Source organism: candidate division KSB1 bacterium (assembly GCA_016214895.1).
In the GTDB taxonomy this organism is placed as follows: Bacteria; Electryoneota; RPQS01; order RPQS01; family RPQS01; genus JACRMR01.
The window spans coordinates 57,672-173,014 of record JACRMR010000017.1 but is presented as its reverse complement, the minus strand read 5'-3'; the positions used below and the strand labels follow the sequence as shown (position 1 = coordinate 173,014).

102 protein-coding genes (3 of these 102 running past the window's edge) are annotated in these 115,343 nt (G+C 59.6%); 14 read left to right on the top strand and 88 right to left on the bottom strand.

Annotated elements, in window-relative coordinates:
• On the bottom strand, nucleotides 1-3,685 hold the 5' portion of the coding sequence (locus tag HZB60_09815; protein MBI5060059.1) for a hypothetical protein. The gene continues 53 nt to the left of window position 1, outside the view; only the first 3,685 of its 3,738 coding nucleotides appear in the window; its start codon is at nucleotides 3,683-3,685; its stop codon lies beyond the left edge, outside the window.
• 296 nt (nucleotides 3,686-3,981) lie between these two features.
• Entirely contained in the window at nucleotides 3,982-4,839 is an 858-nt protein-coding gene (locus HZB60_09810) for an RNA polymerase sigma factor RpoD/SigA (protein MBI5060058.1), read from the bottom strand.
• A gap of 1,191 nt (nucleotides 4,840-6,030) precedes the next feature.
• Here HZB60_09810 and HZB60_09805 point away from each other — a divergent pair.
• The 3 genes from HZB60_09805 to HZB60_09795 all read left to right on the top strand — a co-directional run bounded on the left by HZB60_09805 (nucleotide 6,031) and on the right by HZB60_09795 (nucleotide 11,877).
• Nucleotides 6,031-7,236: a hypothetical protein gene (locus tag HZB60_09805; protein ID MBI5060057.1), complete on the top strand. Its 1,206-nt coding sequence runs from the start codon at nucleotides 6,031-6,033 to the stop codon at nucleotides 7,234-7,236.
• A 69-nt stretch (nucleotides 7,237-7,305) separates the two neighbouring features.
• On the top strand, nucleotides 7,306-9,603 hold the full coding sequence (locus HZB60_09800; protein MBI5060056.1) for a TonB-dependent receptor: 2,298 nt from the start codon (nucleotides 7,306-7,308) through the stop codon (nucleotides 9,601-9,603).
• A gap of 453 nt (nucleotides 9,604-10,056) precedes the next feature.
• A complete protein-coding gene (locus HZB60_09795; protein ID MBI5060055.1) occupies nucleotides 10,057-11,877 on the top strand; it encodes a hypothetical protein in 1,821 nt (606 codons plus the stop codon).
• Nucleotides 11,878-12,037: 160 nt separating this feature from the next.
• Here HZB60_09795 and HZB60_09790 read toward each other — a convergent pair whose 3' ends face one another.
• A complete protein-coding gene (locus HZB60_09790) occupies nucleotides 12,038-13,639 on the bottom strand; it encodes a M6 family metalloprotease domain-containing protein (protein MBI5060054.1) in 1,602 nt (533 codons plus the stop codon).
• Between the two features lie 339 nt (nucleotides 13,640-13,978).
• Here HZB60_09790 and HZB60_09785 point away from each other — a divergent pair, with 339 nt between their 5' ends.
• On the top strand, nucleotides 13,979-14,410 hold the full coding sequence (locus tag HZB60_09785) for a MarR family transcriptional regulator (GenBank protein ID MBI5060053.1): 432 nt from the start codon (nucleotides 13,979-13,981) through the stop codon (nucleotides 14,408-14,410).
• A 290-nt stretch (nucleotides 14,411-14,700) separates the two neighbouring features.
• A complete protein-coding gene (locus HZB60_09780) occupies nucleotides 14,701-15,384 on the top strand; it encodes an NAD(P)-binding domain-containing protein (protein MBI5060052.1) in 684 nt (227 codons plus the stop codon).
• Nucleotides 15,385-15,492: 108 nt separating this feature from the next.
• Here the strand turns inward: HZB60_09780 and HZB60_09775 are convergent, their stop codons facing one another.
• A complete protein-coding gene (locus tag HZB60_09775; protein ID MBI5060051.1) occupies nucleotides 15,493-16,089 on the bottom strand; it encodes an Hsp20/alpha crystallin family protein in 597 nt (198 codons plus the stop codon).
• Between the two features lie 578 nt (nucleotides 16,090-16,667).
• On the opposite strand from HZB60_09775, the gene HZB60_09770 reads away from it, so the two are divergent.
• Nucleotides 16,668-18,557: a response regulator gene (locus HZB60_09770; GenBank protein MBI5060050.1), complete on the top strand. Its 1,890-nt coding sequence runs from the start codon at nucleotides 16,668-16,670 to the stop codon at nucleotides 18,555-18,557.
• Nucleotides 18,558-18,646: 89 nt separating this feature from the next.
• Here HZB60_09770 and HZB60_09765 read toward each other — a convergent pair whose 3' ends face one another.
• Both HZB60_09765 and HZB60_09760 read right to left on the bottom strand, forming a co-directional pair.
• Nucleotides 18,647-21,271 (bottom strand): hypothetical protein, encoded by a 2,625-nt coding sequence (locus HZB60_09765; protein ID MBI5060049.1) that lies wholly within the window; start codon nucleotides 21,269-21,271, stop codon nucleotides 18,647-18,649.
• Nucleotides 21,272-21,482: 211 nt separating this feature from the next.
• Nucleotides 21,483-23,312, bottom strand: coding sequence for a T9SS type A sorting domain-containing protein (locus HZB60_09760; GenBank protein ID MBI5060048.1), 1,830 nt, complete (start codon nucleotides 23,310-23,312; stop codon nucleotides 21,483-21,485).
• 540 nt (nucleotides 23,313-23,852) lie between these two features.
• On the opposite strand from HZB60_09760, the gene HZB60_09755 reads away from it, so the two are divergent.
• From HZB60_09755 to HZB60_09740, 4 genes are all read left to right on the top strand, one after another.
• Nucleotides 23,853-24,374 carry an SRPBCC domain-containing protein gene (locus HZB60_09755; GenBank protein ID MBI5060047.1) on the top strand — a complete coding sequence of 174 codons (522 nt, stop codon included), beginning with the start codon at nucleotides 23,853-23,855 and terminating at the stop codon, nucleotides 24,372-24,374.
• A gap of 133 nt (nucleotides 24,375-24,507) precedes the next feature.
• Nucleotides 24,508-26,655: a hypothetical protein gene (locus HZB60_09750; protein ID MBI5060046.1), complete on the top strand. Its 2,148-nt coding sequence runs from the start codon at nucleotides 24,508-24,510 to the stop codon at nucleotides 26,653-26,655.
• A gap of 714 nt (nucleotides 26,656-27,369) precedes the next feature.
• Nucleotides 27,370-27,915 (top strand): sigma-70 family RNA polymerase sigma factor, encoded by a 546-nt coding sequence (locus HZB60_09745; GenBank protein ID MBI5060045.1) that lies wholly within the window; start codon nucleotides 27,370-27,372, stop codon nucleotides 27,913-27,915.
• 39 nt (nucleotides 27,916-27,954) lie between these two features.
• Complete coding sequence (locus tag HZB60_09740) at nucleotides 27,955-28,308, top strand: hypothetical protein (protein ID MBI5060044.1); 354 nt, start codon at nucleotides 27,955-27,957, stop codon at nucleotides 28,306-28,308.
• An 81-nt stretch (nucleotides 28,309-28,389) separates the two neighbouring features.
• Here HZB60_09740 and HZB60_09735 read toward each other — a convergent pair whose 3' ends face one another.
• The 11 genes from HZB60_09735 to HZB60_09685 form a co-directional block, all read right to left on the bottom strand.
• Nucleotides 28,390-29,403: a chemotaxis response regulator protein-glutamate methylesterase gene (locus HZB60_09735; protein MBI5060043.1), complete on the bottom strand. Its 1,014-nt coding sequence runs from the start codon at nucleotides 29,401-29,403 to the stop codon at nucleotides 28,390-28,392.
• A complete protein-coding gene (locus HZB60_09730; protein MBI5060042.1) occupies nucleotides 29,400-29,876 on the bottom strand; it encodes a chemotaxis protein CheX in 477 nt (158 codons plus the stop codon). Before HZB60_09730 ends, HZB60_09735 begins: the two co-directional genes overlap by 4 nt.
• Nucleotide 29,877: 1 nt before the next feature.
• Nucleotides 29,878-30,255 carry a response regulator gene (locus HZB60_09725; GenBank protein MBI5060041.1) on the bottom strand — a complete coding sequence of 126 codons (378 nt, stop codon included), beginning with the start codon at nucleotides 30,253-30,255 and terminating at the stop codon, nucleotides 29,878-29,880.
• A 1-nt stretch (nucleotide 30,256) separates the two neighbouring features.
• Nucleotides 30,257-31,108 (bottom strand): HDOD domain-containing protein, encoded by an 852-nt coding sequence (locus HZB60_09720; protein MBI5060040.1) that lies wholly within the window; start codon nucleotides 31,106-31,108, stop codon nucleotides 30,257-30,259.
• Nucleotides 31,105-31,572, bottom strand: coding sequence for a chemotaxis protein CheD (locus HZB60_09715; protein ID MBI5060039.1), 468 nt, complete (start codon nucleotides 31,570-31,572; stop codon nucleotides 31,105-31,107). The genes HZB60_09720 and HZB60_09715 overlap by 4 nt, the downstream gene beginning before the upstream one ends.
• A 29-nt stretch (nucleotides 31,573-31,601) precedes the next feature.
• Nucleotides 31,602-32,471 (bottom strand): protein-glutamate O-methyltransferase, encoded by an 870-nt coding sequence (locus HZB60_09710; protein ID MBI5060038.1) that lies wholly within the window; start codon nucleotides 32,469-32,471, stop codon nucleotides 31,602-31,604.
• A 452-nt stretch (nucleotides 32,472-32,923) separates the two neighbouring features.
• Nucleotides 32,924-34,573: an MCP four helix bundle domain-containing protein gene (locus HZB60_09705; protein MBI5060037.1), complete on the bottom strand. Its 1,650-nt coding sequence runs from the start codon at nucleotides 34,571-34,573 to the stop codon at nucleotides 32,924-32,926.
• Between the two features lie 63 nt (nucleotides 34,574-34,636).
• Nucleotides 34,637-35,134 (bottom strand): purine-binding chemotaxis protein CheW, encoded by a 498-nt coding sequence (locus HZB60_09700; protein MBI5060036.1) that lies wholly within the window; start codon nucleotides 35,132-35,134, stop codon nucleotides 34,637-34,639.
• Between the two features lie 118 nt (nucleotides 35,135-35,252).
• On the bottom strand, nucleotides 35,253-37,739 hold the full coding sequence (locus tag HZB60_09695) for a chemotaxis protein CheA (GenBank protein ID MBI5060035.1): 2,487 nt from the start codon (nucleotides 37,737-37,739) through the stop codon (nucleotides 35,253-35,255).
• 247 nt (nucleotides 37,740-37,986) lie between these two features.
• A complete protein-coding gene (locus tag HZB60_09690) occupies nucleotides 37,987-38,850 on the bottom strand; it encodes a chemotaxis protein CheX (GenBank protein MBI5060034.1) in 864 nt (287 codons plus the stop codon).
• A 21-nt stretch (nucleotides 38,851-38,871) separates the two neighbouring features.
• Complete coding sequence (locus HZB60_09685; GenBank protein ID MBI5060033.1) at nucleotides 38,872-39,252, bottom strand: response regulator; 381 nt, start codon at nucleotides 39,250-39,252, stop codon at nucleotides 38,872-38,874.
• 415 nt (nucleotides 39,253-39,667) lie between these two features.
• Here HZB60_09685 and HZB60_09680 point away from each other — a divergent pair, with 415 nt between their 5' ends.
• A complete protein-coding gene (locus HZB60_09680; GenBank protein ID MBI5060032.1) occupies nucleotides 39,668-41,569 on the top strand; it encodes a methyl-accepting chemotaxis protein in 1,902 nt (633 codons plus the stop codon).
• A gap of 327 nt (nucleotides 41,570-41,896) precedes the next feature.
• Nucleotides 41,897-44,476 carry a hypothetical protein gene (locus HZB60_09675; protein ID MBI5060031.1) on the top strand — a complete coding sequence of 860 codons (2,580 nt, stop codon included), beginning with the start codon at nucleotides 41,897-41,899 and terminating at the stop codon, nucleotides 44,474-44,476.
• A gap of 313 nt (nucleotides 44,477-44,789) precedes the next feature.
• On the opposite strand, the gene HZB60_09670 is transcribed toward HZB60_09675, so the two are convergent.
• The 4 genes from HZB60_09670 to HZB60_09655 form a co-directional block, all read right to left on the bottom strand.
• Nucleotides 44,790-45,404, bottom strand: a complete 615-nt coding sequence (locus HZB60_09670) for a hypothetical protein (GenBank protein MBI5060030.1) — start codon at nucleotides 45,402-45,404, stop codon at nucleotides 44,790-44,792.
• Between the two features lie 68 nt (nucleotides 45,405-45,472).
• On the bottom strand, nucleotides 45,473-46,315 hold the full coding sequence (locus HZB60_09665; protein MBI5060029.1) for a hypothetical protein: 843 nt from the start codon (nucleotides 46,313-46,315) through the stop codon (nucleotides 45,473-45,475).
• 327 nt (nucleotides 46,316-46,642) lie between these two features.
• Nucleotides 46,643-49,708: a T9SS type A sorting domain-containing protein gene (locus HZB60_09660; protein ID MBI5060028.1), complete on the bottom strand. Its 3,066-nt coding sequence runs from the start codon at nucleotides 49,706-49,708 to the stop codon at nucleotides 46,643-46,645.
• A 322-nt stretch (nucleotides 49,709-50,030) separates the two neighbouring features.
• Nucleotides 50,031-50,225 carry a 4Fe-4S binding protein gene (locus HZB60_09655; protein MBI5060027.1) on the bottom strand — a complete coding sequence of 65 codons (195 nt, stop codon included), beginning with the start codon at nucleotides 50,223-50,225 and terminating at the stop codon, nucleotides 50,031-50,033.
• A gap of 190 nt (nucleotides 50,226-50,415) precedes the next feature.
• On the opposite strand from HZB60_09655, the gene HZB60_09650 reads away from it, so the two are divergent.
• Nucleotides 50,416-51,762 carry a T9SS type A sorting domain-containing protein gene (locus HZB60_09650; protein MBI5060026.1) on the top strand — a complete coding sequence of 449 codons (1,347 nt, stop codon included), beginning with the start codon at nucleotides 50,416-50,418 and terminating at the stop codon, nucleotides 51,760-51,762.
• A 244-nt stretch (nucleotides 51,763-52,006) separates the two neighbouring features.
• Here the strand turns inward: HZB60_09650 and HZB60_09645 are convergent, their stop codons facing one another.
• Both HZB60_09645 and HZB60_09640 read right to left on the bottom strand, forming a co-directional pair.
• Nucleotides 52,007-52,576 carry a hypothetical protein gene (locus HZB60_09645; protein MBI5060025.1) on the bottom strand — a complete coding sequence of 190 codons (570 nt, stop codon included), beginning with the start codon at nucleotides 52,574-52,576 and terminating at the stop codon, nucleotides 52,007-52,009.
• Nucleotides 52,577-52,951: 375 nt separating this feature from the next.
• The gene (locus HZB60_09640) at nucleotides 52,952-53,278 is read right to left on the bottom strand and encodes a DMT family protein (protein ID MBI5060024.1); all 327 of its coding nucleotides are present in this window, start codon (nucleotides 53,276-53,278) and stop codon (nucleotides 52,952-52,954) included.
• A gap of 72 nt (nucleotides 53,279-53,350) precedes the next feature.
• Between HZB60_09640 and HZB60_09635 the strand changes: the two genes are divergently transcribed.
• Nucleotides 53,351-55,342 (top strand): chorismate-binding protein, encoded by a 1,992-nt coding sequence (locus tag HZB60_09635; protein ID MBI5060023.1) that lies wholly within the window; start codon nucleotides 53,351-53,353, stop codon nucleotides 55,340-55,342.
• Between the two features lie 136 nt (nucleotides 55,343-55,478).
• Here the strand turns inward: HZB60_09635 and HZB60_09630 are convergent, their stop codons facing one another.
• A complete protein-coding gene (locus tag HZB60_09630; GenBank protein ID MBI5060022.1) occupies nucleotides 55,479-56,987 on the bottom strand; it encodes an SAM-dependent DNA methyltransferase in 1,509 nt (502 codons plus the stop codon).
• A 7-nt stretch (nucleotides 56,988-56,994) separates the two neighbouring features.
• Nucleotides 56,995-57,651 carry a restriction endonuclease gene (locus HZB60_09625; protein MBI5060021.1) on the bottom strand — a complete coding sequence of 219 codons (657 nt, stop codon included), beginning with the start codon at nucleotides 57,649-57,651 and terminating at the stop codon, nucleotides 56,995-56,997.
• Complete coding sequence (locus tag HZB60_09620) at nucleotides 57,648-58,415, bottom strand: redox-sensing transcriptional repressor Rex (protein ID MBI5060020.1); 768 nt, start codon at nucleotides 58,413-58,415, stop codon at nucleotides 57,648-57,650. The genes HZB60_09625 and HZB60_09620 overlap by 4 nt, the downstream gene beginning before the upstream one ends.
• 60 nt (nucleotides 58,416-58,475) lie before the next feature.
• Nucleotides 58,476-58,766 (bottom strand): HRDC domain-containing protein, encoded by a 291-nt coding sequence (locus HZB60_09615; protein MBI5060019.1) that lies wholly within the window; start codon nucleotides 58,764-58,766, stop codon nucleotides 58,476-58,478.
• A gap of 56 nt (nucleotides 58,767-58,822) precedes the next feature.
• On the bottom strand, nucleotides 58,823-60,298 hold the full coding sequence (locus tag HZB60_09610) for a RecQ family ATP-dependent DNA helicase (protein MBI5060018.1): 1,476 nt from the start codon (nucleotides 60,296-60,298) through the stop codon (nucleotides 58,823-58,825).
• A 439-nt stretch (nucleotides 60,299-60,737) separates the two neighbouring features.
• On the bottom strand, nucleotides 60,738-62,186 hold the full coding sequence (locus HZB60_09605) for a sugar transferase (GenBank protein MBI5060017.1): 1,449 nt from the start codon (nucleotides 62,184-62,186) through the stop codon (nucleotides 60,738-60,740).
• Between the two features lie 162 nt (nucleotides 62,187-62,348).
• Nucleotides 62,349-63,062, bottom strand: coding sequence for a tetratricopeptide repeat protein (locus tag HZB60_09600; protein ID MBI5060016.1), 714 nt, complete (start codon nucleotides 63,060-63,062; stop codon nucleotides 62,349-62,351).
• A 185-nt stretch (nucleotides 63,063-63,247) separates the two neighbouring features.
• Complete coding sequence (locus tag HZB60_09595) at nucleotides 63,248-64,660, bottom strand: glutamine synthetase beta-grasp domain-containing protein (protein ID MBI5060015.1); 1,413 nt, start codon at nucleotides 64,658-64,660, stop codon at nucleotides 63,248-63,250.
• A 51-nt stretch (nucleotides 64,661-64,711) separates the two neighbouring features.
• A complete protein-coding gene (locus HZB60_09590) occupies nucleotides 64,712-65,722 on the bottom strand; it encodes an AAA-associated domain-containing protein (protein ID MBI5060014.1) in 1,011 nt (336 codons plus the stop codon).
• Complete coding sequence (locus HZB60_09585) at nucleotides 65,722-66,783, bottom strand: DNA adenine methylase (GenBank protein ID MBI5060013.1); 1,062 nt, start codon at nucleotides 66,781-66,783, stop codon at nucleotides 65,722-65,724. Before HZB60_09585 ends, HZB60_09590 begins: the two co-directional genes overlap by 1 nt.
• Nucleotides 66,780-67,643, bottom strand: coding sequence for a DNA adenine methylase (locus HZB60_09580; GenBank protein MBI5060012.1), 864 nt, complete (start codon nucleotides 67,641-67,643; stop codon nucleotides 66,780-66,782). Before HZB60_09580 ends, HZB60_09585 begins: the two co-directional genes overlap by 4 nt.
• Nucleotides 67,644-67,755: 112 nt before the next feature.
• Nucleotides 67,756-67,938 (bottom strand): hypothetical protein, encoded by a 183-nt coding sequence (locus tag HZB60_09575; protein MBI5060011.1) that lies wholly within the window; start codon nucleotides 67,936-67,938, stop codon nucleotides 67,756-67,758.
• Between the two features lie 59 nt (nucleotides 67,939-67,997).
• Nucleotides 67,998-68,999: a tetratricopeptide repeat protein gene (locus HZB60_09570; GenBank protein MBI5060010.1), complete on the bottom strand. Its 1,002-nt coding sequence runs from the start codon at nucleotides 68,997-68,999 to the stop codon at nucleotides 67,998-68,000.
• A 54-nt stretch (nucleotides 69,000-69,053) separates the two neighbouring features.
• Nucleotides 69,054-71,561, bottom strand: coding sequence for a DNA gyrase subunit A (gene gyrA, locus HZB60_09565; GenBank protein MBI5060009.1), 2,508 nt, complete (start codon nucleotides 71,559-71,561; stop codon nucleotides 69,054-69,056).
• 51 nt (nucleotides 71,562-71,612) lie between these two features.
• Entirely contained in the window at nucleotides 71,613-72,707 is a 1,095-nt protein-coding gene (locus HZB60_09560) for a hypothetical protein (GenBank protein ID MBI5060008.1), read from the bottom strand.
• A 369-nt stretch (nucleotides 72,708-73,076) separates the two neighbouring features.
• Nucleotides 73,077-73,637: a transposase gene (locus HZB60_09555; protein ID MBI5060007.1), complete on the bottom strand. Its 561-nt coding sequence runs from the start codon at nucleotides 73,635-73,637 to the stop codon at nucleotides 73,077-73,079.
• 38 nt (nucleotides 73,638-73,675) lie between these two features.
• Nucleotides 73,676-75,031 (bottom strand): T9SS type A sorting domain-containing protein, encoded by a 1,356-nt coding sequence (locus tag HZB60_09550; GenBank protein MBI5060006.1) that lies wholly within the window; start codon nucleotides 75,029-75,031, stop codon nucleotides 73,676-73,678.
• A gap of 32 nt (nucleotides 75,032-75,063) precedes the next feature.
• On the bottom strand, nucleotides 75,064-75,405 hold the full coding sequence (locus HZB60_09545) for a DUF86 domain-containing protein (protein ID MBI5060005.1): 342 nt from the start codon (nucleotides 75,403-75,405) through the stop codon (nucleotides 75,064-75,066).
• Nucleotides 75,395-75,706 (bottom strand): nucleotidyltransferase domain-containing protein, encoded by a 312-nt coding sequence (locus HZB60_09540; protein MBI5060004.1) that lies wholly within the window; start codon nucleotides 75,704-75,706, stop codon nucleotides 75,395-75,397. The genes HZB60_09545 and HZB60_09540 overlap by 11 nt, the downstream gene beginning before the upstream one ends.
• Nucleotides 75,707-75,711: 5 nt before the next feature.
• The gene (locus tag HZB60_09535) at nucleotides 75,712-76,173 is read right to left on the bottom strand and encodes a hypothetical protein (protein ID MBI5060003.1); all 462 of its coding nucleotides are present in this window, start codon (nucleotides 76,171-76,173) and stop codon (nucleotides 75,712-75,714) included.
• Nucleotides 76,170-76,697, bottom strand: a complete 528-nt coding sequence (locus HZB60_09530) for a DUF1572 family protein (GenBank protein MBI5060002.1) — start codon at nucleotides 76,695-76,697, stop codon at nucleotides 76,170-76,172. Before HZB60_09530 ends, HZB60_09535 begins: the two co-directional genes overlap by 4 nt.
• 88 nt (nucleotides 76,698-76,785) lie before the next feature.
• On the bottom strand, nucleotides 76,786-77,094 hold the full coding sequence (locus HZB60_09525) for a hypothetical protein (protein ID MBI5060001.1): 309 nt from the start codon (nucleotides 77,092-77,094) through the stop codon (nucleotides 76,786-76,788).
• Between the two features lie 295 nt (nucleotides 77,095-77,389).
• The gene (locus HZB60_09520) at nucleotides 77,390-77,704 is read right to left on the bottom strand and encodes a DUF86 domain-containing protein (protein ID MBI5060000.1); all 315 of its coding nucleotides are present in this window, start codon (nucleotides 77,702-77,704) and stop codon (nucleotides 77,390-77,392) included.
• A gap of 7 nt (nucleotides 77,705-77,711) precedes the next feature.
• Complete coding sequence (locus HZB60_09515; protein ID MBI5059999.1) at nucleotides 77,712-78,029, bottom strand: nucleotidyltransferase family protein; 318 nt, start codon at nucleotides 78,027-78,029, stop codon at nucleotides 77,712-77,714.
• Nucleotides 78,030-78,087: 58 nt separating this feature from the next.
• Complete coding sequence (locus HZB60_09510) at nucleotides 78,088-78,711, bottom strand: HNH endonuclease (GenBank protein MBI5059998.1); 624 nt, start codon at nucleotides 78,709-78,711, stop codon at nucleotides 78,088-78,090.
• Nucleotides 78,712-78,840: 129 nt separating this feature from the next.
• Nucleotides 78,841-79,476: an FMN-binding negative transcriptional regulator gene (locus HZB60_09505; GenBank protein MBI5059997.1), complete on the bottom strand. Its 636-nt coding sequence runs from the start codon at nucleotides 79,474-79,476 to the stop codon at nucleotides 78,841-78,843.
• 263 nt (nucleotides 79,477-79,739) lie between these two features.
• The gene (locus HZB60_09500) at nucleotides 79,740-81,254 is read right to left on the bottom strand and encodes a DASS family sodium-coupled anion symporter (protein MBI5059996.1); all 1,515 of its coding nucleotides are present in this window, start codon (nucleotides 81,252-81,254) and stop codon (nucleotides 79,740-79,742) included.
• A 33-nt stretch (nucleotides 81,255-81,287) separates the two neighbouring features.
• Complete coding sequence (locus HZB60_09495) at nucleotides 81,288-81,806, bottom strand: putative metal-dependent hydrolase (GenBank protein MBI5059995.1); 519 nt, start codon at nucleotides 81,804-81,806, stop codon at nucleotides 81,288-81,290.
• 63 nt (nucleotides 81,807-81,869) lie between these two features.
• Nucleotides 81,870-82,388, bottom strand: a complete 519-nt coding sequence (locus HZB60_09490; GenBank protein ID MBI5059994.1) for a putative metal-dependent hydrolase — start codon at nucleotides 82,386-82,388, stop codon at nucleotides 81,870-81,872.
• A gap of 84 nt (nucleotides 82,389-82,472) precedes the next feature.
• Nucleotides 82,473-82,994, bottom strand: a complete 522-nt coding sequence (locus HZB60_09485; GenBank protein ID MBI5059993.1) for a hypothetical protein — start codon at nucleotides 82,992-82,994, stop codon at nucleotides 82,473-82,475.
• A 113-nt stretch (nucleotides 82,995-83,107) separates the two neighbouring features.
• Nucleotides 83,108-83,569: a DUF1905 domain-containing protein gene (locus HZB60_09480; protein MBI5059992.1), complete on the bottom strand. Its 462-nt coding sequence runs from the start codon at nucleotides 83,567-83,569 to the stop codon at nucleotides 83,108-83,110.
• Nucleotides 83,570-83,848: 279 nt separating this feature from the next.
• Entirely contained in the window at nucleotides 83,849-84,847 is a 999-nt protein-coding gene (locus HZB60_09475; GenBank protein ID MBI5059991.1) for an esterase, read from the bottom strand.
• A gap of 98 nt (nucleotides 84,848-84,945) precedes the next feature.
• Nucleotides 84,946-86,790, bottom strand: a complete 1,845-nt coding sequence (locus HZB60_09470) for a T9SS type A sorting domain-containing protein (GenBank protein MBI5059990.1) — start codon at nucleotides 86,788-86,790, stop codon at nucleotides 84,946-84,948.
• Nucleotides 86,791-86,943: 153 nt separating this feature from the next.
• Nucleotides 86,944-87,477 carry a hypothetical protein gene (locus HZB60_09465; GenBank protein ID MBI5059989.1) on the bottom strand — a complete coding sequence of 178 codons (534 nt, stop codon included), beginning with the start codon at nucleotides 87,475-87,477 and terminating at the stop codon, nucleotides 86,944-86,946.
• The gene (locus HZB60_09460; GenBank protein MBI5059988.1) at nucleotides 87,474-88,841 is read right to left on the bottom strand and encodes a DUF3696 domain-containing protein; all 1,368 of its coding nucleotides are present in this window, start codon (nucleotides 88,839-88,841) and stop codon (nucleotides 87,474-87,476) included. Before HZB60_09460 ends, HZB60_09465 begins: the two co-directional genes overlap by 4 nt.
• Complete coding sequence (locus HZB60_09455) at nucleotides 88,838-89,203, bottom strand: nucleotidyltransferase domain-containing protein (GenBank protein ID MBI5059987.1); 366 nt, start codon at nucleotides 89,201-89,203, stop codon at nucleotides 88,838-88,840. The genes HZB60_09460 and HZB60_09455 overlap by 4 nt, the downstream gene beginning before the upstream one ends.
• A 52-nt stretch (nucleotides 89,204-89,255) precedes the next feature.
• On the bottom strand, nucleotides 89,256-89,729 hold the full coding sequence (locus HZB60_09450) for a DoxX family membrane protein (GenBank protein MBI5059986.1): 474 nt from the start codon (nucleotides 89,727-89,729) through the stop codon (nucleotides 89,256-89,258).
• A 245-nt stretch (nucleotides 89,730-89,974) separates the two neighbouring features.
• Nucleotides 89,975-90,565, bottom strand: a complete 591-nt coding sequence (locus HZB60_09445) for a rhodanese-like domain-containing protein (protein ID MBI5059985.1) — start codon at nucleotides 90,563-90,565, stop codon at nucleotides 89,975-89,977.
• 161 nt (nucleotides 90,566-90,726) lie between these two features.
• Nucleotides 90,727-91,467 carry an LOG family protein gene (locus tag HZB60_09440; protein MBI5059984.1) on the bottom strand — a complete coding sequence of 247 codons (741 nt, stop codon included), beginning with the start codon at nucleotides 91,465-91,467 and terminating at the stop codon, nucleotides 90,727-90,729.
• A 125-nt stretch (nucleotides 91,468-91,592) separates the two neighbouring features.
• Nucleotides 91,593-92,993, bottom strand: coding sequence for a T9SS type A sorting domain-containing protein (locus HZB60_09435; GenBank protein ID MBI5059983.1), 1,401 nt, complete (start codon nucleotides 92,991-92,993; stop codon nucleotides 91,593-91,595).
• A gap of 68 nt (nucleotides 92,994-93,061) precedes the next feature.
• Entirely contained in the window at nucleotides 93,062-94,189 is a 1,128-nt protein-coding gene (locus HZB60_09430) for a saccharopine dehydrogenase NADP-binding domain-containing protein (GenBank protein ID MBI5059982.1), read from the bottom strand.
• 84 nt (nucleotides 94,190-94,273) lie between these two features.
• Nucleotides 94,274-94,690, bottom strand: a complete 417-nt coding sequence (locus HZB60_09425) for an SRPBCC domain-containing protein (GenBank protein ID MBI5059981.1) — start codon at nucleotides 94,688-94,690, stop codon at nucleotides 94,274-94,276.
• Nucleotides 94,691-95,503: a VCBS repeat-containing protein gene (locus tag HZB60_09420; protein ID MBI5059980.1), complete on the bottom strand. Its 813-nt coding sequence runs from the start codon at nucleotides 95,501-95,503 to the stop codon at nucleotides 94,691-94,693. It abuts the gene before it with no gap.
• A 28-nt stretch (nucleotides 95,504-95,531) separates the two neighbouring features.
• Nucleotides 95,532-96,245 carry a hypothetical protein gene (locus HZB60_09415; GenBank protein MBI5059979.1) on the bottom strand — a complete coding sequence of 238 codons (714 nt, stop codon included), beginning with the start codon at nucleotides 96,243-96,245 and terminating at the stop codon, nucleotides 95,532-95,534.
• A gap of 67 nt (nucleotides 96,246-96,312) precedes the next feature.
• A complete protein-coding gene (locus HZB60_09410) occupies nucleotides 96,313-96,633 on the bottom strand; it encodes a nucleotidyltransferase domain-containing protein (protein ID MBI5059978.1) in 321 nt (106 codons plus the stop codon).
• A 26-nt stretch (nucleotides 96,634-96,659) separates the two neighbouring features.
• A complete protein-coding gene (locus HZB60_09405) occupies nucleotides 96,660-97,655 on the bottom strand; it encodes a methyltransferase domain-containing protein (GenBank protein MBI5059977.1) in 996 nt (331 codons plus the stop codon).
• A gap of 39 nt (nucleotides 97,656-97,694) precedes the next feature.
• Nucleotides 97,695-99,167 (bottom strand): DNA recombination protein RmuC, encoded by a 1,473-nt coding sequence (rmuC, locus tag HZB60_09400; GenBank protein MBI5059976.1) that lies wholly within the window; start codon nucleotides 99,165-99,167, stop codon nucleotides 97,695-97,697.
• 147 nt (nucleotides 99,168-99,314) lie between these two features.
• Nucleotides 99,315-99,935 carry a hypothetical protein gene (locus tag HZB60_09395; protein MBI5059975.1) on the bottom strand — a complete coding sequence of 207 codons (621 nt, stop codon included), beginning with the start codon at nucleotides 99,933-99,935 and terminating at the stop codon, nucleotides 99,315-99,317.
• Nucleotides 99,936-100,009: 74 nt separating this feature from the next.
• Complete coding sequence (locus HZB60_09390) at nucleotides 100,010-100,399, bottom strand: HEPN domain-containing protein (protein ID MBI5059974.1); 390 nt, start codon at nucleotides 100,397-100,399, stop codon at nucleotides 100,010-100,012.
• Nucleotides 100,396-100,719 carry a nucleotidyltransferase domain-containing protein gene (locus HZB60_09385; GenBank protein MBI5059973.1) on the bottom strand — a complete coding sequence of 108 codons (324 nt, stop codon included), beginning with the start codon at nucleotides 100,717-100,719 and terminating at the stop codon, nucleotides 100,396-100,398. Before HZB60_09385 ends, HZB60_09390 begins: the two co-directional genes overlap by 4 nt.
• 20 nt (nucleotides 100,720-100,739) lie before the next feature.
• Entirely contained in the window at nucleotides 100,740-102,671 is a 1,932-nt protein-coding gene (gyrB, locus tag HZB60_09380; protein MBI5059972.1) for a DNA topoisomerase (ATP-hydrolyzing) subunit B, read from the bottom strand.
• A 12-nt stretch (nucleotides 102,672-102,683) separates the two neighbouring features.
• Nucleotides 102,684-103,073 carry a HEPN domain-containing protein gene (locus HZB60_09375; protein MBI5059971.1) on the bottom strand — a complete coding sequence of 130 codons (390 nt, stop codon included), beginning with the start codon at nucleotides 103,071-103,073 and terminating at the stop codon, nucleotides 102,684-102,686.
• The gene (locus tag HZB60_09370; protein ID MBI5059970.1) at nucleotides 103,070-103,393 is read right to left on the bottom strand and encodes a nucleotidyltransferase domain-containing protein; all 324 of its coding nucleotides are present in this window, start codon (nucleotides 103,391-103,393) and stop codon (nucleotides 103,070-103,072) included. The genes HZB60_09375 and HZB60_09370 overlap by 4 nt, the downstream gene beginning before the upstream one ends.
• On the bottom strand, nucleotides 103,390-104,925 hold the full coding sequence (locus HZB60_09365; protein MBI5059969.1) for a hypothetical protein: 1,536 nt from the start codon (nucleotides 104,923-104,925) through the stop codon (nucleotides 103,390-103,392). Before HZB60_09365 ends, HZB60_09370 begins: the two co-directional genes overlap by 4 nt.
• 47 nt (nucleotides 104,926-104,972) lie before the next feature.
• Nucleotides 104,973-105,527, bottom strand: a complete 555-nt coding sequence (locus tag HZB60_09360; protein ID MBI5059968.1) for a transposase — start codon at nucleotides 105,525-105,527, stop codon at nucleotides 104,973-104,975.
• A 250-nt stretch (nucleotides 105,528-105,777) separates the two neighbouring features.
• Nucleotides 105,778-106,467, bottom strand: coding sequence for a T9SS type A sorting domain-containing protein (locus HZB60_09355; GenBank protein ID MBI5059967.1), 690 nt, complete (start codon nucleotides 106,465-106,467; stop codon nucleotides 105,778-105,780).
• 823 nt (nucleotides 106,468-107,290) lie between these two features.
• On the bottom strand, nucleotides 107,291-108,691 hold the full coding sequence (locus HZB60_09350; protein ID MBI5059966.1) for a hypothetical protein: 1,401 nt from the start codon (nucleotides 108,689-108,691) through the stop codon (nucleotides 107,291-107,293).
• A 179-nt stretch (nucleotides 108,692-108,870) separates the two neighbouring features.
• Nucleotides 108,871-109,086, bottom strand: a complete 216-nt coding sequence (locus tag HZB60_09345; GenBank protein ID MBI5059965.1) for a hypothetical protein — start codon at nucleotides 109,084-109,086, stop codon at nucleotides 108,871-108,873.
• Nucleotides 109,087-109,134: 48 nt separating this feature from the next.
• Nucleotides 109,135-109,596, bottom strand: a complete 462-nt coding sequence (locus tag HZB60_09340) for a hypothetical protein (GenBank protein ID MBI5059964.1) — start codon at nucleotides 109,594-109,596, stop codon at nucleotides 109,135-109,137.
• Nucleotides 109,597-109,718: 122 nt separating this feature from the next.
• The gene (locus HZB60_09335) at nucleotides 109,719-110,096 is read right to left on the bottom strand and encodes a hypothetical protein (GenBank protein ID MBI5059963.1); all 378 of its coding nucleotides are present in this window, start codon (nucleotides 110,094-110,096) and stop codon (nucleotides 109,719-109,721) included.
• A 398-nt stretch (nucleotides 110,097-110,494) separates the two neighbouring features.
• Complete coding sequence (locus tag HZB60_09330) at nucleotides 110,495-111,616, bottom strand: hypothetical protein (protein MBI5059962.1); 1,122 nt, start codon at nucleotides 111,614-111,616, stop codon at nucleotides 110,495-110,497.
• 67 nt (nucleotides 111,617-111,683) lie between these two features.
• Nucleotides 111,684-112,817 (bottom strand): hypothetical protein, encoded by a 1,134-nt coding sequence (locus tag HZB60_09325; GenBank protein ID MBI5059961.1) that lies wholly within the window; start codon nucleotides 112,815-112,817, stop codon nucleotides 111,684-111,686.
• Nucleotides 112,818-113,125: 308 nt separating this feature from the next.
• A complete protein-coding gene (locus tag HZB60_09320) occupies nucleotides 113,126-114,826 on the bottom strand; it encodes a right-handed parallel beta-helix repeat-containing protein (protein ID MBI5059960.1) in 1,701 nt (566 codons plus the stop codon).
• Between the two features lie 94 nt (nucleotides 114,827-114,920).
• A protein-coding gene (locus HZB60_09315; GenBank protein ID MBI5059959.1) for a hypothetical protein crosses the window boundary here: on the bottom strand, nucleotides 114,921-115,343 show its 3' portion. Its footprint extends 12 nt past the window's final position; the window shows 423 of its 435 coding nt (coding positions 13-435); the start codon falls outside the window, past its right edge; it ends in the stop codon at nucleotides 114,921-114,923.
• Nucleotides 115,321-115,343 carry the final stretch of a right-handed parallel beta-helix repeat-containing protein gene (locus HZB60_09310; protein ID MBI5059958.1) on the bottom strand. 1,690 nt of this gene lie beyond the right edge of the window, so the window shows 23 of its 1,713 coding nt (coding positions 1,691-1,713); the start codon falls outside the window, past its right edge; its stop codon occupies nucleotides 115,321-115,323. The genes HZB60_09315 and HZB60_09310 overlap by 35 nt, the downstream gene beginning before the upstream one ends.

The window sequence follows — 115,343 nt, the reverse complement described above, 5'->3', positions numbered from 1 at the left end:
AGTACTGATGCGCGCCGCTGGGCAGCGCCGACGCGCCGATCGTCAGGGGCATTTCGTTGTTCGCCGAGTTCAGCAGGAGCCGCCCCGCCGCCACCACGGTCCCGTTCACGAGCATCATCGACTCGTCGCCGTTGATGATCAGCGTGGCCGTGAACCACTCGTTGAGCATCACCGGCACCACAGAATGCAGTTCGTTCCAGCCGTTCCCGTTCCACGCCAGCGCGGTCAACAGGCCGCTGGGTTCGATTCTCCACGCGAATCCGCCGTTGAGCGGAGCGTAACGCACGTTGCCGAGGATGTACGACGGCGAAGCCGCCGGGAGTTGATCGATCTTCAGGTGCGCGTCGATCTGCAACGGCGCCATGTAGAACATGTTGTCGTTGACCACATCCGCCCACTTGCTATTCGCGAAGCCGAGGCCCCAGCACATCTGGCTGTCCACACCATACTCATACCAGTCAGCGTTGTGCAGCGTCGCGTCGTGACCATGACCGGATTCGTCGGCGCTGGTGTTGCCGGAGCCTTCTTCGAACCTCCAGTAGGCGAGTGCATCGTCCTGCGAAAATACGATGGGCTGGGTGCGGAGGGCCGAGACCTGGTAGAAACCGATCCGTGCGCCCGCCGGTACCATGGCAGCCGTGTCAACCCATGCAGGCTCGAAGGAAATCGAGACCGGCTCCATCGCATCAGGACTCGTGCCGTAGTATATCTGATAGAAATCCACTCCCGGAACCGTCATCCAGTGCAAACTCAGCACCCCGTTCCGGGTGTGAGTCACAATCGTCGGCGGCATGATGGATCTTGCCTGATAGGTCACCAACGGCTCATCGTTACAGAAGTCCAGCGCATCAGGAGTCGCGATCCTTACGGGAACATGCAGTGGCCCCTGGCTGGGATCATTATGCGCAACGGTGATGCTCCCCGTGTAAATGCCGGTCGGCAGTCCGTCTAAGTCAACGTGCAACTGCAGAACCTCGCAATTCCCGCGTTTCAACAGTCCCGCTGTGCCTGGCATGATGGTCAACCACGGCACCGCCGGCGGACTGCTGGGGTTCACCTGTTCGAATGTCGCGTTCCACTCCAGCGGACAGTGTCCCACATTACAGATTTCGATTGGAATATCACGCGACTCTCCTGCATCGACAATCGCGGCGACGGACGAGCGGCTCAGCGAAACGCCCGACACGCCATCGCATACTCGCTGCGTGAGACTGTTCGGGCCGTACTCAATCTCCACGTAGTGGCCGTCGCCGAGCGCGGTGCCGCGGACGTCGGCGAACTCACCGGTCATACCTCCGTAATGCATGCAATCGAACACATCACCGACGACAGGCAGGAATCCGTTCAATCTCGACAGTTCCAGTGTACCACCGAACTGCAGCGCTCCCGTGATGACCAGTAGATCGAATTCGGTTCCTGAATTCGTTTCGGCAAGTTCTATGACAATCGTTCCGTTCGTCGTGAGATCTCCATTGATAACCAGGGTTCCCGGCGACGATCCGGGATTGATGGTTCCGTTGTTGACGAAGACGGCCTCGCTCACATCCAGCACTCCCTGCCCGTGGATGAGTCCCTCGCTGGCGTTTTCGAATTCGCCGAGTATTTTGAGCACGGTCCCGGCATGAATTTCGATGTCGCCGTGATTCTCGCCGCCGCCGAACAGCGTCAGCGTATCTGAGAAGCTGTCCACGAATCCGGCCGCAAGATTAACCAGACGGGGCGTGACCGCGCGATTCGTGAGGTTGCTGAACACACCGCCAAACGAGTTGATCTGTCCGTCGTTCTGCAATGCGCCGCCACCGCCGATTTCCGTATCGCCGGACATGTTCAAGGTCCCGGATGGCGAATTGGACAGGGTTCCGGTGACGGTCAGCTCGCCGCCGGATACCAGATTCACACTGCCGCCGTTGTTCAGCGCGCCCCCGATGATGAGTTCCGCACCGCTTCCGACATTGATAGTTCCACGGCTTTCGACACCACTGCCGAACACCACTCGTCCCGAGAGAACGTCGATGGTGCCCGGCGTCCGGGTGGCGACGGGATCATTGAAGATGAAGATGTCGAACCGACTAGTATCGAGTGGCGAGCTGATCGTCATCTGCCCGTGATTGATCAGACTGTCCGCCGGACTCGTGATCGTGACCGAATCTCCGATCGCGACTAAGCCCTCAGTGGCGACGATGATGTTTGCGCCGTTGGTAGCGGTAAGCTCGCCGGACCCGCTGACATGGGCAGTTCCTTCGATCGTGAGCGTGCTGCCGTCAAGTTGTTTCTGATCAGGACCCGAGATAACCAGCGTGGCGCCCGGCTCAATCGTGACGCTGTCGCCGGTCCCATCGCCCAGACCGCCCGCGGTCCACGTCTGCTCTTCGATCACAATGACATCCGTGTTGATTGTCCCGCCGTTCAGCTCGAAGTCGCGCGTGTAGATGGGCTGATTGGCTTCGCAGACCACCCCGGAGTCTGCGCGCAGAACCTGCAAGGTGTCCAGGGTGTTCGTGGGAAACACTTGTACCAGGCCTGGACCATGGAGCTGCAGGATCCCGGAGAACGTGAAGGTGCAGAACCAGACCTGATGCACGAAAGCGTTACGAAACGTCAACGTCCCGGAATCGGGAACCGTGGACGCCACTTCCGCGGGTGCGCTGAATTCCGCGTTGTTGTCAAAGATGAGCTCCGCCTCCGGACCGATCTCGACGCGATCAAAGAATGAGAAATTATGCGGTCCGCGAAAATGCAGAGTTCCTTCTTCCACGATCACTTGCCCCGGAAAAGTCAGACCATAGACTTCGTGCTCGTGCTCGCAGTCGATGATCCCCGTACCTGGACCCGTGTGGCGAACGACACCATTGTTATGAATGTTGGACAGGACCTGATCGGTGGAGAGAATCTCGGCGGTCCCTTGCAACTCAACCACGACTGAAGAGTCAATCCATAGCACACTGTTGGTATCCTGCACGCTCACGGTATACACGGTTCCCGATTGCAGAAGGAGTTGGCCGCCCGAGAAGAAATAGCACGCCTGCATGGAGCCTTCCGCCAATGTGAACTGCGCGAGCCAGTGATGATGGCACCAGGTCTGAATATCCAGCAAACCCGAACCCGACTTGACGATCACACCGTTGTTGATCAGATCGCTGTTCGTGGCCGGGAATAGCCCGGACTCGACGAGCACGTCGCCGTTGAAGAAGATGGTTCCGTCCGCGGCGTTGTCGAGCGAGCAGAGCGGGCCGAGGTGCAGCGTCGTGGAGGAATCGAACGTGATAACGCCGTGGTTTACGAAGGGTCCGCCTGCGGCTACCACGCGGAACTGGTTTCCTGCAAACACGCGCATTCGGCCATTCGTCCTGATTTCACCGGGGGCATCCACTTCCAGGGTAACCGGCTGTCCAACGCCATCGAACAGTTCGAGCGTCTGCCCGCCGCTGACGGCGCCGAGGATCAACTGTTGGATGGCCGCACTGGAGTCGACTGTCACCGAATAGGTTCCAGCCAATACGATTTCGGCGTCGTCCGTCACGGTCGGCACTCCGGCGGGGGTCCAATTCAGAGCATTGTGCCATGACCCTCCGCTTGGATTGTTCCACGATTTCAGCTCAGCTTGCGCATTCGGCGTCAGCCCGTTCAGCAGGCAAATTGCGGTCGCCAAGACCAATCTGCGGACGTCCATTCGGCTCGGTGTCATCGTCATCTCCCTTCATTTTTCAGCTCCCGGCGCGGGGTACCAGCCTGAGGGGCCAACTCACATTCAGTCTCCGACGGTACCGGAGAACAGAACATATCGATCTGTGTCACGCTCGACAATATAGGACAATTATGGTCAACTTCAAGACTGTTCTGTCTCTTTCTCAAAGAATGTCACGGGTTCAAATGCCAGAGTCACTCGGCGTCCAGAGGGTCAGCAGTGCGGGTCAAGGGAAACGCGGGTAAGAAAAAAGCGCGAGCAATCGCGCTTTTTTCTTGACCCGAATCTCATGGTGTTTAGCCGAGATAGGTGCGCAGGGCTTTGCTGCGCGATGCGTGACGCAGGCGACGCAACGCTTTCTCTTTGATCTGGCGGACGCGTTCGCGAGTGAGTTTGAACAGTTCGCCGATCTCCTCGAGGGTGAGCGGATGTTCGCGGCCCAGACCGAAATACAGCCGCACGACTTCGGCTTCGCGTTCGCTCAGCGTGGAGAGCGCGCGCTCGATCTCCTGCCGCAGTGATTCCTGCATGAGTTTGGAATCCGGCGGCGGCTGATTGTCGTTGTGCACGATGTCCAGCAGGCGGTTGTCTTCGCCCTGGGAGAACGGCGCGTCCATGGACAGATGCCGGCCCGACATGCGCAGCGTATCCGTGACTTCGACGGGCGAAATCTCGAGCTGTTCGGCGATCTCTTCGGGCGTGGGTTCGCGTTCGAATTCCTGTTCGAGCGCGGAGTACATCTTGCCGATCTTGTTGAGCGCGCCGACGCGGTTGAGCGGCAGCCGCACGACGCGTGACTGTTCAGCGAGGGCCTGCAGGATGCTCTGGCGGATCCACCAGACCGCATAGGAAATAAATTTGAAGCCGCGGGCTTCGTCGAAACGTTTCGCGGCTTTGATCAGGCCGAGATTGCCTTCGTTGATCAGGTCGCCGAGCGACAGCCCCTGATTCTGGTATTGCTTGGCGACGCTGACGACGAAGCGCAGATTGGCCTTGGTCAGCTGTTCGAGCGCGAGCTGATCATTGCGGCGGATGCGGCGGGCGAGCTTGATCTCTTCGTCCGGCGTCAGCAGCGGGACTTCGCCGATCTCCTGCAGGTACTTTTCGAGACTCTGGTTGGCCCGGATGTTGGCCTTTTTGGTAATTTTGGTCAAGGGCGGGAATCGTGCGGTAGCGTGGAAGGGACATAATAACCCATTACTCAGTAGTACGCGGCTGTCAATTGGCGGTTCCCGGTCGCCGAAAACCTAAAATTTGAAACTTGAAGCCTGAGCGGGCCAGCTTGGCGGCACTTGTCTTCAAGTGCCCCTTCGGAAAAGAGCCTGTTCGATCACTCAGCTTGGGGCGCAGTAATGGTCTATCCGATGGGGCACATGGAGACATGTGCCACCAAGAAAAGAAGAAGAGCAGGATCAAAAACAATTTTTGACCAAACGAACTCGTGTTATCGCAGTCTGGGCATGGGATTAGGGGCGTATTTGCCCTGTTGTGGGTTGGCAGAAACGGGGGCGGATCGGGTTCTGGTGACGCTGCACGGGCGAGCGCTTTGAAAGCGTGAAGGAAGCGAGGTGTTGTGAGGGGACAGGCTGGTCTGGACACAATATACGAAATACAGATCAAAAAGTCAAGTACAATTTTGATAAATGGCGCATGTGATGAACAATAGGGCAGTTGCAGAACACAGAAGACCCGGACCGGGATGGGCGCGGGTGACGACACAGTGACTCGAAGCAGCCCCCCGAGGGGGCACTTGGAGACAAGTGCCGCCAAGAGGAGAAGAGCGGAAGACGGGCGGCGCAGCCGGCCCTTACCCCGACCCCTCGCGGCGTAGGTGTGGCCGGCTGAACAGTACGGTGACTCGAAGCAGCTCTCCCGAGGGGGCACTTGGAGACAAGTGCCGCCAAGAAGCACCACCCGATGGGGCACTTGAAGACAAGTGCCGCCAAGAAGCACCACCCGATTGGGGCACTTGGAGACAAGTGCCGCCAAGCAGAGAAGAGCGGAAGACGGGCGGCGCAGCCGCCCTTACCCCGACCCCTCGCAGCGTAGGTGTGGCCTGCTGAACAACACGGTGACTCGAAACAGCTCTCCCGAGGGGGCACTTGGAGACAAGTGCCGCCAAGAAGCACCACCCGATGGGGCACTTGAAGACAAGTGCCGCCAAGAGCAAGTGCCCCCCTTACATTTCCGTGACAATCGATTGTGCGGATTTTGTTATATTGGGTGCGATCAATAACGACCCGGCAGAATAGAGACGACGGATTGCGCTCGGCTGTTCCGTCTTAATTAATTATTAATAAAGGTTTTATTCAATTTGTCCGTGAATCAATCAGTGAGGAGTTCACATGCGAAATCTGTTTCGGCTACTACCTGCTCTGCTGCTCGGCCTGCTTGTATTTGCCGGGTGCTCCAGCGACGACGACAATAACAACAACCCCCCGGCGACGGGTACGCTGACCGGCAGCGTCATCTTCCATGGCGAGTGGCCGGATTCGGGAGCGGTCCAGCTTTCGATATTTGACAATTGGAATAACGAAGGAACCAACTGCTACTGGTGCGCGACATCGGCGGGCGGTCCGCCGGACTACAGTACCGATGCCGCGTATTTCCAGGATCCTGATCCGACGAACACCTCCGATGCGGATACGATCGCCTTCAGTCTGACGGGGATTACGTTGGGGACGTATGAGACCGTAGTGACGGGCTGGCGGAGACCCGGGGGCGGCGCGAATGTGGAGTGCGATGAACCGGTCATCGGGATGTACGGCGCGAATCCGGGAAGCAGCGATACGATTCCCGACGCCGTGACGTTCAACACGGATCATCTGACGCACACGATTGAGCTGCACACCTGGTTCAATCTCCGCTTGCCGGTTGCCGGTTGCAGCGATACCGGTCGCGTCGAAGGCACGGTAAATCTTTCGGGCGACTGGCCGGCGCCGGGCGTGGCCATGATCATCACGAGCCAGCCCTACTCCGCGTGGCAACCGGAAGGCATCGCGGGATATCGCGGCCGCTACGCGCTGGAAACCTCTGACGAGACCTTCTTCAGCATTCCGCTGATCTACGGCAGCTATTACATCTCGCTCTGGACCAACGTTCAGCCTCCGAACCACCAATACCTCGGCTGTTACGGAGTGAGCGCGACGGACGCGCATCCTGATCAGGTCGCGTTGTCAGCTTCGGCTCCGGTGGTCAGCATCGGTGAACTCAGCGCGGTAATGCCGCCGCCGCATTGGATCAGCGGGACGATCACGTTCACCGGCGAGCGTCCGGCCGAGGGCATCATGGTCATGCTGAATCCGACCTTTCCCCCGCAGGGTCCGCCGACGAAGGTGTTCCGCATCACGGACGCGAATGAAACTCTGTATGCCATCCCGGACGTCCCGGCGGGCGCTCACTATGTTTCGCTCTGGAAGAATTCTTCGACCGAGTATGTCCTGTACGGCGCGTATTTTGATCCCGACGGCGGCGATCAGGATCCCGATCCGGTGACGATCAGCGATGTCGTGTATGGTTTGAATGGGATTGACATCAGCGGTCAACCGTAAACGATTGCTAACCGGAATGACCAACAAAGGGCGCACTCGTCGTGCGCCCTTATGCGAATGAAAAGTCGGATGAACCCATTCAGCTCGCGGAGGCATGTCTCTCCGCATGCCCCCTATTCGTGCACCGAGCTCACATCGGTGCGGCGCTACGGATTGCTGGTGGTGGTCTTGCTCTGCGCGGTCTGTGGTGCCGTGCCGAGCCGGGTGTTTGCCGCGGAGCATGTTTATGGTCTCGTCACCGACGCGCAAACGCATGACAGGCTGCTGGGAGTAAGCGTGCAGATCAAAGGGTCGCTGCGCGGCGCGGCGACGGATGTGCATGGACGTTTCCACATTCATTTGCCCAGCCCCGGCCGGTGGGTGCTGCGCGCCTCGAGTATTGGTTACAAGCCGCTGGAACGCGAACTCACCGTGGCGAGCGGTGACTCCCTCGAACTGCAGCTGACGCTGGAACCGGATCTGTTGCAGGCGGATGAAGTGCTGGTGACGGCGGAAGCGCGGGAGACGACGGCGCGGCTCTCGACGACGAAAGTCGAAGTGGTCTCGCAGCAGCAGATTACACAGCGCTCGCCGGGTTCGCTGGACAAGGTGCTCGATGCCGTGCCCGGTCTCGAAGTGCATCGCACGGGCGGCGCGGTGGTGTCGAATGTGTCGATTCGCGGCTCGTCGGACATGCTGGGTGGCGGCGTGGGCAATCGCACGCTGCTCTTGGTGGACGGCAAGCCGGCGATCATTTCCGACACGGACGGCGCGAGCTGGTGGCTCTATCCCGAGGAGATTATCGATCGCGTGGAAGTGGTCAAGGGCGCGTACAGTGCGCTCTACGGCTCCAATGCGATGGGCGGTGTGGTGAATCTGATCACGCGCACGCCGGGCTTCCGCGAGTTCACCCGGATTCGCGCGACCAGCGGTTTCTACGAGCGTCCGCCGGCGTGGATGCGGTACACGGACCGCCTGACGAATCTTGGCTCGCTCTCGTTCAGTCACTCGAATACGGTGGGCCGCTTAGGCTATTTCGCGAGCGCGACGCGGCGGAGTTCCGACGGGTACCGTGAAAGTTCCGGCTACGAGAATACCGTGTTGTTCACCAAGCTGAAATATGACTATTCGCCGCAGCGCGGGCTGACGTTTTCATCGCTGTTTCTGGCCGGCGAAAATGAGTATCCGCATCCGTGGGTGACGACGCTGGAGCCGTTGCACGTGCGGGAGATTTACACGAACGATATTCAGCGCAAGCGCACGTTCGCGAATGATCTGGTCTATCGGCGGCTGGAGAATCATCATTCCAGCTATACGCTGCGGCTGTTCTACAATCGCGATCTGACTCGTTCACTGCTGAACCCCACGTCCGATCCGCGCGCGGGCGAAGTGCCGGTAGGATTCGAGACGCGTTCGATCTCGCAGAAATTCGGCGTGTTGGAGCAATCCACGCGCCTCTGGCGCTGGAACAACACGCTGGTGTTTGGATTCGAGACGGTTTGGGATCAGGTGGACGGCCAGCCGTTGGATTACCTGTACGGCTTGCAGCAGGCGTGGTCCGGTGCCGGTTTCTTCCAGAATGAGTGGGCTCCGGGCAAGTGGCGCGCCACGGTGGGTGCGCGCTATGATTATCGCCACGTGGTCGGTCAGCGCACGACGCAGCAAGTGTCGCCGAAGTTCGGCCTCGCCTATGATGTGCGTCAGAACCTGGTGTTGCGCGGCTCGGTGGGACATGCGTTCCGCAATCCATCGATTGCCGAGATGTTCCTGAAGAAGGTCGGCGGTCAGGATTATGAATTCGATCCGAATCCGCAGCTCGACCCGGAGACCGTCGATTTCGGCGAAGTCGGATTCAACCTCAAGCTCGGTGAATATGCGGTGCTGGACGGCGCGGCGTTCTACTATGACTATCGCGACATTATTCGCTGGCAGACGATTGCGGCGGGGCATTACCGCACGCAGAACCTGGCCCGCGCGGTGATTCAGGGCCGCGAGTTGTCGCTGCGCACGGTCTGGCCGGACGGGATCAGGCACACGGCGGCGGTGACCTATCTGGACACCGATATCAACGGCCAGGCTTCGCTGACGTATGTTCCGAAGTTCCGCTGGCACTATGCGGTTGACTATGCCTGGAAGCAGTTGGAGCTGAACGTGACCATGCGCCACGTCACCTCGACGGACACGGTGATCTTTTACCAGAACGATGCACCGTCCCATGTGACCCTGTTGGATGCGCGGCTGGCGTTCCGTTTCCGCCAGAGCACCCGGCTGGGCTTCATCCTCGAAAATGCGACGAACGAATTCTACGAGGAGATGGAGCGCTACCGGATGCCGCCGCGCACGTATCGGATGGAGCTGGTGTATGAATTTGACGTGGCGCGGGAGTAGGAGACGCTCGAAAGTTCCAAATCCCAAACTCTAAATCCGAGCTCAGAGCAGAGCAGCAGGGCGGCGCCATTACCGGTGCCGCTATTTGTTTTTTGGGGGGGACGCCTACTGACTTCCGAATCCGGCGGGGTGCGGGCACCCCGTTCGGCGGGTGCGACGTGCGCCTTGTGAAATATTTAACAAGTGTATAAAATTGAACGAGTTACTGTTGTGGTTCAGAGGGGGGATGCCTCTCGATGAAGTGCCTGACAGTTTTGTCAGCGTGCGATGTAAGCTTAGGAATAACTGTAAACTGGACGAGAGTTATCACATTAGACCGGCCTCGGCTGACGTGCGAAGAATGTCATTTCGTCTGAGCCACAGGATTGACAAACTGGCTTGCCGGGCGATAGATTATGTTATGCGTGATCGTGTGAAAAACAAGGGCTTGAAATTGGGAGGAGCAGACACCAGATGAAGTCATTGAGACTTAACGCGGTTTTCATTTTCTTGTTGCTGTCGGCGGTGGCCCGGAATGGGTCGGCGGCAATTCTATATGTGGACGACTCCGCCGTGGGCGCGGACGACGGTACGAGCTGGACGAATGCCCTCACTGATTTGCGGATCGCCTTGGCCGCAGCGGTGGCGGGAGATGAAGTTCGGGTGGCGCAGGGCAGCTATTTCTCATCTCCCCCGGGCGGGGCGCGGGACTCCACGTTTGCCTTGAAAAACGGCGTCGCGCTGCGCGGAGGTTATCAGGGTACCGGAGTCAATCCCGACGCTCGCGACTGGCAGCTCTATCCGACAGTATTGAGCGGCGACATCAGCCGCGATGACAGCAGCAACTGGTATTACCACAGCGATAACTCCTATCATGTCGTGTCGGCGATCGGCAATGATTCCACCGCGATCCTGGAGGGCTTCGTCGTGCGCGACGGCTATTACGGCGGGAATTTCTGGCAGGGCGTAGGCGGCGGGTTGTTCGTGGACGGCGGGAATCCGACCGTGCAGCGTTGCCGCTTTGAGTACAATCTGAGCGGTTACGGCGGCGGAATGTTCGGCAACAACGCCACACTGCTGCTGGACGAGTGCGAGTTTGTCGGCAACTACGCGTGGAGTTCGGGTCGCGGCGGCGGCTTCGCGGACTACGGGACTTGCGTGGCGCACTTCGAGCGCTGCGAGTTCACGAATAACTGGGCGGAAGGCATGTTTACGGAGGGCGTGGGCGGCGCGATCTACAACGAGATGGACTGTCTGCTTTCGATCAATGACTGTCTGTTTCAGGGCAATCGCGCCACCAACAGTCCGTACAGCAGCGGCATCTATCCCGCGCTGGGCGGCGCGGTCTTCAGCTTTGCGTCGCCGGTCCGCATCACCGATTCGCGCTTTCTCGGGAATCACTCGCACAATGGCGGCGGTGTGTTCAGTTTCGGCCGGCTCGAAGTTTACAATTCCGTATTCAGTGCGAACGGTGTGACCGAATGGGCGCGTCCGGGTTATCCGGGGGCGGGCGGGATGGGCGGCGGCCTGTGCGTCGGCGCGTTCTTCGCGGACACCAGCAAGGTTGTGAACTGTGTGTTTCAGAATAACACCGCACACAATACGGGTGGCGTCTATCTGGGCTACGAGACCTATAACAATCAGTTCGGTCTGATCAGCAATTGTATTCTCTGGGGCAACTCCGACGTGAACGGCGCGTACGGGAAGGCTCAGTACGGCGGTGTCAAGCCGGAGTATAGCTGTGTCCAGAATCTGTTTCTGGCGCCGCCGGACGATGATCCGCCCGCTCCGGAGGATGTGCCCGGCAGCGTGGACACGAATCCGCAGTTCGTCGATGCCAACGGCGCCGACAATGTTTTCGGCACGCCGGATGACGATGTGCATTTGCTGGCGACTTCGCCCTGCATTGACGCGGGCGACAACGGCATCTTGCCGGCCTTCTTGCTGACCGATCCCGACGGTTTCGCGCGCAAGTACGATGATCCGAACACGCCGGACACCGGCGGCGGCACGGCTCCGCTCGTGGACATGGGCGTTTACGAATATCACCTCGCGGCGGCCCCGGGTATGCCGACCGGACTGGTGATCCGGGTGGCGGGCCTTGACGCAGTCTTGCGCTGGACGGCGGCGGCGGGAGCGACGAGCTATCGGGTCTATCGCGATGTCGTGCCGGAAGTGAGTGTGGACCTTGCCCATCAGATTGGAACGAGCCTGACGACGACGTTCACCGACGCCGCGGTCTTCGTGACCGCCGCGGGGCGCCAGTACTATGCGGTGACTGCTTCCGCGCCGTGATTCCAAACTGAGCACAGGTCGTGTCCGCTCCTGCTCTCGCGGCGGCGGGCCTATCCGCGCCACAGCAGGGGCGAAAGCAGGCAAGGATGGCAAATACACAGAAAGGGCGGGTCGCCGATGCGAACCCGCCCTTAATCGATTTCGGCAATCGCGCGATTACTTACGGAGTCACAGCGGTGACGGCATAGAACGCACTGACCGTCGCGCCGAGCGGATCGAGATACTCCGTGGTGGTGGTGGTGGCGATATAGTTCCCCGGCGTGATCGCGACGTCGGGAGTGCTGCTGCGGTACACGCGATATTCCGCCGCGCCAAGCCGCGCGCGCCAGGACAATCGCGTGTTCGCGCCGACGCGGTCCACGACCAGATTCGCGAGCGCACCCGCGCCGCTGACCGAGAGATCGGCATACATGATCGCGCCCGAGGCGGAGATGTTGGTCACCACGACACCGGAGGGTTGTGCGTCATAGCCTCCGCTTTCCGGCAGCGAGGCGTCGCTGAAGTCGCGGTTGTTGGCAGTCCCCGGGTAGGGATCACCTTCGTCGCCGTCGTTGTAGTTGGTTTCCAAGTCCCAGTAGCCGTCGGCCTGCTCAAGGGCGACCCAGTAGTTGCCGGTCGAAGTGTGACCGGGGAACCACTCGTTGTCATTGCTGGTCTGGGCGTCGTCCACGTGATAGATGAGCAGTCCCGTGGCCGTCAGGGATTGATCGTATCCGATCTGCTGCCGGTTCTCAAGCAGGAAGTACTCATCACCGGTTGCGCCGCCGGTCCACAGCCGATACACGGTGGGAGACGATTCAGCGGCCGGGATCGCCGCGCCGATCACAGGCGTCGTGACGTTAGTCGGCGTAACGACGCCGATGTGAATCTTACTCCAGGCGTCAAGATGGGCCGGCGAATCACCGCTGTTGCCGCCCCAGCTTCCCCCCGCCATCAGCGTCCAGAGGCCGAGGCCTTCAGAAGTGTAGTCCGTATCATAGAAGTCCGGCAGGCCGAACACCGCGTGTCCGGCTTCGTGAGCGTAAACTCCGAAGGTCTCGTCCCCGGGAGTTTGCATATACTCGGGTTCGGTGGAAAACTTGTACACCCAAACGCCGTCCACAAGGGGCACGTTTTCGGTGGTCCAGGCGAAGGACCAGATGTCGTCATTGGAGCCGGTCACTTCCGCGCCGGGTCCGGCATGGATGAGGAAAAATCCATCGACGTCCCCGTCGCCGTTCGGGTCGTACACCGAGAAGTCCACGACGGGATCGATGATCGCCACCACGTCTTCGACGAGTCTCTGGACGTTGTGCGGGTACGTTCCTTCGCCCTGTTGCCCGTCCACGTAGTAGGCGTAGGTCTGCGGTGCGCGCACCCAAAGCACCGTACTGGGCGAATCATACGTCATGAGCGTTAGATTGCCGTAGGTGACTTCCTGATAGTAGTCCTGCAGTGAACCTGTCGCGCCGAACAGCAGGTTGTCGAAGAATGATGGCGCGACACTGGCTTCATTATCGCTGAAGTCCACCAACACCGCCAGAATTGGCAGGTTCGTATCGCGCTCAGGACCCATCAGATCGCTGAGCGTTCGCACGCGGTCTGGGTTTTCGATTCCGCGCGCCCGTAGCGCGGCTTCGTTTTGCAGGTAATGCGGCATGGGCTGTTCGCCACTCTGGATTCGCGCGAGCAGGTCGGGGTGCGGCGGCATGGCCGAGAGTGGAATCGAGCAGAGTGGCAGAAGTAATGAGAGTAGGAAAATCGTCCGCAAAGGCGTATTCATTATCGGGGTCCGTAATGGTGAAAATTCTCGGGTCATCTCGCACCGTTTAAGATAACGCAAGTAGATCCAAGAATCAAGCATTTCTATCGTTATCGTGTTAATTGGACTTGGTTTATAATATTTTTGCAACGCCCGGCTATGGTGTCTGCAACTCCAGTGGATTCAGGGCAATCGACCGCAAGTTAGCCTTCACCGCGCTACCCTCCGCTCGCGTTCCGCAGCCCGCATGTCTCTGCGGGAGGGACCACTTCTCTTCTGCATTGCTATTGACCACTCACGTCGAAGCGAGGTGGTGTCCATTAATTTGCATGTACAAACAAATATTTGTATATTGAAGGCATGAACGACAAAGGCGATTCCAAGTACTGTAACTGCCTGTACTACTCGGCCAACGCACTGGCGCGCGTGCTGACCAAGCTCGCCGAAGAAGAATTCGCGCCTACCGGGCTGGCCCCGTCCTACGCGTTCCTGCTGATGACCGTGAACCGCAAGCCGGGCATTCAGCCGATGGAGATCGCGCGGCACATGCAGCTCGCGGCTTCGACGGTAACGCGGCTTGTGGAGCAGATGGAGCATCGCGGCTATCTGCGGCGCGAGCCTGAGGGTCGCGCGACGCGGGTCTATCCGACGGACAGCAGCCTTGCCCTGGACGAGCAGATTCGCTCGTGTTGGCGTGCGCTGTTTGAGCGGTATTCGGCGGTAATCGGCCGGGAAGCGGGACGGGAGTTAACGGCGCAGGTGTATCAAACGGCCAGAAAATTGGATGACTGATCCGTCGTGCCGCGCGGCGTACGCTCGAAAAACTGAGATTCCGGGCATCCGCGGACGGGTCTCAGCGCAGACCCCCCCCCTTCCCCCTCCAAGCGGGTTGGGGGGGGAGAGAAGAACAGTGTAGCGGCGCGCGGCGTGCGCTCGAAGAACTTAGATTCCGGGCATCCGCGGACGGGTCTCAGCGCAGACCCCCCCCCTGCCCCCCCAAGCGAGTTGGGGGGGGAAGAGAAGAACAGTGTAGCGGCGCGCGGGCGTGCGCTCGGAGAATAGAAATCAAGAGAGGAAGCATCATGAAGATCGGAATTTTCGGAACGGGCATGGTGGGGCAGGCGCTGGCGGGCAAGCTCGCGGAGCTGGGGCATGACGTGATCATCGGTACGCGCAATGTGGCGGAGACGCAGGCGAAGAGCGCGCCGGATAGCATGGGCAATCCGCCGTACTCTGCCTGGGCGAAGCAGCACACGACGGTCAAGCTCGCGACGTATGCCGACGCCGCGCAGCACGGCGAGCTCCTCGTCAACGCGACGAGCGGTCAAGGCTCGATTCCCGCGCTCGAGGCCGCGGGCGCCGCGAACATCGCGGGCAAGATTCTGCTTGATCTTGCGAATCCGCTCGACTTCTCGAACGGCATGCCGCCCTCGCTCTTTGTCTGCAACACGGACTCGCTGGGCGAGCAGCTTCAGCGCGCGTTTCCGCGGGTGAAAGTGGTGAAGACGCTGAACACGATGAGCGCCAGCGTGATGGTCAATCCGGCGCTCGTTGCGAACGGCGATCATCATGTCTTCGTGTGCGGCGACGACGCGGAGGCGAAGGTCCTCGTTACCGCGTTTCTGCGCGGTCAGTTCGGTTGGAAAAACATCATCGATCTGGGCGGCATCTCGACGGCGCGCGCGACCGAAATGCTGGTCCCGCTCTGGGTTCAGCTCTTCATGGCCAGGCAGACCCCGCTGTTCACGTTCAAGATCGCGCAGTAGTTTCGCGTCAGGCCTCGAGCAAAGAGACAGGGACAACCGCGCTGGTTGTCCCTGTCTTTTGATATTGGAACGGATCCGGCAGGATTTGCAGACCCTGCTCGGGGGAGCTTAACCGATCTTCACGGTCGTCGGTTTGTGCTGGCTGGACTTGCGGCAGGTGACGGTCAATACGCCATTCTTGCAACTGGCTTTGACCGAACTGGTGTTGATCGCGTTCGGCAGCGTGAAGCAGCGCGCGAAGTTCCCGCTCTGGCACTCGCACGAGTAGCAGTTGCAGTTGGTGGGGCAGGTTGACATGTTGCAACAGCCGCTGATCGTGACGGAGGTCGCGGTGCAGGCGATCTTGCAATCGCTCTTGGTGCAGCCCGGCACACAGCAGCGAATGGTATAGCCGGTCGCGGTTTCCCAGAAATCGCAGCGCGGAGTCCACGGACGGCCGTCAGCATCCCACGAGCGCGTGAGTTCCTCGAACACGCGGTTTACGGAGTCGACGAGGTACGGGTTGCTCATGCTGTTCATCGGCGTCGGATTCATCGTGCCGTTGAACGGCGTTCCGTTGGTCATCGTCCACGGATTGTAGGTCCATGGATTCGGGCTGGACGGGGCGGTATGCCCGTTGGAATAGCTCTTCAAACTCTTGTTCGACATGCTCTTGCTGCTGGAACTCTTCGTTGTTTTCTTGCGCGTGAGGGTGCTTGAGGCCATGGATGGGGTCTCCTTCGAGTGTTTTCGGTCCCGTGGTTCTTTGACGGGGCCTTCGGGGGTTTCACAATTCCGTTGCTGAGCGCCGACCTACGTTTCACGGACGGCCTACATTTCACCTTGGCAGCAGCGCCGCACGTCGGCGGGACGATCTTGCCTGTTGGTGAGCACCCGTTTTGCCGGAGAGACGTTGTCCCACAGACCTATTGGGGGCGTATCGGCCGAAGCAATCAGTCGCGATCAATACGTTTCTGTCACAAGTTGCAATGCATGTGCCATTCAGACCGGAAATCATGTAGAACATCCACGACGGTCATCTGAATCGGGTGCGAGATATGAAAGAGTCGGACAGAGTTGTCGGAACGGCCGAAAGCGACGCGACGCGGCTGCGAATTCGTTTTCGCACGCGTGCGACTTTATTGTCGCACATGGGAATAGCGACGGCGGAGCGATAGCAAACCTCATAGGTATCGGTCTGCATCTTGCTTGAGTAGCAGTCAACCAGAACCTCGGAACGGGAACACTGCTTCGTGTCAGGACGGAAGACACCACTTATTCACCCATCAGGCAGTCGACGCCGTTTGTGGCGGAGCATTCTCGCCTTCACGGCCGGGCCTGCACTGGTCATATTCGCCATGCTCGTGGCCGTCTTTAACGGGGCACATCCCACGATGGTGACCCTGATCGGTGTCGCGGGTCTTCTGATAATCGGGGGCCGGTTGTATTGGGCCGGCTCGCTTCGGCTTCGCGCGGCAGACCTGAATCGTCCGGGTCGCAGCGGCGATCCGGTGGCCACGGCGCTGGAGCACATCGCGGCCACGTTCGCGGACGACCTGAACAACCGGGTTGCTCAGGTCGAGACGTTGAAGTCGTCGGCCGATGCCGCGGCAGCGGCGAACCGGGCGAAGACTGAATTTCTGGCGAATATCAGCCACGAAATTCGTACGCCGATGAACGGCATCATGGGCATGATTTCCCTGCTGATGGACAGTCCGCTGGATCCCGAGCAACGCGAGTGCGCGCGCGTGGTCAAGAGTTCGGCGGAGTCGCTGTTGGTGATCTTGAACGACGTATTGGATATCTCGCGCATCGAATCCGGCAAGCTGGAGTTGCAGCCGGTGTCCTTTGATTTGGTGGAGTTGATTCAGGACGTCGGCGACCTGATGTTTGCGTCGGCCGCGGCCGAGCGGCTGGAAGTCGGAGTCCGCTATGATCCGCGCTGTCCAAGTCAGTTGATCGGCGATCCCGTCCGGGTCCGGCAGATCTTGATGAATCTCGTGAACAACGCGCTCAAGTTCACGGAGCGCGGATCGGTGATGCTGGCGGTTGAGGTCGCCGAACTCACGGCCACGGATGTGGGGCTTGAGTTCTCGGTTCACGACACCGGCATCGGGATCAGCGAGGCGTCGATTCCACAGCTGTTCGCGCGGTTCGTCCAGGCGGATTCCAGCACGACTCGGGAGTATGGCGGAGCCGGACTTGGTTTGGCGATCAGCAAGCAGCTGGTCGAGCTGATGGGTGGAACGATCACGGTACGCAGCACGCTCGGCGGCGGCTCGACGTTTCGCGTGCAATTGCGCTTTCCGCTGGGAGCGCAAGCCGCGGAGCCTGCTCTGCGGGATGATTTGGGCGCGATCCGGGCGATTGTGATTTGCGAGCAGCGAACCCTGGACTTAGCGATCGAGGAAGCGCTGTCGGGGTTGGGGGTGGGCGAGGTGATCACTTGTTCGCCGGCTGAGGCGATCGGCCTCCTGTCCCCTGAGAGCGGCGCGAATCAGAGTGAGCGCGTGGCGCTGATTGACTGCGACGTGCTGGCCGGTCCCGTCGGTCAAATACTGTCACACCGGCTGTCCGCCTACCGCAATGGTCTTGACCTGCGGGTGCTGATTCTCGCTCCCCGCGGCTGGGAGCGACAGCATCCGAGTCTGGCGGCGCTGGCGGAATCGGTGATCCACAAACCGGTGTTGCCGCCGGCGCTGAGCCGAGCACTTCGCGGGATGGTGGCAAACGCCGGGGACTCGGTCGAGTCCGGTCCGCCGCCACGAACTCCCCCGGACCCGGTTTCGGCCACGGATCCCGGTCCGGCCGCTCAACCCGTCGTGCTGGTGGCGGATGATCATCCCGTGAATCTGCTGGTAGCGCGAAAGATGCTGGAGGCGCTGCATTGCTCGGTCACCGTGGTCGTCGATGGTCAGCAGGCTGTGGCGGCCGCACAGGCGCGGCGATATGACCTGATCCTGATGGATTGTTCGATGCCGGTCATGGACGGCTACACGGCCACGCGTACCATCCGGCAATCCGGGCGGCATTCGGATACGCCGATTGTCGCGATGACGGCTCATGTGCTTCCCGGGGAGCGCGAGCGCTGTCTGGACTGTGGGATGAACGACTATCTCAGCAAGCCCTTGCGGCAGCCCGAGCTCAAAAAGGTGTTGGCTCAGTATGCCAGGCCGCGCGCCCAACCCACCTGATGCCCCGCCCGGAGCCGGGCCTTCGGGCAAAAACAAACCGGCCCGCAGGATCACCTGCGGGCCGGTTCTGATTCAGTCCGGGAACCGAATTAGTTCACCGAAACCACCTGATAGAAGTACTTGGTCGATGCGCCAATCGCGCCGGCATCGGTGTATGTGGTGCCGGTGATCGGCAGCGGAGTCAACAGCGTTCCCGACAGATAGTTGTCGGTCGGCAGCAGCATCCGGTACACCTTGTAACCATGCGCATTAGCAGGCGCCAGCCAGTTCAGCACCAGACCTCCACCCGGACCGGACTCGCGGCGCGCGGTGAGGCTGACAACCGGGCTGGCCACACCGGCAATCGCCGGCCGCGTCAGCACGTTGAGCAGCAGACGTCCGCCCGACTGAGTAAGCACCCCGGTCGTCGTATTCAGGAAGTACGTTCGAGCATCGGGAGTAGCGGTGGACGGGCTGATCCCCAGCGGCAGCGGTGCGGGGGTCAACTCGCCGTCGATGATGAAGCTATCAAGCTGCGTAATCGAGAGCCAGAAGTTGCCGCCGGGGCCGACGTAGGTGCTGAAGCCCGGAATGACGGACAGATCGAACTCCCACCACTTGATGAAGCCACCGAGACCGATGGTCTCGAGGGTGTCCACTCGCGTGATGATGCTGTTGATCACCGGACCGGTGTGGAACGAGTCCACGCCTTCGGAGTAGAAATCGATCCGGACGCGACCGCCGGAATCGGCGAGTTCGGCATCATAGCGCCACATCACACGCAGCTGGTAAATGTCCATCGTGTCGGCATCAGCCGCCGGCACGCCGTCACCCACCGGCTGGAAGTGAATGTACCGCGGATTGAGATAGGCGTTACCCACCGCGCGACGACCGTAACCCAGCTCGTACGTGCCCGTCGGGCGAACATAGACGGCCAGCGTTGAGTCGTCGTTCTGCGTCTGATTGATCGGCGTGTAGGTGGTATCGTTGCTGCGATCCAACTCGCCGGTGGCGTTGGCGATCGTACGAATGCGCCACGCGCCCGCCGCATCGGGATTCGCCCAGATGCGCGGCACGGTACGCGTCTCGCCGTAGTTCAACGCACCGGAGCTGACGACCGTTGAGTCACCCGCTGCCGGCCGCGTCGTGCCGTCCGGGGCCGTGTACTGCAACTTGCCGCGAACCGGCGACAGCGAGTTCAGACCTTCGTTCTTGAAATCAAAGGTCCACGCCCGTGCCAGACCCACAGTGATCGGGTACGGTACCACGATGTTCTGCGTCGCGAGGTCCACGGTGGACGCGCGCTGCGCAATGATCTCGACGTCATCGATCCAGAGACCGGTACCGGTACCGCCGTCCTGATTGTTATCGGTCTTGATCTCGAATGCGATGCGAATCGTCGTCGCGGTGGTGCCGGAGTCGGAGACGAGCGAGATTTCGGTTTGCTGCACTCCGCCCGAGGCGAGGCCGCGCGTGCGCTTCACCCAGCCGGTCAGCGAATTGCCGCCGGGGGCCGCTTCGCCGTTGGCGTAGCCGTAGTCATAGGAAACCTGCGTCCACGTCGCGCCATCATCCGTGCTGGAGTAGATCGCGTAGTAGTCTTCCAGCGTGTTTTGGCCGTCGCCGTCCTGGTCAGGCAGGTCGCAATGTACCCAGTAGGTCAGCTTGAGCCGCTGGTAGCCGGCCGGCTTGGTGATCGGATAGGAATACAATCCGCGCTGCAGCATCGTGTCTTCGGCGGCGTGATAGGAATGTGTCGGGGACGAGGCATCCGCCGCCGAGTATTCCCACGTATCGGCGGACTGCGCGCCTACGGCGATTGCGAAGTCATCGACGATGCCATCATTGGAAAGCAGCGTGGTCGCGCCGTCGGTGACACGCACACTGTCCACCAGCAAGCCGAACAGCGAGTCGGCATCGAGCGTGCAGAAGCCGGGGTCGGAGCAGAAGGCGATGCGCAAGAGCACGCTGCTCTGGCCGACATAGGCAGCCAGCGGAACGGTCACGACATCCCACGTATTGTGGTAGCCGCCGTAAGCCGGGATGCCCACACCCATTCCCCACTCATCACCAAAGGCAAACGAGCTGGTGTTGGTGTAGTTGGTGGCGGGGATGGCGGGGCTGGCATCGGGAGCACTGGGTTCCAGCACGGACCACGTAGCACCGTTGTCGCTCGAACCCCACACATTCCAGCCGTCCCACATGTTGTAGCCCGCCGGTTCGCCGCCGGGGGTCTCAACCGCCCACGCGGCCTTGAAGGCGAGCTGCGGCGTGGCGACGGCGGAGAAGTCGAGCGTATCCAGAATCAGGTATTGCAGCCAGTGGTTATTGTAGCCGCCGCGATCGCCCGTCGGGGGGAACGCGCGCGAGCCGCACCACCAATGGGGCAGCCCCGGCTGTCCGGCAAACCCGGTTTCGACGGAATCAATATGCCAGAAGGTGCCGGCCGCCAGATCCTGGCTGGTCCAGGCGGCGTAGGTGCCTTCCATGCTGTCGATGAACAGCATGCTGTCGGTGACGTCGAACGGATTGCGTCCGTTGCGCGTGACCGGCGCCAATTCGGAATTCATGAACTCGACCGGGATGACGATTTCATCCGGGAGTACGGATTGATCGAGCTGCGCGGTTTTGTTCACCGCAGCCGGAGCCAGCGTCGCCTGTTGCACGAAGGGCACGCTCGCAATCGCGGCGATCGCCAGGGCGAGCAGGGTCCAAAACACGACATTTTTTTTCATTTGCATCTCCGCTATTCTTGAGAGAGAATCGGTGGTGAAAGAGAGGGGAAGAGAGCGGGCACGAGCGTTTGACTCGTGCCCGCCATCATTCCAAGAATCTGCCTGCCCCTTGTCAGAGCATCGGTATCAGAGCCGGAACTCGCGGGCTATTTTGACAACAGCCGTTCATCCAAAAAACTCTCGACTCGAATTCCTGCGCGGGGCACTTCATTTACTTCATCAGCACCATTTTGTGGCTGGCGCTGAAGCCGTTGACATCCAGCGTGTACATATAGACGCCGCTGGCCAGGCTGTTGCCGTCGAAGTCCACGGTATAGACGCCGCTCTCCTGCGAGCGGTTCACGAGGGTCGCCACTTCACGACCGTCGATGGCGAAGACCTTCAGCGTCACGAGACCGGTCTCCTTCAAGGAGTAGCTGATCTGGGTGGACGGGTTGAAGGGGTTCGGGAAGTTCTGCGCCAGCGCATACTCGTTGGCGACCAGGCCGGAATGCGGGGTGGCATTCACGACTTCGGTCTGCGTCACAACGGCGCCGTCGAGGTTGTAAGCCTGGAGCTGGTAGTTGTAGGTCCGACCATTCTCAAGGCCGCGATCCACGAACGAGTAGGTGTGGCCGGCGGCATTGTCGCCGAGGCTCTCGACGGAGCCGACGACTTCGCCGTCATTGCGCACGACATCATAGCGATCAATGTGGGTCTCGGAAGCGGTGCTCCAGTTGAGCGTCACTTCGCCGTTGCCGGCGGTGGCGTTAAAGGAGGTGATCTCGACCGGGAGGATCTGATCGCCCGTGACGGTCACGCGAATCGGGCAGCAGCAGTTACGGGTGTCGATGAAGAGCTGGATCGGGCCGTTGGCGGCATCAAACAGGCCAACCTGCGCCGACGAGATCGTAACCGACGCGCCATAGCCGGGGAACCCAAACGGAGCGATACCCGCACTGGCGTACGTGCCATAGACATCCTTCAACCACCACCGGAGACGGAACTGCGTCATGGTCGGCGAGCACATCGGGACGATCGTAATCGTCAGGTTAGCCGGGATCCCCGGAATCGGGTCGATCTGGAGGACAACGTCGCCGCCGGGGCCAGTGAACGAAGCGGCCCAGACGCCGAACAGTTCGTTGTCGAGCGAGAAGTCATAATCGCTGCAGTAGTTGCAGAGATTGATGTCAGCCGTCCACGGCGTGCCGTTCACATGGATCGGGTCATCCGCGGCTTCGCCGACGAGGTTGTTCGGGCAGGGGATGCAGACAGCCGGGGTGCAAGCCGCTTCGGACTCGCCGTTGGCATAGATGCCCCACGGTCCGATGTTGCAACCGGCGCCGCAACCGACGTCAACATTGCCGACAAAGAAACACGGGCCGCGACCGAGGTCCCACTTGGCCCACACACGGCAATACTGGTTCGGGAACAGCGGGTTAACCTGGAACAGGACGCCCGGATAGCTCAGGGCTTCGCCGTCCCACGAGTCGAGCGTCACGCCCACAAAGAAGGCATCGCTCACGCACGCGTCGATCGGCACATTGACGGCAATAATCTGGCTGCCGTTCCAATCGGCGGACGTAATCGTGTACGAACCGACGGCACTGGCCACGGCCGCGCCGGGTCCCTTGCAGGAGCGGGTGACGTTCGGGCTCGGGCCATCAGCCGGGCACTCGACATCGACCGTGAACGTAAACGTCCGGCCGATATTCTGGGTCGAATCCACGCCGTTGATCACGAAGAACACATCTACGGAAGAGATGTGATACGGATAGTACGGCGGCGTACAGACGTTGGTGCCGAGCTGATCCGTGGCGGGATCCAGATAGATCTTGTACACTTCGCCGATGTCGGCGCCAAAGCGGTTGATCTCAAACGTGGGGTCCGGATTGTTCAGGTCCAGCAAGCCCACCGTACAGGAACCGGCGCGGCTGGTCGGGTTCGACAGGCCGGCATGGCTGACCGTTCCGAGCGGCACACGGACCGCCACTTCATCTGCCAGAGCCCAGGACGCACACATCAGGGCCAGCACCGCAAACAAACTAATCGCTTTCTTCATCTCATCTACCTCCGCTGAATTGGTTAGGAATCCAGTTGCGCAAGCTATTCAAAAATCGTTTGAACTTCAACAATCGGGTCCGTTGTCCTCCCCTTTCCGGGGTCGTCGGGCACCAACGGGCGCACGAAACACGGTCGGGGAAATGGGTCTGTTCCCCTTCAATATGGTTGCTATGAAAAGTATATTAGGAATATCGAAAAGGCAATAGCTCGCTATGCATGCACGCAACTTTTCGTGCACGCACAGCATGCAGGTCAGCACTCATTTCCATGACCCTTATTCAAATATAAACATGATTTTAGTTGCGCTCTTGGTTTTGAGCTTATTATGACTCGCCGTTTGCAGGAGGGTCACCACCAGAATGGCCGGAGGCATGCCTCCGTTTTGGCCCGACCTTGACGCAGGCATTTCGGTTTTGTTGCAGCAGTCGTAGAAATTGTCTCTCGCGGCTGGCTCGATGGCCTTCCTCGCGATTGCATCTCATTCGTCATCGATTAGCATGAAAACATGCGATCATTCATACCATGAGGTCCCCCAATTATGTTCTGCCGGGCGCTGCTGGGAATGCTGTGGGCAGCCGGATTCGCCCTTGCCGAGGTGAATCCCTTTGTCTGCAAAGGCTTTACAATCACACAGGAGGTCGAATATTCCACCACTCCGGACACGCTGTTCGACCTGATGACCGGGGAGATCAGCCCGTGGTGGGATCACCATTTCTCCGACCGGCCGGTCCGGTTCTTCATCGAACCCAGGCCGGGCGGTGGGTTCTATGAGGACTTTGACGACAGTGGAAACGGTGTCAAGCATGCGACGGTCATCTCTGCCGAGCGGGGCAAACTGCTGCGCATGGAGGGGCCGCTTGGACTATCGGGCAAGGCGGTGGTCTGTGTCTGGACTTGGGAGTACGAACCGACTCCCCAGGGAACGAAACTGAAATTCACGGGCAACCTCACGGGCCAGATTGAAGAGAACTTCGAGCAGATCATCGCGCAGGTCTGGCATCATTTTCTGGTTGAGCAGTTGCAACCCTACATCGTCGGTGGCACCTGGCGAAAAAAGTAGCGGATTGCCATTTCACGCATTGGCAGCGCTTGCGCACAACGGTTTCGGCCGTTATCTTGTCCCGTGTAGCAAATTGGGATGAGTGGAGGGTCAGAATCGAAACGATGTTGAAACGCGCCGGGGAGACTCACAGATGAATAGAGTGCTGGTATTTGTTCTCTTAGGGATCGGACTCGCGGGCGCGGGCTTCGCCGCGCTCGACACGCGCGCCGACCTCCCGGCCGCCTGGCGTGACGCGCTGACGGCGCGTTATGGCTCGCTGGCGGCCAGTCCGCTTTCGACGGGAGTGTTTTACGATCTGGTGCTGCCGCTCTCCGGGATCGAGCGCTTGCATGGCGCGGCGACCGCTGATGAAGTGGATTTGCCGCGCTTCCGGCAGGTCGCGTTTGAACTCGAGCGCGCGGCACTGGTCGCCTGGCCGCATCCCGGTCAGGCGGAACTGCGCGAACTCGGCCGCCTGGCCGCGCGCGATGAGGTCTATCCGCTGGCGATCATCGATTACCGCGTGAATCGAATTCGCGCGGGCCTCGACAAAGCGCGCGCGCTGACGTTGGATCCGGCGGGCGTCCCGTCGGTCGATCCGGCCGCGGTAATCGAGGCCGCGGTATTTGTTGCCGCCCCGCTGTACGACCGGACCTTTCGCGGTTCGAGCGTTCGATTTCAAGTCGATCTGCGTGCGCTTTACTTCAGCAATCGCGCGCCGCGGCCGGATTTCGCCGATGTCGATCTCGGTGACGGCGCGGGCTGGCAACGCGTGAACGGAGCGCGTGAGCTGGTGGCAAATTACCGCTCAACCGGACCGAAAACGCTTCGCGTGCGGGTGATCGGTGAAGATGGCTCCCCGCGCATCTCGCGGTCGCGGTTTGACGTGCGCACGCTCGACGCTCCGCCGCCGACCGCGACCTGGTCGCTGACCGCGCACGAGGCGTTTAACGGCGAATTCGCGACCGGCGACGCGTATGTCTATCTGGCGGACGGTCATACCGACGTCACGCGTCCGGCGATCGTCACGGACGGTTTCGACATCGACAATACGATGTTCTGGAATGAAATCTACGATTTGCTGAATCAGCAGCAACTCGCGGAGACGATTCACGCGCTGGGCTACGATCTGATCGTGTTGAACTATACCAACGCGCAGACCTATTTGCAGGCCAACGCCTACGTGACCGAAACGCTGCTCGACACGCTGGAGCAGATCATCGCTCCGACGCAGCAATATTGCATCGTCGGTCCGAGCATGGGCGGCTTGACCACGCGCTACGCGCTGGTGCACCGCGAGTTTCTCGGTGATCCGTTTCATGTGCGGACCTGGTTCAGTTTTGATTCGCCGCACACCGGCGCGAACATACCGCTCGGGTTGCAGCACTGGGTGAACTTCTTTGCGGGTCAGTCCGCGGAAGCACAGGCCCTGCTGGACGCGCTCAATTCGCCTTCGGCCGAGCAGATGCTGGTCTTTCATCACGCGGCCACGTCGGGGACAACCCCGGGCGCCAACCCGTTGCACGCCGCGTTTTTGTCGGACATCGCGGCCCTCGGGAACTTTCCGACGCAGCCGCGCATCGTGGCGTTGGCCAACGGCAGCGGCTCGATGATCAGTCAGGGGTTCAATCCCGGCGCGCAAATTGTCCGATACGAGTTTTCCACCTTCCCCTGGAATATTCGCGGCAATGTCTGGGCGCTGAATAATGCCGCGACGCAGCGCGTCTTTCAGGGCGTGATGACGTTCTTCTTCGTGCCGGTGGTTCCGTCGCAGGATGTCAATATTGCCGCGACGTTGCCGTGGGACAATGCGCCCGGCGGCTGGCGCAATACGATGGCCGACATGGATTCTGTCGTCGTGCCGTACGGCGATTTGATCGCGCTCTATCCGCATCACTGTTTCATTCCCACGATCAGCGCGCTGGCGCTCAATACGACCGATCCGTTTTTCGATATCGCCGGCGCGGGGAATCTGTATGCGCTGACGCCGTTTGATTCGCTCTATTTCCCGGCGGTGAACGAAGATCACGTCGAGGTGAACGCGAACAATCTCTATTGGATCATCAACGAGTTAGTGGATTCGCTGCCGCCGCCGGCGGTGACCGCCTTTTCGGCGGGCGCGACGCTCGATCTGCATTGGTCCAAGGTTCCCGCCGCGCGCAGCTATCAGGTGTTCACGACCCTCGATCCGGAAGTCTGGCCGAATGCTCCGGTGACGGTAGCCGACACGCTCTGGAGCGAACCGCTGCCGGTGGACGGCAGGAAGTTTTATCGGGTGGTGGCATCGCTGAATCCATAGCGTCGCATTCACGAGCATCAAAAAGGGCGGCCATCATGGTCGCCTTTTCTGCTCGGCTCTCCCCCCACATCCTGTGGGGGGATCAAAGAGAGAGCGTCTTCGCGGCGGTGGCTGTCTGCAGCCGCCCCGCTCGGCAACTCTCGTTGCGCCTCACGGCGTGTTCTCGGTTCGGCTCTCCCCCCACATCCTGTGGGGGGACCAAGGGGCGGAGCTTTGCCCGCCTCCCCATCCGAACCCGTCAATATCATAAGTTCCTGCCAGCTTTGCACTTCAATTGTTTGGCATGATCAAATTAACACTTGCTTTTTGTCAACATATTTTGTACATTAGGGCATAGCCGAATTTCTTCTTTCCGGCTTGGCGGCACTTGTCTGCAAGTGCCCCATCGGAAGGACTGTAGACTGTCGCCAAACAGCGCAGACCAAGCCCAGATTTCTCCCGAAGGGGCACTTGCAGACAAGTGCCGCCAAGGGCCATGTTCGTGTTCGCGTTTGGCGGCGCATGTCTCCATGTGCCTCATCGGAGAAACCTCCACGCCTTGCTCAAGTTACGATCAAGCCGGGACTCTCCCGAAGGGGCACTTGCAGACAAGTGCCGCCAAGGGCAGAGCGGAGGGGAGTCCGATCAAGTTTCAAGTTTGAAGTTTCAAGTTTTCTGAAGTAATTCCCGCCCCCGCTCGTCTGCGGGTACATGGAGGAGTCACTCGCACTAACGATGCCCGCGGTTCGTGAACAACGCGTGATGCGCACGGTCCAAGCCTATGGCCGCAAGCTGTTTGGGTTCGTGCGGCAGCGTGTGCGCACGGACGAAGACGCCGAGGATATCGTTCAGGAGGTCTGGTATCAGCTCAGCCGCGTGGCCGACCTGACGCAGATCGAACAGGTCGGACAGTGGCTCTACCGCGTGGCGCGGAACAAGATTATCGACAATCGCCGCAAGAAGAAGCCGCTGGCCGCGAGTGATCTGAGTAACGGCGACGACGACGATCCGCTGATGGAATTTCTGTTCGTGGACAGCCGCACCCCGGAAACGGAGTTCGTGCGCGAGCTGTTCTGGGCAGAACTGCTGAAGGGCTTGGACGGCTTGCCGGAGGAGCAGCGCGCGGTGTTTGTGTGGAACGAACTCGACGGCGAGACGCTGCAGGCGATTGCCGACCGCACGGGCGAGAATCTCAAGACGGTGATTTCGCGCAAGCGCTATGCGGTGCGCAAGCTGCGCGGACGGCTGGAACAGTTTCGCGGAGAGCTGTTGTCGCGCTGAGCGACGCGGCGGAACCTACAACGGTTGGAAGGGTCGATCATGTGTAAACCATTTTTCTTCATCCCGCTCATCGTGATCGCGGCGCTGCTGGTGTTCGGCGGGGCGGTCATGCTGTTGTGGAACGCGATTTTGCCGCCGCTGGTGGGGGTCGGCCAGCTCAGCTTCTGGCAGGCGGTGGGCCTGCTGGTGTTGTCGAAACTCCTGTTCGGCGGGACCCACTGGCGGAAGCATCATTGCGGTCCGTCGAGCGGGGACGGTCCGCCCTTCCTGCGCTATAAGTGGAACCGGATGACGGACGAGGAACGCGAACAGTGGAAAGCGAAGTGGCGTTCGCACTGTCACTGGGGCGGTGGCGAACCGAAACCAGGGGACAGGGGCGACGAGCCGCAATAACAGCAACGGACCTCCGGCAATGGAGGTCCGTTCTACGTTCATCAGATTCCGGCCGCCCGGGGCCGGACGGCTCGGCGGGCCTCAGACCATTTTCATGATTTCGGCGGGAATGTCGAGCAGTGTGGCGACCTTTTCGACGGCGCCTTTAACGGCGGCTTCCTTGGGCATGCCATACACGACACAGCTCGCTTCGTCTTGACCGATGGTGCGGGCCCCGGCCTTGCGCATTTCGAGCAGACCGTCGGCGCCGTCGGAACCCATTCCGGTGAGGATGACGCCGATGGCATTGGCTCCGGCAAACCGCGCCACGGAGTTGAAGAGCACATCCACGGCGGGCCGTTGATAATGCACGCGCGGGCCGTCCTTCACGGCCACGGTATAGACCGCGCCGCTGCGTTGGAGCAGCATGTGGTAGTTGCCCGGCGCGATCAGGACCAGTCCGGGCCGCAGCGCGTCGCCGTGTTTGGCTTCGCGGATTTCGACAGCGCAGAGTTGATTGAGTCGCTCGGCAAAGGCGCGCGTGAACTTCTCCGGCATGTGCTGCACGACCACGGTGGGCGGTGCGTTGCGCGGGAAGCGTGTGAGCAACTGAGTCAGGGCCTCGGTCCCGCCGGTGGAGGCGCCGATGGCGAGGACTTTTTGCGTGGTCTTGGTCAGCGCTTCCATGGGCTTGACGGGAGCGGCGGCGGCGCGTACGCCGGTCACGCGGATATGCGCGGCGGCCTTGATTTTTTCGCGCAGTTCATGCGAAATATCGCCGACGGTATAGGCTTCGCCAGGCTTGTTCATGACTTCGACGGCGCCGAGTTCGAGCGCCTGCACGGCCATTTCGCTGCCTTTCTGCGTCAGCGAACTGACCACGATAACGGGCATCGGATGGTACTTCATGAGCTTGCGCAGGAAGGTCAGGCCGTCCATCCGCGGCATCTCGATATCGAGCGTGAGCACATCGGGATTCAGCTCCACGATTTTGTCGCGGGCCACGTACGGGTCTGGTGCAGTGCCGACGACCTGAATGTTGGGATCGCGGCCCAGCTCTTCGGAGAAGACCTTGCGCACCAGCGCGGAATCGTCCACAATCAGCACTTTGGTCATGAGGGGTCTCCGGGATTGGATGCCGCGTGCTCGGTGATCGTGAGTTCGGCCAGTGTCTCTTCAAGATTCAGGAGCACGCGCACGGCCTGAGCATCCGGCTCGCTGGCCGGCGCGTTGGACTCGTCGAGCAGTTCCGGCGGACTCAGATTAAAGACGGCCGCCTCACCGTAGCATACGGTGAGCAGGTTTCCGCAGATCATATTCAGGATTTCCTTGAGCGCGTCACCGCGGCGGGCTTCGGGATCTTCATCATCGGGTTCGCCGAGCATATTGAGGGCGAGCGTATCGAGCATCTGGCGTTCGACGTAGAGCGCGAGCCGTCCGCAGCGCGGACCGCGGAAGGTGATGGTCGCTCCGACGCGATCGACGGGCGCCGGCTCACGGTCTGCCGTGGGATAGGCGGCGAGGAAGGCGGCGGCATCGAAGACGCGCTCGGCGACGGTTTCGAGGTTTTGTCTGAGGTCCGGTTCCACGTTATTCTCCGAGGACTTTGCGCAGCAGTTCGGCCACCTGTTCGGGCGTGAAGGGTTTCCGGATGTATCCGCAAACGCCCAGTTTGTACAATTCGTCGAGGCGGGTGCAACTGCCTTCGGTGGAGACGATGACGACGGGGATTTGGCCGAATTCATCGCTTTGTTTGAGGTTTTCGACGAGTTGCACGCCGTCCATGACGGGCATGTTGATATCGGCGAAGATAATGTCGGTCCAATGAGTCTTCAGCAGCTCGAGCGCGTCTTGTCCGTTGGCGGCTTTGTAGATTTCGCCGAGTTCGACGCCGCTGAGTTTGCAGCTGCGGGCCATAATTTCGCGGGTAACGGCGGAATCGTCAACGATGAGCACATTGTAGGCCACGTCAGACCTCCTCGTAGAGCGAGACAATCGATTCGAGCTGATCGGCGGCGGCGGCGCAGAGCGCTTCGAACTTGACGGGGGTAAGTTTGAGCGCTTCGGCGGAGGCCGCGACGGCTTTCATATTGAGACCTTCACTGCCGAGGCCGACGCCGAGGGTTTTGGCGACGGCGTTTCCGATATGCACGGCATCGAGGGCGACGCTGTGCTCGCGGTCGGCGCGCGGGTCATGATGTCGCTGGATGCATTCGACGAGGATGTCGGGGAAGCCCCAGCGTTTGGCCATCACGCCGCCGATTTGCGCGTGATCGAAGCCGAGGGTTTTGCGTTCGGCCTCGATGTAGGTGAGCTGTTCGGTGTCGGCGACATCGAGGATTTGCGTTTTGATCTCGGTGGTGAGGTAGCGGGAGAGCACGAGTTTGCCGATGTCGTGGAGCAGCGCACCAGTGAAGCTGGCGGGCGGAATCTGGATCGTGGTGAGCCGGGGCAGATAATCGACGGCGGCGGCGGCGGCGACGGAGTGACGCCAGAGTTCGTGTTCGGCGAGATCATATCCGGCGCAGGGCACGTCGAGGCTGCCGTGGGTAAACTGGCCGACGACGAATTGCAGGATTCGTCCTCCGCCGAGCCGCATGACGGCATCCTGCACGGTTTCGATGGGGGCCGGCGGCGCATAGTAGGCGGAATTCGCCAGTTTGAGCACGGCGGTGGTCAGGACGGGATCATACTCGATGGCGCGCACGATTTCGTCGAGACTGCTGCGCGGGTTGACGACGGCTTGGACGAGTTTGTGACCGGCGGCGGGGAACGGCTGAAGCTGATCCAGATCGGCGGCCACGGTGGCGAGAGTGATCATAGTTCGACCTCTTTGCCGCTGGAGGTGAGCCAGATGCGGCCATTGCCGATTTCGAGGTAGAGCGTGCGCGAGATGGTCCCGCCGACGTGCTCGGACTTGACGAGGATTCCCTGTTGCCACATCAGTTTGCGCATGGCGGTATGATTGCGTTGGCCGATGGCGAAGATTCCCTTGGCATCGAGCATTTGGGAGCCGCCGGCGACTTTGACGATGAGGCGGGATTTGCTGGCGCCGCTTTGAAGGAGTTTCTCGAAGAAGAGCGGAATTCCGGTTGACGCGAACATCCAGGGGTTTTTGGTGGCCTTATCCGGACTGACGGCGGCATCGGGCAGCATATAGTGGAGCATGCCGCCGACCTTGGCGACGGGGTCGTGGGCAGCGATGCCGATGCAGGAGCCGAGCGCGTGCGTGACCACGATTTCGCCGGGGACGCGAGCCAGTTTCATGTCCCCGACTCCGACCATGTGCTTGGGAGCGACTGGAGTTATGAGGCTCACGGTTTTTGGTAGATGGTCGGTTCGGCGTAACGGTATTTGTGGTCGATGCCGGTCAGGCTTTCGGAATGTCCGATGAACAGATAGCCGCCGGGCCGCAGCAGGTCGAAGTAGCGGCCGACGAGTTTGGCCTGGGTCGGCTTGTCGAAGTAGATCATGACATTGCGGCAGAGGATCACATCGAACGGTCCGTGCATGGGCCAGTTTTGCATGAGGTTCAGGCGGGCGAACTTGACCCGCGAGCGGACTTCGTCCGTCACCTGATAGATGACGTCGCGGCGATCGCGGGACAGATGAAAGAAGCGGCTGCGCATGGCCGACGGCACGTCTTTGACTCGGGTTTCGGGATAGCCGCCCTGTTTGGCGATGCCGAGGACGCGCGTGGAGAGGTCCGTGGCCAGAATCCCGATGTCGGCGCGCAGGTTCGGCGGCAGCGCATCGAGGATGACCATGGTCAGGCCGTAGGGTTCTTCACCGGTGGAGCAGCCGGCGCTCCAGGCGCGGAGTCGGATATCGGCGCCGGCCTTGATGCGCTCGAAGGCCGGGGGCAAGACATGTTCGCGCAGGTAATCGAAGTGTTGTGACTCGCGCCAGAAGGAAGTCAGGTTGGTGGAGAGCGCATCGAGCATGGAGATCAGCTCGGCGGAGGTCTTGTCCTCGCGGAGCCTGCGGAGGTACTGGTCGAAACTGTCGAGACCGAGTTGGCGGAGTCGTTTACCCAGCCGCGCCTGTACGAGTTCGCGTTTGGCATCCGTGAGGTGGATGCCGGCGGTGTCGTAGGCGAGGCGGCAGATGGCTTTGAAGTCACTGTCGCGCAGCGGCAGGTTGGCGGCGGTGTCGCCGCCGGAAGTTCGACCGAAGAGATGCATAAATCGAAGGCTGCTTCCGGCAGGGTCTGGAGACCCTGCTCGGGGTGACGAAAAATGCTGTCCGATTGCGGGCGGGTTACGCGCCTATCAGATTTCGACGAGTTTGTACTCGCGGTGCGCTAACCCGCTCGGCGGAACTCGGTTGAGTAAGATTCCGGCGGGGTGAGGGCACCCCGCTCGGCGAAAGCCAGCAAGATTCCGGCAGGGAAGGAATCCCTGCTCGGCGGTGACTCTCCGATTCCGGGCATGTGGAGACACATGCCGCGGCGGAGCCAGCAAGATTCCGGCGGGGTGAGAGCACCCTGCGCGGCGGAAGCCAGCAAGATTCCGGCAGGGAAGGAATCCCTGCTCGGCGGTGACTCTCCGATTCCGGGCATGTGGAGACACATGCCTCGGCGGAGCCAGCAAGATTCCGGCGGGGTGAGGGCACCCCGCTCGGCGGAACGTGTTACTCAGAAGCCGTCGATGCTGTCATCGAGGGGGATGACGCTCTCCGGATTCGCGGCGCTGTCAAGGGACGTGGCGGCCGCGGCCGACTTGTGGTATGTGTGTTTTGCGGGTCGCATCGCGGAGCTTGGCATGGTCGTCCGAGTCGTCAGGACAGGACGGCGGAGTGGTTCGGCGGAGTCGTGGCCGTTTTGCCCATTCACCACCACCACGATTTCTTCGAGGGTCGAGCGCAGCTGTTCGGCCTGGCCGGCCGATTCTTCGGACGCGGAGGCCGATTCCTCGGCATCGGCGGCGTTCTTCTGCGTCACGGTATTCATCTGGGTGACGGCCTGATTGATCTGTTCGACGCCGCGGGCCTGTTCTTCGGAGGCGGATGCGACCTCATTGGTCAGATTCGTGACCTTGTCGGCGGCGGCGACGGTTTGATGCAGCGTGGTTTTGAGGTTTTCAATGATTTGCACGCCACCATTGACGCGGGCGACGTTTTCTTCGATCAGCGTGCCGGTATTCTTGGCGGCTTCGGCGGCCCGCATCGCGAGATTTCGCACTTCCTCGGCGACGACGGCAAAGCCTTTGCCGGCCTCGCCGGCGCGGGCGGCCTCGACGGCGGCATTCAAGGCGAGCAGGTTGGTTTGGAAGGCGATTTCGTCGATGGTTTTGACGATCTTGGACGTCTGATCGGATGCGGTCTTGATTTCGCGCATCGCCTGGTCCATCGAACTGGCTTCGTTGGCCGAGCGGCTCATCAAGCTTTTGGTTTCAGAGGCGAGCGCCGACGCCTGTTTGGCGTTGTCGGTGTTCTGCTGGGTCATGGCGGCCATCTCTTCGAGACTGGAACTTGTCTCCTCGATCGCGGCAGCCTGTTCCTGCGACCCCTGGGCCACGCTTTGGGCGGAGGAAGCAACCTGTTGCGCGGCCACGGAGATCTGCGTAGCGCCTTCCTTGGCCGAGACGGCGAGCCGGTTCAGACTGCGGGAGATGCTGATGCTGAGGAACAAGCCGAAGGCGAGCGCGGCGAGCACACCGCCGATGCCGAAGGCAATCATCAGAAACTGCGCGCGCGCGTTATTGTGCTCCAATTCCAAGGTGTTCTCCCGGGCAACTTGCAGATTCAGATCGCGGATCTTGCGGAGCAGTTGATAGGTTTCGACGGCCTTACTCGCCAATTCGCCGGTGACCAGCTCGGCCATTGCGGTGGAGCGTTGACCGAGTTGCTTCTGGTTTTCGTTCTTGAGGGATTGCAGGGCCAGTTGTTCGAACTCCTGGGCGAGCGTCTTCCATTGTTCGTGGAGCACGACGTATTCTTTCCACATCACGGCTTCCTCGGGAGTCTGCGGCAGCGGTTCGTATTCCTGGCGACCCTGGTCGTACTGCGTCCAGGCTTCTTTGAGCAGGGCGGGGTACTGCTGGCGTTTGGCCGGGAGGACGGAGGCGTTGGCGACCATGTTGTTGGTCATGCGGATGCGGTACATGGCGGCTTCCATGTCGGCGAGGCCGTCGATGCTGGGGACGCGCACATTGGCGACGTCATCGATTTGCGTCGTGGAGGCGGTCAGTCCGCGGTAGCCGATGAACGCGATGGCGCAGAGGATGATGGAGACGATGCAGAAGGCGCCGGTGAGCTTGGCTTTCAGCGAGAGATTCGTGAACATAATATAGCTCCTGAACAGATCCCGCGTACGGGTCTTGGTCCGATTGAATTGGTGTGGTTTGCCTCAGGCCAGCGTTCCGGCAAGCAGTTCGGCCTGCTCGGTTTCGGAGAGCACGCGATCGACGTCGAGCAGGATTTTGACGCTGCCTTTGGCCTTCGCCATGCCGAGAATGAAGCGGATCTCGACGGCGGCTCCGACGCCGGGCGCATCCTCGATGTCGGCGGCTCGGATATCGAGGACTTCGGAGACTTTGTCCACGACCACTCCCATCAGTTGTCCCTGCACGGCGACGACGATGATGCAGGTCTCGGGGGTATGGTCGGTGGAATCCATGCCGAACTTCAGGCGCAGATCGACGACGGGGATCACTTTCCCGCGCAGGTTGATGACGCCGACGACATAGGCGGGCATGCTGGGGACGCGGGTAATATCCATCAGGCCGATGATCTCGCGGACTTTCAGGATCTCGAACCCGTACTCTTCGGTCGCGAGTACGAAGGTCAGGTATTTTCCGCCGCGGGCATCGGGGGCGGCGGAGGGGTTGTTCCGATCGTTGCTCATAGGGCATTTGCCTCAGGTTTCCGCCCGGCGGGGCAGGGCGGTTAAACGATTGAATTCACGTGCGGAATCCGGTTCGGCCGGGGCGGGGTCACCGCGCGCGGCGGAGGCGGATTCGGGGTCAGTCCGCGAAGGCGTGGATTAGTCCGTCCACATCGACGATCAGACTGATGCGGCCATCGCCGAGGATGGCTCCGCCGCTGATACAGCGGACGTCCGCGAACAGGTTGCCGAGGCCTTTGACGACGACCTGTTGCTGATCGACGAGTTCATCGACCAGCAGGGCGCAACGCTTGCTTTTGCTTTCAATGACGACCAGAATCCCCTCGCGGAGATCCTGGATGGCGTCAGGAATGTTGAACAGGCGGTGCAAGCGGCAGACGGGCAGCAGGTCGCCGCGCAGGTTGATGAGTTCGGCGCGCCCTTGGACGGTGCTGATATCTTTGGGCTGGGGGCGCAGGGACTCCGTAATGCCGACGGTCGGGATAATGAAGCGCTCACTGCCGGCTCGGACGACCATGCCATCGATGATGGCCAGGGTGAGCGGTAGTCGGATGCGGAAGCGGCAGCCCTGTCCGGGGGTGGAGGCGAGTTCCACGCTGCCGCGGAGGGCTTCGATGTTGGTGCGGACGACATCCATGCCGACGCCGCGCCCGGAGACATCGGAGACCTTTTCGGCGGTGGAGAAGCCGGGCATGAAGATCAGCTTAAGCATCTCGGCCTGGCTGAGCTGCGCGCCGGGTTCGACGAGGCCGAGATCGACGGCCTTTTTGAGAATTTTCTCGGCATTGAGGCCGCGGCCGTCATCGGTGAGGGTAATCACGACGCTGCCGCCTTCGTGGGCGGCGCTCAGAGTGACCCGACCGGCGCGGGTTTTGCCGAGCGCGGGTCGGTCGTCGGGTTTTTCGATGCCGTGATCGACGGCGTTGCGAACCATGTGGACGAGCGGATCGGCGATGGCTTCGACGACATTTCGGTCCAGTTCGGTTTCATCGCCGAAGGTCTCGAACGCGACTTCCTTGTTGGCTTTTCGGGAGACATCGCGGACAAGCCGGGCCATTTTCTGAAACAGCGGTTTGACCGAGACCATGCGCATGGTGAGGGCGAGTTCCTGCAAGCTGCGGGTGATCTTTCCGAGCTGGGAGACATTACGCACGAGTCGTTGATCGGCGGCGTTCTGGGCGAAGACATCCTGATTGACCATGGCCTGGGCAATCACGAGTTCGCCGACCATATTGATGAGATTGTCGAGGCGCGAGGTATTGACTTTGACGCTGCCGTCGGTCTCGGCGCTCTTGGCGGGAGCGGCGGCTTGCGTTCGGAGGGCGATATTGACATCGGCGGGTTTGGCGGCCTGCTGATCGACGAGGATTTCGCCCAACGGGCGGTGGTCGCCGGAGTCCTGTTGTTTGAGGGCGTCAGCGACGGCTTCGGGTGCGACAGCACCTTGCGCCATCATGATCTCTCCGAGTCGCGGTTCGGTTCGCGCGGTCGCGGCGACACGCTCGGGGTTTTCGAGTTTGCGCAGCAGTTCGTGGTAGTTCGGGGGGACGGTAATCGCGCCGTTGGCGAGGGCTTCATGGAGCTGATTGACCAGCGCCTTAAGGGTATCGCAGGCTTCGAAGGCGAGATCGATCAAGCCGCCTTCGAGCACGAGTTGGCCCTTGCGGACGCGGTCGAGATAGGTTTCCGCTTTGTGCGCGAGTTCGGTGACGACGGAGATGCCGATGAAGCTCGACACGCCTTTAATGGTATGAAAGGCGCGGAAGACGGTGTTGACGGCTTCGAGGTTATCGGGGGCGCCTTCGAGGCTCATCAGGGCAACTTCGGCATTTTGGAAATGCTCGACGGACTCGGCGAGGAAGTCGTGGAAGACGTCCATGTCGATTTCGGCGGGCAGGGCATAGGAGTCGGGTGGGGCGACGCTGGCCGTTGCCGGCGGTGGGGTCGGCACGGACGCAACCACCGGGGTCGGGGGCGGCAGCGGGGGTTGTTCGGGTTGCGTGGCGTTCAGGCTCAACAAACCGAGCGGCAGCTCGCATTGCAAGGTCGCGGTCTGCCCGGATTTCTTGGCGGTGAAGTAAGCGGCGAGTTGATCTTTGATTTTGAGCAGCGCGTCGGCGATCAGGCTGGGGGGCAGTCCCTGGGTCTGGGGGATCAGGTCTTCGACCTGATGCATGAGCCGGGAGAGGTCGATGAATCCGAGCAGACCGGCATCGCCCTTCCACGTGTGCAATTGCCGCTTGATGGCGGGCAGCACGTCGCGGTCGCCGTTTTCGAGGGCGAGGCATTTTTCTTCGAAGTCCTGGAGCACCGAGTCCTGGTCATTGAGGAATTCCATGACCAGCGCGTCATCGACGACCTCTTGCGCGGCCGGCGGTGCATTCGATTCGGCGGCGCGCATGGCATCGAGCAAGTCGCCGAGTTTTTTCAGGGAGGCTTCACTTTGATCGGCGGTCCACGCGCTGTCATCGAGCAGGGCTCCGGCCTGCTGGGCCAGTTCGCGCAGGGCGGCGGGCTGGTCCGCGGCGGCGGCGTACCGTTCAATCATCGCCCGCACCTGTTGACAGCCTTCCACACAGCCGCTACTGAGGTTGATCGACTCCATCGCGATTTGATCGATGGAGGGGCGGTCGGGGGCAATCGTCGAAGAATTAGCTTTCTGTTTCATGCGACGGTAAGTTTCGTGACCGAGCACAAGTACCGTTTCGATTCAGGTTGGAATGCAAGCGTCCGCTTCCGGCGGTGTCTGAAGACCTCGCCGCGGCGGGAACTCGGTTGAGCGAGATTCCGGCGGGGGGAGGGCACCCCGCTCGGCGGAGGGGGTCCGGAATCCCCGCTCGGCGGCGTCGCGTTCAGTTGCGGTTGGGTCGGATGCAGACGACGACTTCGAACGGCATGCCGCCGACCATGAAGGCCAGAACAACGATCGGGACGCCGCTACGCGGCTGACCGAGTCGGTGCGGACCGCCGATGACGACGTTGGGAATGTTGAGCTGAAACGCGTGTTCGGTATTCATCAGGTCGGGTTTGGCCGAACCGGCGATAATGTTGATGATCTCGCCCAGGCTGTCGATGATGTCTTCTTCCGTTTCCTGGCCTTCCTGCAGTTCGAGCATGTTGCGGGCGATGGCTTTCGCGAGCTGTTGGGAGCAGGAGACGGCGAGAAAGCCTTCGACTTTGCCGGCGAGGGCCATGATGGCGGAGGCATCACCCTGGGAGCGCGCATCGGCGCGCAATTCCACTTTCGTTTTCGCGCAATCCAGTCCAGCCATTTGTTTCAGGGTTTGGACGGTGGCGGTGACGAAGGGTTTGACATACTGGAACTCACGCATGTCGTCATCGGCCGCGGTTTCGGGCAGGCCGAGGATCGACTTGATCTTGGCGTTCATGAGCTGCGGTTGCAGCGGGGTGACGAGGAATTCGGGGGTGGGCTGGCCGATCAGGACGGTTTCGGCGCTCTTGATTCCGGATTCGGTGGTCACGAGCAGCAGGGGCAGTTCCAGGGCGGCGCGGGCGCTGGCGACGAGGTCGTAACGCGCTTTGACATCGGGTCGATTGGCGGTCCAGAAGAAGAGCGCGAGTTGGCACTTGTCGATGGCTTGTTGCAGATCGTTGGACGTCGCGCTGGCCGTATCGATATCCTGTTCGTTGAGAATACGCGCAGCGATCTGTTCTTGCAGCCGGGGAAAATCAATCAGGGCGATCTTAGGATTCACGAGATAGGCTCCGGTGGTCGTTCAGGCTTTGCTGGCGAGATTCAGGCTTTCCTGAATCTTGAGTTGCAGCAGCTTGGAATCAAACGGCTTGGTGAGATAGTTTTGCGCGCCGTTGCGCAGCGCATCGAGCACGAAGCTTTGATCCGCTTCCGAAGTCAGCATCATGACGACGACGCCGGAGAGTTTGGGATTGCTCTTGATTTGTTTGAGCACCTCCAGCCCGGTCATCCCGGGCATGTTCCAGTCGAGGATCACAACATTGATGAGATGGGCGTTTTCATCCAGGACTTTGAGGGCGGATGGCCCGTCCGCGGCTTCGAGGGAATCAAAGCCCAATTCGACGACGGTTTTTTTGACGATTCGGCGGATGGTCGCCGAGTCATCGACGGAAAGGATTGTCATACAATACTCCTCGACACGTGGTTTGGCCCTCGGCAGAGTGCAAAGGTCGGACCAGCGCGCGGCGGCCATGTAGCGGAGTGGCAACCTCCCGGCAAAAACCGGCGGCGGTTTGTGAAATCGTGCACATAAGGAGCGGTGGCCGGTGGCGGCAATGTCGGGTGCGGAGTGGCGGGAATTCAACCTTTCCGGTGGGACAATTCATCATGGCGGCAGCACCGGATTCCGGACATGCCACGAACACCGTCGCGGTATTATTCTTGCGAGAAACCGGGGAGCGCGATTCCGGTTGTGGAAGCTCAACGCGGATTGGAGCCGCTGCCGGTTGGCCGGAAGCGGAGCGAATTGGAGCGGCGACTTTCCAGAGTGGGAGGGTCCGCAACAGACCATTTTTGCCGTACGTGGCAAAGGAGAACCTATGAAACTCAGACTCAGTCTTACCCAGCGTTTGGTCATCACGATTCTGGTCTTTGGCTTGGTTCCGATCGTCGTGTTGTCAGCGGTCAATCTCTGGACGATTGACCGGTTGAAAGGCCGGGTTGGCGTTCAGTACCAGAATTGGGCCTGTTCGATCGCGGACAAGATCGATCGCAATTTATTTGAGCGCTATGGTGATGTGCAGGCGTTCGGCGTAAACGAGGTGGTGCGCGATCGTTCGTGTTGGTATCGGGGCGGGGCGAAAGCGAATTCGCTGATCGCGGCGATGAACCAATATGTTGCGTTGTACGGGATGTATTACTTAACGATCTTGGTCGATCCGGAGGGTCGCGTGATCGCGGTCAATGATAAGGACGCGGGCGGGAAGCCGATCAACTCCGCGGCGGTATATGATCAGAATTACCGGGAGGCGGCCTGGTTTCGGGCGTGCGCGGCCGGGGAGTTCACGACCAAGATGCCCTTTACGGCCCCGGGCAATGACCTGCTGAGCGGGACGTTTATTGAGGATGTTCACGTGGATGCGGACGTGGTGAGTGCTTACCCCGGAGATGAGGGCTTGGCGCTGGGGTTTTCCGCTCCGGTGTACGACGCGGGCGGCCGGGTGATCGCCTACTGGTCGAATCGGGCGAAGTTTTCGACGGTGGAGCAGATAGTGGCGGATTCGTATGGGGATCTCAAGGCCGCGGGCAATCCATCTACCGAGTTGACGATGCTGGATGGCAGCGGTCGGATCATCGTGGACTACGATCCGCAGTTGCGCAAGTCGGAGGAAGTGGTTCACGACATGTCGGTGCTGTTGAAGTTCAATTTGGCGGAGCAGGGGGTAACGGCGGCTCAAGAGGTGGTGTCGGGCAAGACGGGCTACAATTTTTCGGTGCACGCACGGAAGCAGATCACACAAGTCGCGGGGTTCGCGCACTTGCGCGGGGCGATGGGCTATCCGGGGATGAATTGGTCCGTGCTGGTCCGGGTTCCGGACCAGGAGGCGGTGGGCGCGCTGGTGAACGTGTCGCTGATGTGGATTTGGGCGGGGATCTGCCTGATCGCGATTTTGCTGGGCGGGATCTGGATGGGTCGTCGCACGGCGGGGCCGTTGGCCGTCGCGACGGCGCGTTTGGCCTCCGCGACCGGCGAGGTCACGACGGAAGCGGGGCAAATTGCGCGGAGCAGCCAGACGATCGCGGATGGGGCCAGCGAACAATCGGCGTCGATCGAGGAGACGAGTGCGAGTGTTGAAGAGATGGCGGCGATGACGGAGCAGAATGCGAGCGGCTCGCAGCAGGCGCGTTCGCTGATGGGCGACGCGCAGGCGGCGATCCAGCATGCGAGCGAGAGTGCGGCGGGCATGCAGCAGGCGATGCAGCATATCAAGCAGGCCTCGGATCAGACCTCGAAGATCATCAAGACGATCGACCAGATCGCGTTTCAGACGAACTTGTTGGCGTTGAACGCGGCGGTCGAAGCGGCGCGGGCAGGCGAGGCCGGGAAGGGGTTTGCGGTGGTCGCGGAAGAGGTGCGGAACTTGGCGATTCGCAGCGCGGAAGCAGCCAAAAGCACCAGCAGCCTGATCGAAGGGACGGTGGGTCGCGTGAACGAAGGGGTAACGGTGATGGCGGGCTTGCAGGAATCGCTGGATCAGGTCTCGGGCCAGACGAGTAAGGTCGGCCAGCTCATCCAGGAGATCGCGGGCGCTTCGCAGGAGCAGGCGCAGGGGATCGGTCAGATCACAACCGCGATCAGTCAGATGAGCAAGGTGATTCAGCAGAGCGCGGCCGAGGCCGAAGAGAGCGCATCGATCTCGGAGGAGATGAACGTGCAGGCGCAGACGCTGGGCGAGATCGTTGGCGACTTGTCGGAGGTGGTGAATGGCGTTCGGTCATAGGGGACCGCGGCGGATGGTAGCCATGTTGTGAAGCAGTGGGGGGTGACGGATGGAGAGCGGGACGACCGGAGGGTTGTCCCGCTCTTGTTTGTGGGGAGCTTTGATTCTGGCCATGCGCGGGCGCGCGGCTCGGCGGCGGGAGTGTTGTCGAGGAGGCGATGGAACCGGGGTCAGAGTTGCTGATCATGAGCGAAGATGTGAGAATAGGTGAGTACCTATTGCTTTTGCATAGAGTCGAGCATATATTGATGAATACGGAGGTGCTATGGCAAGCAGAAGACGCTAATAGGCAGTTGCTGATTGCACTTAACAGCGGAGGAACTGGCCATGAACAGGACTGGAATACGATGTTGTTTGGGGCTGACGGTGGTGCTCTGGTTGGCGGTGGGCGGGGTGTTGGCAGACACGGTGACGGGGGAGGGCTGGAACGGGGCGGAGCCGATGATGATGCTCCAGCCGGAGGGTCGGGGCGGCAACGCACTGGACCAGGGCGGCGATCGGTGTACGGATGCGGTGGTGATCACGACGCTTCCGTTTTGCGACAGTGGCACGACGGTGGGGCTGGCGAATGACTATACGCCGCCCTGCGTGACCGCCAGCAATGCCCCGGATGCGGTGTATGTGATGACTCCGCCGGTGAGTACGGTAATCACGGTGTCGTTATGCTTTTCGAGTTACAATACGGCCCTGCACATTTGGCGGGGCTGTCCGACATCCGGCGGGACGCTGGTTTGCTGCAACGATGATTTTTGCGGGCAGCAGAGCTGCTGTCCGGCGCTGAACGTGGAGCAGGGCGTGACCTACTACGTGATCGTGGACGGCGGGGCCGGCGGTGTGACGGCCGGAAACTACCTGATCAATGTAGTCTCGGGGAATAACTGTCCGACGGCGCCGTGCAATCCGCCGCAATGCCCCTATCCCGATGCGGACACGGAGCCGTTGAATAACGTGTGCGGACCGAACGTGCCGCAGCTTTCGTGTCCGGACACGGTTTGCGGCGAGATCAATCCGTCGACGGACGCGGACTGGTACGCGCTCACGCTGACCGGCTCGGGTTGCGTTGAGTTGACCGTGGATGTGTTCGCGACGAGCACGCCGGGCTACTATCCGTTCGGGCTGGGTCTCAATTCGCGGGTGTTCTTGGTGGCCGCGGATTGTGCGACGGTGTTGGCGTTCGACGACGACAGCGGGATCGGGACGGATGCGAAGCTGGATTCGCTCTGTCTGGAGCCGGGCCTGTATTACTTGCGGGTGGATCAGCCGACGCCGAGTGCGCCGGGCGGGCCGTATGTGCTGGCGCTGGCGTGTCGGACGTGTCCGTGTCCGGCCGACAGTTGTCCCTATCCGAATCGTGATTTCGAGCCGAACAACGTGTGTGCGACGGGCAATCCGCAGATTTTCTGCCGCGACACGTTGTGCGGCGACATCGAACAGAATACGTCCGGAGACTATTACCTGTTGCAGGTCCCGACCGGGGGTTGTTCGAACGTAAAACTGGATGTGTTCGGCAACGATACTCCGGGTTGGTGGCCGGCTGGTCAGGGGCTGGATCCTGTGGTCAGGGTCTATGATCTTGGCTGCGCGAACCTGCTGGGCTCCGATGACAATAGCGGTGTGGGAAATGACGCGCATCTGGAACTCTGCCTTCCCGCCGGGCTGTATCATATTCTGGTCAGCAAGCCGACGGCGGCTTCGCCTCCCGGGCCCTACATCCTCGCCACTTACTGCGAGCCGTGCGCATGTCCGCAGGACAGTTGTCCACTGGAATCGCGCGATATCGAGCCGGTAAATAACACGTGCGGCACCTTCGATCCGCTGGTGATCTGCGGGGACTCGCTATGCGGCGAGATTTCCGCGCAGACAGATGTGGATTGGTATCTATTGCAATTGCAGACGGCGCCGTGCGGGCAGGTCTTCATCGACGTCTTTGGCAATGACACTCCGGGGCTGTGGCCGTTCGGGCAGGGTCTGAATCCGCGGGTCTGGTTGTATGCGAATGACTGTGTGACGGTGCTGGGGATGGATGATGACGGCGGGATTGGCTTTGACAGTCGTCTGGTCTCAGCCTGTCTGCCGCCCGGCTTCTACATGATCAAGGTCGAAGGCGCGGGCGCGGCGGCGCCGTCGATCGGACCGTACATTCTGACGGTTCATTGTACGTCGTGTCAGTGTCCGCAGCCGTGCGAGGTGATCTGTTCGCCGCAGTCCATTCCCGAGGGCGAGCCGTGTCCGAATGTCCCGGACTTCTACAACAGTGGTTGCGACGGTCCGGTGCCGGGTGCCACTCCGTTCGGGCCGCTCGCTTGCGGCACGGACGTTTGCGGTTCGGCGTGGGCGGATAGCACGGGCGCGCGCGACCATGACTGGTACATCGTGGAAACGCTCGAGCCGGACACGATGTGGTTCTGTGTGACGGCGGAGTATGCAGTGGAGATTCTGCTGTACGCTCCCGGGCCGGGGGGCTTCCCCTGCCGCGATTTGGACACGTTGGACTGCGACCGGGCATTGGCGTGCAGTACGGCCTGCGTGGGTGCGTGTGTGCCACCGGGTCGTTATTTCGTGCAAGTGCGTCCGGCGGTCGGAGTTGTGACGCCGTGCGCGACCTACTGGTTGCGGGCGCGCTGCACGATTTGTTCGCCGCCGGCATGCGAGCGTCCGGACAGTGTGGTGATTTACTATCCGACGATTGCCAATCCGGATATTCATTTGCACTGGCCGCCCGTGGCCAGCGTAACGGATTACCGGGTTTACCGCGCGACCACACCGGACGTGCCGATCCTACCGACGACCTATCTGGCGACGACGGCGGACACGTTCTATGTTGACTTCGGCGTGACGCCGGGCGTGGAGTGGAAGTACTTCTACGCGATTGTGTCACACTGCAAGATCAGCTGGTGCGGTCCGTAGCGGGATGAGCGTGAGGTAGCAAAGAGCAGCGGGGCGACCAGATGGTCGCCCCGCTTGCGTTGGTTGGAAATGGGTTAACTACAGAGGTGAGAGACGGCCGGGGGGGGCATGTGCCGCGGCTTGTAGGGACTCGCCGATTCCGGCCGCGCGGAGACGCACGGCTCGGCGTGGGCGAAACACGAGAGGCTGTCCGGTTGGTCCGGGCAGCCTCTGGCGATGTACAGAGTCTTTGATTCGCGGATAGCTGGACTACGAATGAGTGCTGATCATCATCCCCAGCGGGTCAGGTGCCGCAGGGAAAACCACCACGCGTTCATCGGGTTTCGTCAAGCGGCCTGGACCACTCGGCTTTTCGCTCCATATAGCCACGAAGCCGGGCTTGTTTGGCATGCAAGACCCCTGATTTCCAGTACAAGAGATAGGCAGCCCCAGCCAACGCGTAAAATCCCCAATTCAGCAGATATCCGCCCGCGCAGGCGACGACGAGGACACAAGCCGCTCCAAGTCGATACCGGGACGCAAGTGATCCGAGCACCTGGATGTCCTGCTCGTTGACGTCATACAGCTTACGAATCTGCGGATGAATCTCCGCTGTATTCCAGATTGTGTTGGGCACCACCACCCCCTGCGTTAGGGAACCAATTGCAGGCGATGAAGCGCTAACATCATGCCTAAGCAGGTTTTGACTCTCCGACATGGAGTCATCCTCTGTCTTAGCCGAGGCATCGAGGGTGTCGTGGAGGTCTATGAGTTCCTGAAAAGCTTGAACGGTCGCCTTGGTCCCCCCGATATTCGACGGTGACAGTTCGAGTCCGATGCCGCCGCCGCGCAGATCAGTCGATCTCTTTCGGGAGAGGAGATCACGGGTTGACTCAGCCTTGGGCCGCGGCGAGTACAGTTCTTCGGTTGTAATGGCAGATGGGTCCATAGTTTTGAACGTACATCAAGGTAAGATTTCTCCGCTCTGGTGCAACACGAGTTATGTCGGATGTTATGTCATTGGAGATATCGTGTTTTCTCGTAAATCTCTGATAATTTGTCTGTTGTGAGTATTCCCAGTTTCGTTACGAGGAGGAATCCGAGGACGGTGGTTGCGATCGCGACAAGGAACGGCAGCACGGCATGGAATTCCGCCGGCGGCAGCAACACGTCGTATGACACGGCCTTGCCTTGACTAAAAAGGTAGACAAATACGCCCGCTGGGACAGCGCTGCAGCCGATCATTACCGCGTTGAGGATCAAGACAAACTGAATGATCAATTTGAGCCACGCCGGGAATTCAGGCACGAGCAATCCGAACTTCACGTGGCAGAGGTTCTTGGCAGCGGGGCCAATGGTAATCCGACTGGGGAGCGTCCAGGCGTCGATGACATGCACCAGTTGCACCACAGCGCCATAGAGTACGATGTAGGCGATACCTAAAGCGAGTACCCACAGGACAGGGAATCCGAGGACATTGAACTCCGTTTCGGCCACAACAATCGATCCGGCCGGTGGCGGACCTCCGAACTCAAGAATTCGCACTCGACGATGCACCAGATCTTCGTAGTTGATACTATCGGCTCTGGAGGCATGACCCGTTTCGATCAGGCTCTCGGTGAACTGGATCTGCTTATCAAGCACCTGTAACGGTCGGATGTAGGCCCCCTCCCAGTAGCCGAGTCCCTGGCCAATTCCGTATGCGGTGAGCACAAGCAGGATCAGCGTGAATCCGGTGAACAGCCGGATGTTGGCCCGCGTGAGACCGAGGAGATATGTCTCAGCTTCGGCGAGTTCCGGAGGCGGAGGGGGCGTTGTTTGGATGGCTGGGATCGAAGCTGGCGGCATATGCTGAGCCAAGTAGAAGTTGCGGATGCAGAATTGCTACGGCATATTAAATCAGAATCTATGAGAAAGTCAATAGGAGTTCACATAATTGAAGTGGTTGCTTCTGGGGTAATGGAAGTTCGTTTGACTGCTTTGCCACCATGGGTGTGACGCATTTGTCGCAATGAGTTCTGGGCAGCAGCGGGGCGACCAGATGGTCGCCCCGCTTGCGTTGGTTGGAAATGGGTTGACTACAGCGGTGAGAGACGGCCGGGGGGGGCATGTGCCGCGGCTTGTAGGGACTCGCCGATTCCGGCCGCGCGGGGACGCACGGCTCGGCGACGCAAGACATTCAATCACTTATTTCAGCAGCAGGAGCTTGCGGACGCTTGTGGAATTCGCAGATTCGAGGCGGGCAAAGTAGAGGCCGGTGGGAAGTTCGGCGGCGTTCCAGACGATCTCGTGAGTTCCGGCAGAGCGTAGGCCGTCGTTCAAGACGGTAACTTCGCGGCCGAGGGTGTTGTAGATGGCCAGCTTGATGTCGGTCGCGGCGGGCAGGTCGAAGCGGATGGTCGTGGTCGGATTGAAGGGATTCGGGTATGCGCTCGTAATCGCGAAATTCCGGGCAATGCTACCGGCGTCGCGGGGTTCCTCGGCGGCCAGGCTGATCTCGCTCAAGACTTGCGTATAGATGTTCTGGAAGATATCGCCGACTGCGCCCGCGCCGCAGCAGCGGCCGGGGTTGGACGAGCGGAGGTCGCGCCAGACGGCGAGCGCGGAGCCCTGGACCCACGGGATCAGGGTGACTTCCTGCTGGTAGGTGGGCAGGTCGCACATGGGTGCACCGGTCTCCGGCCAGGTGAAGCCGTTAATCGAAGCGAACTGGCCGTCAGCGTTCAGGTGCGTGGCGTACAGGTCCCATTCGGGATAGTCGTCGCTGTGGCGGTCATCTTCCCAAGAGACCCAGGCCCCGCCGCTGGAGTCCGTGGTCAGGGCAAAGCCGCGCTGCTCGCCGTCGGTCAGGCAGGGCCGCACGCCACCAGTTGGCCACAGCGACTCACCGTTGGCCGTGAAGCGCGCGACACGGACGGACGCGAACTCACTTTGCTGAAAGTCTTCCCAGCCGAGCAGAAAGCCGCCGGTACCGTCTTGGGCAAGCTGTGGTTCGAGGATTCGAACGTTATCGCCGATCAGCGCACGCGGCGTCTGACCCCACGGCAGGCTGCCATCGGTATGGATCGTCAAGGCACGCAGGGTCCCTGTGGCCAAATCGGGATTCAGCCGGAGGAAACAGAGCACGACGCCGTCACCGAGTTGCAGGAGTCTCGGGGAGTAATCGCGGGCGCCGGCGTAGCCAATTCCCTGGCCGCTCCATGACCAGTTAGCACCCGGCGAACCGTCGCGGGCAACGTGGAAGAGTCGGAGATCGGGATCCTGCCAACTTCCGACCGACGCGACGGCAAAGATGCCGCCCTGACCGTCGGCCACGGCATCACCGAGGGTCATGTCGTAGATCGCCGGCCAATCGAAATCGCGGTAGGGTGTGGGCCAGTCAAAGGCTCCCTCAGCGTTCACGTGCGCGACACGGGTGCGGGTGATGAACGCTTCGTTGTAAGCCGTATAGGCGATGAATACACCCTGCTGGTCGTCCGGCAGGAGCTTCAGTTCACCGATGACACCGCCGGTGGATTCGAGCCGAGCCGGGGTAGCCCAAGGGGTCGTGCCGTCACCGTACAAACGCTGAATATTCAACACATTGTAGGCCCCAGAGCTATCTCCGGCCCAGGCGATGAACGCGCCATCGCTGCCGTCCGCGCAGGCCGCCGGCGGCAGTTGAATTGTGAGTTCACCGTGCGTCACTCGCTGTCCTTGATCGCCGAGCCGGGGACGCCCTCTCCAGTCGAGAATCTGGACATAGACATCGCGATTCAGATGCTCGCGAGTGTCGGTCCAGACATAGAGTGCCTGATCGCCCGCCATCCGCACGAGTTTCGGGTCGTAGGAGTCGTAAGTAATGCCACCCGCCAACAGGTCAGGATCGGCAGCGAACTGGCCCTGATTGTTGAGCCGAGCCACCCACAGGCTTTCGGGACGGGTAACGGAGCGACCGGAGACGATAGTGATCTGCGGTCCGTTGGCACCCGCCGCGAGGTCAACGCGCAGCTCTTTGCTCGTGCGCTCCCAGAGCAGATTGCCGTGGTCTCCCCACAGCAATTGGCCGGTTGCGGAGAGCGCTTGGGTACGGACGCGATAGTGAATATCCTCGCTACGCTCGGCCCAAGCCAGGATCATTGGGCCTGCGGTGGATTGGCGGATCATCACGAAGGGGGAGTTGTTCAGGTTCGCGGGACCGAGGATCACCGGGGCATGGACCACGCCGCCGTCGCGGGTATAGCGACGGACGGTGGCCAGCGAGCTGTTGGCGTCATAATCGAAGCTGGCGGTGGCGACGGCGATATCGCCGCCGGGACTCGTCTCCAGCAACTTGACGACGGCCTGTGTCCGGGCGCCACTTTCCACAGGTAAGCCCTCTGCGGTCCAGCCGGGCAGGGGGGTGCGATCGAGATCGATGAGCATCAGACGCGCGTCGCCGTCGATGTCGGCGGTGCGATCGGTGAAGCCGACGGCCAGGCCGTTTAGAATAGGGGCGATCACCGGCAGGCTGCCATCGGGGAGTGAAAACAGGGCCGGATCTTCGGGCCAGGCGATCGTGCCGTCGGGCAGGATTTTTTGCAGCACGACGTCAGTTTGATCCAGATTCACGGCTGAGATCAGGGCGAATCCTGCACCATTTGTGGCAACCACGGCGCCCGGGATGTTGCTGCCGTAGAGCCGGTCCATGAGCTGAATGCCGTCCGCCGGTCCTCGTACAATGCCATCAGGATCAATCACCTGTGCATAAGCGCCGAGGCGGACGTTGATGCCGGTGGTCTCGCGGTCGTCGGTAAAGACAACGTAGGCGATCCCGTTCTCGTCGAGGGCGAGATCCGGGTCGTACTGGTCTCGCTGGGCGACCACGATCGCCACGCCCTCGGCGGGTGACCATAGCGGCTGACCGCTGCTGTTGTAGCGTTGCGCGTACAAATCCCGATATCGACCGGGCTGATAGTCTTCCCAAACCACCAAGGTGGAGCCGTCGGCGTAGGCGGCGGTAAGGGGAGCGCGCTGTTCGGAGCGATTGGCCGCGACGAGCTGGCCGTCAGTCGCCCAACGGTGCGCGCCGGACCCATCGATCCGTTGGCCCCAGACATCGCGAGTTCCGTCCCGCTGTCCGTGATAATAGAACAGCGTGACATCGTCACCGGATGGCGTCATAGCGCCGTTCCAGCCCAGATGCAGGCCCTGGCGGACGGGTACGCCGTTGGCGCTCCAGTCGAATTGGGCGAGGGCGGAAGTGGCGAAGAAGAGGACGAGCAGGATGCGCATGGGGTGTAGGGGGTGTAGGGGGTGTGGAAATGTCAAGAAGCGAAGCTGCGAAAACCCGATGCTGGCTGCACGGGGAAGTACGGTTCGACGCAGGGAGGCTCTCAGAGCGGGTGGGTTGAAGACAACCCACGCCGCGAGAAGATAGATGTCGATGCGGGCTTGATGCCAAAACCATCGCACGAAGCCACGCGCCGTCGGGGTCTCGCCCATTGAACACTGACTATTGCGTTTGAAGCATCCCGCGAGGCCGCCGTCTCCGATTCCGGCCGGGCGAGGACGCCCGGCTCGGCGAATCTGGTTTGAGCGACACGCCCCCGCGGGGCTACGGAGCGGGCGCAATGCAGCCTTCGACGGGACAGATCTCGACGCAGCGGGGCCGGTCGAAATGGCCTCGGCAGTCGTTGCACACGGCGGGGTCAATGACGAAGATCTCGGGGCCTTCGCTGATCGCCTTGACGGGGCAGACGGGTTCGCAGTGGGCGCAGGCGATGCAGGTGTCGTTGATAGAATGGGTCATATTACAAGATAGTTCCGGAATTTGCGAGACTCAAGGGGGAGTGACGCCGTGGCAGGAAATCTCCATTCAGCAAATCTCGCCCACGGAGCTTGATAATCTGCCGTGCGAGCAGTATCTTACATCTCAAAGTTAATAGGGACAGAATCTTAATGTGCCCTCCTCAGTTCTTTAGGAAGGGAGGATGCCGAAGATGGTGAAAAGTTTGGTCTTGCTACTGATCTCGCTGCTGTCGCTGCTCCCAGTCCGGGCGCGGGCGGAATACGCCCGACTCATTTTCTGGGATTTGAGCGAAGTGTTGCGAACGGAATGCGCCGGACCCGGCGAACCGGCTTTCGGCGAGCCGGTCCCGGACGGAGTCTGGATCGAGATCATCTGGGATTGGAATCACAATGGATTCAGTCTCGACGACATTCAGGTTCCTGAGTGCGACGAGCCGCCGGTAACTCCAGTCCGCTGCGGTAACTTCGCGCGGCTGCCGATGAACGGCGAAGCGGGACTCGGGGCCGGACTATTCTACTCTGAATCCGCATTCATCTGGCAGTTCGGCAGTGGAATGGACCAGTTCTACCTGCAGATCAGTTTGGCGGGCGGCTGGTATCTGGTGTCGGATACGTTTACGCTCGAAGCAGGGGACCAGGTAATGGAGATTTTAGGCTGGGAATGTCAGCCCGCCACGGACCATTGCAATCACATGGGCCTGACGCAGGCGTCGGGTGGAGAGCCTCGTTGCGACGGCGTACACATTGCATGGGGGGCGCTCGATTCGACCCGGGAATGCCAGGGTTATGTGATCTCGCGGGGCGGCACTCCGATTCACGAGCAGACTTGTGACGCACTGCGCGAGTACGATGACCTGGGTGCGGAGCCGGGAGTAATGCAGACCTATGCGGTGCAGGCCCGCGTAGCTTGCGACAGTGGCGGGAGCGGCCTGACAGTACCGGTTTGGGCCTTTGGCGCGGTCTGGACTCCGGCTGTGGCGCGGAGCGTCGTGGCCTCGGAAGACCTGATAGACACTGTCCTGGTGGAGTGGGATGATCCTGGTCCGCTCTCTTCCGACAGCTTTTTCGTGCTACGTAACGGTGCGCGGATTGGTGCGGTGGCTTCCGATCACGCAGCGACACACTACCGATACGCCCACCTACAGGCAACGCCGGCGTTCGCGGAGTTCACGGTGCAGGGATGGTCAACGTTGTGCGGTCCGGGCGAGGTCAGCGCAGGAGATTCCGGGGACATCGGCCTCGATGCCGCGCCTGAAAATGGGCGGGTGTTACCGTTGGAAACGCGGCTGCTGCCGACTTACCCCAATCCCTTTAACGCGACGGTGACGATTCCACTGGCCGTGGCGACAGCAGGAGAGCTGCACGTGTCCGTCATTAACATTCTGGGCCGGGAGGTGGCCAGCTTGTATCACGGCGCACTGGAGCCGGGTCTGCATCGGCTGCGCTGGACACCACACTGCGGGAGTGGAGTCTATTTTGTGTCACTGACGACGACGGAAGGGACGCGGGCGGCGGAGAAGATCCTGTATCTGCGATAGCGGCAAGCCTGACTTTGCTTCGGATTCCGGCCGGGTTGCGAAGAGTTAACCCCGCACGGGAGCGAGTTGTACACATCAAAAGGGCTACTCCCGCAGGAGCAGCCCTTTTTGTTGACGCGAATCCGGCCTTGATACCGTTTCGGTTCGATCGCAACCGTCCCTACGCAGCACCCGGCACTGGATCAGCCGATCGATGGTAGCGGCAGAACCGGCGGGGTCCGGAGACTCCGTCCGGGGTGCGCTGTTAGACCTTGCGAAGATGGGGCTGGATGAGCGAATTCATCTCGAACATGGTGACCTTCGGCTTGCCGAAGACGGCCTTCAGCTTGTCGTCCGCATTGATCTGGCGGCGGTTGGTCGCATCCTGCAGGCCATTTTTCTTGATGTAGTCCCACAGTTTCTTGGTGACTTCGGTGCGCGGGATGGCCTTTTCGCCGACGACGGCGCCGAGGATGGAATCCGGCTGCATCGGGGCCATGAACGCGGCATTGGGCTTACGCTTCACCTTCGGCTTCACGGCCTTTTTTGCGGTGGCTTTCTTGGCGGTGGCCTTCTTCGCCGGGGCGGCCTTCTTCGCGGTGGCTTTCTTGGCGGTGGCCTTCTTCGCGGTAGCCTTCTTCACCGGGGCCTTCTTGGCGGTGGCCTTCTTCACCGGAGCTTTCTTCGCGGTGGCTTTCTTCGCCGGCGCGGCTTTCTTGGCGGTGGCCTTCTTGACCGGCGCGGCTTTTTTGGCGGTGGCCTTCTTGGCCGGGGCCTTCTTCGCGGTGGCTTTCTTGGCGGTCGCCTTCTTTGCGGTAGCTTTTTTCACTGCCATGATGGAATTTCTCCTTGCGGATGGGTAGTAGTGAGACGAGATCATGCTCTGGATAACGGCGGTAATATACTCACAGTGCCCTCTCACTGTCAATAGGCGCCTAAGGAATTTACGTTTCGGTGAGCGGGGAGTTCCCGTGCGCTGGAAATGCGGGTATCGGCATAGCGGAGCACCGTGTTCGCGTCGTGTGGAAAAGTTTCCCAACTCGCTCCGTGGACTCAAGTTGGCTCCGCGGTTTTGACTCCGGGATCACACGCGAATCACGGGTTTGCGCTGTGAAAATACTCGGGGATTGGGCCGCTTTCGCTATGGTGAGCTAAAAAATCGAGAGGCATTCGCGGTGAAATTTCGCGGCTGCCGCTCAGGGAATCCGCGCTAATCGCGGAAGACGAGATACGCGCCGATGGCGATTACGGCGAAGCCCGCGACCGTGGACCACTTCAGCTCCTCCTTCAGGTAGAGCACGGAGAAGCCTGCGAACACGAGCAGGCTAATCACCTCTTGAATAGTCTTGAGCTGGGCGGCGGAGAACTGGCCATAGCCGATGCGGTTGGCGGGAACTTGCAGGCAGTATTCGAAGAAGGCGATGCCCCAACTGATCGGGATCACCGCCCACAGGCTGACGTGTTTGTATTTCAGGTGTCCGTACCAGGCAACGGTCATGAAGACATTAGACAGCGCGAGGAGTAGAATGGCGGTCATCGGGGGTCTGGGTTTGGCGCGACGGGGAATTCGAGCGCGGATTCTCGCTCTAAAAATACGTATCTTATCGACATGACTCAAGAGCAGAGCGCACGGATTCGGGCCTGGGTGGAAATGCCCGCCTCATGGGGCGATCCGCCACGCCGGTTCGTGTTCGGCGAACCACTCGAACGGTGGCAGGCGGACACCTTGGAGCAGGTGCGACCGGCGTTGGATCGCGTGGCGGCGGCGCAGCGGTCTGGCCACTACATAGTTGGGTATGTCAGCTATGAAGCGGGTCCGGCGTTTGATCCTGCGCTACGGACACCGCCACCGGGAGCGTTGCCGTATGCGTGGTTTGCGGCGTTCAATGGGCCAATCGGAACTCCTGCGGCACCAGAGATGGTGCCCCCCAGTAAGGGGCAACTGACCGGGACCGGCCTCGGTCCCGCTCCGTCCGTATCCGGGACACGATTCTCGACCACCGAGAATGACTATCTGCGGAGTGTCGAGCACGCACTGGCGCATATTCGCGCCGGGGATATCTATCAGGTAAACTACACTGTGCGGGCGGAGTTTGACCTCAATGGCGATCCGTTCGCGCTGTTTCTGGACCGGCTGGCCGCGGTGCCGATGCCGCATGCGGCGTATTTGGATGGCGGGGAGTGGGCCATCGTTTCGCTATCGCCGGAGCTGTTCCTGCGGCGACGCGGGCAGATCCTCGAATCGCGCCCGATGAAGGGCACGGCCGCCCGGCGACCGAGCTGGCGAGACGATGAGGCGGCGCGGCGCGGTCTTGCCGCGAGCGATAAAGAGCGCGCGGAGAACACGATGATCGTGGATCTTGTGCGCAATGATTTGGGCCGGGTGTGTCGCGCGGGCAGTGTGCAGGTGCCCGAGTGGTGCGTGGTTAGCCGTTTTCCGACGGTGCACCAGATGACGAGCTTGGTGCGCGGCGAACTCGGCGCCGGCGTCTCGCTTTCCGAGATCTTTGCCGCAGTGTTCCCGCCCGGGTCGGTGACGGGCGCACCAAAGGTGCGGGCCATGGAGATCATCCGTGATCTGGAGCCGGAGCCGCGCGGAGTCTATTGCGGGACGGTAGGGCTGTTCTTTCCGGGCGGGGATTTTGAATTGAATGTGGCGATCAGGACACTGGAAATCCAAAATCCAAAACCCAAAACCCAAAACCCGAGCCGAGTTCCCCCCTCTGTCCCCCCGCTGAAGCGGAGGGGAGCGGAACCGGATTCCGGCTGGGATGCGAAGGCGGGCGACGCAGTCGGTCCCTACAATCTGGCTCGGCGGACGACGCTTGGGTTGGGTTCGGGGATTGTCGCCGACTCCGATCCGGCAGCGGAATGGCAGGAGACGCTGTTGAAGGGCAGATTCCTGAATACCGCTCCCTTCCCGGAGTTCGCGCTGATCGAGACTCTGGCATGGGTGCCCGGCGAGGGATTCCGGAATCTGCATCTGCATTTGCGAAGGCTGAGGCGGTCGGCGGCGTATTTTGGGTGGGAGCTGGACTTGCGGAATGTGATTGTGGAGTTGCGAAGCGTCACCCCCCCCAGCCCCCCCGTAAAGGGAGGGGAGAGCGCAGACACCCCCCTGTTGTCCCCCCTTGGAAGGGGGGACGGGATGCGGGTCAGGGTTGAGCTAACGCCGACTGAGATCAGCGTGCAGACGTCTCCGCTCGAGCCGTGGTCGGCGCAGGAAGTGCGGCTCTTCATCTATGATAGAGAGCCGGTCGATCCGCAAGATGTGTTTCTCTATCATAAGACGACGGAGCGGGGGATCTATGAGCGTGCGCAGGCGGCGGCGCAAGCGGCGGGGGCGGACGAAGCGCTCTTGCTAAACGCAAGCGGCGAAGCAACGGAGGGGACGCGGACGAACCTGTTTGTCAAGCTGGATGGGAAATGGCTGACGCCCGCCTTAGAGTGCGGGCTACTGCCGGGAATCTACCGTGAGCGCTGGGTGGCGGAAGGGCGCGGGCGGGAAGCGATCATCACGGTTTCCGATCTGGACCGAGCGGAGAAGATTATTGTAGCGAACTCGGCGCGGGGCGCGGTGCGGGCGGAAATTCGTAGATAGAAGACTGAGGACTCCCCCCTGTCCCCCCACAGGATATGGGAGAAACAGAAATGGCAACGCCCCTGGCCGGTTGGTCGGGGGCGTTTGCATGCACGGATTTCAAGGGTACAACGAACGTCCGGGCTTGCGAGGTTCGTCAATCCGTCCCAAGATCGAGCTGCCGCTCCGCTCCTGCTCGTTTGGATGCCGGGACGACGAAGAGATCGCCTTTGCCCAGTGTCTTTGCCAGGCGCTCAAGGTCAAGGCTGCGTAGCAGGTCCGCTGTAATCGGTCGCTTGGAATCCCAAAACACCAGGGACTCCAGGAATTCTTGTGCCGGAGTGGAATTCAGCAAGTCATACACCGTCTTTGCGGCAATTTCGGTTTCAAACGGCAGGAAATAACAGGTGTCGTCTAAGATTACCGGTTTGCCGTCAAAGGGCGGAATCAGCTGAAAGAACAGTCGCTTATAGAGGCCGCTAATGGCGACCTTCCATGGTGCATAAGAATACGGTCCAACGCCGTACATGGCAAACGGATGTTGGCTCTTGTACATATTACTGGCTCGACGTTGAATCGCGGCCAGATTGGCCTGCAGGTAGCTCCATGTTAACGGCGAGCCGGTCTCCAATCGCGTCGTGTCATCGCCGGCATGCCTTTGCGTCATTAGTATCCAGCGGCGCCCGATTGCCTGCCTGCCGTTGGCGACATCGGAGCTCTTGAGCAATGGAAACACGTCGGTTGCATCGAGCGGCGCGAGCTCGCCGTTACCGTTCCTGAATAGCTCGCCCTCCCGTTGCAGCTCGAATACCGCGGCGCAGTCATGCTTGACCCCCGAGCGCCATGGGCTGTTTCCATTTCCTGCCAGCGGCCGCCATTTGCGGTAAAGGTCGGCATTGGCGATCACGCGGCCATGATCAAATCCGAATCTGCGGGTCGCGTCCGCGTCCAGGCTTGGGTGGACGGCACAAGTTGCAGAATCCGCACCTTCACCGATAACTACGGCAAGTAGGCAAGCATCCACTGAAGCTGAGAAATTCGCCTGAGCATCGATAAGGTACAAATCAGCGGTCTTGATTCTGAGGCCGCGCTTCCATGCATACGTCATAACCTTTCTGGCAACGGATGTTTTGCACAAGACGGCCAACATTCCTGAGCGTCCGGACATCCATTCAACGGCCTGAATCAACATCCACTCAGAAATGTCGAAATTGCTCTTTCCAGTGAGTGCGTCGATGCCGCGATGCCTGAAGATATTACTCTTCACCGGGAGATTCCGACTCCCGATCGAAGAAAGCTCGGCATTCGTGACCCAGGGTGGGTTGCCAATAACAAGCAGCGGCTCCGGCAGGTTCTGCAACTCGGCTGACCAGTCGTAATCGAAGAAGTTCGCGCAGACGATTTTGGGGATGACCCCGCTGGCCGGGGTGGACATAGCGTGCGTCGCCTGAGCGGCATAGCTCGGATTGACCTCCACCCCGAGGGCATCAGTAAGGGTCGGAATCCGTTCCTTCGCCGCAATCAGAAAATTCCCAATTCCACAAGTGGGTTCCACGACGCTGCGAAAGGCGATTCCGCTTTCCCCGGCAAGTGCACATACTCTCCTCGCCAGATCCATTGGGGTCTGGAAATCGCCGAACTCGATCTTGCCTGCTGCGCTTGCCATTTGGTGCCTATCGTATTCTCGAGATTCCATCAACACTACCTGCCAACTCGATCACACGCTGATATTGAAGTCTCCACTGAAACGCGTTGGAGATGGTCAGGTACCCGAGTTCCGGTCGAACCCGCCCTATTTCGTCGGCCAATGCATTGGCGCCTATCTCGTCCAGCGGCAGGTTTCGCTCCAAGAGAAACGCCGCTATGTCTTCTTTGTTCCCCTCTTCATCCAAGACCCGACGCAGCCCTTTAGTCGTCTGGTGGTCAGCAGTCCTGCTCGCATCTACAAAGACGGCATGCAAGATAGATAGGCGGACGGATCTGGAGTCCTGAATGTCTTTCTTGTCGTAAACAAAGACCAGTAGCGAATAGCCAAGACCGTACACCTTGTCGCGCGCTGACTTGAACGGACACGACGATTGCGGCTGAGCAATGCTCGTGACTTTCAGGTCCACGCCCAGCGACGGGAAATCAATGCCTTCCGCCGAATTCCCTTGTTCAAATTGGAAGGACTTAGATAGGTAATCTCGAAAACCGTGTTCAACATATGTGCCTACCGCTTTTCCATCCGTAGTCCCGAACAGTTCAGGATGTAGCTGTTCAGAGACGATCTTCGTGAATTCGGCGGCGCTCTCGCGCAAGGCTTGGACGGTCAAGTCTGGTTTTGTCACTCTTCGCCGCTCCTTCGCTTTCGTCCGGTTTTGGCGGAGAGGGCGTAGGAGAGGGCTTCGATTTCGATGGCCATGTTCTCGTTGCGGACATGGACGCCTTTGGGGACGTGGATGGTGACGGGGGCGAAATTCAGGAAGCCCCTGACGCCGACTTGGACGAGGCGGTCAACCGCTTTTTGCGCGGCCAGCGCGGGCAGCGCGAGGACGGCGATCTTGATGTTCTCTTTTGCGACCAGCTCGTCGGCCCGGTCCAGATCAAAGACGGGGATGTCGTCGATCTTGGTGCCGCGCTTTTTGGGATCGCTGTCGAAGATGACGCGGAAGACGAAGCCCTGTTCGGCGAACTGCCGGAAGTGGATGAGGGCGGTACCGATGTTGCCGGCGCCGACGAGGCAGATATTCCATTGGCGGTTGAGGCCGAGGATATGGCTGATATTATAGTGGAGATCGTGGACGCTGTAACCGAGGCCGCGCCGACCGAAGGCCCCGAACATGGAGAGGTCCTTGCGGACCTGCGCCGAGGTGACTCCATTGTGGGTCGCGATCTCCTCCGAGGAGATCGTCGGCTTGTCGTGGAGAATGGAATGGTGCAGGGTACGGTAGTACTTGGAGAGCCGTTTGACGGTCGCGTCGGAGATTTTCGGCTCTTGCTGGACATCGCGCCGGCGGGCGGACCTGACGGACCGTGTGGCCTTCGCGGATTTCACGGGCTTGGCACTCCGAGCCGCTTTCGCGGTTTTGGCGATCTTTTTTCTCGGCGACATAGGTTTTTGGGGGGTAAATGTGGGAATAGTATCTATAGTCAGAGAAAACGCGAGCGCTGGTTATCCGCGCTGGCCCAGATGAGCGCGGATCACCTGTACGAGTACCTGGCCGAACTCCTGGATCTTGCGGTCACCGATTCCGGAGACGCGCGCCAGCTCGGTGAGGGATTTGGGGCGCGATCTTGCGAGTTCGCGCAGCGCGGCATCGTGCAAGATGACATAGGCGGGGACATGCCGTTGTTCAGCCAGATCTCGCCGAATCCTGCGCAATTTTTCGAAGAGCGCGCGATCCACTTCGTTCCACAGGGCATCCGTCGCAGCGGCGGGCAAGGCCTTGGGGGCGCTCTGCACGCGTTCGACGATGGTGGGCGCGGCGTCGCCGTTCAGAATCTGGCCGGCGGCCGGGCTTAGCGCACCATTTTAGTCTCCTCGTCTTTGAGGAGATAGCCTTGCTCGAGCAATTGCACAATCCAGTCGCGGACGGCTTCGCGGCGGAATCCGGTGATGGAGCGGAAGTATGTTGACTTGTCAAGACCGGCTTCGGCGATCCACGCGCTTCCGGCGCCGACGACGACTTCCATGGCGCGGCTGAGATAGCAGGGTTCAAGTTCGGCCACGGCGCCGAGCAGCTTGCGGGCGAACTCGCGGCATTCGTGAGGAGTGAACTCGCGTTTGGTTTCAAAGGTTGAGCTGAGGCCGAGGCACGAGTCGCAGGCGGCGCAGTTTTCGGTTTCATAGGGTTGGCCGAAGTAGCGGACGAGTGCGCGGTGGCGGCAGGACGAGGCCTGACAGAATTCGTGGATGTCTTCGAGCTTGCGCTTGGCGATTCGGTAAGCTTCACCGGTCAGGTCACGGAGGAAGTATTTCTGGGTGATGACGTCACTGCCGTTCCAGAGTAGCAGACACTCGGCTTCGAGGCCGTCGCGACCGGCGCGTCCGGATTCCTGTTGATAGTGCTCGATCGTCTTGGGCATGCCGGCGTGGATCACGAACCGGACGTTGGATTTGTCAATTCCCATGCCGAAGGCGACGGTGGAGACCATGAGTTCGACGTCGTCACGGATAAAGGCCTCCTGATTGCGCTTGCGCACCGCATCGGGCAGGCCAGCATGATAGGGCAGGGCGCGGTAGCCGCGTTTGGTGAGTGCGTCGCAGAGGGCTTCGGTATCGGCCCGTTTCAAGCAGTAGATGATGCCGGAATCCGAGCGGTGGCGCTCGATGCAATCGCAGACTTGTTCGAGGAGACTGCTGCGACGGACAATGCGATAGCTCAGATTGGGCCGGTCGAAGGAGCCGATCAGCACGACCGGGTTTTGCAGGCCGAGCTGGCTGATGATATCCTGTTGGACGTGCGGCGTCGCGGTGGCCGTGTAGGCATGTACGGCGGCTTCGGGGAACTGCTGTTTGAGCATGGCCAGTTCGCGATACTCGGGCCGGAAATCGTGTCCCCAACTGCTGATACAGTGGGCTTCATCGACGGCGAAGAAGGCGGGTCCGGCGGCTTTCAGCAGGCGGAGAAAGTCGGGGTTGACCAGCCGTTCGGGCGCGACATAGAGCAGCTTCTGTTTGCGCTCGGCGAGTTGCTGTTCGACCTCGAAGCGCTCGCTCGCGGATTGCGTGCTATTGTAGAAGGCCGCAGGGATGCCGCATTGGGTCAGTGCATCGACCTGATCCTTCATCAGCGCGATGAGGGGCGAGATGACGACGCCGAGCTGATCGCGAACCATGGCCGGGGCCTGATAGCAGATGGACTTTCCGCCGCCGGTAGGCATGACCACCAGCGAGTCATTGCCGAGCAGGACGCTGGACATGGCATCCTTTTGCAGCGGGCGGAAGGAGTCGTAACCCCAGTATTTTTTTAGAACGCTGAGTAAGTCGTGCATAGATTCACGCGCGTCGTAGCGGGGTGGCCGAACTGATTCCGGCAGGGAAGGAATCCCTGCTCGGCGAGGACTCGGGAATCAAGAACCCCCTATGGTCCCCCCTTGGAAGGGGGGACGGGGTGCGGACAAGATGAGGCTTGATTTGAACTCGCTTGGCTGTGCGTGATTCCGGCAGGGAAGGAAACCCTGCTCGGCCGAGAAGGGGAATCAAGAACCCCCCTATGGTCCCCCTTGGAAGGGGGGACGGGGTGCGGACAGGATTGACTGTGGACTCCGAACTCGTGGCTGATCGCAATTCCGGCAGGGAAGGAATCCCTGCTCGACGGAAGTAGGGGAAGGAATCCCGCCGCGGCGTGGGCTGGGACGTGAGGGATGTCGTGCATAAATTCACATGAAAGAATGAAGTTCGCGGCGTCCTCATTATCGTTTCGCCTGCGGCTTACATGGCGCCATCGCCGCGGATAACGGTCAGGATAGTACGGACGAGGATTCTCAGGTCGAGCCAGAGGTTCCAATTTTCGATATAGTAGAGATCGGCTTCGGTGCGGGCTTCGATGGTGGAGTCACTGCCGCGTAAGCCGTTGACCTGCGCCCAGCCGGTGAGTCCGGATTTCACCCGATGGCGATCGAGATATTGCGGAATCCGTTGGGAGAATTGTTCGACAAAGAACGGGCGTTCGGGTCGCGGACCGACGAGCGACATGTGGCCGCGGAAGACGCTCCAGATTTGCGGGAGTTCATCGAGCGACCAGCGGCGCAGGAAGCCGCCGATTCGGGTGTAGCGGGTATCGCCTTTGACGGCCCAGACGGGACCGCTCTTGGCTTCGGAGTCGGTGCGCATGGTGCGGAACTTAATGACGTCGAATTCGCTGCCGTCCATGCCGACGCGTGGCTGCCGATAGAAGATGGGTTTACCGCTGTCGAGATACACGATGGCGGCGATGAGGGCATAGAGCCAGCTAAAGCAGAGGAGGAAGATTGCCGCGAAGCCGAAGTCGGTCGCTCGCTTGACGATATATCGCCAGCCGGACATGGGAATGGTCTTCAACCGCAGAATGGGCCGTCCGCCGACTTCGGTGACCCGGATACGGGAGCGGGTAATCTCGATCGCGGCGGGGCAGTAGAGCAACTCGACGGTGATGCCTTCGGAAGCGCGCAGCACGTCATTCATGGCCTCTTCTTCGCCCGGCGGCGGAGCCATTACGATCAGATCGAGGTCGTGTTCGAAGACGAGGCTTTTGATGGCGGCGACCTCTCCCAGCGAGGGGGCATTGGCGATGGGGGGCTTGCCGATGGCGCCGACGAGTTCGAAGCCCTGCGCGCGGCCATGCTCGAAGTCATGCCAGAGTTTGGCGGCCACGTCACCGCGACCCCAGAGGGCGATTCGCTGCACGCCGATTCCGCGTTTGAACAGCATGGACTGCAATCGCTGGTAGATCGTGCGGGCGATGATCAGCGCGGGCATCATGAGCACGAGTGTCATGAGGAAGACGGCCCGCGAGTAGTCGAACTCGCGATAGAAGAAGATCCCCGCCATCACGACGCCCATACTCAGCAGGGAGCCGCGGATGATGCGCCCGACTTCCTGTTCGAGCGGGACGCGGAGCTTGGATGCGTAGCTACGGTAGGACCAGGAGACGAGGGTATAGATCAGGCCGAGCAGCAGACCGAACAGGGCATAGTTGCGGACTTTGGGCTGCCAGTCCGGCGGCAGCCAGTAATTCAGGTAGGAATAGAAGCGGATATAGTAGGACGTCAGTGCCGCGGCGACGACGGCGAGCATATCGACCAGGCTGGCGAAGGAGGGCAGCCAGAACGTGGTCAGCAATGCGCGTTCGCCCGGGCGGGTGGCGTGACGTTTCGACTTCACTTTGAGATTGCGCGTCATCGTCATGGAATTAGGAACAAGACAAGAGAACGGCGAAACCCGTCAAGCTTCCGGCAGGGTCTGGAGACCCGGCTCGGGGTGCATGCTTCGGACACCAGGGACTCTCGGCAAGGGCAGATTGCGTGGCCCGTTCCGACGGGGTGTGCAACCGCGTTGCGGAGCTTACGAAGCGGGCTGAGAATTGAAGACTTTCTCGAAGAGCTCCTTGCCGAGCTCCGCATCCATGCCTTTGACCAGTTCATACTGGAGCTTGGCTTCGCCGATGCGTCCATCAATGGCGTAAGCGATACAGAGGTTAAACTGCGCGTCGAGGTGTTCCGGGTTCAGGGCGACGCAGTTCTTCAGGGCTTCGATGGCGGGCGCGACATGTCCGAGCATGCCAAACATGATTCCCTGCCAGTAGTGGGCATCGGCGAAGTCGGCGCGGCGGCTGATGGAATCGCTGAAGGCGGTCAGGGCCTCTTCAAAGCGTTCGACTTCCTGCAGGCTGAGGCCGAGAAAGTAACGATGAAACGGGTTGTCGGGATCCCGCTCGATGGCCTTGGTGAAGGCCAGAATTGAGTCGTCGTACTTATGCAGCTTGGCCAGGATAATGCCGTGCTTGGCGTGAGCGTCGGCATGATCCGGGTGATGGTGAAGGTAGTGTTCCCAGGATTTGACGGACTCACGATATTGGCGGTTCATGCCGTAGGCCGAGGCGAGATAGTAGATCCAGGGATACTGCGCGGGTTCCAAGCTCACCGCATGTTCCAGCCGCGCGACGGCCTCGTTGAAGCGTTCGGTCATCAGATAGGCCCGTCCCAGTGCGAACTGCGCGTCGGCATCTTCAGGATTTTGTGCGGCGGCGGCTTCGAGTTCGGCGATCGCGAGGGACATGGAAGAGAAATTGGAAATTGAAAATCGAAAAATGAAGTTCCGATTCCTGAGGAGCCGGGAGGCCCCGCTCGGGGGTGCAGCATCCGACCCCCATCTATCTTCCCCCACTTCGTAGGGGAAGGACCCGATCTCCCCCCACACAGTGGGGGGACCAAGGGGGGTCGGATTCGGCTTTCAGCGTATTTTTAGAGCGTCATGGCGTGTTTGCGGTCGAGCTGGTCGATGGTGTGCTCGATAACGTGCGGGGGAAAGACGCCGTCGGCTTCGAAGACTTCACGGTCGCGTTTGAGGACGGCGGCGACTTCGTGGAAGCCTTTGGGAATGCGCATCACGTTGTCGTTCGCGGAGACATGTTCGGCTTCGGTCGTCGCGAGCAGTTTTCGTGGATCGGGCATGGCGCGCGCGGCGCACATGGTCTGCGCGATCCCCGCGAGCAGGAGTTGCGGATGGGCGGAGCCGTCGGAGAGGCGGAACTCGATGGTTTCGGGCGAGACGAGTCGGCCCTGTTCGTCGGTGGCCACGATGGGCAGTCTCACCAGCGCTTTACGGTTGTAGCGGCCCCAGGTCACGGAACTTGGGGCTTCCTTGGCTTGCGACAGTCGCAGGAACGAGGTGGATTCGCGATTGCCGAAGGCCATCAGCGTACCGCCGTAACGCACGAGTCCGGCGATCAGCCAGGTCGCGGACTCCGGCAGTTTGTTGTTTTCCTGGCCGATTTCGAGATGCTGAGTGTCAACCATCGGCGAGAAATGAAAATGCAAGCCGTTGCCGGGATGTCCCTGCTGCAACACGGGTTCGAGGGAGAGCCGCATGCTCGCGCGATAGGCGAGATTGCGCAGCACCCAATGCGTGAGCGTAACGGCGTAAGCGCTCTGCACGAGCGGCGCGAGTTGCAGCTCGATTTCGTGCTGCTCCCAGATGCGGTCCTCTTTTTCGCCGGTGGGGACATAGCCAACTTCGCTGTGGCCGTACTTGATGGCGACGCCCATTTCTGCGAGCGAGGTCAGCGCATCGCGGCGCAGGCTCTCGCCGAACACGAACGGCGCGGCGGAGTGATAGCCGCGGTCGGCGGCGCCGTAGAAATCTTCTTCGCCGGCTTTTTTGCCGAGGAAATATTCGACTTCGCCCAGTGCAGTCATCTCGACATTGGTGAGCGTCTTCAGCCGCGCGGCGGCTTTGCGCAGAATCGTGTCGGGGGATTCGGGCAGCGGTTTGCCGTCGCGACCATAGTGCGCGCAGAGAACACAGAGTGTGCCTTCGCGGAACGGGTCCATGAACGCGGTCGCGATTTGCGGACGGAGCACGATGTCGGACGCGCCGGGATTGATGCCCATCATGCCGAACAGGGAGGAGCCATCGCAGCGTTCGCCGCCGCTCAGCACATCGCGGAAATGATGCAGATCACGCGGGGCGAAGTCGAGCGTTTTCAGCCAGCCGTCGCCGCCGACGTGCATCAGCGCGACGAGGCGGATGCCGTATTCGCGGGCGAGCGCGACCAGATCATCGGCTTGCCACAGCGCGGCGGGCTTGTTCAGCAGACGTTCGAGCAGCGGCGCGGGCCAGTGCGCGGGTTCGGAGTCGTCGAGGAGGTTTGTCATGTAGTATTGTTGATTCGCTTCGCACGTCCCCCTTGCGAAAAACGGATTGTTTCACAGCAGAAATCCAACCTGTGAACGAATGCTTTGAGGACAGTGAAGTCGGTTATCGCCATCCCAGACAAGAAGAATCCCACGATCTTCGACAACATAGTCTGCCATCCATTGCAGTGGCTCATTGATTTGCTCTTCAAGCACGAGCACGAGCTTAGCACGTGGCGCTCGTTGAAGATAACGATACTCGAATAACTGAGATATACCACGCCGAATTTGAGCATGCATATTACTAACAGTGGATGATTTCATCTCGAAGATGTAATCCTGATTTCCTATACGAGCGGCCATATCTACAAATCGATTGGATCTCGGCATAGCTCCGGACGCTCGGACCTTGGACGCAACCAAATTGGTTAACATCCGATGCCTTGTGTTAGCCCTATCTCGTTTGGCTTCATCAACAAAGTACTCGATAACCCTGTTTGATTTCTCTGTCAATGCGGCCAAGTCCCTATACTCTTGGAGATCGTAGTTGCGCGGCAGAATGGGCTCGCTTACGTCATTATAGCAAATAAGGGTGACATGCTCTGGGAGCTGTCCGAATACAAGATGATTTCCGACAGCACGGAGCATGTCAACCGCTTTCAGCCAGTTTATGACTGTGTTCACTCGTCGGGGCAACATTGATGCACCGGTACTAACTGTGATCTCACGCATAAAATTGGTCAGTTCCATCCGAGTGACATTTTGTTTGGCTTCAAGAAAGGGCAGAACTCGTTGAATCAGTCGAGCTGACAAGATGGCATTCGCTAAGAGGACCTGCCGTTGTTGGTTTGATGCCGCAACATACTGAGCGCCCCTGCGTGTCAGGACCGAATGATTGTCATGATTCTGTATGAAGCCAAGTATTTCCGCTGCGCGGCGATAGTAACGCCCCTGCCTTTCGACCATACCAATTTCCGAGGATAGTTCCTGATACGAATTTCTTCCTGAGTGAACGCCCTCCACAACCCTAAGAACCGAGCTTAGGTTGTCTGCTTGTGGTATGTCTTCAGTTTTGAACTTCATTATTCGGCTACAAAGAGATATTCTCTTGCCTTGTTGTTATTGTCCCCGACCCTGTGCCTGTGGTTTCCATGATAGTATGTAACGTCCTTCTCGTGAACACCTACACTTCCCTTCACTTCTCTCAGCAAGTCGAACATTGTCTTCTTATCGGGGATGCAGTTTGATGAATATGATACGACAAGCGTGGACTTCTTGAAATGGTCAAACAACCGACGAAACGCTGAAGCCGCAGAGCGCCGATCGGAGAATGCTGTTTTGTAGGACGCAAATTTCCTGGTTGTGGTGCTTTGCAGGATATGCAACCCTTCCCAATAGCGACAATATCCTTCGACAAAGTGGTAACGGCGAGTATAGTCGCAATCGGAAAATGGGCTGACATAAGGTGTGTCGATATACACGAGGTCGAATCCTCTCGGATCTAATTCGAATACGTCAGAACAAAGCGCTTTGTTTCTCTGTCCATTAGAGAAGACGGCCAAGTTATAGTCACTTACGGCGGCGAGGAACTGTTCTTTCATGGAGAGTTGAAGGTCACGCCTGCCATCCCAGCCTTTCTTGCCCGTGAACGTAAATATTCCGCGCGGTCTCTTCTTCATGCAAGCGCGACAAGCCGCCGCAAGCGCGATGGAGCGTACCAGTGGTGATCTTGTCAAGCGAATATTTGCATACAAGTTGTCAAGGAACTCGGAGTCTCGTTCATCGAAGTACAGACCAGCAAAATTATCTCTCACAAGTGTACCGGAATGAGGATTAATGGCGAGCAAATGAATCAAATCAATGTCACTAACAAGCGTGCCGCTATTTTGAATTGTAGCTTTAGCCGTGTGGTAAGCAAAATGCAAGAAATCATTTGATGTCACTCGTGCACCCATTGCCTTGAGCATGTATCCAACGCAAGCGGTCCCAGAGAATGCATCAAGCGCGGTTCGAAATTTTAGCTTTTGGACATGACGCTGGATCCACGGAAGGAGTCGCTGCTTGCTTCCCATGTATTTGGTTTCCGGGAATCGAGCGGCAACGCCGCGAACCAAGTCCAATTTCAACGCCTCTTGCGTGATCATACGGTCATGCGACTAATGTCGTAGTTGGCTATCAACAGCTCGCGCACGATTCCCCGCCCACCAACCTTACAATTGATGGCCCGCGGTGCGTACACGGTCACTTGCCAGAACTCTTTGTACAAGTTCGCAATAAATTCAGTATATGAATTGCTAAGCAAGACAAAGCACCCTCGCGCAGTCAGCAACGCCAGCATCTCCGCTAGCCTGATGTGATCCTCGACTCCAAACTGCTCTTTTGTATATCTCTTGAAATCTGCGTACTGACTCACTGGGAGGTATGGAGGATCCAAGTATACAAAATCCCCGCGTTCTGCCGTGTCCAATAGTAGATCGTAGAAATCACCGCACGCAATCGTTGCGCGTTGAAGTGCTCGACTTGCGCGGAGTATCGTGACTTCATCGACAACATTGACAACGCGTGCGCCTCCATAGGGCGTATTGAACTGACCGAATCGGTTTACTCTATACAGTCCATTGAAGCAAGTCTTGTTGAGGTAGATCAGACGTGCTGCTCGACTCAGAGAATCAAGCTCGTTGGGATCCAATTGACGTATCTCGTAGTATTCGACGGAACTAACAGGCACATCTTGAAGAATCTCGATCAATTGCTTAGCCCTTGTCTTGACAACCCTGTAGCAGTTGACAAGCTCAGCATTAGAATCGGCGAGAAGGGCAGCATCGGGTGCCAAATCAAAAAACAGTGCACCGCCCCCGACAAATGGTTCCACATATTTGTTAAATCGCGGCGGAAAGCATTTTCGAAGCGTTGGTAACAGCGCGGACTTGCCACCTGCCCACTTGAGAAAGGGTTTGGTTCTTGGTGACGGCGTAGCAACTGCATCTTCATCATGATGTCCCATTACATGCACGAGTTCGTAGTCCGTTCTCTTCATTCTATAGTCAATTTGTGCGTTGCGCATGAAACATTGCACACTCAAGGGAAACACAATTCCTGCTCGACGAAAAGCGGCGCTACATCCTTCGTCCGACGAACAGCCGGGCGGTGATGGCGACTGTCGCACCGAGGATGATCCAAAGGGTGGAATGCGGCACCTGCGCGAGGACGATCACGAGAAACACGGCGAGGATGGCGAAGACAATCCAGCCGATGGTTTCGAGCTTCCAGACGGGGTTGCTGATGTCGAAGCGTTTCATGAGGGGACTCCAATTCCGTCCGGGCGGGGACGCCCGGCTCGGCGAAGGTGGCAGCGGCACTACTTCACGAGACCGCTGTCGAGCAAAGACTGCGCGGCCTCCATCGCGTAGTCAGGGTCTCGTCGGGTAAGTTCTCGCAGGAGCTCGTCGGATTCCGGCTGGCGACCTTCCTGTCTGTGGAGAATGGCCATGAGGTAGATGGCCTCGGAGTTGGTCGGATTCAGACGGTAAGCCGCGCGGACATGCGCAGTCCAAGTTTGCTCGTCCTCGTTCCGCATCGCAATGCGGGCAAGTCCGAGCTCGGCATCGGCGGGTGCGGCGGTCAGCTTGCGTGCCTGCTCGAATGTAGTTCGCGCGCGGTCAAGATCATTGGCTTCGAGAAATCCGCGTCCGACATTCAGGAACATGTCATAGGAATGCGGGAACTTCCCGAGCAGCTCGTCGAACCTGCGCACGGCCTCATTGGGGTCCGGCGGCAAGGAGCGCAGGTAGGAGAGCGCATACACGAAAGCGGCGCTTTCGTGGTGCGGGCGTCGGCTCAAGATCCGCTCGAAGCAGTGACGGGCGGCTTCCGCGTCGAAGGCCTCGAGTTGCGCGCTCCCGGCCCTCATCTGCAATTCATCGTCGTCGGGCGCGAGATCGGCGGCTTTCTGAAATGCGTCCGCCGCGCTGACGACTTCATCGAGGTCCATTAACACTTCGCCGTAGGCGTACCATGTCTCGACGCGGTCGGGCTGCAATTCCGTGGCGCGGACAAAGGCCTTTTCGGCGCGCTCGAGATCACCAGTCTGATGGCAGGCGATGCCCAACGCGGTCCACGCTCCGAAGTGCTCGGGCTCAATCCTGACGGCTTTCTTCAGCACCTCAACCGTCGCCGCCCAGCGTTCTTGATCGCCATACATCGTGCCCAGCATGTACAGCGGCTCGACGCGGTCCGCGCATAACCGCGCCGCCTCTTGCAGCGCTTTGATCGCCTGCCCGAAGCGCTCGTAATGCAGATGATCACGCGCGCTGGACATCGCCGCTTCGTACTTCGCCTCGCGGGCTTGTTTACTGAGCATGGATCATCGCCTCCTTCCGGGATCTGACGTGAGCGATCATCTCTCATTTCTCATCTATTCGCCGTTGGCTTCGATCAGTTCGCCGGTTTCGTCTTCGTCCTTGACGACTTTGGCAAGGGCGCTGAGTTTGTCTCCGGCGTCCAGTTTGATCAGGCGGACCCCCTGCGTGACGCGGCCCATTTCGCGGATGTCGGCCATACTCTGGCGGATCACGACACCGTTGGTGGTGATGATGATCAGGTCATCGTTTTCGGTGACCTCTTTCATGGCCACGAGCTGTCCGGTTTTGGGCGTGGTCTTGATCGTGAGCACGCCCTGCGCGCCGCGCTTGGTCATGCGGTAATCTTCGCTGGCGACGCGCTTGCCGTAGCCGAGTTCGCTGACGGCGAGAATACTCGCGCCTTCGTGGGCGACGATCATGCCGATGGCGCGCGCCGCGCCCTTCAGCAGCACCCCGCGCACGCCCATGGCATTGCGGCCCATCGGGCGGACATCGGTTTCGGTGAAGCGCACGGCCTTGCCTTCGTTGGTGCCGATGATGACTTCATTCTGACCGTTCGTGATCGCGGCTTCGATGAGTTCGTCACCTTCTTCGATGTTGATCGCAATGATACCGTTGGAGCGCGGGTTGGAGAAATCGGAGAGCGCCGTCTTCTTGACCGTGCCGTTCTTCGTACACATGAGCACATAGCGGTCTTCGGCGAAATCCTTGACGGTGACGAACGCGCGCACGTTCTCCTCGGCGGAACGTTCGATCAGATTCACGAGCGCCTTGCCGCGCGTACCGCGGCCGAGCTGCGGAATCTGATAGACTTTGAGCCAGTAGCAGCGGCCCTTGTCGGTGAAGAACAGGATGTAGTCGTGCGTCGAGGCCACGAACAGATGTTCGATGAAGTCCTCTTCCTTGGTGGTCGCACCCTGCGAGCCGCGGCCACCGCGGCCCTGCTTGCGGAAGCCGGAGACGGGGAAGCGCTTGACGTAGCCGGAGTGGGAGATCGTGACGACCATCTCTTCGGGGGCGATCAAGTCTTCGATGGAAACTTCGGCCGTATCTTCGACGATTTCGGTGCGGCGATTGTCGCCGTACTTGTCGCGGACCTCTTCGAGTTCCTGCCGGATCAGCTTCATCCGCAAGTCCTTGGACTCGACGAGCGCGGTGAGGTGATCAATGCGCGCGCGCAGTTCGCGGATTTCATCGGCGAGCTTTTGCCGTTCAAGTCCGGTCAGGCGCGACAGGCGCATATCGAGAATTGCCTTGGCCTGGCGCTCGGAGAGCTGGAAGGCCGCTTGCAGTTCCGCCGACGCCACCTCGGTGGACGACGCATTGCGGATGATGTGGATGACCTCATCGATATTGTCCAGCGCGATCTGCAGGCCTTCCAGAATGTGCATGCGGTCGCGGGCTTCCTTCAGCTCGAACATTGCGCGGCGCAGCACGACCGAGTGGCGGTGTTCGAGATAGGCATCAATCACCTGCCGCAGATCGAGAACTTTCGGCTGGCCGTGCACGAGCGCGAGCATGATGACGCCGAACGTTTCCTGCATCGGCGTATGTTTGAAGAGCTGCGACAGGACGACATCGGGCATGGCTTCGCGCTTGAGTTCGAGCACGAGCCGCATGCCATCGCGGTCCGATTCGTCGCGGATATCGGCGACGCCTTCGATCTTCTTGTCATTCACCATCGAGACGATGGTTTCGATCAGGCGTGTCTTGTTGACCTGATAGGGGATCTCGGTAATGACGATTTTGGTGCGGCCCGAGGCTTTGGCGGGCTCTTCGACGTTGGCTTTGGCGCGCACGGTGATGCGGCCGCGGCCCGTGGTGTAGGCTTCATAGACGCCGTTCTTGCCGTAGATGATGCCGCCGGTAGGGAAGTCCGGCGCGATCACATGCTGCATCAGCTCCTGTACGTTGATGACCGGGTTCTCGATCATCGCGATACAGGCGTTGACGACTTCGCGCAGGTTGTGTGGCGGAATACGCGTGGCCATGCCGACGGCGATGCCGTCGGAGCCGTTGATCAGCAGGTTCGGCACCTTCGCCGGGAGCACGCTGGGAATCTGCATCGTCTCATCGTAGTTGGGGACGAAGTCGACGGTTTCCTTGTCGATATCGGCGAGCATCTCTTCGGCGAGGCGGGCCATGCGCGCTTCGGTGTACCGCATCGCCGCGGCAGAGTCGCCGTCGATGGAGCCGAAGTTGCCCTGGCCATCGACGAGCGGGTAGCGCAGGGAGAAGTCCTGCTCCATGCGCACGAGCGTGTCATAGATCGCGGCGTCGCCGTGGGGGTGGAACTTACCCATGACGTCGCCGACGATGCGCGCGCATTTTTTGTAGGGCCGTCCGGCGCCGAGGCCGAGCTCCATCATGCCGTAGAGGATGCGGCGGTGGACGGGCTTGAGGCCGTCGCGCACGTCGGGCAGCGCGCGCGAGACGATCACGGACATCGAGTAATTGATATACGACGTCCGCATTTCTTCTTCGATATTCTGTGGCAGCACACGTTCGCTGCCATTGCCATTGCCGAGCGGCAAATGGAGGTCGTCAGTTTTCTTGGGCATTTATCTCAAACTTGATGAATTGTGATCGGTTAACATCCGTGCGCTTCGGAGCTACTGCATCAAACGCTTATATATGACATCACTTCGGAGAAGATCATTGAGTCGGCCCGCGTCTGGTTCGCGTTGAGAAGGACGAACCCTGATCTCAAAATCCGGATTGTGAACATCTTTGGGGTCAAAAAAGACCGGTCCAAGCCCAACAATGCCGCACAACAGTTCAATCGTTGTCTTGTCGGCTGGCGTAGTCGTGTTGGGCAAGACCAAGTAGACCTTATGACTGAACAAAAGATACGAGCACGCCTGGCCAAATGCTGTGATCGGCTCTGATGGATCGAGCTTTATCTCGGCAGACACAAACGCCGCGATCTCTCCCTGCTTATAAATGCCTCGATGATCAACGCGGTACACGCCTATGACGTCAGGTGTTCCCCATTTTCGACCAAGAACATTGCCGCCGAGGGTCTCAGCCCTTGTGCACTCCAACACATCGTTAACGAGCCATTCAGCGAAGGGCTTATAGAAGTCACCCTCCAAAGTCTTAGGACCCTTCGCCGGTGGCGACAGCCGAGCTCCATCAGCAACTGGCGAGTCCTTCAGGGCTGCCAACGACCAGAAACCGTATTCGCCACGAACAATTTGCTTCTTCTGGCCCAAACCGTTAATGGTGCCATTCATGGTGTTCGGGTTCAGCTCCGGATGTCGAAGTCGAAGCGCATGAATAATTTCGGACCGTCTCCTTTGCCCATCTTTGAGCAGATTGAGCACGAGTTTCTCTATAGTCGCCACCTTTCCCGTCTTAGTTGTGGACTTGGTGGCCGGAACTCCGGCCCGCTTCTTCTGGCGATCACCAACCTTGCTTAGCTCCCACCACCCACGCCGAGGTGACTTGATCTGCCGACGTTCCTTGAGCGCGTGAATCTGTCCTGTCAACGTGTTCATGTTTGCGTCGGCAAGCTGTTTCTTCACGGCAGTCGCGATTTGCGCTTTCGAGGCGGGACCGCCCTTTAGGACGCGTAGGACGGCGGCCTCGATGGCTTGGGTCAAATTCCGAGATTGAGACATTTGAATATGTGTGTGACGTTCTTGGTCAGCCGCATCTTGCTTCGTGTCGATGCTGACTGGCAACGAATCCGAGCGCATGTCCATGCGGCGCTACGGTGTGATTGTAGTTGGCCACCGGCATTGATGGCATCCCGCGCGTTACCCGAGCGTATATCCAAGCGGCGCTACGGGAAACGGGATACTTCACGGCGGATCGCGCACGGCTGTGCGGCGCTACGGTTACGGTATGCTTCACGGCAGATCGCGCACGGCTGTGCGGCGCTACGGTTACGGTATGCTTCACGGCGGATCGCGCACGGCTGTGCGGCGCTACGGTTACGGTATGCTTTCCGGCAGATCGCGCACGGCTGTGCGGCGCTACGGTTACGGTATGCTTCACGGCAGATCGCGCACGGCTGTGCGGCGCTACGGTTACGGTATGCTTCACGGCAGATCGCGCACGGCTGTGCGGCGCTACGGGTGGGGGTGCTCGTCGTCAAGCTCCCACTGGAGCGGGTTGTTTGTAATGTACTCTTGCTGGCGCAGCAGATCGGCGCCGTTGCGGATGACATGCTCGTAGAATTTGGGCTGCCAGACCGGTTGTCCCGGTGTGCCGCGCAATTCGTTGATGCGCTTGGTCGTCGCAGCTTTGAATCCCGCGATCATGGAACTAATCGAGCGTTTGGCCCGATCACGAGGCCCACGCGGTAGCGCCGCACAGCCGTGCGCGATCTGCTCGGTGCCGTGCGCGATCTGCTCTGACTCCATCAAAATGACGATCCCGTGAAGATGATTCGGCATAAGACAGAACACATCCAGCATGAGTCCCGGTCTCAACACGGGCGATTTCATCCATTCACGCAAGACGACCAAGCCATATTCACTTGCGATCATCTGCCCGTCCTCGATCCGGCCAAACAACGGCGTGCGGTCGTGTGAAACCACGGTGATGGCGTAGCCGCCTGCCTCGCTGTAGTGCAGATACGGCAAGCGCACCGTACCGTTGTAGCGTTTAGGTTGGCTTGTGTCGTTCATCGGTGTTCCGCGAGCAGATCGCGCACGGCTGTGCGGCGCTACTTCAGCAACAGCAATTTGTGCGTAGTTAGCGACTCGGGCGTTTGCAGCCGCGCGAAGTAGAGGCCGCTGGGGAGGTGCGCGCCGTTGAAGCTGAAGCGGTGCTGGCCGGCGGACAGCGCGCCATCGGCGAGGATGGTGACGAGGCGGCCTTGCACGTCGTAGATCGCCAGCGTTGCGGTCATCTCCATGGGCAGCGTCAGCGTGATCGCGGTCTCCGGGTTAAACGGGTTGGGCGCGATCACGCATTCGGGAATCATAGCGGGCATGGGCCTGGCAATCACGTTGGGAGACGGCGGCTCAAACTGCACGGTACAGGGCGGCGCACAGGTCAGAGCCGATTCGCCGAAGTGGTTGTACGCGCTCACGCAATAGGTGTTGACCACTCCAGGCACGGACTGCCAGTCATAGAAGGGAAACATGGCCGGACTGGGGAAGCTGGCAAAGAACTCCCCGTTGCGGTAGGCGTGATAACCGCTCACATCGTACCCGTCATGAACAAAGCGGATGGCCACCAACACGGTATCGCAATCCACGGTGACGGACGACGGCGACGCGGGCGGCTGGGCTTGCGCGCACGGGATATCGTAGCACTGCCACGCCCCCGGAGTCACGGCCATGGTGCCGCCGCCGTTGCTCGACAAATACGATCCCGCCACCCAGCAGCAGGCGCCGGAGTTGATCAGCAGATAATAGTATCCCGGCGATAGCATGCGGTCCGGCGCGGGTGTCCATTGGCAATTCCACGGCGGCCGTCCCGCGCCCGCGCCGAACTCGAAGCACGCGACTACGGTGTCGGCATCACTGACCTCGTTACTGTCGAGATCATGCCAGAGGCAGATCGGTGTGCCAAGCGGCAGTTGCAGCGGATAGTCGCAGGGGCAGCCGACGCTTTGCATACAGTCGGTGAACCAGGCGGCCATGGTGTTGAACGGCCGCGCGAAACAACGCGCCGGGACACATTCCCAACCGGACAGCTCGATGTGGTTATATCCGTTGGCCAGCGGGAACTCGTCGGAAATCCAGCAGCAGCTATCGGAGCCCGCGACGCGGACGTAGAACATCAGGGGTCCGTCGGGGACCGGCCCGAACGGCAGCCACGCGCAGGAGCAGCCTTCCGCGATGTATTGGCAGTACTCGACGGCGGCATAGGTGTCGTCCAGTGCATCCGGGCCGTTGAGGTTCACATCCTGCATGACGTAGGCCGTCGTATGACCGATCAGCGGTCCTTCGGTTCCGCACGGGCAGTGCAGCGCTTCGTCGATTTCGCAGAGCGAGATATTGATCCACGCATTCGCGGGACGAGAGAACATGGACAAAAGCAGGGCGAGCAAAATTACGATAGCACTTTTCATGACCGGAGCTCCCATCAGCAAACGACCGGTAGTTAGCTCGTCTCGGGCGGCACAAGCGGTTCGAGCAGGCGGATGAGTTCGGGGATGTCAACCTGAATGGTCTCCCACAACAGCGCGTAATTGACCTTTTTGTATTGGTGGGCAATCACGTTGCGGGTGTCAATCATCCAGCGCCAGGGCAACTCAGGGTGAGCCGCGCGAAATTCGGGCGACAGTCCTTTGACAGCGGTTCCCAGAATTTCGAAGGACCGCTCAACGGCCTTCGTTGTCCGAACGTCTTGCACGAATTCCCCATAGCTCATGCCATCGACAAGCTCGAGCAGAATGCGGGCCTCGTTCAGCAGGTCCAGCAGATAGGCCGGATCAGTGAGCATAGTAACGGGCTGCGCCGGCGAGGATGCTGCGGCGGCGGATATAGTTGTCCATACGCTCGACATCGGGGCGCGTCACCAGATCAACGCTGCGACCGAAGGTCCGACGCAGCTCGTCCTCCATCTCGAACCAATGTGACATGCGCCACTTCGCCTCCGGCGCAAACGTGACCATCACGTCCACGTCGCTGTCGGGACGGAAGTCATCGGTGAGGACGGAGCCGAAAAAGGCGAACTCGACGATCTGCCATTTCTGACAGAAGGCGACGATCTGTTCGCGGTTGACGGGGATACGGGGTTCCATGAGCGCTACGGGTGTTTCCGGCAATAGACGATATAATCCGTCGGGATCACTTCGAAGCCGGCGGTGTGCATGAGCATGGCGATCTGGCCGCGATGATGGACGGAGTGCGAGTGCAGCTGGGTCAGGATGTCGATCACGCGGAAGGTGACCGGCTCGCCCTTGGCGGAGGCTACGGTCACGCTCTGCTCTTCGACGAGTTCGGGCAGTTCGCCGATGAACGTCGCCCAGCCGCGAGCGTATTCCTCGTTCAGCCGGCGGCACTCCTCGCCGCTGAACTTGGGCCACCACACGAAATTCGCGCCCTCACCGCCGGTCAGCCGCAGCGTCCAGAACAGGTGCGCGGAGAGCATATGCGGAATCAGTTCGCGCAGCCGCGACGGGAGCTCGGCCCGGCGTTGCATTTCGTCGATCAGTTGCCGGTTCGCCCACTCCTCGTGCGCGAACAATTTGAGTAGATAGTCTTTCACGGGGTTTTCTGCTCCAGCGTCTTGTACCAGTTGAAGCCTTCGTTCCTGAGCGCCTTGACGATGTAGATGATCTGCCCGGTATGATAGGAGAAGTGCTCGGCCACGTGAAAGATGTCATCCATCAGTATGACGTCTTTGCCCTGAATCGTGCGGCGTTCGAGCAGCTTGGCCGGATCACCGTTCATGAGCACCTCATGCGCTTCGTTCACGGTCTGCTCAAGTTTGGCGAGCAGTGCCTCGCCACTTGGTCCGCCGTCCGCGGCGAACTCGGCATCCCGCGCGCGTTCCTGTGTGCCGCCGCCGACTCCGCCGATGATATGCTGCCGGACGTTGCCGTTCAGATGCAGCAGCAGATTGCCGATGCTATTCGAGGCCGATCCGGGTCGTTGCCAGAGTTCAGCGTACGTAAGCCGGTTCACCGCTTCGCGGAGCTTGGGAAAGTTGTAGTCGCGCAGCTGCCAGGCCGAGACGGCAAGGAACTGTCGGGCAGCGGAGTCAGCGGTCGTGTTGGGGGTCCATTTCATGGAAGAGAAAGATGATCGATGATAGATAATAGATGAAGCAGATGAGTACTATCCTTCGACCTCATCTATCATCTATCATGCTTCATCTCTAATAGTTGAACTCGTCTTTGGCTTTGCTGGCGGGGGAGACGAAGCGGAAGTTGGTATAGACTTCTTTGCCGTCCACATCGGCATAGACACCGATCGAGCCCTTGTCGCCGGGATTGGTTTCGAGCAGACGGTTGAACGCAACTTCGGCGGCGCGGATCATATTTGCGTAGCCTTTGGTTTCGATCAGGTTTTGCAGATGCGCGATGATCTGCTGCTTGCTCTTGGCCTTGGCGATGGCGTCGCAGTAGGCATCCCAGTTGACGTCCTGCACGGGCTGCCAACCGGGCTTGATCTTGCTATCTGGCATGGTTCCTCTGTGATTAAGTATGACGTATGAAATATGAACTATGAAGCGGTCGAAGTGGACGGAAAGCCGGTTCGGCTTCATCCTTCATAGTTCATACTTCATGTTTTCTCCCGGACTTCATCCGGATAATCCCGGTAGAGAGCGCGGTCGGACCGAAACCGAGCTTGCGCCGCGTCAGCCGCCAGCTCGCGATCTCGTTTCGCGATCTCAGGTGGCTCGGATCTTTATTCACGGCCTCGCAGAACACCCGTTCCTTAACACCGGGCGGCGGGTTAGAACCAGCGTTGGCGGGGGTTCACAACTCCGACAAGACTCTGTCGATTTGTCTCACCAGTTTGGGGACATCTGACTTTGCCGTCTTCCAAACCTCTTCATAGTCGATATCGCGATATTCATGCACAAGTCGATTACGCATGCCGGAGATTTTGTGCCATGGGATGTTAGAAAACCGCTCTTTCGTTTGGTCGCTAATAATTCTGGCCGCTTCACCCATGATCGTGATTTGTCGCATCACAATATCCTGAATGTCGGGGTTGGCGAGAAAGTCAGCGAGCGAGACATTGTTTGTCTTCGTGGCGATCCGATTTCCGGCATCCAAGATATCCCGCAAGTATGCTCTATCTCGATCCATAGATCGTCTGTGCCGAGGAAAGAATTGCCTGCCTGCGGTACGGGTTCTTGCTTCGCTCCACGGATTTTCGCAGCAGAAGATCAACCTTGCGGCCGAAGATCTCTTTCAGCTCATCTTCCATATCAACGAGGTCGAACAGACTGTAGTCCGTGCCTTGCTCGAACGCGAGGAGCACATCCACGTCGCTATTCGGACCGAAGTCGTCACGCAGAACGGATCCAAAGAGCGCGAACTCGCTGACCTTCCATTTCAGGCAGAAGGCATCAAGCTTGGCTTGGTCAACGGGCAGCTTTGGATTTGGCATTTTCATGGACATTCGTTTTGGGCAGAGCGCCCCAGATTAAACCAGAGATGGTAGCGGTTCACTCGATCTTGTCCCGCTTCGCGATATTGTGGCGTTCGCAAAGTAGCTGGACATTGCTCGCACTGCGCGAGGAACCGCCCTTCGAGAATGGAATGATGTGGTCAAAATGCAGGTTGTCTGTGGCGCCACAGGTCACACATTGCCCTTTGTCTCGTTTCCAGACTTCAGCCTTCACGCGAGACGGAATGAGCCGCACGTGATCCAAGTCAACGGTCTCATGTTGATTACCAAGCACAGCATCCTCGGCGAGTTCAAGTTCGAATTTGAATACACTGCGGCCGCCGCTTTTCTCTCTCCGCGAATCAGTCAAACGAAATAGGCCATTGTCGGTCCAAATTCCGGCTCGAATCTTTTCGTAAACGCGCACGAGCTCAGCTTCACGTTTTCCAGATTTGAAGTCTTGTGCCGCTTTGTGAAACAGTCCGTTCTGGGTCAATCCACCGGACGGGGTAAGTTCGGGCTGGTCGACGCTTTTCGGACTTGGACCATCCTTCAAGCGTGGAATATCGTGACCTTCATATAGCAGAATTCGCCCGCTATCAAGAATCCGATCTGAATAGGGCGCATTGGCACGTAAGGACATCAATATGACCGAGTAGTGGGCGTTCAGGCGGAAGTTCATGCCACGCTGCATGGTCTGTTGACCTTCATTGCCACACATTTCGTAATACGAGAGAATCCTATTTGCTCGTGAATTCAAAGCTTTATACGTCGCTGCAATCAATTGTACGTGTGGTACCGCACCCCGCCTCTACCCCTTCCCTTCGCCCCTCCGCTCTTCCATGTACCGGGCGATCTCCTTACCATCCGCGTCGCCGTGAGCTTTGAGGTGAGCGATCACGCCGTCGCGGTCCTTGGCGGTGCGGTTTTGGTTGAGCTTGAACTTGCCTTCGATGCGCGCGACTTCGAGTTCGAGGCCCACGATGTGCGGATAGAGGCTCTGGATGAACTGCGGGTCGGCCTGTTCGAGCGTCCACGGCGGGACGAGCCGGGATTCGTACTTCTCGATCAGGCGGCGCAGCAGTTTTTCGAGCCAGACCGGGTCCGTGTGCAGCCGCACGACGCCGTACACGTGCGCGGTGACGTAATTCCAGGTCGGCGCGACCTCGCGTCTCGTGTCGTACCAGCTCGGCGAAACATAACCGTGCGGACCGTGGAAGATGGCGAGTACGCTCTGACTCTCCAGACTTCGCCACTGCGGATTGCTGACGGCGATGTGGCCTTCGAGCACACGCGAGCCATCGGAGCGAACGGTCAGCAGCAACGGCAGCGGAGTAGCGAACGGTTCAGCTTTGTGCTGGCTGACCAGCGTGGCGAAGCTGTGCTCATGGATGAACTGATCGAGCACCTGCTCGCGGGATTCCACGAAGTCGGGTCTTTGATACATGGGAAGTCGGTTGGCGGAATGGCGCTGGTCGCAGACGCGGCCAGCAGGAATCCGGCGCCGCGGCGGAACGCTTCGGAGCGTTCCCGGGCCGCAAGCAGTCATCCGGTGGAGTCGAGATTCGAAATAGCGAAGCAGAATAATGTTTCGGCTACGATTCCAGCAACCATACGGAGACATAAACCGACTCGGCGGGCGAACTCAGGCTTCGCTGCCGTGAGGTGCTCGTGCTGCGGCAGTCAACGACGACCGGCCGCGGCACCATCCTATAGAACATACTGGCCCCACGTGAGCAGAACCAGCGGCACCACGACCGCCGCGACGACATCGAGGGCGAAGCCGTAGCGGATCATGTGCGTGATCGGAACCAGACCGGAGCCATACACGATGGCATTGGGCGGCGTGGAGACCGGTAGCAAGAAGGCCATCGAGGCGCCCATGCAGGCGCCGATCGCGGGGATCACGGGATTGACGCCACACTCCACCGACATGGCCAGCGCGACGGGGATGATCACGTTCGCGGAGGCGGTGTTGGAGGTGAATTCGGTCAGGATGATCCCGATTCCCGTGAACAAGAACGTGAGCGCGGCCAGCGACTGGGCTCCGGTCAGGGATTGCAGACTGTGCCCGATCGCGTCGGCAAGTCCCGTTGTGAACATCAGCCCGCCCAGCGACAACCCGCCGCCGAAGAGCAGAATCGTGCCCCAGTCGATATCCGCCGCCTGCCGCCAGTTCAACGTGAATTCGCGCTGTTTCCAATTGACCGGAAGCACAAACAGCAGCGTTGCGCCGATCAGCGCCACGATCGACTCGGGCAGGTGTCCGCTCAACCATTTGGCGGTGTTGCTCTCCGGTCCGGCGATAATCACGACGACACCGGGGACGATCCAGAGCAAGGCGGTAAGGATGAAGGCGGTGGCCGCATTTCGCTCGCCGCGGCGCAGCGGACCGAGCTCGCGCAGTTGATCGGCAATCCAACGGTTGAAGTTCTCGATGCGCGGGAAATCGGCGGCGGCCTTGCGCCCGACGTGCCAGTAAAGCACGACAAAGAGCAGAATGATCACCGGCGCCGCGAGCAGCATCCACTGGAAGAAACCGATGTGAATGCCAGTGGCCTGCTCGATCAGGCCGAGACCGATCAAATTGGGCGGTGTGCCGACGGGAGTGCCGAGTCCGCCCAGCGAGGAGGAATAGGCGCACATCAGCAGCATGCCGGAGGCGTACACGGTGGGTCCGGCGCTGGCGCCCTTCTTGCGGGACAGCGCGGCGAACAGACTGAGACCGATGGGGTACATCATCGCGGTAGTGGCCGTGTTCGAGAGCCACATCGAAATCACCAGCGTGACGCCGGAAAATGCGATCAGAATCCGCGCCGGATGCGGGCCGACCCATTTGTGCGCGAGGATAGAGACGGCAATGCGGCGGTCAAGGCCGTGTACAGACAATCCCTGTGCGAGCATGAACGAGCCGATGAACAGGAACACCACCGGATCGGCGAACGGACCGAACACGGTTTTCGCCGGAGCCACACCGAGCAGAACACACAGCGCGGGACCGAGCAGTGCCGCGGCGGGAATCGGGATCGCCTCGGTCACCCACAGCGTCACCGTCAAGGCGACGACGGCGGCGAGCAGGTGTGCTTCGTGCGACAGTCCCGCGAGCGGCGCCAGCCACACGGCGCAGAACACGAGTGGCGCGAGTACAAATCCGGCTTTGCGGCGAACCGCTTCAAAGCGTTCTTCCGCGGCGGAGAGGCGGCCGGTAGGTTCGGGATCCGACATGGCACAGGGTGCGCGGCACCGGGACGGTGCCGCTTAGTATTTCACCGATTCGATGTGCGCGATATGATGCGGACCATGCCAGGCGTAAAGGCCGAGCAGCCAGTCCAGCGTGCGCGGATCGCCGGCGACCGCAGGATGGATGAAGCGTCGTTTGAAATCTGCGGGCTTGAGCGCGCGCAGCAAATTGACCCAGCGCTCGTGCACCAGTTCCAGCGTCCGAACCGAGACCTCGACGGGAGTGTTGAAGTTATCCGGCAGCGCGGCCCAGGCGGCTTCCTCGTAGGGCTTGATCGTGGGCACGTCCTCGGTCAGCGCGAGTTTCGTGCGCACATAGGCATTCAGGTGGCTATCGGGCACATGGTGGATCACCTGCCGCGCCGTCCAGCCGCCTGCGCGATAAGGCGTATCGAGCTGCGTTTCGGTCAAACCCTGCACGACGGCGCGGAACTTGGCCGGAGTCCCGGCGATGGTCTCGATGTATTGCTCGCGATCAACGACTGTCAGCGGGTATTTCCAGACGAACTTGCCGGTAGGATAGCGGAGATCGGACATGGAAGAAAGGACCAAGGAACAGGGAACAAACTCAAGAATCGCCTCGACCTCATCGATCATCTATTATCTATTCGCGATTAGCCGCACATGCGCCGTATGGTGCTCGGCGTGCCAGGTGAAGTAGGCGACAAGGCGGTCCACGGTGCGGCGCTCGTCGGGGAACGCGGGATGAATCCAGGTGCGCTCGAACTGCTCGGCGGTCAGTGATTTCAGCAGGGCGGCCCAGCGTTCGTGGGTTCCGGTAATGATGGCCAGCGAGGCCCTGACATCGCACTGGGCATCGGCGGTCAAGGACCACAGGTTTTCGTCGAACGGGTTGACCGTCGGCGAGTCTTCGGTCACGATCAGCTTGGTTCGGATGAAGCCCACGATCTGACTGTCAGCGACGTGGTGCACGAGTTGCCGCGCGCTCCAGCCGCCCTCCCGGTAGGATTGTTCAAGCTGCGCCGGGCTCAGTTGCGCGACGACGTGGCTGAGCTGGCGGGGAATCTCCAGAATCCGGCGGATGCACTCCGCGCGCTCGGCGGGAGTGAGGAATCCGTTCCAACTGAACGGGCCGATAGGATAGCGAGGATCGGTCATGGGAAGAAAGGACGAAGGATCAAGGAACAAGGAACAACTTCTGCTGTAGCGGCGCACGGCGTGCGCTCGGTGATTTCGAGCAGCTCAAGCGGTCGTTATCTTCATCTTCACGGCCAGCCAGACGATGGCTGCGGTCAGCAGGGCCACGCCGACGAGTCGGTCGCACAGATCGAGCAGCAGATAGCCGATGGGCCAGCCGTACCACGTTCCATTCGGCAGCGCGAACAGCAGCCAACCGACGAGACTCCACAGCAGGGTAATTCGCAGATAGACCCCGAACGATTGCGGCGGCATGCGGGTAATGACAAAAGCGATCAGGAGCGCGACCACGCAATTGGTGAGGAACTGCTTGAGCAGCATCGGCGCCATGAGCTGAGTTGTGTCCGTGACTCCCGGCACAAAGAAGGTGGACATCAGGAAGCCCTCCTTGGCAAAGTAGAGGCCGTTGCCGGAGATGCTGGACTTGATTAGATCAATCGCCTGCTGATTCGTGAACTCGCTCATGGTGCACTCCCAAACCGGCAGGGCCATGTGTGAGAACGCCTGCCAGGCAAAGAACACGATCCCGCCGAGGAGCGCGCCAACCGCCAGGAACTTGCCGATCATCTCAACCTCCTGTATTCGAATGGACGGGGGAACCGACCGTATGTCTCTGCTTCATTCGGGTTGCGAAGACGGGCGATGAGGTCAGCCCCTGCAAGCCGGTTTGACATCTGCATTCACTTCGGCGAGCGCTTACCTTCGCTCAGCATCGCGATGGTCTTTTCGATGCGCGATGCGCGCGTTTCTGCGCGTTTGGCGGCTTCGATCCACTGCACGTACTCCTTACGGTGCGAGTAAGAAAGCTTGTCGAAGCCGGCCTTCGCTGCTTTGTGCTTGGTCAGTCGCTTCTGCAAGTCGGCCGGCACGGCGATCACCCGTTCCTCGGTATCGCGCCGGAGTTCGATGTTGATCTTGTCGCCCGGACCCTTGCCCAACTTCATTCGAATCGCCTTCAGAATCGGGAACATGTGGCAGCCGGTGCCCATGTTGGCGAGGGAGCCGCGATAGGGTTCGCCGTCGATGAGCGCTTTGATCTTCACCTGCCCGCGCGTGCCATAGGCTTTCTCGACATCAAATGGGACGTCCACATAGACACCGCCACCGCCCGCGTCCTGCAGGACCGCCGTGAATTTCTTCACCACCCGTGCCCCGCGAACTTCCGCTTGGGGTCCGTTACCGCGCTCGGCAAGAATGGCGACAATTTTGGGCGGCATTTCGCGGCAGCCGCAGTGTTTCCCGTGTGCTTCATGCCACTTCACGCGCTCTTCGAGTGTCGCGTTTTTGGGCATGACATTCTTTTCGTGCCAGGATTTGTTGAGCATGATAATACGCCGGTGAAGAACCGAAGACCCCTTAGTCTCCCCGTGAACGGAGGGAGACCCGAATCCGGCGGGTTTTCAGGTTGCAAGTTTCGCGTTTCAGGTTTGACGCTTCGCACCCCACCATGACAGGCTTTCATCGTAGCGGTAGTTGATATTCATGTGGCCGTCGTCGAATTCGCGGTGCTCGACACTGAGTCCGGCCTTGCGCAGGCGGGAGACGAGGATGCGCGCGCCCCACTGCAAATGAAACTCGTCGGCCAGTCCGCACTCGATGTAGATGCCGCGCAGCTGCTTCAGATTCGTGATCACGTCGTCGCGTTCGGCCATGCGGACGGGGTCATGCACGAGCCAGCGCGCCCAGACGTCCTGGCGCAGTTCACCGGTGTCGAGGTCGAACGGATAGTCAAAACCCATTGGCGAAGCGGGATTGGGCGAATAGCAGGCGGCCATGCCGGTCTTGTCGATGGCGGAGAACCAGCTCTTGCCCTTGGGTCGCGGATCGTCGATGCTCTTGATGAATTCGGCGGGCCCGCCGCGCCTGCACAGCTCGTTCAGCGCATTGGGGAAGTCGGCGAGGTAGCCATACTCGAAGTAGCAGTCGCCGGAGTGCATCAGGATCCAGCCGAACATGTCGGGATGCCGCGCGGCCAGTACGAACGCGCCGTAGCCGCCGGAGGATTTCCCCGCGACAACGGTTTGTTCGGGTGTGAGTCCGGCGCGGAACGTGGCGCGCGCCCACGGCACGAGTTCGCCGGTTAGATGATCTTCGTAGTCGCCGGTCGCGCTGCTGTTCAGATATTGCGAGCCGCCGTAGCGTGTGAAGCAGTCGGGGAAGATCACCACGGCGGGCGGCATGCGCTTTTGGGCGATCAGCCGCTCGATCCGCTCCGGCATATTCTCCTGCCACGCGTTGAAGTTCAGGAACGACAACCCCGTGGCGGTGAACCCGGCCAGCATCACGATCAGCGGCCACTCGCGATTTGCCGCGTAGCCTTCCGGCAAGTACACGGGCACGCGCCGCACGCAGGGATCACCGAGCGGATTCCCTTCGAGGCAGCGTGACGGAAAGTCGTGGATGGTGAGTTGACCGAGCATGGAAGACAAATGCGGAAATTCAGAAATGCAGCAGCGGATCGTGCCGCGTGAGTTTCCGCTGCCGAGGCACGCGCGGACGCATGCCTCGGCGGAATGGACTACTTCAGCAGCATAATCTTCTTCGTTGCCAACTCGGTTCCGGATTCGATCCGGGCAAAGTAGATGCCGCTGGCGAAATTCGCGGCATTCCACACGCGCGTGTGACTTCCGGCGGGGAGCGCGTCGAGTGACTGCGTATCGACGAGACGGCCCGTGACATCGAAGATGTTCAGCGTTACGTCGCCCGCCCGGGGCAGCGCGAATTTGAGCGTGAATTCGGCATTGCCGGGATTGGGCCAGACGTCCAGCGCGAGTTCACGAATGATGACCGGGTTTCCGCCGGTGGCGGCGGTAGGGGCGAGGCCGCTGCAAATAATCTCGCAACGCTGTCCGACATTGTTGAGTTGGTCGATCGCGGTTCGATACAGGCCCGGCTCTTCGGGGGCAAACTGCACAAGTAACTCGACGCTATCCCCCGGTTGCAGGACGGTGCCGACCAGGCTGTTGACCTGACTGAAGCGGCCGCCGCGAGTATCCAGCGCGAACAGGGTCACGGCGGTCTGGCCGATGTTGCGGAGCACGGAGCGCAGTGTATCGCGCGCGCCAGCCTCGACAATCCCGAAGGCGAGGGTGTCGGGATCGGCGAACAGGATCGGACCGCCAAGCGAGCTATCGGGCCAGTAGAGGCGGGTGGACCAGACTCCGGCGTGAAAGTCGGGATAGGCACCGGCAGCGAATACATCGACATACGCGGGGGTGATATGTGTGGCGGTCAGCGCGCGGATTTCGGCATTAACGGTCAGCTCTTGTGACCAGGTGAGGCCGGCGTCGGTGGTTTTGTAGATTCCCCCGATCGCCGCATCGCCGTCGATGTAGCCGCCCGCGGCCCAGCCCACGGAATCGGAATAGCGAACGACGGCCCGAATCGGAAACGGCGCTTCGAGCAGCCGCTCTGACCAATTCACGGCGCCATCGTCAGTGCGGTGCACCCAACCCGCCGGGGCAGGCGATACAATACCTCCGCCGCTAAATCCGTGCAGGGAGTCGCTGAAACTGACGCCGACGTCTCCCAGGGAATCCACGGCGGGTTCGACATGCCAGACCTGACCGCGCGAGCGGCTGATCCACTGCTGCGAGCCGGAAGCGATCACCAGGTTTCCGACAGCAGCGGCGGTGCCCGCGAGATAGCCGCCGAAAAAGTTGAAGGGCAGCAGATCCCAGGTGGAGTCGCGGCCGAGCGAATCGTTGCGCACGATGCGGCCAAACTGATCGGCCAGCACATTCACGACCAGTGAATCGGAAAAGGCGATTTGCGACAGCCACATCGGCTGGATCGTTGCGGCGGCGGGTGCGGGCCGCCAGGTTCCGGTGGTCCACCGGAAGGCGCGCACGGTCCCGCTGTCAGCATCGGCGCGCAGCGTAGTCACGAAGAAGGAGTCCGCGGTCTCTATCGTGCGTTTTACGGGCCGCGCGGCCAGTGCGCTGATGTAGGTCGGTGCGCGCAAAGCCGTGAACGGCCCACCGACGAAGGGTGGCGGGAACGGATCCATGTTGTACCATGTGTGTCCGCCGTCCAGCGTCCCGAACACGGTATGCAGCATGGCGATATAGCCACGGCCTTCGTGGCTCATAGCCATCCCGACGGGGTAGGCATTCCACAGCTCGGGCCGCGAGGTATCGGCGTCCCACAGCTCCTGCACCAGCGACCACGGGTCATCCAGCGAGCGTTCATCGCCGCGGACATCGACGCGCAGTTGCGGATCGCTTTTAGCCGGCGGAAATTCGAACGCGACGGTGCCATTCACGCCGTATTCGCGGGCGACGGAAGACAAAGGCAGAAACGCAGAAATGCAGAAACACAGAAACGCGGCGATCCGCGTGGCCCTGCTGGCTTCATATTTCATAGTTCATCCTTCATACTTCATTTCACGAGCGCGAGCTTGACGGTCTTCGTGATGCCGCTCTGCGTCTGCATCCGCGCGAAGTAGAGACCGGAGGGCAAGTTGCTGCCATCGAAATGGTAGTGATGTTCGCCGTGCGGCAGGGTTCTTTCATCCTCAAGGGAGCTTCGAAAGGCCCTTTTGAGTCGCCAGGCGATTCATGTCCACCGGACAAACAAAGACAACACGAACATCGTGCCGGGACAGCGGTTGCTCATAGACCCACCAGTCAGTGTCCACCGCCACGTACACCGGTGCTGACTCCCCGGTCTCGATCCGATACGACCTTGTCGTTGCGACGAACTTCCTGTCCGAACTGTCGAATTGGGCCAACGCTGGGTCACCTGGAAACTCATCGAACAGGCGTGGGGGTCCTATTTGCGTGAGTAGGACCAACTTGCAGCGCTGCGGGTTACGGTGATTGGTCAGTACCCACCGTAGAAATCGATCTCCGATGCCCGGCTGTCCGTTCGAATTCAAGTTGTCTTGATACTCACCGATGATCAGCCAGTTGGTGTCAAGCAATATCTGCAACGTGTCAGCGTCCAATCGCTCTATCACATCGAGGCAACGATTCACACAATCAACAGATGCCTGAGGTGACAGACAGTTTGCGACCATCGGTACGTTTGTGTCCACCGCAATGATCATGACTGCGGCTGGGTCGGTCTTGACGCCTGCGCACGGGACATCGCGATCAAATCACCCATGTCGTCGCCAAAGAACCCGCGCGGCCAGTTCGTGATGTTCCCGAACAGGTCAAGATCAAGTTTCGCCAACTGGGCGCTGTCCTCTTCCATACGACAGAAGTAGAGTTTCGCGAGCCCCGCAGCAAAACCATCAGGGGGCCCTTCGGCAACCCTTCGCTGAAGGCGTCGCAGTAGGTGCTCGCTATGACTCTCAACTATTACCTGGATGCGCCGTATCTTGATAGCGTCCATCAGGACATCGGCGAGAACAGACTGTACAGAGGGGTGAAGATGGATCTCTGGTTGTTCGAGAAGAATCGTGGTCCCCTCCGGTACGTAATAGCAAAGGACGATTACCGGAAGCAGTTGAGAGACACCAAAGCCCACATCGGTGATGAAGACCTCGGGACTCCTAGCAGTCTTCTTCACCTTGACTTCGTACTCGCGTCGTTGCGCAGCGATCTGCTTGACCTCAAATGAGTGGATCAAGTCCATCTTGCGTAGCCAGAAAGCGACGCGCTCCTCTAGTGTCTGTCGGGGAATCCCCTTTCCAAAGGATATGTATGGACCACGCTTTCGCGACGAAAGCAGAGCTGCGATGGCCAATTCGCCCTGCTTGCCGACATCTTGTGGTTCTTCTCCAGACCAAGAGTACTGGCGGGCCGGGTAGTCACGAAGTGGTCCAAGATAGACAAGACCATTCATCAGCTGTTCAAACTCTAGAACAAAATCGGACAGGAAACCCGTGTTCTGGTAGTAGGCTTTGGCCTCGTCCGGAAAACCATAGCACTTGAGCGGGGCGGGAAGCGGCCACTTCCTGCCCAGTTGGTGGGTTGCCTTGTACCCCTTGCTAACAAGTTGGTATTCTCCGTTGGCTCCTTGCGTCCGGGCTTTCATCCCGAATTCGTGCTCGTTGAACCGATACGAGAAGGACCGCACCACCGGCCTATCGGCTACCTGCAGTATTGAGGTTGTAAAGAGCAGATCGTTGGTCCTGAACAACTCGGCCTTTCTAACGGGATCAGTTACAACAAGCGGTTGCTCCATCTGCCAGGCAACCTCAATCTCAAGGGGTTGGCCGATTTGGTGGTCAAAAACAACATCTGCATAAGTACCAAGGTCAACTCTTGATTTCAAATCTCCTGTTCTCAGCACGAGTTTGCGGTCTGATGACTCGGTGGTTTGCTTCAGCATGAGAAGAGTCTGCAGTAGGCTTGTCTTGCCAGAGCTATTTGTTCCAAATAGACCGGTCAGCGATCCGAGTTCAAATGCATCGCCTGTATCCCGCCACGACTTGAAATTCTTGGCAGAAATCCTTGTGATCATGCTACGGCTCCTTTCACGAAATGAGACCCCTTTGAGAAACCGCAGCCGCCCCCCGCCGCATAGAAGACTCGCGAACCGCGCAAAATTGAATTGCGGCGTATGTTGTTCTGCATCAGCTCCACACCGAGCTTCGTGGAGAGGTCAACTTTGCGCCCGATGATGTCCGTGAGTTCGTCTTCCATCCGGTCAAGGTCTCTGAGCGACCAAATTGCAGGCTCCACAAATTTCACCATCACGTCGACATCGCTGTCGGGTCGGAACTCGTCGGTGAGGACGCTGCCGAACAGCGCGAACTCGACAATCTTCCACTTTGCGCAGAAGGTCTTGATCTTGTCCATCTCAAGCGGGATACGCGGTTCCATCCGGGTCTCCTGTCCGATTCCGGGCCCCCGCAGACGGATGCCCGGCGGAACTTCAATTTTCAGTTTTCAATTTTCGATTTCTCGTGGCCACCCACACGGCCATGGCGAGCAGGATGGAGTTTTCGATGACCTTGCTCCAGCCGGTTTTCTGGGCGAGGGCGGCCCCGGCGGTGCCGACACCGAAGCAGCCGCAGTCGATATTGAAGCCGCGCAGGACGGCCTGTGTGACCATGATGATGAAGAACACGAGCAACGCGGCGCAGAGCCAGGCGGCGGCCCGCTTGGTCCGCGGCCAGAGCAGGCCCAGCCCGGCGACGAGTTCGAGCGCGGGCAGGAAGATGGCGGCCAAATTGATGTAATTCTGACCGATCAGCGGCAGGACAACTTTGTAGTTTTGGATCGACTTGGCGAAGCCGGCGGGGTCCATGAGTTTGGGCCAGGCCGCGAGCAGAAAGATGGCGGCGATGATCCCCCGGCAGAGCCAGTCGAGAATCGTGGTCAGGCGCGCTTTTTGGGCAGAATTCATGGATAGAAAAGGTATTGAGAATATTTCACAAAGTCAAGCTAAAGTCTCACATAATTAATAACTTTAGCCCGGATTTTGCACGCAAAAACAGGGGGTTAAATTCACAAACTTGAAACTTCAAACGTGAACCATGGCGCTCGGGTCCGCACGCCTCTTCACGCGACCCGCGCCGACGGCAGCCGGGGACAAGAAAGGGCCACCGGTCGCCCGGCAGCCCTCGATCTCTTGAAGCGGAATTTCCGCGTTCAGTCTTCCACTTTCTCCACGAGGTCCGTCTCTGAGGTCCACTCGGCCCAGCCGCCCTCATAGACGGCGACCCGCTTCCAGCCCCGCTGGTTCATGTGTTCGGACAGATCGTGGGAGAGATGGCAATCCCCGCCGTCACAGTAGATCAAGACGAGCTCGGTCTTGGGAATGGAGTCCAAGGCCTTCTGATAGTCGGCGACATGCTCGAATGGAATATTCGCCGCACCGGGAATGTGGCCTTCGTTGTAGAGCGGGACATCCCGCGCATCGACGAAATGCACGTTTTCCTTTTTGCGCTTCATGTAGAGCGCGCTCGTGACCTCGTAGCTGACCTTGTACGGCAGGTCGGCCGCCGGGAACGCGACCTCAGCAGAAGCGGTCTCCGCGGCCAACGCGACCTTCGGTTCCAGCAGCTTCAGCGGTTCGGGGATCCCCCAAAACGGAATGGTCTTATCCTGAAACGGACGAGCGGCTACGCTGACCAGAACGGCCAGTCCCAGCATGAGCAGCAGTTGTTTGAGCATCGTGACGTCCTTCTCCGTGCGGTGTCTCGCGCCGCCGCCGGGGTGTTGGTTTGAATTCCCGCTCACGGCGGGTGTTATCTAATTCTCCCCCCACACGGTGGGGGGATCACGGGGGGAAGATCAGACAACTCGGTTGCACATCTCTTGATCTGTCCCGTCTGGACCAAAGCGCTGCACACTCAAATTGATGATTGCCCGCGCTCCCGCCTTCTTACCTGACCTCCGTTTTACTCGGCGGCAGCCTCAACGGTTTCCGCCTCGCCGAAATTATGGATTTCGGAAATCAAGTAGTTGAACGCGTCTTCCGGTGTATCGCTGCGATGCGGGAGGTTGACATCGGGAGCGGAAATGACCCCCCAATCGACCATCGCCTCCATGTTCAACACCCGGGACCAGTACTCGCTGCCGTACAGCACGACGGGCAGCCGCCGCCGGACTTTGTGGGTTTGCAGCAGTGTGAGCACCTCGAACAGCTCGTCAAACGTGCCGAACCCGCCGGGGAACACCACCAGCGCGCGCGACAGATACATGAACCAGTACTTGCGCATGAAGAAGTAGTGGAACTCGAACGTCAGTTTCGGGTCGGTCCAGCGATTGGCGCCTTGTTCAAAGGGCAGACTGATGCCGAGGCCCAGCGTCTTGCCGCCGGCTTCAGCCGCGCCGCGATTGGCCGCTTCCATGATGCCCGGACCGGCGCCGCTGCACACGACCAGCCGGTCGCGCGCGTCGTGCTGCTGCATGTAATGTTTGGTCAGCAGGGACGACAGCTTGGCCGCATCCTCGTAGTAGTGCGTCATGCGCTGCGTGCGGCGGATTTGCTGTTCGATCTCACTCGCGGCGGTCAGTTCGGCCGTGGCCATATTCAGCTTCAGCCGTTCGATCTCGGGTTCCATTTCTTCCGGCGGCAGCGCGCGGGCCGAGCCGAAGAACACGATGGTGCCGCGGATCTTGTGCTGCCGCAGCCGCATTTGCGGTTCGAGATATTCGGCCAGAATTCGCAGCGTCCGCGCGTGCGGCCCGTGCAGGAATTCTTCGTTATCGTAAGCTTTGGGAAAGTGCTCGGTGCGTTTTTCGGACAAGGGGTCTCCGGATGCTACTTCAAGAGGACTATTTTCTCGACAACTGAGGCTTCACGACTCGACAGCCGGCACAGATACAGCCCCGACGCGAGCCGCGAGCCGTCGAAGGTAATTGTATGATCACCGGCCGGTTGCACGCCGTCCATCAGCGTCGTGACCATCCGTCCGGTGATGTCGAAGATGTCGAGTGCAACGGGGCCGAGCTCCGCCAGGCGGTATCGCAACCGCGTGGAGCTGTTGAAGGGGTTGGGATACGCTCCGGTAAGCGCAAAATCAGGCTGTGGGTTTAACCGATGCTCGTCCGCCAATACCGGCTCCGGAAATGTGCGAATGACCTCCGAACGGATGAATTGGCCCCATGGAAAATCGTAAGAATGGATCCCGCAGGTTACGTAGCTATTGTCTTCCATGCGCACATAATCCGTGTGGTACACCATGGGATAGCGTGTGCTCCACAGCAAATTGCCGTTGTCATCAACACGAACAAGGCTGCTGCCAGTAAGAAATGTATATCCCGCATCGGGACAAGGTTTGAGCTTGCGCGCCCAGCTGCCGTTCGACGTGATGCGACCTCCCGTCGCGTTCCCGAATTCGTCTGTCCGTACAAAACGGAGCGAATCCACGTGGAGGCCGTAGTGCACGGTTTCGATCAGAGCAAAACCACCGCCGGGCGCATTGGCGGCCGCCAGGACGGAATTTCCCGGCTCCTCGGCATGCACTGAACTCCATACGCTATCGCCGTCAAAATTAATCTTGATCAACCACGGTTCTGATCTCGCTTCGACGTCAGTCCAAATGCTGCCGGCGAGCAGGAATCCATCATCGGTTGGCACGACTGCTTGGAGCACATCGTCCCCTGCGGTTCCGTATGTTCGATAGCTCAGGCTATCGCCATACTCGTCAAACCACAGGATCCACCAGTCATTTAGTCCCGCACCATAACCATTGGTATTACCCGCCATCAAGTACCCAGTAGGGGTCTCGCCGGCAAATGCGCAATGCTCCTCTGCTCCTCCAGTAATCTCGGTTATCCAGAGCAGATTTCCGACGGAGTCAGCACGCGCAATGAACGTATCTGACCAGTTTGGGTCGTAAACCCGATCTCCTGAAATCAGAAAGTCGCCATTGCTCATGCGCGCGATTGAAACAACGCTGTTGCGATGCTCAAATCCAAGATCATACGATAACCCGACATTCCCCTCTGCGTCAAGTTTGACCAGGCGGGTATCGGACCACGGCAACAACATTGCAAGCGCACAAACACCGTTTCCGTCATCGCAGATTGCTCGTGGTGAATCTCCTCCACCTTGCGTATCCTCGTACATCAATACATGATCCCAACGCAACGGAGGTTGACAGAAAGCGGTTTCGGCGAGAGCAAGCAATGCAAAGCTGAAGGTAACGATCCCTTTCATCTGACCTCCTAAACAGCTCGGTTTCTCTGCCAAGAAGTGCCATTAACGACCACCAAGTCGAAAATCAGTTATTCAATCTCCAGCCCGAACAACCCCAGCTGCTCTTTCATCCACGCGAAGGGAATCACGGTCTCCTGCGCGTGCGCGCCGGGGGGGACCCTCCCTTCGAGGATCGCCAGGCCGATGGCGGCGGCGGGGAAGGCCGTGGTCTGGCCCATCGCGGAAAGTTTGCGCGGGGTATCTTCCTTCACGATCATCTGAATACTCTCGCCTTTGCCGCCGTCGCCCGTGGCCGTCACGCGTAAGAGCACCATATCGGGCGCGTTCTTCTCAAGGTAGTTGTCCAGCACTTTGGTCAGGACATCGCGTGGGCTGACGTGGACGTCCCCGACGGTGATGCTCTTCGAGTTGGTCAGCCCGATTTCGCGGAGCGTGCGCAGGATCGCGCAGTGACCGGGGAAGCGAATCGTCTTGTAGTTCAGGCGATTCACCTTGCCCAGCAGCGTCTTGGGGAGGGTAGACGTACCGCCCGACGTGACGAACGCTTCGAGTTCACCGATGCCCTCAAAATACAGCTCTTCAAGATCGGACAGCGAAGGCACTGCAACTTCCTTGCCATCGCGCAACTCGCGCGCGTCTTCGAGGTACTCGTTCAGCAGACCGTGCACGGAGAAGAATTGCGCGTACTTGAGCGAGCCGGTCGGCTGTTGCGGCAAGCCGCCGACGCGGATCTGTACGCGGTCACAGGTCTGGAAGCGGTTCACCAGTTCCACCGCGAGAATATTGCCCAGCCCCGGTGCCAGCCCGGTATCGGGGATGAAGCAGATCTGCTTGTCGAGCGCGGGGTCATGCAGCGCCAGCACGTCGTCGGTGACGTCGGGATTGCCGCCGAGATCGAGGAACGAGACCCCTTCTTTCAGGCACATCTTCGCGATCCGCGGCGACAGAAAATAGGGCACACAGGAGATGCAGACCTTCGCGCCTTTCAACGCTTTCAGCAGAACGGCGTCTTCCTTGACATCGCCGAGTTGCGGCTCGACGAGCGGCGAATTCAGCCACGCCACGGCCGGATCGAGCTGGGCGCGATGGCCGTCCAGCAGCCGGATGCTGCGTGGTCGCGGATGGTGGACAAAAAAGTAGGCGGCGACGCGGCCCATCAGCCCGGCGCCGAGGACGACAACTTCAGGTGTGTACATAGTAATTTCGCCGAGTCGGGTTGTAGGGGCAGGCTGCGCCGCCCGTCTTCCGCAACCCGGCCGGAATCCGGTTTGGAAGATTTGTTAGCTTTCCGCGACCTTGCGGAGTTTGTCGAGATAGTAGCCGCCCCACGAGTTTTTTTCGCGGTCGGCCAGCGCCTGCTCGGGGAACCCTTCGGCCTTGAGCGTGAGCGTGCTTTTGTCGCCGTGGGATTCGATGTCGAATTCCATGCGCACGGGGAACGTCCCTTCATCGGGGTCGTCGGTATCTTTGGGCACCGGCCACAGCACGCCATAGCGGAACGGAGGCTCAAAGATCACGATTTCACCGTCAAACAGCTGGCCGTCGTCGTCGCGTTTGCGGACGTGTCCGCCAGCGCGCATGTCGTGTTGAACCCAGCGGAAGTGTTCCCACTTGGTGATAAGTTTCGGGTCGGTCAGCGCGGCGAAGACCTTGTGCGGCGCCGCGTCGATGGCGGATTTGAGTTCGAAGGAAAACATCTATCGGGAGAGATTCACAGGGTTTGAATTGGGGGGTGCGGCGTATGTTGCCGGACCAATGATGATTTCGTTGGTGGACGTAATCGCGGCCACTTTGTAGTAGGCTCGTGGCGCGATAACTGCTCCGGGATGCGTGAATGTCGGCGTGCAGCTTGTCCCAATGCTTGCGTACTCCCCGTTAAGCGCAAAGCTCCAGTACAGCCGGTACATCGAGCAGCTATCGACCTGTTGCCAGTTGAGAATCAGGTCGTCTCCGTCGGGCTGTATGACGAGATCGGATGGCGGAGAAGACGCGACGGTGCCTGCGCCCCAGATTTCACGTCTTGAGCCTCCGTGTCCAGCATTGACTACGAAGAGGATGTCTGAGACTTGATCACCGTCGTAGTCGGTTAAGAAGTAGTTGCAGGATCCCTCGATCACAGAGTCTATTTCCAAAAGACACGTATTCGTGGCTGGCGAGAATACACAATATGTGCCGGAACCGGGGACCTGACAGAGAACCTCCTTCAGGCCGTCCCCTGTTACATCCAGAAAGACCGGCCAGAGATAGACAACAACGAATGGCGACGTCCATGCTGGCACCATCCCGGGAAATGTGTACACCGTTATGGATCCGTTTGCATTACGCCAGCAAAGGTCCTGAACACCATTTCCGTCAAAATCAAAGAGCGGCGGATATTCTTGCGTTCCACGAGTCGGGGCAACAATCTCGTATTGCTGAGAGAAGTCTTGGTACTTCAGGACGAGGCCTTGGGCTTTGCAATCAACACTCAACGCCGCTAGAACAAGCACCAGCCCGAATAGCGTTTTCATTATGGGTTCCTTTGTTTGGCAATCTTGCTTAATCACGGAGAATCGCAACTTCGACCGGGCGTGCCATGATCTCGACAAGGGGCGAGGTCGTTCTGTTCAGGCGATCCATCACCAACTCGACGGCAAGCGTTACTCGCTTGGTAAAGGTCTTAGCATTGCCCGCAGTCACCACAAGGTGGACGATGTACTTTCCGGGGCCGACGACGTTATAGCCGTCGGCTGGTTGCACCATTGTACAGAATTCAAAGCCTATGTCCGCCGATCCGACCCGCCTGTTGTTCTGGACAAAGTCCGGCAGTTTCGACATGTTAGCGAGCCGGTAGTGTGCATAGCCAAGGTTGACATAACATGCGTGTCTACTGGGAATGCTCTCTTGGACGCCTGATTCTGTATGCGTCCACACAAGTTCAACCGGCACCCAAGGGGCGAGAATGGATGCCTGTCCGTCCACCACTTGATCGATCTTGCTCACATAGACTCGAACGTTGTTCGCGGCTCTCTTTCCCCTGTTTTCGAGTTTAATCCGGTACGCAACTCTGCTCTTTCCCTCAAAAAGTGGCTGCGAATCGATGACGCTGAAGTCCTGAACATACGGCGAGACAGCTTCACAGATCACGCGCAGTCTGGGACCAAAGAGCCGACCTATCATAGCTTCATGAAACAGGGCGAATCCGACGGCGGTCAATGTAGTGAAAGCCGTGGCTATTTCGCCCAGCGTAATTGTCCCGTCGTATTCTATCATGGCCGTGCGGGGGCAATACAGTGATTGTCCTTCAAGCCCCGGCAATTCGCCCTATCGTACATGTCCGTCAAATCCCTACTCCTTCCCGCCTGACATTCATGAATAGCGGACTCATCTCGTGATCCAGCCTTTGTGCTGGGGCGAAAACGAGCTGAACAAATACGCCGCGCTCAAGCGAAAATGCACAGGTAATGTCGAGTGTGCGATCGATCTCCGCGTACGGATTCACCGCTCCGTTCAGCACCACCAGCACGTCAATATCGGAATCAGGTTCGGCGTCGCCCCGCGCTTGCGAACCGAACAGCACGAGCCGCTCCAGCCGCTCGCCGTAGAGCTCGGACAAACGGGCCTTGAGTTCCGCGAGGATTTGTTGAAGTTGTTCGCTCATGATGGTTGATTCACCCCGCGTGCGGTTCACCGCCCCGGTTTCTTCGCGACCACCGTCACCGGCCCCTCGGTCGGGTGAAACCAGTATTCAGTGAATCCCGCCTCCTTCAGCCAGCGCTCGACGGTCTTCCGGGAATTGGGAATATCGTAAGCGGGCGCGAGCGCGTCGAACGTATCGTGAATCCCGTATTCGCGCAATTGCTCTTTCGAGAACATCGGAAACGCGCGGCGGTAGTTGTAGAACGGAATCAGATGGTAGTTGATCTGGCGCGTGAGTTTGTTGCGGTCGAGTACCGCAGTCACCGCCTGCAGGAATGGCGCGGCTGTTGTGATCAAACCGTGCAACTTCTGCTGATCCATGCGCGTGGTAAACGGCCGCAGCCAGTATTTCCATTGCAGCATCGTACGGAAGTTCTTGCGGTAGGAGTGCATGAACACGGTCCCGCCGGGCTTGACATAGCGGACCATCTCGCGGAAGGCGGCCGCGGGGTCGGGGGTGTGCTGAATCACGCGATGACAATACACGATATCATAACTCTCCGGCGCGAGCGGGAGATTCATGATGCTCGCCTGGATCAGATTCAGTCGTTCGTTGGGATAGTTGTTATCCCGGCAGAAATCCACTCCGCCGCTGATATCGACGGATGTCACGTGCGCGCCGAGGTCGAGTAGCACCTGGGTATCCGGTCCGGCGCCGCAGCCGCATTCGAGCAGGGTCTGGCCGTTCAGAAACTCCGCGCTCCACCGCGTCCGGTGCAGGATCGTGTCGCGCTGAATCGTGGTCCCGTTGAACTTGTCCATCTGCAGCCGCGCGTGTTTCATCCGCTGAAACGCGAACGAATCGGCGTAGTTGGACTCCGGCACGAAGCGCGGAATAAACCCGCTGATCGGATAGCCTTGCGAACAGCTGACACAGGTCAGCGCGCCACGCTCGATCTCCGCGTTACGCTCGCTGGCTTGATTTAGCGTGAGTTCGCCGTGGTCGGCGGGACAGCGCAACACCTTCAACAGACTGCTTTTCATTACGCTCCGAATATGAACTTCACTGGTATCATTATGGGGCTAAGAAGCCTGCGACGTGTCCGGGTCTGTCGAATCCGCGAGCTCTTCAGCAGAGTCCGAGAGTTCATTTAAACCGTGCGCTTCTTCTATCTGCACTGGAACGGGGATCGTATCGCCGGTTGAAACCTTGTATTCTTCGAACTTGCGAGCTGTCACGAGAAGTCGCGAAGAAACCGACTTTCGCGCTTTTTCATAGGCATTGTTTGCCACCTGAAGGCCTCGGCCAACATCATTGAAATGATCTACGAACCTGCGTAGGCGATCATAGAGCTGCTTGCCTAGCTCGGTTATTTCCTTTGCGTTTTCTGCAAGCTCTTGCTCGCGCCATCCGAAGTAGACTGATCGAAGCAGGCCGATCAGTGCTACCGGAGATACAATCAAAACCTTCTGCTCTGCCCCGTATTCCAGAAGTGTGGGGTCGCTTTCCAACGCCGCATAGTAGAATGCTTCACCCGGAATAAGCATGATGACATAATCCGGCCCCGGCTGAATCTTCTGTGCATAGGTCTTTCGGCTGAGATTGTCAACAAACCCCCGCACCGCTTTAGCGTGCTCCCTAAGCTTCTCCTTGCGAACGGCTGGATCCACGGCCGCTATCGCCTGTTCGAATGCCTCATAGGGAACTTTGGAATCAATGGCCAGTCGCCATTTGTTCGGCAACGAGACGATGCCATCGGGACGTCCAGACTTCTCTTCACCGTCGACGGTTTCCTGTGGCGTCCAACAAAAATGCTTCGTTAGGCCCGCAAGCTCGAGAATTCGTTCAAGCTGTATCTCCCCCCACCGACCCCGCACATTAGGCGATCTCAACGCCTGACCGAGCTTGGATGTTTCCTCTTGAAGTCGGCCACTCGTTGACGCCAAATTCTGGAGTTCCTTACGTACCGATTCGTAAGCGCCCTCTCGCTTTGTCTCCAGTTCTTGAACTTTTTGGTCGACTTTGATAAGCGCATCGTTGAGTGGCTTAACCAGTTCGCCGATAGCCGTCTGCCGCGTTTCCAGGTCGTTCTTTGCCCCATCCTGAAAATTCTGAAGATTCTGTTTCGCCAACGTAAGGAATGACGTGTTGTTCGCCGAAAGTGCGTCTGCAGACAGCGCTTTGAAGGAATTTTCAAGAGCTTCACGTGCATTGCTGAGAAGCGCAAGCTTCTCTACGGCCGACTCACGTTCTTTTGTCAACTCCATCTCAAGTTCGCTGATCCTCGCTCCCTGTCTCGCATTATCGGTTCCCTGAGTATTCAATAGCGATTCCTTCTCGGCAAGCTGGCTTATGTGCTCATCGAGGTTCGCCTTGAGCGTTCGTGCACGTTCCTCCAAAACCGCAACTTGCTGTAATGCCTCCGTTTTCGCATCATGCTCGCGCAAAAACTCTGCTTTGATCGCGTCACGCTCGCGCGCGAATGCACCGCGTACGGCAAACCACGCAACAGCGAAACCAAGTACGGCGCCAAGTGCAGTGTAGAGTAGAATCATGGCACTGAATTCAAGGTAACTGTCGATTCATCCGGTCACCCGACCGGCTTCACTGCACTCAAGTACAGCCGGTGGCGAAGCGATAGGCGACGAAGCCCACCATCGCCGCCATCGCGACCCAGTAGAGAATTCTGCCGAGTTTGGGGTTCATGGGGTCGGGTTGGCGGGTGGAATACGAAGGCACTCAGCCAGCTCCCGCAGGTACTCTGGCTTGTCCGCATTACGCAATCCTACCGCAAGGTTTGAAATCATCGCGAAAAGATAGCTGCAGCCAACCACAAAAAAATACCAGAATAGTGGCTCGCTTGGAGATCCCTTGATGGATTCAAGGACTTTCGCCTTGGCCGCATCGCTATGAAACATCTCCCCGTTGAAATAGAGATCTATGAGATACTCTATCGACACGTGACCGGGGCCTAATTGTATGGGGAAGTGGCGTCCACTCAATCCCGACTTGTAATGAGATCGAATCAACCGAGTGGCTTCCTTCAATTCGTCCGAAAACGCACCATGCTGAACCAGATTGCAGATCCCGTAGAAATTGGTGGGCTCGTCGTTCATGTAGAATTTCCGAAATCCCATCATGAACGACCGGATTGCGTCGACCGGAGGTAGGTGAGCTTCTATGTTAACGGTAAATCCGGATTCCCCATTCTTGGCGCTGAACTTTAGCTGCTGCTTTTGGTACGCCTGGTTGGCGACGTGCTCTAAGAGCAGTACCCTATCAACTTCGTTGACGAAGGTCTTCAACTTCTGGTCGGCATCCATAGCGCTTGCACATCCACAATCGTCACGTACCTTGCGCTCTTCTCGCTGAATGGCGGCGCAGTTCGACGGTGACATCAGGGCTTGCCCCGTTCGCTCAAGAATGTCACTGCCGCCTCAATGAACTTTTCCGCGCGTATGAGGTGTAACTCCACGTCTTCAGTTCCGGGTTCCTCATCCGCCAAATAGTCGCCGATGAGGCGCGCGTTTTCCGCACTGGACAGAAATTTATGAAATTCGGGAGGCAGCAGTCCCGTTGCTCCAAACTCTTTTCCGAAAGCTGAAATAACTGCTGAATGTTTCCTGAAAGAGCACCCACGCGACTCCAAGAGTGCCGTTGCAACATAGAACATTGCATAGTAGGCTCTGGAAGCGGCAAAGTCCGCATTTCCATCAAGTAAGTCTGCTCTTGCGCTTGCAAGACTTCGGCGCGCTTTCCGAATCCACTTCTCGTATCGCTCTGTCACAAGCGGATTCCTTCTGTACGCACGTTGTTCAACAACGGCCGGTCACCTCGGCGAAATTCACTCTCAGCTATGAATAACGGCGCGACGAACACTCCGAATTTGAGCGAAACGGCCGACGTTGCATCTTCGGCATTAAGGATCTCCTTCCAGCCGTTCACCTCGCCCCTCAGCACCACCAGCACATCAATATCCGAATCGGGCTGGGCGTCGCCGCGCGCCTGCGAGCCATACAACACGAGCCGTTCCAGCCGCTCGCCATAGAGGTCGGTCAGGCGTTGCTTGAGTTCCGCGAGAATTGCGTGCAGATCTTCCGCGTTCATCGTTCCTCGTTCATCGTTTTCTACACATCCAAATTCGTCACATACCGTGCGTTCTGTTCGATAAACTGCCGGCGGGGTTCGACGGCGTCGCCCATCAGGATGTTGAAGATGCGGTCGGCGGCGGCGGCGTCTTCGAGCGTGACCTGCATCACCGTCCGTTTGTCGGGATCCATCGTGGTTTCCCAGAGCTGCTCGGGGTTCATTTCGCCCAGGCCCTTGTAGCGCTGCACGTAGATGTTCGTCGTGCCGCCGAAATCCGCAATGGCCTTGTCGCGTTCTTTTTCGTCCATCGCATAGCGCACCTGCTTCGCTTTCGCGACTCGAAATAGCGGCGGCATCGCGATATAGATGCGGCCCTCTTCGATCAGCGGCCGCATGTAACGGAACAGAAACGTGAGCAGCAGCGTGCGAATGTGCGCGCCGTCCACGTCCGCGTCGGTCATCAGAATCACCTTGCCATAGCGGACTTTGGACGAATCGTAATCCTCCATCGTGGACAGACCGCCGCCGATGGCCGTGATCATCGTACGCAATTCGTCGTTATCCAGTATCTTGTCCAGCCGCGCCTTTTCCACGTTCAGGATCTTGCCCTTGAGCGGGAGAATCGCCTGGAATTCGCGATTGCGCGCCTGCTTGGCGGAGCCGCCCGCCGAGTCGCCCTCGACGAGATAGAGTTCGCTGCGGGACACGTCGCTGGTGGTACAGTCGGCGAGCTTGCCGGGCAGGTTGCCCGATTCCAGCGCGCTCTTGCGGCGGGTCAGATCGCGGGCCTTGCGGGCGGCATCGCGCGCCCGCGCGGCGGTCACGCACTTCTCGATAATCGCTTTGGCGGCGTGGGGATTCTCCTCGAAGTGCGTGCCGAGCTTGTCGTTGACGATCTGCTCGACGATGCCTTTGACTTCGGAGTTACCCAGCTTGGTCTTGGTCTGGCCTTCGAACTGCGGTTCCTGCACGCGGATCGAGATCACGCAGGTCAGTCCCTCGCGCACGTCCTCGCCCTGCAGCTGAAACTTGTCCTTGAAGAGCTTGTTCTTGTCGGCGTAGTTGTTCAGGGTTCGCGTCAGTGCGGACTTGAAACCGGACAGATGCGAGCCGCCTTCGATGGTGTTGATGTTGTTGACGAAGGTAACGATATTCTCGTTGTAGCCGTCATTATATTGCAGTGCGACTTCGACCGGGACGTTATCGCGCGTCTGCGCGAAGAAAATCACACCTTTGTGAATCGAGTTGCGCGTTTCGTCGAGGTACTTCACGAACTCGGCGATCCCACCTTCGAACTTATAATCCACGGTGGTGCCGTCGCGCTTGTCTTCGGCCCAGATCCGCAGCCCGCGATTCAGGTAGGCGAGTTCGCGCAGGCGCTCGTTGAGCGTGCCGAACACGAATTCGGTGGTTTTGAAGATTTGCGAATCGGGCATGAACGTGACGGTGGTCCCGGTGCCGCGCGCGTTGCCGACCTCTTCGACGTTGCCCTGCGGGACCCCGCGCACGTAGCGTTGGCGGAATTTCTTGCCGTCGCGTTTGACTTCGACTTCCAGCCATTCGGAGAGCGCATTCACCACGGACACGCCGACGCCGTGCAGACCGCCCGAGACTTTGTAGGAGTCGCGGTCGAACTTGCCGCCGGCATGGAGCACCGTCATCACGATTTCCAGCGCGGAGCGTTTTTCGACGGGGTGCATTTCGACGGGAATGCCGCGGCCGTTGTCGACGACGGTGCACGAGCCGTCGGTATTGAGCGTCATCTTGATCTCGGAGCAATAGCCCGCCATCGCCTCGTCAATCGAGTTATCGACGACTTCGAAGACGAGGTGGTGCAGCCCGCGCGGGCCGATATCGCCGATGTACATAGCGGGCCGCTTGCGGACGGCTTCGAGACCCTTGAGGACTTGGATCGACGACGCCCCGTAGGACGTTTTCTTGCCTTCTTGTTCGAGCAGAGATTCAGTCATGGTGGCCTATGATTAGGAGGATTGTTCAACGAGAATTTCGCGCGCGCGTTTGACAAACGCTTCGGCGCGAGCGATGTGAAGCGCGGCGTCCTCGCTGCGAGCGAAGTCGCCCACATGGTAGTCCGCTTTGTTGCGCGCGGCAAATGCCTCCAGGAGGAAACGGTGATACTCCGGTTCGATACCATCCGCCTGCGCCCAATACTGACCGAACAGCGAGATCACCGCGGAGTGCTTTCGAACGGACTTACCGAGCTTGCGGAGGAGCAAGGCGCTGGCCGCATGGAACATCGCATAGTAGGCCCGCGAAATGGCGGAGTCTGTTCGATCTCTCGCCAGCAGGATTTGCGCGTCTTCAAGCGCGTATCCGGCTTTGTCCAGTAGTGCGGATTGACCCGGAGTCACAGCTTGATTCCGTCGTGACGGATGTTCTGGAGAAATGCTTGGTTGCGTCGCGAGTCCATGTCCGTTTCAGATAAGATCATCGGCGAAAGCACGACCGTGTTTCGCAGGCTGATGTCGGCGACGATTGGACCGACCCACCTCAGCTCTGTGCCGAACTCAACCGTCCCTTTCAGCACCACCAGCACATCGATATCCGAATCCGGTTCGGCGTCACCGCGGGCTTGCGAGCCGTACAGGATGACGCGCGACAGCCGCTCGCCGTACAGGTCAACGAGCCGCGCCTTCAGTTCGGCGAGGATGGGTTTCAGTTGTTCGTTCATTGGCTATCCGGCGTAATCTGTTTCCAACGTTCGACGATCGTTTCCTTGCGGTCTTCGCGCGCATAGACCGTCATAATACTATCGCCGCAGACGACGTTTTGATCGAGGCTGATCTTGACAATCGGAATATAGTGATCGTTGAAGCTTGGCGGCCGCAGTTGCGGCGGGAACCACGAGTCGAAGATGGCCACCAGCGCCGGCTGCTGCTCACGGATATTTTCATCCATCAGCTTGTGCGGTGTCACGAGACCGACCAAGTCCAGCACATAGCGCCGGCCGAAGTAGCCGAGCGCGCCGACATCATTTGTCGCCACGCTTTCTTCGGGATCGAGAATTCGCGGAATCACCTTCGCCAGCCGCACCTGCATCGCGTCGATATTCTGCACCGACAGGCCGTGCAGATAGGCCTTCTTTTGGGCTTCCACAGCCTGGCCCGCGACCAGCACCAGCGCGAGGAGCGCGAGCATCGCTGTCCACCGCACATTGCGGATCACAAGCCAGCCCAGCCCGGCGCCGATCAGCAGATAGACCAACGGCAGCAGCGGGAACAGATAGCGGCCGAAGCTCGAGGTCGTCGATGCTCGCGACCACATCATCACAAAGAACAGGCCCGGCGCGAGCACAATCCACCACGCTCTTTTCCAGAGTGCAATAATCCCGAACGGCAGCAGCAGGTAGATTGGCAGGAAGTTCGCGTCCACGAACAGCGACTTGGTCTCGCTCAGGAACAGCGCGGAGAAGTGCTGCACGTACAGCAGCGACTTGGTCTTGACCGTCAGCGGAAAGGGATAGCCGCCTAACGCGTAATTCATGCCGAAGTACGGCAGCAAGATCGCGGTACCGATCGCGAGCGTTCGCAACTTCTCGCGCTGGGGAATCGCCAGCCAACCCAGACCGAGCAGCATCACGCTTTCCGGTCGCGTCCAGACCGCCAACGCGAGCAGCGCAATCATCCAGCGGTAGCGTGCTGTCGCGAACATGTAGAGCGCCGCGCACACCAGCGCGAGCTGTGTGGTCGATTCCATGCCGCTCAGGCTTGCCCACAACAGTGCTGGACTCGTCACGATCAACCCCGCCGCCAGCCATGCGGCGATCCGGCTCCCCCCCAACTCGCTTGGGGGGGCGGGGGGGGGTGCCTTCGTCTCCCCTCCGTTCACGGGGGGGTAGGGGGGGGTAGTCAGTGCCTCAACCCCCAAATACACAAACCCCGCGCTCGCCGCCAGCCCGAGCATGCCGATGATCTTACCCGCCCAGACCATGTTTCCCGTGATTGCGAACCCGAGCGCCAGCAGCGCGGTATAGAGCGGCGCGGTCGAAGCGGAGATCTGCTCGCCGATGTTGAACGACCAGCCGTGCCCATCGAGCAGATTGCGCGCGAAGGTGGCATGAATCCACGAGTCGTCGAGCGAGAAGCCGTACGTCCCGGCCAGCGCGTGTTCGACGGACAGGTAGTAGCCTTCACAGGCCGCGAGCAACACGAGCAGCGTTGCCGCCGCCACGATCCGCTGCTCAAGGAGGTTCAGGAGTTTCATTCAGGAGGGGTTACAGCCTAACAGCACCGGGCGCACGCAGTGCGCCGCTACGGTCGGCGCTCGGGGTTCTCATGATCCGCTGACCACTGCGCAGGATTGCCCAGAATGTAATCACGAATTTGCGCGAGGTCGCGGTCCCCGCGCACGACGTGTTCATGGAAGCGATGTTGCCAGACCGACTGTCCCCGAGCGCAGCGCAGTTCGTTGATTCGTTTCGTCGTGGCGGCTTTGAAGCCTGCCATGATCGTGCTGAGGGAATCAGGCGCCCGCTCATTCCACCGCCGAAGCAACAGCTCGTTTCGTAGCGGCGCACTGCGTGCGCTTGGAGCAGCTTCGCCCATCACGACCACGGCATGAAAATGATTGGGCATCAGACAGAACGCATCCATGGTGAGCCGTGTGCGCATGGCGATGGTTCGTAGCCACTCGTCAATCACGATCTGCCCCGCCTCGTTGGCAACCATCTGTCCATCTTCGATCACGCCAAACAGGCTCTCGCGTCGCGCGGTAACAATCGTTACAAAATACGCTCCGGGCTCGGAGTACCGCAGGTATTTCAACCGCACCGACTTGAATCGCGGATCGGGAATGCTACCCGTCATGGGTTGATCCGGTGTATCCCGAGCGCACGCAGTGCGCCGCTACGGTCGTTCAACCACGTTGGCTTGTCGCTCGGAGAATCTCCGCACTGCGAGGGGGTAACGATCACACAAGGCATAATAGAGCTTCGAAGCGGCCCGCTGCGTGCGCTCGGGGGTTCGCTCGCCCATCCCGCCCGCCCCGCATAGACCACGATCCCTTCGCACCTTCGTAGCGGCGCACTGCGTGCGCTCGGGGTATCAATCCAACGGGTTACTTCAGCAGCACCATCTTCCGCGTCTGCACCTCCTCGCCGGCTTCGAGGCGATAGAGGTACATCCCCGACGCGAGGCCGTGGCCGTCGAACGTGCGTGCATAGCTCCCCGCGCTCATAGTCTCGTCGGCCAGCACAGCCACTTCGCGTCCCAACAGATCAAACACCGTGAGCTTCACCTGCTCCGTTCGCCCCACCTCGAAGCGAATCTCGGTGGACGGGTTGAAGGGATTGGGGAAGGCGGGGGAGAGGGAGAAGCGTGGCGACAAGCCCCTGTTTTTGCCAACAGAGGTCAAGACACTACCCGTGCGAAGCAGGTACGGGCTCTGGGTGCTTCCCCCGGCCGGCACTATTGAGCCAAGTATCGTACACGCCCCGTCTGAGTGAATAACAAGCTCCGAAGCTGACTCAGATCCGTCTCCGCCAAATGTCGTAGTCCACTCTTGATAGCCCGAGGCGTCCAGTTTAATAATGGCGATATCCGTCCCGGCATCGCCGCCGTAGTGCGCCGTTCCAAGCAATACGCAGCCATCGGGCACGGCTTTCATGTCGGCCAAATGAAAACTGAAAGGACTCTGCACATCCGCCGTTCGCAAAAGGGTACCATCATCCTGCAAGAAATAGAGGTGGACGCTATCGGTTCCTTCGAACGTGACATCGGCTGCAATCACGGTAACTTCGGAGGGCAAACGTTCAATGGCGCTCTCAACTAGCCATCCGTTTCCGCCGTTCCACGAAAACTCGTGATTCCACCAGTGCCCTTGCTCTGTATGTCTCGCACGTAGGTAGTAGTAGTCACACTCATGTGGACCAACCGCGGTGTACGAGCCTCCGGGCCCCTCTTGGACATCTTGGAGCAATGTCTCACCTTCACAATTCTCCGAACCACCGGTCCATTGATTCCCAGGCATTCCCATGCTGTCAGCTTCGATCGGGAAGATTCCCATCACCCCGTGGGGCGATCCGTTTCTCCAGTACACATACGACGTGCGAAATCCTGTATAGAAGTTGTTGTGGGCACCCCGAATCAAGAGATACTGAAAGGGGGACTCATCGCTGTGAGTGTCCAGGGAATCGCCATCGCCCGTGAGAATTCGAATGCTACCACTGGCAAGCGCTACCAAGTTGTTGGACGAGAGTGCCCGCACGTCCAAAATTCGCACTCCTGCATAATGTCGCAGCCAAACGACGTTCCCAGAGGGGTCAACTCGGGCAAGCCAGCTCTGTTCCGGGTCAGGCGCCACTCTGTGCGTGGCGATGATGACGTCACCATTCGGTGCGCAGTCAATGCTCCCAAGTGAAGTCCCAACACTATCCCCCAGCACCCTCGTCCACAACGTATCCGGCTGCGCACAGCACACCGCGCAGCAGCAAATCAGGCCCAACGTCACAGCAGTTCGCATGGCAGGCCTCCTCGATTTGGGTTACAAGTAGAAACCGAACGCCCATCCGTGCGGCGCTACACCGCTCTTTTTGAATGTTCGCTTGTTCGCATTTTCGGTTGTTCGCGTGTTAGGGGATTCGCGAGCCCTTCACGATATAGAAATTCTTCAGCGCCGTCACGCCATTAATGAGGACGACACTCGTATCAGGCGTGGTCGTGACAAGCGTGCTGAACGCTCCTTCGGGATCGCTGTCGCGGTAAACGCGGTAGTAGGGGTTGCCGTCCCGCTCCCACACGAGGCGCAAATCGGTGCCGCCGAACGGCTGTACGACCACCTGTTGCGGCACAAAGACCGGGCCTTCGGCATCGAGCCGCACGACGTACATCTCCGTGCTGCCGCCGCCGAAGCTGGCCGTGCCGCCCGCGCAAATATAGCCGCCGTCGCTGTTTTGCTCGATCCAGTAGCCCGCATCCTGCAAGCCGCCGCCGTAGCTGACGCTCCACAGGCTATCGCCGTTGGCCGCGGTCTTGACGATCCACATGTTCGCGTTCGGCGGTCCAAACGAGTAACTCGCGCCCGTCAGCACGAAACCATTGTCGCCGGTCTCGCGCATGAAATAGCCTGCGTCAAGATCAGCGCCGCCGTAGCGACGGCTCCACAAACTATCGCCGTTAGCATCGGTTTTGACCAGCCAATAATCCGCGCTGCCCGCGCCGAACGAGAACGTATGTCCGCCCAGGGCATAGCCGCCGTCGTTGGTTGCTTCGACCACATAACAGCGGTCAAGCTGCGTTCCGCCGTAAGTATGACTCCACAGGCTATCGCCGGTTGAGTTTGTTTTTACGAGCCAAAAATCTTCGTTGCCCGCTCCGTACGATTGCGTACGTCCGGCCAGCGCGTAGCCGCCGTCGGGGGTTTGCAGTACGCACCAGCCCAGATCAAACCCCGCGCCGCCGTAGCGCCGGCTCCACTGTGGATTCCCGTTCGCGTCGGTTTTCACCAGATAGAAATCGGAGTCGCCCGCACCGCTGTACGAAGTTGAGCGACCGACCAGCGCGAAACCAAGATCGCCGGTCTCGATCACCATATAACAAATATCGATGGCCGCCCCGCCGTACGTGCGGCTCCACAAACTGTCGCCGTTGGCGTTGGTCTTGACGAGCCAGAAATCGCTCGATCCCGCGCCGAAGGTTTCGGTATAACCGGCCATCGCGAAGCCGCCATCGTTGGTCTGAATGACCGAGTAGCAGCGGTCGAGGTGGTTGCCGCCGAAGTGGTTGGTCCACAGCGTGTCGCCGTCGGCGTCCAGCTGGACCAGCCAGAAATCTTCGTTACCCGCGCCGTAGCTCATCGTCAACCCGCCGACTATGAAACCGCCGTCGCTGGTTTGTTGCACCGCCTCTGCTTCGTCATAGCCCGGGCCGCCGATCGCCCGCGTCCACAGGCTATCGGGCGCCTGGGCGAAACTCATCGAAACCCAATTCACCATCATCGCTGCAAGGAACAGGAAACCGGTATATACCTTCATCGCTCTCCTCCTGCTTCATCCACTCGTCTGTCAACTATGTTCGGTCGAATTTCATGCGGCTATCATTGCCACCACAGCCACGTCCTGATCAAGACGAGAACCAGCGCGATCACCACCAGCGTGACCGCCATCTCGGCCTCCGCATTCAGGTTTCAAGCTTCACGTTTGAGGTTCTCGGCTTACCGCGCTCCCCACCACAGCAGCCCGATCGCAAACAGCGCAATCAGGATCACGCTCCAGATTCGGTTACCCAGCGCGACCCAGCGCAAGAACTCATCGATGCGCTCTCCGCGTTTGCCCAGATCTTGCTTGATGAGCGCCCAGCCAATTCCGACCGCCGCGACCGTCGCGAAGATCCCTGCCATCTTGACCCAAAACCACACGCCAAGTTCCATCTCGGCCTCCGCATTCAAGTTTCAGGTTTCAAGTTTCAAGTTTTCGATTTAGGAGAGCCCCCATCCCCAAATCTTCCAGTAGCCGTTGATCTTCCGCAGCCAATAGGTTCCGTACACGAGCACATTTCCGGTCATGTATTGCTCCGTCCGTACGCGCGCATCACCGACGTGCGGCGGTTCGACGAACCCCAGCTGTTCGATTTCGGCGGAATCCAGCACGGTGCGCTCGGTGATCGTGTATTGTTTGATCTCGACCGGACCCGGCAGCGAATAGTGCTCGAAATATTCCAGCGCGAGCACGGCCTTGGCCTGCTTCTCATTGCCCGCTTTCATCGCGTTGATGAAGGTGGCGATGACCTCGGCGATGGAGTCCTGCACGGCGGGCACCGCCTGCTTCTCGGAACCGGGAGCCGCGGGTTTCGGCGCGACAGCCTTTGGCGGCGGCGCACTCGGCTTGCACCCGCCGATCACGAGCGGTAGTAGAATGAGTAAGTAGGCGATAATTTTCATTTGTAGCGTCGCACCGCCGTGTGCGATCTATCTTGCGGCGGCATGTCTCTGGAGTCTTGACATGCCCCGCTCAAGAACTCGGCGTTTGTTTCTGATTTCCCGACCCGATTCCTGCTCGCGCCTCATCCGCCCTGCAAATACACTCCGGCGGAAATATCGAGGGCGGTTTCCGGGCAAACCAGCCAATTGCCTTCCATGTCCATGCTGATCTCGTACTTCTCGTCGCTATACTTGTAGAAGGCAAACTGCCACTCCTCCATGTTGCCGAGGTAACCGAGGCGGCACAGGTGCGTGGGAACTTCTTCCGTCGGGTCTTGCACATCGACGTAGGCATAGTAGCTGCGAAAGCGCAGTTTCAGCTTGACAAGGGTATGATCCCACTCCTCGCTGATGCGCTTTTCCAGCCGCGCTTTCAATGCCTGCTGAACCTGCTCGGGAATCGGGCCGCGCAGGATGTAGGTCTGTGTGCCCTCTTGCTCGGGCGGTGGGGACTTCTTCATCGGGGAATCCTTATTGCATGCGCTACCAGCCGCTCGCCGTAGTGGGCTTGCAGCCGCTCGCGCAGGTCGGAAAGGATGGTATGTAATGGTGCTGTCATATTCTATTATTTGTCGCGCCGCATAGATATGCGCTCGGGCGAATTCAACGAACCTCGATGAACGAACCATGCAAAACCACCGCCGTCCAAACCTGTCATCCTGAACAAGTCTTCGCCGTGAAGGATCGCTGAAAGTCTCGGACTCGGAAAATGAAATCAACTTTCAGTGATTCTTCAGGCCGCGAAATCCCCCCGACGCGACCTTCAGAATGACTGAGGAATAACCCGTTGCTGCGAACAGAATGATCGCGGCCTCTCCGTAGCGGCACAACGCGTGCGCGATATTCGGTATCCCCACGATCACAGAATCCGTGACCAGAGGGTGTCACCGTCCGCGCTGAGCTTCAACAGAAAGCCATTCCCCGCCGCAATGAAACCGCCGTCTTGCGTCTGCTGTATCGAATTGGCGCTGAGGATCGCACCTCGCTCATACTTGACTGACCAAAGGCTGTCACCGTCAGACGAAAGCCGAATAATCCACGCCTTCCTCGGTTGCTGGCCCACATAGCCCGCCACAATGAACCCGCCATTCGCCGTAACCGCGATGGCATTTGCAGCACTGACCGCAGTATCGCCAAACGTCTTCGTCCAGACGGTCCCCATCGACGAGCTGACTCGCGCTACATACGCCTGCACTCGGTCTCCGTACGACTCGGAATACCCTGCGAGAACATAGCCACCGTCGTTCGTGAGTGCCAATGCGCGTGCTTCTTCGTAGTTATCGCCGCCGTGACCGTTGCCCTGCGTCAAGTGACCTGCCGAGTCCAACACATATAGATATGCGTCACCATACAAGAACCCGGCCACCGCGATTCGCCGATCCGGAAGAATTTTCAGGTCATTTGCTAACGAAGTGAAGCCAAATCTTGCCGTCCACAGTGTGTCTCCGTTGGCGGCGGTCTTGACAACATAGGCGGTCAATCCTCCTGTGGTGTCGTTCGCCCATCCTCCAGCCGCGACAAGTTCACCGTCGTCCGTTTCTTCGACAGCCATTCCGCGCCAACTATCGTTCCCAAGCGTGGTTTCCCATTGTAGACTTCCATCTGCGGCAATTTTCGCCATGAAGAAGTCATCAGAACCCGAGGTGGAACGCGACGCTCCAGAAACGGCAACGCCACCATCCCTGCACAAATCTATGCCTTCAAGTTCATATCGTAAGCCGTTACCATACGCTTGCATACTTCGCGCGTTCCCGTCTGCGTCAAATCTGGCGACGGCATAAGAATAGGCTGGACTCGCGCCGACCGTCCAACCACCAACTATCAGGTCTCCGTTTGTTGCTTCGCGCACGTCACGAACGACTGATAGTCTGGCGTTTACATCCGATACGTCGTTGACGCTGGATTCCTTGCATGAAATCACGACGATACCAAGCAGTATCGAAATCATAGCGTGGATGCAAGCCCGCAATGTGCTGTTCATGTTCTCCTCCCTCTCCCCTCCGCGAGGCCCCCACACCGGAGGCCCCGCATCAGGAAGAGTGTGTTTGTTACACCATTTCCGTCGCCAATTCCGCGGTCGGAGTTGGGATTTGGATTTTGGGATTTGGGATTTGCTTCCGGAATCCTGCGTACGTGACCGGAAACGCGTCGATCTCTTCGATCGTGGGTTTGCCTACCAAGCCCTGCACGATGCGGTTCATGCCGAAGCCGCAGCCCGCGTGGGGCAGGCCGTGCGAACCGACCTCTTCGAAGTACGGCTCGAAATCGCCGATCACCGACGCGCGCACCTGCTCCTCGCTCGCGTCCTGCGCCATCTTCGTGTACCATTCCCAGCGGCGGCTGACGAGATGCTCGAACATCAGCGAGCCTTCCAGCCGTTCGCGCAGGGTCTTCAGGTCGTGCAGCCTGACCGCCGCGCCCACCGATTCGCCGCTGCCGGGCAGGATCAGATCGGCGCTGTCGATGCGGCCCTTGCCGTCGGGCTGCATGTTGAAGAACTTGATGACTTTCAGCTCGCGGCCTTCGAGTTCCGCGTGCTCGAACATCGGATCGGGAAACTTGATCAGGAACAGCGGCCCGTGCAGCTCGGCCAGCATGAGTTCCTGCCGGTGCGAGAAATCCTCGCCCCACTGAATGGTCTCGCCCTTCAGTTGCAGCGTGCGGATCGCGTGATCGTAGGAGAGCCGCGTGAACGTCGAATGCGACCACTTGTCTAACAGTTGGACGCGCCCGGCACTCAGACCGAGTTCAGCCGCGTGCGCGCTGAGCTGGCAGCACAGGCCCTGCACGAAGCCTTCGATCTCCGACAGCAGCGCGGGATAGAGTTCGTCGGGTTCGCCGCGAAACTCGATTTCGTGCAGGCTGAATTCCAGACAGTGGCGGCCATCCGACGGGTCGTGGCGTTCGCCGCGGAAGCTGCGGCCCGCCGTGAACACTTTCGGAAACTCGCCCAGCGCGCCTTCGAGGTGCAATTGTCCGGTTTGCTTGAGAAAGACCGGCTGCGCGGCCCAGGTCGTGCCGCTGTCGAGCGCGGCTTCCATCAGCGAATCCACGAATTCGCAAGCGCCCGACGCCCGTACCAGCGACGGCACTTCAACATACGTAAACCCACGACCCCACCAATACGAGAAGCTCGTGCGCGTGACCAGATCCCAGAGCTGAATTTGTTGCGTCGAATTCATCAGACTTCCTCCTTGTGTGATCCGCCTCGGGTCTCCCCCCACTCTGTGGGGGGACTAAGGGGGGTCGGATCGGGGTGAACATTCATTTAGGGACGACTCTCGGGTCGTCGTTACTACTTGACAGTGACGGCTCACAGGCCGTCGTTACTCATCGGTTCGTGTCATCGTGGTGCGCGCCGGGCATCATCGCGCGTCGCCACGTTCCCGCCAGACGCGGGTAGAGACAACCCTGTGTGGTTGTCCGTTTGTGGAGGAAGTGGGATCTTGCCCACGGTTGAGTTTAGTCGATAGGGGGTCTTCGTCGTTTGTTACTTCAACAGCAGCATCTTCTTTGTTTCTTGCGCGCCGTCCGTTTCGAGCCGATAGAAGTACAGCCCGGAGGCCAGTTCGTGGCCGTCGAATTGCAGTCCGTGCGTTCCAGCAGCGAGCGTTTCGTCAACCAGTACGGCCACTTCGCTTCCCAACACATCAAATACCTGCAGGCGAACCGCTGCGACCTGCTCCAGTTGAAACTCGATCCGGGTGCCTGCGTTGAACGGATTCGGGTAATTCTGCGCCAGCCAGAACGCGCGCGCTACCGGAGCGCCCGCCCGCGCGTCGTTCGGTTGATGGAAATAGAACGCGCCGATATCGGCCACCGTCGAATCCGGATCGCGCGACAGTACCGGCGGCGGATTCCCCGCATCAATCAGCGGCGAGGTCGCGGTCGGCTGGAAGTCGCCCTGCTCGGCATCGACAAACAGCGGATCAAGAAAGATGTTGTGGCGACTGTCACAGGAGTCGCCGTTGGCATTGACGCGGTCGAGCAATCCCAGCAAGGTATCAACGCTGTCGCCCGCAAAGTTGCCCTCGGTGTTTCCGAAGAAGGCGCAATACGAAAGCCGTTGAGGAGCGGGCGGGTTGTAAAGCGCGGCGCCGTCCGAATTGAAGGCGAAGACGCAGGCTCGCAGCCGCGGGGTAGAGAAGGGGCTGACATAGATTCCGCTGCCCTCGATCGCCGCCTGATTCCCGACAATCGTGCAGCGCTCCAACGTGGGATCATATCCGCCGGACGAGACAAACAGCCCGCCACCTTGACCGCCTTGATTGTCGGTGATCAGGCAGTTCGTGAGGATCAGATGGCTGGCCACCCACAAACCGCCACCTTGCTCAAACGGTCCGACGTGATTGGCGCGCACGGTGCAGCGCCTGAATTCGCACGTTCCCCCGAACGTCGCTGCGATTCCTCCACCACTACCACCACAGCTGTTCTCGTACACATCGCAGTCTTCAAAATAGGCTTCCCCGTCTTCGGCCCAAATTCCACCGCCGTAGTCCGTGGCGTAGTTGGAATCAAATTCGCAGCGGCGGACGAACATCCCCGGGCAGTCGAAGATATCCAGCGCGCCTCCGCGCTGGCCCTGGTTCCGGGTGAAGCGACAGTCTTCCATCACGCTCGGCTCGGCGCAGCGGAAGAGTTGCAGCGCGCCGCCATTCACCTCGCAGCGGTTTCGCTCGAACAGACAGGCCCGGATCTCTGTCCACGAATTCCACACCGCCAGTGCCCCGCCCTCGTAGCTGCCTTCATTGTCACGGAACGTGCAGTGCTCGAAGCCGGCGCGGCCGATATTCACGTGCATCGGTGCGGCGCGCGCGCCCGCGCTGTCGCTACGCGCGAATTCGAATACGCAGTAAACGAATCGGCAGGTATCCAGATTGTTCTCGATCCGGATTCCCGCCCATCGTTCCGGATTTGCCGTCGTATCAGCGGTGAAACGAATCGGATTCTGTTCCGTGCCTGTCGCGGTCAGCACCGTCCCCGCGGCCACCGCGAGCCGGTAGTAGCCCGCAAACAGAACGGTCACTCCGGATTCAATCGTCAGTGCCGCATCGCTCGTAATCGTGAGATCGTTTTGCACGACATACGGGCTTCCCGCGGCTGTCCAAATCCCCGCCACTTCCGGTCCCGCCACAAACGTGGTATCCGCCCTCGCCATCGAACACACCAACAGCAGCAACCCCAGAGTCATTCGTCCCATCACACACCCCCATGTGTTTCATAGATGATACCGCCATGTCCTAAATGCCTGCCAACAAATTCGGCAGTTTCGGTGTTTCAGCCATTCACGGCCTGATCTCCATCGTCTCCGGCCCCAGCACCGGCCCTTCCGTGATCGCGCTGAGGCGGACGGTGCGGCGGGGAATCGCGATCCCGCGTTTCTTTTCGGTGACGACGATGGAGTCCGCCTGTTCCACGCACTGCGTGGTCGTGTCGTGCGCCATCAAGGTCAGGCACAGCTTATCGACCTTCACGCGCTGCTTGCCCTTCACGTCGCTCGTGGTGTACGCGCGACCCGTGGAGCGCTGCCAGAACCAGCCGTAGCTCGTCTCGGCGGTAACGTGCAGATAAACCCGCGTGGAATCGCCGGTCAGCGCGACAGTTGTACGCGTGATGTCGGTCTGCGTTTCGTCCGCTGTGAGCATGGCGGCGAACAACAGTATCGGTAGCGCCAGCAGGAGCAACTTACTTGAGCAGCAGGAGTTTTT

Coding starts and splice junctions, on each gene's coding strand:
- HZB60_09805 (MBI5060057.1), top strand. CDS start 6,031: ATGCGAAATCTGTTTCGGCTACTACCTGCTCTGCTGCTCGGCCTGCTT.
- HZB60_09800 (MBI5060056.1), top strand. CDS start 7,306: ATGAACCCATTCAGCTCGCGGAGGCATGTCTCTCCGCATGCCCCCTAT.
- HZB60_09795 (MBI5060055.1), top strand. CDS start 10,057: ATGAAGTCATTGAGACTTAACGCGGTTTTCATTTTCTTGTTGCTGTCG.
- HZB60_09790 (MBI5060054.1), bottom strand. CDS start 13,639: ATGAATACGCCTTTGCGGACGATTTTCCTACTCTCATTACTTCTGCCA.
- HZB60_09785 (MBI5060053.1), top strand. CDS start 13,979: ATGAACGACAAAGGCGATTCCAAGTACTGTAACTGCCTGTACTACTCG.
- HZB60_09780 (MBI5060052.1), top strand. CDS start 14,701: ATGAAGATCGGAATTTTCGGAACGGGCATGGTGGGGCAGGCGCTGGCG.
- HZB60_09775 (MBI5060051.1), bottom strand. CDS start 16,089: ATGGCCTCAAGCACCCTCACGCGCAAGAAAACAACGAAGAGTTCCAGC.
- HZB60_09765 (MBI5060049.1), bottom strand. CDS start 21,271: ATGAAAAAAAATGTCGTGTTTTGGACCCTGCTCGCCCTGGCGATCGCC.
- HZB60_09760 (MBI5060048.1), bottom strand. CDS start 23,312: ATGAAGAAAGCGATTAGTTTGTTTGCGGTGCTGGCCCTGATGTGTGCG.
- HZB60_09755 (MBI5060047.1), top strand. CDS start 23,853: ATGTTCTGCCGGGCGCTGCTGGGAATGCTGTGGGCAGCCGGATTCGCC.
- HZB60_09750 (MBI5060046.1), top strand. CDS start 24,508: ATGAATAGAGTGCTGGTATTTGTTCTCTTAGGGATCGGACTCGCGGGC.
- HZB60_09745 (MBI5060045.1), top strand. CDS start 27,370: ATGCCCGCGGTTCGTGAACAACGCGTGATGCGCACGGTCCAAGCCTAT.
- HZB60_09740 (MBI5060044.1), top strand. CDS start 27,955: ATGTGTAAACCATTTTTCTTCATCCCGCTCATCGTGATCGCGGCGCTG.
- HZB60_09735 (MBI5060043.1), bottom strand. CDS start 29,403: ATGACCAAAGTGCTGATTGTGGACGATTCCGCGCTGGTGCGCAAGGTC.
- HZB60_09720 (MBI5060040.1), bottom strand. CDS start 31,108: ATGATCACTCTCGCCACCGTGGCCGCCGATCTGGATCAGCTTCAGCCG.
- HZB60_09715 (MBI5060039.1), bottom strand. CDS start 31,572: ATGGTCGGAGTCGGGGACATGAAACTGGCTCGCGTCCCCGGCGAAATC.
- HZB60_09710 (MBI5060038.1), bottom strand. CDS start 32,471: ATGCATCTCTTCGGTCGAACTTCCGGCGGCGACACCGCCGCCAACCTG.
- HZB60_09705 (MBI5060037.1), bottom strand. CDS start 34,573: ATGTTCACGAATCTCTCGCTGAAAGCCAAGCTCACCGGCGCCTTCTGC.
- HZB60_09700 (MBI5060036.1), bottom strand. CDS start 35,134: ATGAGCAACGATCGGAACAACCCCTCCGCCGCCCCCGATGCCCGCGGC.
- HZB60_09695 (MBI5060035.1), bottom strand. CDS start 37,739: ATGGAGTCGATCAACCTCAGTAGCGGCTGTGTGGAAGGCTGTCAACAG.
- HZB60_09685 (MBI5060033.1), bottom strand. CDS start 39,252: ATGACAATCCTTTCCGTCGATGACTCGGCGACCATCCGCCGAATCGTC.
- HZB60_09680 (MBI5060032.1), top strand. CDS start 39,668: ATGAAACTCAGACTCAGTCTTACCCAGCGTTTGGTCATCACGATTCTG.
- HZB60_09675 (MBI5060031.1), top strand. CDS start 41,897: ATGAACAGGACTGGAATACGATGTTGTTTGGGGCTGACGGTGGTGCTC.
- HZB60_09670 (MBI5060030.1), bottom strand. CDS start 45,404: ATGGACCCATCTGCCATTACAACCGAAGAACTGTACTCGCCGCGGCCC.
- HZB60_09660 (MBI5060028.1), bottom strand. CDS start 49,708: ATGCGCATCCTGCTCGTCCTCTTCTTCGCCACTTCCGCCCTCGCCCAA.
- HZB60_09655 (MBI5060027.1), bottom strand. CDS start 50,225: ATGACCCATTCTATCAACGACACCTGCATCGCCTGCGCCCACTGCGAA.
- HZB60_09650 (MBI5060026.1), top strand. CDS start 50,416: ATGGTGAAAAGTTTGGTCTTGCTACTGATCTCGCTGCTGTCGCTGCTC.
- HZB60_09645 (MBI5060025.1), bottom strand. CDS start 52,576: ATGGCAGTGAAAAAAGCTACCGCAAAGAAGGCGACCGCCAAGAAAGCC.
- HZB60_09640 (MBI5060024.1), bottom strand. CDS start 53,278: ATGACCGCCATTCTACTCCTCGCGCTGTCTAATGTCTTCATGACCGTT.
- HZB60_09635 (MBI5060023.1), top strand. CDS start 53,351: ATGACTCAAGAGCAGAGCGCACGGATTCGGGCCTGGGTGGAAATGCCC.
- HZB60_09630 (MBI5060022.1), bottom strand. CDS start 56,987: ATGGCAAGCGCAGCAGGCAAGATCGAGTTCGGCGATTTCCAGACCCCA.
- HZB60_09620 (MBI5060020.1), bottom strand. CDS start 58,415: ATGTCGCCGAGAAAAAAGATCGCCAAAACCGCGAAAGCGGCTCGGAGT.
- HZB60_09610 (MBI5060018.1), bottom strand. CDS start 60,298: ATGCACGACTTACTCAGCGTTCTAAAAAAATACTGGGGTTACGACTCC.
- HZB60_09605 (MBI5060017.1), bottom strand. CDS start 62,186: ATGACGCGCAATCTCAAAGTGAAGTCGAAACGTCACGCCACCCGCCCG.
- HZB60_09600 (MBI5060016.1), bottom strand. CDS start 63,062: ATGTCCCTCGCGATCGCCGAACTCGAAGCCGCCGCCGCACAAAATCCT.
- HZB60_09595 (MBI5060015.1), bottom strand. CDS start 64,660: ATGACAAACCTCCTCGACGACTCCGAACCCGCGCACTGGCCCGCGCCG.
- HZB60_09590 (MBI5060014.1), bottom strand. CDS start 65,722: ATGAAGTTCAAAACTGAAGACATACCACAAGCAGACAACCTAAGCTCG.
- HZB60_09585 (MBI5060013.1), bottom strand. CDS start 66,783: ATGATCACGCAAGAGGCGTTGAAATTGGACTTGGTTCGCGGCGTTGCC.
- HZB60_09580 (MBI5060012.1), bottom strand. CDS start 67,643: ATGGGACATCATGATGAAGATGCAGTTGCTACGCCGTCACCAAGAACC.
- HZB60_09575 (MBI5060011.1), bottom strand. CDS start 67,938: ATGAAACGCTTCGACATCAGCAACCCCGTCTGGAAGCTCGAAACCATC.
- HZB60_09570 (MBI5060010.1), bottom strand. CDS start 68,999: ATGCTCAGTAAACAAGCCCGCGAGGCGAAGTACGAAGCGGCGATGTCC.
- gyrA (MBI5060009.1), bottom strand. CDS start 71,561: ATGCCCAAGAAAACTGACGACCTCCATTTGCCGCTCGGCAATGGCAAT.
- HZB60_09560 (MBI5060008.1), bottom strand. CDS start 72,707: ATGGACATGCGCTCGGATTCGTTGCCAGTCAGCATCGACACGAAGCAA.
- HZB60_09555 (MBI5060007.1), bottom strand. CDS start 73,637: ATGAACGACACAAGCCAACCTAAACGCTACAACGGTACGGTGCGCTTG.
- HZB60_09550 (MBI5060006.1), bottom strand. CDS start 75,031: ATGAAAAGTGCTATCGTAATTTTGCTCGCCCTGCTTTTGTCCATGTTC.
- HZB60_09545 (MBI5060005.1), bottom strand. CDS start 75,405: ATGCTCACTGATCCGGCCTATCTGCTGGACCTGCTGAACGAGGCCCGC.
- HZB60_09540 (MBI5060004.1), bottom strand. CDS start 75,706: ATGGAACCCCGTATCCCCGTCAACCGCGAACAGATCGTCGCCTTCTGT.
- HZB60_09530 (MBI5060002.1), bottom strand. CDS start 76,697: ATGAAATGGACCCCCAACACGACCGCTGACTCCGCTGCCCGACAGTTC.
- HZB60_09525 (MBI5060001.1), bottom strand. CDS start 77,094: ATGCCAGATAGCAAGATCAAGCCCGGTTGGCAGCCCGTGCAGGACGTC.
- HZB60_09515 (MBI5059999.1), bottom strand. CDS start 78,029: ATGCCAAATCCAAAGCTGCCCGTTGACCAAGCCAAGCTTGATGCCTTC.
- HZB60_09510 (MBI5059998.1), bottom strand. CDS start 78,711: ATGAACTTCCGCCTGAACGCCCACTACTCGGTCATATTGATGTCCTTA.
- HZB60_09505 (MBI5059997.1), bottom strand. CDS start 79,476: ATGTATCAAAGACCCGACTTCGTGGAATCCCGCGAGCAGGTGCTCGAT.
- HZB60_09500 (MBI5059996.1), bottom strand. CDS start 81,254: ATGTCGGATCCCGAACCTACCGGCCGCCTCTCCGCCGCGGAAGAACGC.
- HZB60_09495 (MBI5059995.1), bottom strand. CDS start 81,806: ATGTCCGATCTCCGCTATCCTACCGGCAAGTTCGTCTGGAAATACCCG.
- HZB60_09490 (MBI5059994.1), bottom strand. CDS start 82,388: ATGACCGATCCTCGCTATCCTATCGGCCCGTTCAGTTGGAACGGATTC.
- HZB60_09485 (MBI5059993.1), bottom strand. CDS start 82,994: ATGATCGGCAAGTTCCTGGCGGTTGGCGCGCTCCTCGGCGGGATCGTG.
- HZB60_09475 (MBI5059991.1), bottom strand. CDS start 84,847: ATGCTCGGTCAACTCACCATCCACGACTTTCCGTCACGCTGCCTCGAA.
- HZB60_09470 (MBI5059990.1), bottom strand. CDS start 86,790: ATGAAATATGAAGCCAGCAGGGCCACGCGGATCGCCGCGTTTCTGTGT.
- HZB60_09465 (MBI5059989.1), bottom strand. CDS start 87,477: ATGATCATTGCGGTGGACACAAACGTACCGATGGTCGCAAACTGTCTG.
- HZB60_09460 (MBI5059988.1), bottom strand. CDS start 88,841: ATGATCACAAGGATTTCTGCCAAGAATTTCAAGTCGTGGCGGGATACA.
- HZB60_09455 (MBI5059987.1), bottom strand. CDS start 89,203: ATGGAACCGCGTATCCCGCTTGAGATGGACAAGATCAAGACCTTCTGC.
- HZB60_09450 (MBI5059986.1), bottom strand. CDS start 89,729: ATGAATTCTGCCCAAAAAGCGCGCCTGACCACGATTCTCGACTGGCTC.
- HZB60_09440 (MBI5059984.1), bottom strand. CDS start 91,467: ATGCGGCTGCGGCAGCACAAGATCCGCGGCACCATCGTGTTCTTCGGC.
- HZB60_09435 (MBI5059983.1), bottom strand. CDS start 92,993: ATGAAAGGGATCGTTACCTTCAGCTTTGCATTGCTTGCTCTCGCCGAA.
- HZB60_09430 (MBI5059982.1), bottom strand. CDS start 94,189: ATGTACACACCTGAAGTTGTCGTCCTCGGCGCCGGGCTGATGGGCCGC.
- HZB60_09425 (MBI5059981.1), bottom strand. CDS start 94,690: ATGTTTTCCTTCGAACTCAAATCCGCCATCGACGCGGCGCCGCACAAG.
- HZB60_09420 (MBI5059980.1), bottom strand. CDS start 95,503: ATGAAAACGCTATTCGGGCTGGTGCTTGTTCTAGCGGCGTTGAGTGTT.
- HZB60_09415 (MBI5059979.1), bottom strand. CDS start 96,245: ATGATAGAATACGACGGGACAATTACGCTGGGCGAAATAGCCACGGCT.
- HZB60_09410 (MBI5059978.1), bottom strand. CDS start 96,633: ATGAGCGAACAACTTCAACAAATCCTCGCGGAACTCAAGGCCCGTTTG.
- HZB60_09405 (MBI5059977.1), bottom strand. CDS start 97,655: ATGAAAAGCAGTCTGTTGAAGGTGTTGCGCTGTCCCGCCGACCACGGC.
- rmuC (MBI5059976.1), bottom strand. CDS start 99,167: ATGATTCTACTCTACACTGCACTTGGCGCCGTACTTGGTTTCGCTGTT.
- HZB60_09395 (MBI5059975.1), bottom strand. CDS start 99,935: ATGGATGCCGACCAGAAGTTGAAGACCTTCGTCAACGAAGTTGATAGG.
- HZB60_09385 (MBI5059973.1), bottom strand. CDS start 100,719: ATGAACGCGGAAGATCTGCACGCAATTCTCGCGGAACTCAAGCAACGC.
- gyrB (MBI5059972.1), bottom strand. CDS start 102,671: ATGACTGAATCTCTGCTCGAACAAGAAGGCAAGAAAACGTCCTACGGG.
- HZB60_09370 (MBI5059970.1), bottom strand. CDS start 103,393: ATGAACGAACAACTGAAACCCATCCTCGCCGAACTGAAGGCGCGGCTC.
- HZB60_09365 (MBI5059969.1), bottom strand. CDS start 104,925: ATGAAACTCCTGAACCTCCTTGAGCAGCGGATCGTGGCGGCGGCAACG.
- HZB60_09360 (MBI5059968.1), bottom strand. CDS start 105,527: ATGACGGGTAGCATTCCCGATCCGCGATTCAAGTCGGTGCGGTTGAAA.
- HZB60_09350 (MBI5059966.1), bottom strand. CDS start 108,691: ATGAAGGTATATACCGGTTTCCTGTTCCTTGCAGCGATGATGGTGAAT.
- HZB60_09345 (MBI5059965.1), bottom strand. CDS start 109,086: ATGGAACTTGGCGTGTGGTTTTGGGTCAAGATGGCAGGGATCTTCGCG.
- HZB60_09340 (MBI5059964.1), bottom strand. CDS start 109,596: ATGAAAATTATCGCCTACTTACTCATTCTACTACCGCTCGTGATCGGC.
- HZB60_09335 (MBI5059963.1), bottom strand. CDS start 110,096: ATGAAGAAGTCCCCACCGCCCGAGCAAGAGGGCACACAGACCTACATC.
- HZB60_09330 (MBI5059962.1), bottom strand. CDS start 111,616: ATGAACAGCACATTGCGGGCTTGCATCCACGCTATGATTTCGATACTG.
- HZB60_09325 (MBI5059961.1), bottom strand. CDS start 112,817: ATGAATTCGACGCAACAAATTCAGCTCTGGGATCTGGTCACGCGCACG.
- HZB60_09320 (MBI5059960.1), bottom strand. CDS start 114,826: ATGACTCTGGGGTTGCTGCTGTTGGTGTGTTCGATGGCGAGGGCGGAT.